This is a genomic window from Streptomyces sp. NPDC030809, from assembly GCF_055572195.1.
Genome location: NZ_JBVIDV010000010.1, coordinates 1 through 115343 on the forward strand (window position 1 = coordinate 1; position 115343 = coordinate 115343).

Annotated in this window: 89 protein-coding genes and 1 pseudogene (1 of these 90 running past the window's edge); 49 read left to right on the forward strand and 41 right to left on the reverse strand. The window is 73.2% G+C overall.

What is annotated here, in order from left to right:
* The first annotated feature begins 1714 nt into the window (after window positions 1-1714).
* The 4 genes from ACZ407_RS15260 to ACZ407_RS15275 all read left to right on the forward strand — a co-directional run bounded on the left by ACZ407_RS15260 (window position 1715) and on the right by ACZ407_RS15275 (window position 5080).
* Window positions 1715-2245 carry a DUF6416 domain-containing protein gene (locus ACZ407_RS15260; protein WP_468128539.1) on the forward strand — a complete coding sequence of 177 codons (531 nt, stop codon included), beginning with the start codon at window positions 1715-1717 and terminating at the stop codon, window positions 2243-2245.
* A gap of 119 nt (window positions 2246-2364) precedes the next feature.
* A complete protein-coding gene (nhaA, locus tag ACZ407_RS15265; RefSeq protein WP_468128540.1) occupies window positions 2365-3672 on the forward strand; it encodes a Na+/H+ antiporter NhaA in 1308 nt (435 codons plus the stop codon).
* A gap of 246 nt (window positions 3673-3918) precedes the next feature.
* Window positions 3919-4794 carry a potassium channel family protein gene (locus ACZ407_RS15270; RefSeq protein ID WP_468128541.1) on the forward strand — a complete coding sequence of 292 codons (876 nt, stop codon included), beginning with the start codon at window positions 3919-3921 and terminating at the stop codon, window positions 4792-4794.
* A gap of 55 nt (window positions 4795-4849) precedes the next feature.
* The gene (locus ACZ407_RS15275; protein ID WP_468128542.1) at window positions 4850-5080 is read left to right on the forward strand and encodes a hypothetical protein; all 231 of its coding nucleotides are present in this window, start codon (window positions 4850-4852) and stop codon (window positions 5078-5080) included.
* Window positions 5081-5119: 39 nt separating this feature from the next.
* On the opposite strand, the gene ACZ407_RS15280 is transcribed toward ACZ407_RS15275, so the two are convergent.
* The 12 genes from ACZ407_RS15280 to ppsA all read right to left on the reverse strand — a co-directional run bounded on the left by ACZ407_RS15280 (window position 5120) and on the right by ppsA (window position 20367).
* Window positions 5120-6154 carry a 3-oxoacyl-ACP synthase III family protein gene (locus tag ACZ407_RS15280; RefSeq protein WP_468128543.1) on the reverse strand — a complete coding sequence of 345 codons (1035 nt, stop codon included), beginning with the start codon at window positions 6152-6154 and terminating at the stop codon, window positions 5120-5122.
* Window positions 6151-8004 (reverse strand): ThiF family adenylyltransferase, encoded by a 1854-nt coding sequence (locus tag ACZ407_RS15285; RefSeq protein ID WP_468128544.1) that lies wholly within the window; start codon window positions 8002-8004, stop codon window positions 6151-6153. Before ACZ407_RS15285 ends, ACZ407_RS15280 begins: the two co-directional genes overlap by 4 nt.
* A gap of 90 nt (window positions 8005-8094) precedes the next feature.
* The gene (locus tag ACZ407_RS15290; RefSeq protein WP_468128545.1) at window positions 8095-8679 is read right to left on the reverse strand and encodes an EF-hand domain-containing protein; all 585 of its coding nucleotides are present in this window, start codon (window positions 8677-8679) and stop codon (window positions 8095-8097) included.
* 454 nt (window positions 8680-9133) lie between these two features.
* Window positions 9134-9706, reverse strand: a complete 573-nt coding sequence (locus tag ACZ407_RS15295) for a DUF4232 domain-containing protein (RefSeq protein ID WP_468128546.1) — start codon at window positions 9704-9706, stop codon at window positions 9134-9136.
* Window positions 9707-9947: 241 nt separating this feature from the next.
* Window positions 9948-10934, reverse strand: a complete 987-nt coding sequence (locus ACZ407_RS15300) for a quinone oxidoreductase family protein (RefSeq protein ID WP_468128547.1) — start codon at window positions 10932-10934, stop codon at window positions 9948-9950.
* Between the two features lie 158 nt (window positions 10935-11092).
* Window positions 11093-11965, reverse strand: a complete 873-nt coding sequence (locus ACZ407_RS15305; protein ID WP_468128548.1) for a YwqG family protein — start codon at window positions 11963-11965, stop codon at window positions 11093-11095.
* Window positions 11966-12140: 175 nt separating this feature from the next.
* On the reverse strand, window positions 12141-12527 hold the full coding sequence (locus ACZ407_RS15310) for a hypothetical protein (RefSeq protein ID WP_468128549.1): 387 nt from the start codon (window positions 12525-12527) through the stop codon (window positions 12141-12143).
* Window positions 12528-12578: 51 nt separating this feature from the next.
* Window positions 12579-13709 carry an amidinotransferase gene (locus ACZ407_RS15315; RefSeq protein ID WP_468128550.1) on the reverse strand — a complete coding sequence of 377 codons (1131 nt, stop codon included), beginning with the start codon at window positions 13707-13709 and terminating at the stop codon, window positions 12579-12581.
* Between the two features lie 262 nt (window positions 13710-13971).
* Window positions 13972-14232: a dsRBD fold-containing protein gene (locus ACZ407_RS15320; protein ID WP_468128551.1), complete on the reverse strand. Its 261-nt coding sequence runs from the start codon at window positions 14230-14232 to the stop codon at window positions 13972-13974.
* A gap of 18 nt (window positions 14233-14250) precedes the next feature.
* The gene (locus tag ACZ407_RS15325; protein ID WP_468128552.1) at window positions 14251-16917 is read right to left on the reverse strand and encodes a cation-translocating P-type ATPase; all 2667 of its coding nucleotides are present in this window, start codon (window positions 16915-16917) and stop codon (window positions 14251-14253) included.
* Between the two features lie 446 nt (window positions 16918-17363).
* Entirely contained in the window at window positions 17364-17864 is a 501-nt protein-coding gene (locus ACZ407_RS15330) for a flavodoxin domain-containing protein (protein ID WP_468128553.1), read from the reverse strand.
* Window positions 17865-17913: 49 nt separating this feature from the next.
* Window positions 17914-20367, reverse strand: coding sequence for a phosphoenolpyruvate synthase (ppsA, locus tag ACZ407_RS15335; protein ID WP_468128554.1), 2454 nt, complete (start codon window positions 20365-20367; stop codon window positions 17914-17916).
* A gap of 766 nt (window positions 20368-21133) precedes the next feature.
* On the opposite strand from ppsA, the gene ACZ407_RS15340 reads away from it, so the two are divergent.
* From ACZ407_RS15340 to ACZ407_RS15350, 3 genes are all read left to right on the forward strand, one after another.
* Entirely contained in the window at window positions 21134-22567 is a 1434-nt protein-coding gene (locus ACZ407_RS15340; protein WP_468128555.1) for an MBL fold metallo-hydrolase RNA specificity domain-containing protein, read from the forward strand.
* A gap of 95 nt (window positions 22568-22662) precedes the next feature.
* A complete protein-coding gene (locus ACZ407_RS15345) occupies window positions 22663-23133 on the forward strand; it encodes a Crp/Fnr family transcriptional regulator (protein ID WP_468128556.1) in 471 nt (156 codons plus the stop codon).
* Window positions 23134-23144: 11 nt separating this feature from the next.
* Window positions 23145-23798, forward strand: a complete 654-nt coding sequence (locus ACZ407_RS15350) for a CBS domain-containing protein (protein ID WP_468128557.1) — start codon at window positions 23145-23147, stop codon at window positions 23796-23798.
* Between the two features lie 27 nt (window positions 23799-23825).
* On the opposite strand, the pseudogene ACZ407_RS15355 reads toward ACZ407_RS15350, so the two are convergent.
* Together ACZ407_RS15355 and ACZ407_RS15360 are read right to left on the reverse strand one after the other, a co-directional pair.
* A pseudogene (locus tag ACZ407_RS15355) lies at window positions 23826-23930 on the reverse strand (cupin domain-containing protein); the annotation flags it as partial.
* A gap of 174 nt (window positions 23931-24104) precedes the next feature.
* Window positions 24105-28238 (reverse strand): SGNH/GDSL hydrolase family protein, encoded by a 4134-nt coding sequence (locus ACZ407_RS15360; protein ID WP_468128558.1) that lies wholly within the window; start codon window positions 28236-28238, stop codon window positions 24105-24107.
* A gap of 1793 nt (window positions 28239-30031) precedes the next feature.
* Between ACZ407_RS15360 and ACZ407_RS15365 the strand changes: the two genes are divergently transcribed.
* The 3 genes from ACZ407_RS15365 to ACZ407_RS15375 all read left to right on the forward strand — a co-directional run bounded on the left by ACZ407_RS15365 (window position 30032) and on the right by ACZ407_RS15375 (window position 33694).
* Window positions 30032-30478: a peptidoglycan-binding domain-containing protein gene (locus tag ACZ407_RS15365; protein ID WP_468128559.1), complete on the forward strand. Its 447-nt coding sequence runs from the start codon at window positions 30032-30034 to the stop codon at window positions 30476-30478.
* 87 nt (window positions 30479-30565) lie between these two features.
* Window positions 30566-32935: a glycoside hydrolase domain-containing protein gene (locus tag ACZ407_RS15370; protein ID WP_468128560.1), complete on the forward strand. Its 2370-nt coding sequence runs from the start codon at window positions 30566-30568 to the stop codon at window positions 32933-32935.
* A gap of 36 nt (window positions 32936-32971) precedes the next feature.
* Window positions 32972-33694 carry a hypothetical protein gene (locus tag ACZ407_RS15375; RefSeq protein WP_468128561.1) on the forward strand — a complete coding sequence of 241 codons (723 nt, stop codon included), beginning with the start codon at window positions 32972-32974 and terminating at the stop codon, window positions 33692-33694.
* A 14-nt stretch (window positions 33695-33708) separates the two neighbouring features.
* On the opposite strand, the gene ACZ407_RS15380 is transcribed toward ACZ407_RS15375, so the two are convergent.
* The 6 genes from ACZ407_RS15380 to ACZ407_RS15405 all read right to left on the reverse strand — a co-directional run bounded on the left by ACZ407_RS15380 (window position 33709) and on the right by ACZ407_RS15405 (window position 40140).
* Complete coding sequence (locus ACZ407_RS15380; protein ID WP_468128562.1) at window positions 33709-34068, reverse strand: peptidoglycan-binding domain-containing protein; 360 nt, start codon at window positions 34066-34068, stop codon at window positions 33709-33711.
* A gap of 179 nt (window positions 34069-34247) precedes the next feature.
* Complete coding sequence (locus ACZ407_RS15385) at window positions 34248-34775, reverse strand: hypothetical protein (RefSeq protein WP_468128563.1); 528 nt, start codon at window positions 34773-34775, stop codon at window positions 34248-34250.
* A gap of 77 nt (window positions 34776-34852) precedes the next feature.
* A complete protein-coding gene (locus ACZ407_RS15390) occupies window positions 34853-35791 on the reverse strand; it encodes a hypothetical protein (protein ID WP_468128564.1) in 939 nt (312 codons plus the stop codon).
* A 776-nt stretch (window positions 35792-36567) separates the two neighbouring features.
* Window positions 36568-37632, reverse strand: a complete 1065-nt coding sequence (locus ACZ407_RS15395) for a helix-turn-helix domain-containing protein (protein WP_468128565.1) — start codon at window positions 37630-37632, stop codon at window positions 36568-36570.
* A gap of 261 nt (window positions 37633-37893) precedes the next feature.
* A complete protein-coding gene (locus ACZ407_RS15400; protein WP_468128566.1) occupies window positions 37894-39009 on the reverse strand; it encodes a peptidoglycan recognition protein family protein in 1116 nt (371 codons plus the stop codon).
* A 363-nt stretch (window positions 39010-39372) separates the two neighbouring features.
* The gene (locus ACZ407_RS15405) at window positions 39373-40140 is read right to left on the reverse strand and encodes a hypothetical protein (RefSeq protein ID WP_468128567.1); all 768 of its coding nucleotides are present in this window, start codon (window positions 40138-40140) and stop codon (window positions 39373-39375) included.
* A gap of 867 nt (window positions 40141-41007) precedes the next feature.
* On the opposite strand from ACZ407_RS15405, the gene ACZ407_RS15410 reads away from it, so the two are divergent.
* Complete coding sequence (locus tag ACZ407_RS15410; RefSeq protein WP_468128568.1) at window positions 41008-41571, forward strand: hypothetical protein; 564 nt, start codon at window positions 41008-41010, stop codon at window positions 41569-41571.
* Window positions 41572-41631: 60 nt separating this feature from the next.
* On the opposite strand, the gene ACZ407_RS15415 is transcribed toward ACZ407_RS15410, so the two are convergent.
* Both ACZ407_RS15415 and ACZ407_RS15420 read right to left on the reverse strand, forming a co-directional pair.
* A complete protein-coding gene (locus ACZ407_RS15415; RefSeq protein ID WP_468128569.1) occupies window positions 41632-42171 on the reverse strand; it encodes an RICIN domain-containing protein in 540 nt (179 codons plus the stop codon).
* 142 nt (window positions 42172-42313) lie between these two features.
* Complete coding sequence (locus tag ACZ407_RS15420; RefSeq protein WP_468128570.1) at window positions 42314-42895, reverse strand: dihydrofolate reductase family protein; 582 nt, start codon at window positions 42893-42895, stop codon at window positions 42314-42316.
* A gap of 240 nt (window positions 42896-43135) precedes the next feature.
* Between ACZ407_RS15420 and ACZ407_RS15425 the strand changes: the two genes are divergently transcribed.
* Both ACZ407_RS15425 and ACZ407_RS15430 read left to right on the forward strand, forming a co-directional pair.
* A complete protein-coding gene (locus tag ACZ407_RS15425) occupies window positions 43136-43534 on the forward strand; it encodes a YybH family protein (protein ID WP_468128571.1) in 399 nt (132 codons plus the stop codon).
* A 156-nt stretch (window positions 43535-43690) separates the two neighbouring features.
* The gene (locus ACZ407_RS15430; RefSeq protein ID WP_468128572.1) at window positions 43691-45070 is read left to right on the forward strand and encodes a hypothetical protein; all 1380 of its coding nucleotides are present in this window, start codon (window positions 43691-43693) and stop codon (window positions 45068-45070) included.
* 162 nt (window positions 45071-45232) lie between these two features.
* Here the strand turns inward: ACZ407_RS15430 and ACZ407_RS15435 are convergent, their stop codons facing one another.
* Window positions 45233-47302: a phosphocholine-specific phospholipase C gene (locus ACZ407_RS15435; protein ID WP_468128573.1), complete on the reverse strand. Its 2070-nt coding sequence runs from the start codon at window positions 47300-47302 to the stop codon at window positions 45233-45235.
* Between the two features lie 485 nt (window positions 47303-47787).
* Here ACZ407_RS15435 and ACZ407_RS15440 point away from each other — a divergent pair, with 485 nt between their 5' ends.
* Window positions 47788-48975: an alpha/beta hydrolase family protein gene (locus ACZ407_RS15440; RefSeq protein WP_468128574.1), complete on the forward strand. Its 1188-nt coding sequence runs from the start codon at window positions 47788-47790 to the stop codon at window positions 48973-48975.
* Window positions 48976-49063: 88 nt separating this feature from the next.
* On the opposite strand, the gene ACZ407_RS15445 is transcribed toward ACZ407_RS15440, so the two are convergent.
* A complete protein-coding gene (locus ACZ407_RS15445; RefSeq protein ID WP_468128575.1) occupies window positions 49064-49375 on the reverse strand; it encodes a nuclear transport factor 2 family protein in 312 nt (103 codons plus the stop codon).
* Window positions 49376-49484: 109 nt separating this feature from the next.
* On the opposite strand from ACZ407_RS15445, the gene ACZ407_RS15450 reads away from it, so the two are divergent.
* A complete protein-coding gene (locus ACZ407_RS15450) occupies window positions 49485-53000 on the forward strand; it encodes a BTAD domain-containing putative transcriptional regulator (protein ID WP_468128576.1) in 3516 nt (1171 codons plus the stop codon).
* Between the two features lie 92 nt (window positions 53001-53092).
* Here ACZ407_RS15450 and ACZ407_RS15455 read toward each other — a convergent pair whose 3' ends face one another.
* Window positions 53093-54442, reverse strand: coding sequence for a DUF6545 domain-containing protein (locus ACZ407_RS15455; protein ID WP_468128577.1), 1350 nt, complete (start codon window positions 54440-54442; stop codon window positions 53093-53095).
* A gap of 10 nt (window positions 54443-54452) precedes the next feature.
* The gene (locus tag ACZ407_RS15460; protein ID WP_468128578.1) at window positions 54453-55061 is read right to left on the reverse strand and encodes a hypothetical protein; all 609 of its coding nucleotides are present in this window, start codon (window positions 55059-55061) and stop codon (window positions 54453-54455) included.
* A 345-nt stretch (window positions 55062-55406) separates the two neighbouring features.
* Between ACZ407_RS15460 and ACZ407_RS15465 the strand changes: the two genes are divergently transcribed.
* Complete coding sequence (locus tag ACZ407_RS15465; protein ID WP_468128579.1) at window positions 55407-56228, forward strand: hypothetical protein; 822 nt, start codon at window positions 55407-55409, stop codon at window positions 56226-56228.
* Between the two features lie 228 nt (window positions 56229-56456).
* On the opposite strand, the gene ACZ407_RS15470 is transcribed toward ACZ407_RS15465, so the two are convergent.
* Window positions 56457-57194 carry a VOC family protein gene (locus ACZ407_RS15470; RefSeq protein WP_468128580.1) on the reverse strand — a complete coding sequence of 246 codons (738 nt, stop codon included), beginning with the start codon at window positions 57192-57194 and terminating at the stop codon, window positions 56457-56459.
* 155 nt (window positions 57195-57349) lie between these two features.
* Here ACZ407_RS15470 and galE point away from each other — a divergent pair, with 155 nt between their 5' ends.
* The 5 genes from galE to ACZ407_RS15495 all read left to right on the forward strand — a co-directional run bounded on the left by galE (window position 57350) and on the right by ACZ407_RS15495 (window position 61464).
* Window positions 57350-58345, forward strand: coding sequence for a UDP-glucose 4-epimerase GalE (galE, locus tag ACZ407_RS15475; protein ID WP_468128581.1), 996 nt, complete (start codon window positions 57350-57352; stop codon window positions 58343-58345).
* A 352-nt stretch (window positions 58346-58697) separates the two neighbouring features.
* Complete coding sequence (locus ACZ407_RS15480; protein WP_468128582.1) at window positions 58698-59918, forward strand: TolB-like translocation protein; 1221 nt, start codon at window positions 58698-58700, stop codon at window positions 59916-59918.
* Between the two features lie 32 nt (window positions 59919-59950).
* Window positions 59951-60436, forward strand: coding sequence for a DUF2975 domain-containing protein (locus ACZ407_RS15485; RefSeq protein ID WP_468128583.1), 486 nt, complete (start codon window positions 59951-59953; stop codon window positions 60434-60436).
* Window positions 60436-60771 (forward strand): helix-turn-helix domain-containing protein, encoded by a 336-nt coding sequence (locus ACZ407_RS15490; protein WP_468128584.1) that lies wholly within the window; start codon window positions 60436-60438, stop codon window positions 60769-60771. Before ACZ407_RS15485 ends, ACZ407_RS15490 begins: the two co-directional genes overlap by 1 nt.
* 42 nt (window positions 60772-60813) lie before the next feature.
* Entirely contained in the window at window positions 60814-61464 is a 651-nt protein-coding gene (locus tag ACZ407_RS15495; protein WP_468128585.1) for an HAD family hydrolase, read from the forward strand.
* Window positions 61465-61560: 96 nt separating this feature from the next.
* On the opposite strand, the gene ACZ407_RS15500 is transcribed toward ACZ407_RS15495, so the two are convergent.
* Complete coding sequence (locus tag ACZ407_RS15500) at window positions 61561-62040, reverse strand: ricin-type beta-trefoil lectin domain protein (RefSeq protein WP_468128586.1); 480 nt, start codon at window positions 62038-62040, stop codon at window positions 61561-61563.
* Window positions 62041-62586: 546 nt separating this feature from the next.
* On the opposite strand from ACZ407_RS15500, the gene ACZ407_RS15505 reads away from it, so the two are divergent.
* Together ACZ407_RS15505 and ACZ407_RS15510 are read left to right on the forward strand one after the other, a co-directional pair.
* The gene (locus ACZ407_RS15505; protein WP_468128587.1) at window positions 62587-65175 is read left to right on the forward strand and encodes an FG-GAP-like repeat-containing protein; all 2589 of its coding nucleotides are present in this window, start codon (window positions 62587-62589) and stop codon (window positions 65173-65175) included.
* Between the two features lie 162 nt (window positions 65176-65337).
* Window positions 65338-66123, forward strand: coding sequence for a DeoR/GlpR family DNA-binding transcription regulator (locus tag ACZ407_RS15510; protein WP_468128588.1), 786 nt, complete (start codon window positions 65338-65340; stop codon window positions 66121-66123).
* 102 nt (window positions 66124-66225) lie between these two features.
* Here ACZ407_RS15510 and ACZ407_RS15515 read toward each other — a convergent pair whose 3' ends face one another.
* Window positions 66226-67752: an FAD-binding oxidoreductase gene (locus ACZ407_RS15515; protein ID WP_468128589.1), complete on the reverse strand. Its 1527-nt coding sequence runs from the start codon at window positions 67750-67752 to the stop codon at window positions 66226-66228.
* A 327-nt stretch (window positions 67753-68079) separates the two neighbouring features.
* Between ACZ407_RS15515 and ACZ407_RS15520 the strand changes: the two genes are divergently transcribed.
* Window positions 68080-68511: a VOC family protein gene (locus ACZ407_RS15520; protein ID WP_468128590.1), complete on the forward strand. Its 432-nt coding sequence runs from the start codon at window positions 68080-68082 to the stop codon at window positions 68509-68511.
* A 28-nt stretch (window positions 68512-68539) separates the two neighbouring features.
* Here ACZ407_RS15520 and ACZ407_RS15525 read toward each other — a convergent pair whose 3' ends face one another.
* The gene (locus ACZ407_RS15525) at window positions 68540-69640 is read right to left on the reverse strand and encodes an SGNH/GDSL hydrolase family protein (protein ID WP_468128591.1); all 1101 of its coding nucleotides are present in this window, start codon (window positions 69638-69640) and stop codon (window positions 68540-68542) included.
* Window positions 69641-69758: 118 nt separating this feature from the next.
* On the opposite strand from ACZ407_RS15525, the gene ACZ407_RS15530 reads away from it, so the two are divergent.
* Together ACZ407_RS15530 and ACZ407_RS15535 are read left to right on the forward strand one after the other, a co-directional pair.
* Entirely contained in the window at window positions 69759-71075 is a 1317-nt protein-coding gene (locus ACZ407_RS15530; protein WP_468128592.1) for a hypothetical protein, read from the forward strand.
* Between the two features lie 199 nt (window positions 71076-71274).
* On the forward strand, window positions 71275-71673 hold the full coding sequence (locus ACZ407_RS15535; protein WP_468128593.1) for a hypothetical protein: 399 nt from the start codon (window positions 71275-71277) through the stop codon (window positions 71671-71673).
* 22 nt (window positions 71674-71695) lie between these two features.
* Here ACZ407_RS15535 and ACZ407_RS15540 read toward each other — a convergent pair whose 3' ends face one another.
* Window positions 71696-73609 (reverse strand): hypothetical protein, encoded by a 1914-nt coding sequence (locus ACZ407_RS15540; protein ID WP_468128594.1) that lies wholly within the window; start codon window positions 73607-73609, stop codon window positions 71696-71698.
* A 173-nt stretch (window positions 73610-73782) separates the two neighbouring features.
* Here ACZ407_RS15540 and ACZ407_RS15545 point away from each other — a divergent pair, with 173 nt between their 5' ends.
* Complete coding sequence (locus tag ACZ407_RS15545) at window positions 73783-74544, forward strand: hypothetical protein (RefSeq protein ID WP_468128595.1); 762 nt, start codon at window positions 73783-73785, stop codon at window positions 74542-74544.
* A gap of 121 nt (window positions 74545-74665) precedes the next feature.
* On the opposite strand, the gene ACZ407_RS15550 is transcribed toward ACZ407_RS15545, so the two are convergent.
* Complete coding sequence (locus tag ACZ407_RS15550; protein WP_468128596.1) at window positions 74666-77323, reverse strand: beta-propeller fold lactonase family protein; 2658 nt, start codon at window positions 77321-77323, stop codon at window positions 74666-74668.
* Window positions 77324-77506: 183 nt separating this feature from the next.
* Between ACZ407_RS15550 and ACZ407_RS15555 the strand changes: the two genes are divergently transcribed.
* The 17 genes from ACZ407_RS15555 (at window position 77507) to ACZ407_RS15635 (ending at window position 101223) form a co-directional block, all read left to right on the forward strand.
* Window positions 77507-78274, forward strand: a complete 768-nt coding sequence (locus ACZ407_RS15555; protein WP_468128597.1) for a hypothetical protein — start codon at window positions 77507-77509, stop codon at window positions 78272-78274.
* A gap of 17 nt (window positions 78275-78291) precedes the next feature.
* A complete protein-coding gene (locus tag ACZ407_RS15560) occupies window positions 78292-79497 on the forward strand; it encodes a hypothetical protein (protein WP_468128598.1) in 1206 nt (401 codons plus the stop codon).
* A 34-nt stretch (window positions 79498-79531) separates the two neighbouring features.
* Window positions 79532-79993, forward strand: coding sequence for a hypothetical protein (locus ACZ407_RS15565; protein ID WP_468128599.1), 462 nt, complete (start codon window positions 79532-79534; stop codon window positions 79991-79993).
* Between the two features lie 40 nt (window positions 79994-80033).
* On the forward strand, window positions 80034-80336 hold the full coding sequence (locus ACZ407_RS15570; RefSeq protein WP_468128600.1) for a hypothetical protein: 303 nt from the start codon (window positions 80034-80036) through the stop codon (window positions 80334-80336).
* 3 nt (window positions 80337-80339) lie between these two features.
* On the forward strand, window positions 80340-83348 hold the full coding sequence (locus tag ACZ407_RS15575; RefSeq protein WP_468128601.1) for a hypothetical protein: 3009 nt from the start codon (window positions 80340-80342) through the stop codon (window positions 83346-83348).
* Window positions 83345-84874, forward strand: a complete 1530-nt coding sequence (locus ACZ407_RS15580) for a hypothetical protein (protein WP_468128602.1) — start codon at window positions 83345-83347, stop codon at window positions 84872-84874. Before ACZ407_RS15575 ends, ACZ407_RS15580 begins: the two co-directional genes overlap by 4 nt.
* A gap of 1 nt (window position 84875) precedes the next feature.
* Window positions 84876-85370, forward strand: coding sequence for a hypothetical protein (locus ACZ407_RS15585; RefSeq protein ID WP_468128603.1), 495 nt, complete (start codon window positions 84876-84878; stop codon window positions 85368-85370).
* Window positions 85367-85948, forward strand: a complete 582-nt coding sequence (locus ACZ407_RS15590; RefSeq protein ID WP_468128604.1) for a hypothetical protein — start codon at window positions 85367-85369, stop codon at window positions 85946-85948. The genes ACZ407_RS15585 and ACZ407_RS15590 overlap by 4 nt, the downstream gene beginning before the upstream one ends.
* On the forward strand, window positions 85932-87893 hold the full coding sequence (locus ACZ407_RS15595) for a hypothetical protein (RefSeq protein WP_468128605.1): 1962 nt from the start codon (window positions 85932-85934) through the stop codon (window positions 87891-87893). Before ACZ407_RS15590 ends, ACZ407_RS15595 begins: the two co-directional genes overlap by 17 nt.
* Window positions 87893-88363 carry a hypothetical protein gene (locus ACZ407_RS15600; RefSeq protein WP_468128606.1) on the forward strand — a complete coding sequence of 157 codons (471 nt, stop codon included), beginning with the start codon at window positions 87893-87895 and terminating at the stop codon, window positions 88361-88363. The genes ACZ407_RS15595 and ACZ407_RS15600 overlap by 1 nt, the downstream gene beginning before the upstream one ends.
* Window positions 88356-89741 (forward strand): baseplate J/gp47 family protein, encoded by a 1386-nt coding sequence (locus ACZ407_RS15605; protein ID WP_468128607.1) that lies wholly within the window; start codon window positions 88356-88358, stop codon window positions 89739-89741. Before ACZ407_RS15600 ends, ACZ407_RS15605 begins: the two co-directional genes overlap by 8 nt.
* Window positions 89738-92053 carry a hypothetical protein gene (locus tag ACZ407_RS15610; protein ID WP_468128608.1) on the forward strand — a complete coding sequence of 772 codons (2316 nt, stop codon included), beginning with the start codon at window positions 89738-89740 and terminating at the stop codon, window positions 92051-92053. The genes ACZ407_RS15605 and ACZ407_RS15610 overlap by 4 nt, the downstream gene beginning before the upstream one ends.
* 116 nt (window positions 92054-92169) lie before the next feature.
* A complete protein-coding gene (locus ACZ407_RS15615; RefSeq protein ID WP_468128609.1) occupies window positions 92170-92787 on the forward strand; it encodes a hypothetical protein in 618 nt (205 codons plus the stop codon).
* Window positions 92784-95417: a YncE family protein gene (locus ACZ407_RS15620; RefSeq protein WP_468128610.1), complete on the forward strand. Its 2634-nt coding sequence runs from the start codon at window positions 92784-92786 to the stop codon at window positions 95415-95417. Before ACZ407_RS15615 ends, ACZ407_RS15620 begins: the two co-directional genes overlap by 4 nt.
* A gap of 37 nt (window positions 95418-95454) precedes the next feature.
* A complete protein-coding gene (locus tag ACZ407_RS15625; protein ID WP_468128611.1) occupies window positions 95455-98082 on the forward strand; it encodes a beta-propeller fold lactonase family protein in 2628 nt (875 codons plus the stop codon).
* Between the two features lie 37 nt (window positions 98083-98119).
* On the forward strand, window positions 98120-100729 hold the full coding sequence (locus ACZ407_RS15630; RefSeq protein WP_468128612.1) for a beta-propeller fold lactonase family protein: 2610 nt from the start codon (window positions 98120-98122) through the stop codon (window positions 100727-100729).
* Window positions 100730-100761: 32 nt separating this feature from the next.
* Entirely contained in the window at window positions 100762-101223 is a 462-nt protein-coding gene (locus ACZ407_RS15635; RefSeq protein WP_468128613.1) for a hypothetical protein, read from the forward strand.
* Between the two features lie 18 nt (window positions 101224-101241).
* Here the strand turns inward: ACZ407_RS15635 and ACZ407_RS15640 are convergent, their stop codons facing one another.
* Window positions 101242-101544 carry a hypothetical protein gene (locus tag ACZ407_RS15640; RefSeq protein ID WP_468128614.1) on the reverse strand — a complete coding sequence of 101 codons (303 nt, stop codon included), beginning with the start codon at window positions 101542-101544 and terminating at the stop codon, window positions 101242-101244.
* Between the two features lie 66 nt (window positions 101545-101610).
* Entirely contained in the window at window positions 101611-102945 is a 1335-nt protein-coding gene (locus tag ACZ407_RS15645; RefSeq protein ID WP_468128615.1) for an MFS transporter, read from the reverse strand.
* 664 nt (window positions 102946-103609) lie between these two features.
* On the opposite strand from ACZ407_RS15645, the gene ACZ407_RS15650 reads away from it, so the two are divergent.
* A complete protein-coding gene (locus ACZ407_RS15650; protein WP_468128616.1) occupies window positions 103610-103969 on the forward strand; it encodes an ArsR/SmtB family transcription factor in 360 nt (119 codons plus the stop codon).
* Between the two features lie 234 nt (window positions 103970-104203).
* Window positions 104204-105313, forward strand: a complete 1110-nt coding sequence (locus ACZ407_RS15655) for a right-handed parallel beta-helix repeat-containing protein (protein WP_468128617.1) — start codon at window positions 104204-104206, stop codon at window positions 105311-105313.
* A gap of 37 nt (window positions 105314-105350) precedes the next feature.
* Here ACZ407_RS15655 and ACZ407_RS15660 read toward each other — a convergent pair whose 3' ends face one another.
* From ACZ407_RS15660 to ACZ407_RS15685, 6 genes are all read right to left on the reverse strand, one after another.
* The gene (locus ACZ407_RS15660; protein ID WP_468128618.1) at window positions 105351-105716 is read right to left on the reverse strand and encodes a hypothetical protein; all 366 of its coding nucleotides are present in this window, start codon (window positions 105714-105716) and stop codon (window positions 105351-105353) included.
* Window positions 105703-107424, reverse strand: a complete 1722-nt coding sequence (locus ACZ407_RS15665) for an ABC-F family ATP-binding cassette domain-containing protein (RefSeq protein ID WP_468128619.1) — start codon at window positions 107422-107424, stop codon at window positions 105703-105705. The genes ACZ407_RS15660 and ACZ407_RS15665 overlap by 14 nt, the downstream gene beginning before the upstream one ends.
* A gap of 173 nt (window positions 107425-107597) precedes the next feature.
* On the reverse strand, window positions 107598-108413 hold the full coding sequence (locus ACZ407_RS15670; protein WP_468128620.1) for a hypothetical protein: 816 nt from the start codon (window positions 108411-108413) through the stop codon (window positions 107598-107600).
* A 16-nt stretch (window positions 108414-108429) separates the two neighbouring features.
* Window positions 108430-109323, reverse strand: coding sequence for an aldo/keto reductase (locus ACZ407_RS15675; RefSeq protein ID WP_468128621.1), 894 nt, complete (start codon window positions 109321-109323; stop codon window positions 108430-108432).
* The gene (locus tag ACZ407_RS15680) at window positions 109320-110504 is read right to left on the reverse strand and encodes a JmjC domain-containing protein (RefSeq protein WP_468128622.1); all 1185 of its coding nucleotides are present in this window, start codon (window positions 110502-110504) and stop codon (window positions 109320-109322) included. Before ACZ407_RS15680 ends, ACZ407_RS15675 begins: the two co-directional genes overlap by 4 nt.
* 19 nt (window positions 110505-110523) lie before the next feature.
* Window positions 110524-110658 (reverse strand): hypothetical protein, encoded by a 135-nt coding sequence (locus ACZ407_RS15685; protein ID WP_468128623.1) that lies wholly within the window; start codon window positions 110656-110658, stop codon window positions 110524-110526.
* A gap of 396 nt (window positions 110659-111054) precedes the next feature.
* Here ACZ407_RS15685 and ACZ407_RS15690 point away from each other — a divergent pair, with 396 nt between their 5' ends.
* Window positions 111055-112413, forward strand: a complete 1359-nt coding sequence (locus ACZ407_RS15690) for a hypothetical protein (protein WP_468128624.1) — start codon at window positions 111055-111057, stop codon at window positions 112411-112413.
* Here the strand turns inward: ACZ407_RS15690 and ACZ407_RS15695 are convergent.
* On the reverse strand, window positions 112383-112916 hold the full coding sequence (locus ACZ407_RS15695) for an NUDIX hydrolase (protein WP_468128625.1): 534 nt from the start codon (window positions 112914-112916) through the stop codon (window positions 112383-112385). The genes ACZ407_RS15690 and ACZ407_RS15695 overlap by 31 nt on opposite strands.
* Window positions 112917-113249: 333 nt before the next feature.
* On the opposite strand from ACZ407_RS15695, the gene ACZ407_RS15700 reads away from it, so the two are divergent.
* Complete coding sequence (locus ACZ407_RS15700) at window positions 113250-114467, forward strand: 4-hydroxybenzoate 3-monooxygenase (protein WP_468128626.1); 1218 nt, start codon at window positions 113250-113252, stop codon at window positions 114465-114467.
* 196 nt (window positions 114468-114663) lie between these two features.
* Window positions 114664-115343: the beginning of a methyltransferase gene (locus tag ACZ407_RS15705; RefSeq protein ID WP_468128627.1), read on the forward strand. Its footprint extends 1174 nt past the window's final position; only the first 680 of its 1854 coding nucleotides appear in the window; its start codon is at window positions 114664-114666; its stop codon lies off the right edge, out of view.

Below are 115343 nucleotides of genomic sequence, written 5' to 3' on the forward strand. Positions count from 1 at the left end.
CTGCCTCGCTGCGCTCGGCCTGGGCGCCTTCGGCGCCTGGCCCTGCGCTTCGCTCCGGGAGATGGCCGGCCCTTTCGGGCCGGGGTCCTGCGCTTCGCTCCACCCCGAACGGCCTGCTTCGCAGCCTGCCAAGCGCTGCGCGCTTGGCAGTGGAACCGCCTCCGCTGCGCTCCAGAGCACGGACCGCTTCGCTCGGTGCGCTCGGCTTTGCCGAGCCATTGGGCTCCTCAGCGCTGCGCCCTGGGGAACGGTTCTCGCCTCACTGCGTTCGGAGGGCTAGGGCCGCTTTGCGGCCCTAGTAGTGAGTCCAAGCGCTGCGCGCTTGGCAGTGGAACCGCCTCCGCTGCGCTCCAGAGCATGAGAAAACCGCCTCGCTGCGCTCAGCGGCTGCCGCTGCGCTCGGCTCTGGGCACTTCAGGGCTTGGCTCCTCCGCTTTGCTGTGGAAGCAGTGAAGCGCCTCCTCTGTGCTCGGTGGGTTCGGCTGAGCCCAACCCAGCGGGCTCACCCACTCTGGGGACTGGGGAGCAGTGCCAGCGAGATCCTCCGCTGCACGGAGGAAGGGACAGCCGCACTGCGCTCCGCCGTGGCCCTTCTGGAGCCCTGCCTCTCCGCTTCACTGCGATAGTAGAGCGCCGAGCTGCCCTCAGCGGGACAGGGCCACTTCGCGGCCCTTAGCAGTGACCCCAAGCGCTGCGTGCTCAGGAGACAACCGCCACGCTGTGCTCAGCGGCAAACCGCTTCGCGGTCCTAAAACCGGCCCTTCCGGCCGGGGTCCTGCCCTTCGCTCCGAACCGGTTCGGGCTCTCCGCTTCGCTCCACCTGTTCGCAGGCTGGAGTGACCCCGTTTCACGGGGTCTGGGCCTCCGGCCCGTTGGGCGGGTCTGCTCTCACTCCCCCAAAGTCCTTCCGGCTCCGCCTCCAGGACGGCCCGCTACGCGGGGGGCTGGCCACGGGGCCCCGAGGGGCATGCCTGACTTGGCCTGCGGGTGGAGCGGACAGGACCGGATTCGAACCGGCGTCAGACCCCCTTGAAGGGGGGCGCGTCGACCACTGCGCTACCTGCCCCCGCCACCAGCAAATACAAGCTACCCCACTCCTGCCAACCGTCCCTCAGGATTTTTCAGTGGGCCCGTCCCGGCCACCGACCTGCACCCGCGGTCTCCTCAGGTGACAACCCCCGGCAAGCAAGCCCCACTCCCGCGGCCCGCGTCTCACACCCCGCACCCCTGACCTCCCCCGCCGAGGAACACCGCCATCCCCCAAGTCGATTCCCGTCGGCCCGGGTGACGGGCAGTTGGAAGCATGCGGGTGAGCGAACGCGGATCATCCCCTCACTCTCATGCCTCGCTCACAGGCGACAGCCGGACAAGGAGCACACACCCCTGCTTCGTTTTGGCTAGCAGATGGACTCTGGATCAACTGTTACCCCGCTGGCTATCGGGGACCTCCCCCCCTCGTGTCGCGAAACAGTAAAACTGCGTAGTACTTAACCAACCCACGTCCACCCCCAGCGCTGGAAACAACACAGGGAGACGCGCCCACGCCCCAAAACTCTTCACAAACACACCGCACCGCCAAGCCCCACCCCACCCATTCAAGGGGTTCCTTTCCCAAGGGAATCCGACCGGCGTCCCATATGCCGGGCAGCCCCTGCCGATGGGGGGAGAACACCAGCACAATCTCACCAGCCTTACACGATCAAGAGGAGCACACATGTACCTGGACGCCGCGGACCCCCGCTGGGACCGCCATGACGGCGGGGCCGCCCACTACGGCCCCGACTGGACAGACGCCGACTTGAATGTGGCCCGCACCCTTTACGAGGCCTTGGACTCCTCCGCCCGCGCCATCTTCGACCTGCTGTTGGGCCACCCCGGGCACGTCTTCACCTGCCACGAGATAGCCGAACACCTGGGGCTGAACACGGACGGTACGAAGCGGACCGCCAGTGTCGTATCCGGCTCCATGACCCTCTTCGGCAAGGCGAACCACAACACCGGGCGCCGTGCCCCGTTCCGCTGGTGGAAGGGCAAGGGAGGCGCCTCCTACGGCGTGCCCGAGCATGTGGCTGCGGTATTCGCACAGGCCTGGAGTCCTGACCGACAGGGGCACCCACCACACACCGCCGGCATGCCACGGCCACGTTTTCAGGACGCGTTGAGCGCATCCGCACACACCGCCTACCCATACGCCTGGGCCACGCGGCTGCCCTGGCGGCATCCCACGCCTCTCGATAGGGTGTAAAGAACGCGTCAACGCGCTCATCTCACCACCGAGCGGACGCGGGGTGTGCCGGGAAGTCTGGTCGGCGTCCTTGGGGCCGTGTGCCCGAATCCTGCCGACGCCCCGGAGGTTTCCCCGCCATGACCGCTGCCCCGCCCCCACCGCGTTCCCCGTTCCTCGGCCTGCTTCCGTGGCCCGAGCGCCGGGCCGTCGTCGAGGCCCTGCGCACCGAGACCATCGGCGGCCTCGTCCTGCTGGCCGCCGCGATCATCGCGCTGATCTGGGCCAACAGCCCCGTCGGGGACGTGTACCAGCAGATACGCGACTTCCACTTCGGCATACCTGCCCTCGGCCTCGACCTCTCGGTCGGCCACTGGACCGCCGACGGCCTGCTCGCGGTCTTCTTCCTCGTCGCGGGCATCGAACTCAAGCGAGAACTCGTCGTCGGCGAGCTGCGCACCCCGGCCACGGCCGCGCTGCCCGTCGTGGCCGCGCTCTGCGGCATGGCCGTACCCGCCGCCCTGTATGCGCTGACCGCGGTCCTCGGCGGCGGCAGCCTCGCCGGCTGGGCCGTGCCCATGGCCACCGACATCGCCTTTGCCCTCGCCGTCCTCGCCGTGATCAGTACCCACCTGCCGGCGGCCCTGCGCGCCTTCCTCCTCACCCTCGCCGTCGTCGACGACCTCGGCGCCATCCTCATCATCGCGATCTTCTTCACCAGCGACCTCAACTTCTGGGCCCTCGGCGGCGCAGTCGCCGGACTGTTCGCCTTCTACGCGCTGCAGCGGTTCCGCGTGCGGGGCTGGTGGTGGTACGTCCCGCTCGGCGTCGCCGTCTGGGCGCTGATGTACAACAGCGGCGTCCACGCCACCGTCGCCGGAGTCGCCATGGGCCTGATCCTGCGCACCACCACCGACCAGGGCGAGGCCGCGTCGCCCGGTGCCCGCACCTCCCACCTCCTCCGCCCCTTCTCCTCCGGCGTCGCCGTCCCCCTCTTCGCCCTCTTCGCCGCCGGCGTCTCCGTCTCCTCCGGTGCCCTGGCGGACGTGTTCACCCGGCCCGAACCCCTCGGCGTCGTCGTCGGCCTGGTCGCCGGAAAGATCCTCGGCGTGTTCGGCGGGACCTACCTCGCCGCGCGCCATACCCGTGCCCGCCTCAACCCGGATCTGGCCTGGGCCGATGTCTTCGGCCTCGCCGTCCTCGCCGGGATCGGCTTCACCGTCGCCCTCCTCATCGGCGAACTCGCCTTCCCCGGCGCGGAAGCCGGTGAGCACGTCAAGGCCGCCGTCCTGGTCGGCTCCCTCCTCGCCGCGGTGCTCGCCGCCGTCCTGCTCCGGCGCCGCAACGGGATCTACCGGCGCCTGTACGAGGAGGAGACCCTGGACGCCGACGCCGACGGCATCCCCGACATCTACCAGCGCACCGATGAGCCCGGTGCCGGGCGCTGAGACGACGGGAAGCGAACAGGAGCGGGCGCGACGCTCCTGGCACGGGCAGTCGTCATCGCAGCCCTGGGGATCAGGACGGCGGTCGCGGAACTGCGCGATCCCGGGGTGTGCCGGACTTGCCGGGGGGCCGTGCCGGCGGGACCCCCGGTCGCCTTCACCATCGGTGGACGCGTACCACCGGACTGACATTCGCGGGCTACCGGTGGAAGGTGGGTATAGCGGCCACGTCGAGGAGAGGGGAGTCGGATGGCCTGGCTGTTCAACGCGGTCGGGGCGGTCATGGTGCTGTACGTCCTGCGGGACGTGTTCCACACCCTGTGGCACCCGACCCGCCACGGTGGTCTGAGCCGGCTGATCATGACGGGCGCGTGGCGGTTGTCCGGCCGCCTCGCGTCCGGCCGCGGGGCCTCGGGGCTGGCCGGTCCGCTGGCGATGGTGGCCGTGGTCGCCTCGTGGGCCCTGACGGTGGTGGTGGGGTGGGCGCTGGTCTACTGGCCGCACATGCCGGGCGGGTTCACGTACACCGCCGGACTCGAGCCCGCCGAACACGCGCGGTTCCTCGACGCGCTGTACGTCTCCCTGGTGCACGTCTCCACCCTCGGCCTCGGAGACATCGCACCGGGTGAGGGGTGGCTGCGGGTCCTCGCCCCCATGGAAGCCCTCGTCGGGTTCGTCCTGCTGACCGCAACGGTCTCGTGGACCCTCGGCATCTACCCGGCACTCGCCCGCCGCCGCGCGCTCGCGCTGCGCCTGTCCCACCTCTCGCGCACCCACCCCACGACCGAGCAGATCGACACGGAAGCGGGGGCGGCGATCGTCGACAGCCTGGCAGCGGGGATCTCGGTGGTCTCGGTCGACTTCATGCAGTACGCCGAGTCCTACTACTTCCACGACGGCGACGACCGCACCTCCCTCGCCCGGCACGTCACCTATGCGGGCAACCTCGCCGACCAGGCCGCCGGCGCCCGCCATCCGGACGTCCGGCTCGCGGCGGCAGTCCTCCGGGCCGCGCTGGAGGACCTCGCGCTCATCCTCGACCAGCGGTTCCTGCACAACGGCGGCACACCGCGGCAGATCCTGGACGCGTTCGCCCGCGACCACGGCCGCCACTCCGGTGACTAGGCGGAGCACCTCCCCCGCCTGACCGCGGTTTCCGGGTCTCGGCATCGGGGGGATCGTGCTGCTCGCCGTCTCGCTGGTGTTCGACGGGTGGCTGTCGCTTCCGGTGGTCGCGGGCTTCGTTTCGATGCTCGGTTTCACGGGGGCGATCGTGCTCGGGTCCACCGGACTCGGGCCGGGAGGGGCGGGCGCCGGGCCCGCGCCGGGGGGGATGCGGGCCCGGCACCTGCATAGCCGCACCGTGGAGGCCGGGACCCCGGTCGCGGTGGGTGTCGTCGATGCGGAGTGACCGGGGGTCCCTGCGGGGTCGGGCCGGTACGAGTCGGGGTCAGGGCTGGCGCATGCAGAGGGTGCCCCAGTGCCAGCCCGCCCCGATGCCGCACAGGACGTACGTGTCCCCGGGGCGCAGTGCGCCGGCCGAGGCAGTCTCGTGCAGGGCGGTGAACAGGCCCGCGGCCCCGGTGTTGCCGAGCCGGTCGAGGGTGATGGGCGCGCGGTCGGCAGGGATGTCCAGGCGGCGGAGCGTTTCGGCCAGGATGTTGATGTTCGCCTGGTGGAAGAAGTAGTGGTCGATCTCCGTGGGCAGCAGGCCGGCCCGGCGGGTCGCTGCGGTGATGCTCTGCGGCAGGCGTGTGGTCGCCGTGTCCCAGACGGCGGGTCCGTCCATGGAGACGTACTGCTTGCCCGAGGCGAGGGTCTCGGGGGTGGTGGGCAGGCGCGAACCGCCCCCGGGGATCTGGACGGCGTACGAGAGCTGCGAGCCGATGTCGTACGAGAGCAGTCCGGCCCCTGGGGTGGCGGCGCTGGTGAGGACGGCCGCGGCCGCGGCGTCCCCGAAGAAGACTCCTCCGGTGCGGTCGGTGGGGCGGATGACGCGGGAGGCGCAGTCCGCCCCGATGACGAGCACGGTGCTGATTGAGGGGTTCTGCAGGAGGTGGGCCGCCTGCAGAACCGCGTGGACGCCGGAGGCGCAGGCGGCCTGGGCGACGTCCATGGCCAGCGCCCTGACGGCGCCGAGCGCGTGCTTCACGATCACCGAGGTGGAGGGGAGCGGCTGGTCGGCGGTGTAGCTGGCCACGATGACCGCGTCCAGCTCCGAGGGGCTCAGGCCGGCGGCCTCCAGCGCGGGGCGGGCGGCGGCCGCGCACATGTCGGAGGTGGCCAGTTCGGGTGCCAGCCGGCGGCGTTCGCGGATCCCGGTGCGGGTCGTGATCCATTCCTCGCTGGTGCGCAGGTTCCGGGTGAGCTCCTCGTTGGTCACGATCGTCGGGGGCAGGTGCAGGCCGGTGCCCGCGACGCCGAAGGGGACCGGCAGGCCGGCGCCGGTGTGGGTGTCGGCGGTCTGCTCGTGCGTCATGGTCATGCGACGGTGCTCCGGTCGGCAGAGGTGAGGGTTTCGAGGTCGGCGTAGAAGCGGCCCGAGGGGCGGGGCAGGCCGAGGAGGATCCTGCGGGCGGCTTCCGCCGTCAGTGCCCCGCCGAGCGCGACGCCCGAGGCGAGTTGCGGCCAGCTGCTGAGCGTGGTGCCGATCCGGGGGACGGCGGCGGCGAGTTCCGGGCTGATGCCGGCGCGGTCAACCATGGTCAGGATCACGTCCACCGACTCCTCGAAGGTGAGGCCGATGAGGTCCTTTGAGGTGGTGTCGCCCAGGAGTCCGTGCAGCAGGGGCCGGTCGGGTTCGAGATCGAAGCGTTCGACGTCGAGCAGGCCGCGGTCGTTCGCGTCCATCACGACCGGAATGCCCAGCGCGCGGGCGTGTTCCCGGGCGGCGAGCTTCACGTAGGGGGTGTCGCACTCCTCGACGAGGAGGTCGATGGGGCCCGCGCCGCCCGTGAAGAACTCCTCCATCGTCTCGTCGGTCAGGCCTCCGGGGTGGATCTCGATGTCCAGCCAGGGGTCGATCTCCAGCATCTGGCGGGCCGCGATCACGCATTTGTTGAGGCCCAGGTGGTGCACTCCCGCCCGCAGCCGGTTCAGGTTGGAGACGCTGAGGGTGTCGAAGTCGGCGAGTTTGAACGCGCCGCCGATGCCCTCCATGGCGAAGGTCAGGGCCGCGCTGCTGCCGACCGAGAGGCCGATGACGCCCACCCTGCGTCCCATCAAGCGGCGCTGCTCGGGGCGTTCGATCCGGCCGCGGTTGCGGTCGGTGCGCACCAGGCGGAACTCCTCCCGGGGCAGCAGGTGCACCAGCCGGCCCGACCACGGGTACCAGACCCAGGTTCCGTAGGCGTACGGCGCGGTGCCGCCGAGCTGCCGCGCCACTGCCCGCGCGACGGCCTGGGGTGAGGAGCGCAACGCCGGCTCGCGGCTGGTGACCAGTTCGGCCAGCTGCTCCTCGATGGTGTCCATGACCTCCCGGACGGCGCCGGAGCCGAGGAGGGCCTCGTGGGCCCGCCGGTCCGCCGCGCGCTCCAGGTCGTACAGCACCGGTCGCCAACGGACTTCGGGGCCGGTGGCGGTGACGGCGGCCGCGTCGCGGTGCACCGGGGCGGGCTTTGGGGAGGAGGGGCGGCCCGCGGTGCCGCGTACGGCCTCGTCCGCCGGGACGGTCGCGGCGGGGAAGGCGTCCTCCAACCGCTCGACGAGGCCGCCGTACTGGCCGGCCGGGGCCGCGGCCCGGTACAGCATGATCAGTACGTCCTCGGTGTAGCGCTCGACGTAGCGGCGCGTTCCCGGGACGGCGCGGAAGCCGAAGCGTTCGTGGAAACGATCCTGCCCGTCGGCCGTTCCGGAGGTGCCGATCATCGCCTTGGCCCCCAGGCAGCGTGCGGCGGCGATGGCGAAGGCGTTGAGGTGGATTCCCAGGCCCAGCTTGCGGGCCTGGTGCTCGACGACCAGCCGGCTGTGCTCGAACGTTTCACCAGCGCCGAGGCCGTGCTCGCGCAGCACCTCCTCGTAGCGGTCCGCGCCCAGGTAGGCGCGGGTCTGGAACAGCTCGCCCGTCTCGGGCGTCGAGAGCCGTACGTAGCCCAGCGGCGGCCCGTCCGCCGTGCGGCGGCCGACGAAGTGCCAGGCCCCGAAATCGAGTTCCTGATCGTCGGCGTACGCGCCGTCGGCTGTCCGGAAGCCGGGACGACGGCCGTGGTCGAACAAGATCCTCGCCCGGAGTTCCCGGATCCGGCCGACCAGCTCGGCCGCCTCCGTGTCCCCGGGGCCGACGCGGAACGCGGAGACGTGCCAGGGCGTCTCGGCGGCCCTGTGAACCTGCTGCACTGAGAACCGTCCTCCCTTTCTCTGCGACTTCGACATGGCTTCGCTTCCCGGCTTCGCGGCTTCGGTGCCACGACGTCGGGCTTCGACGGGTCAGAAGGGCCCGTACAGCCAGTTGCCGGGTGCGTCGGGGTCCTCGCTGGTGAAGAACTCCACGACGGCGGCGTCGATCTCAGCCGGGTCCAGCGCTCCGTCGCCGTCGCGGTCGAGGCGGCGGAACGACTCCTCCATCTGCTGTGCGGGCAGCCCGCCGATCGCCCGGTTCAGCCGCAGGTACTCCTCGAGGTCGATGAGGCCGTTCCCGTCGGCGTCGCAGAGCGAGATCCAGGCGCACGCGCCCTCGTGCAGGGTCTCCAGCAGGGTGATGGGGCTGGCGCCGGCCGAGCGCCGGATGCCCTGCTCGAAGGCCTCGGCGTCGAGGCGGCCGCTGCCGCAAGCAGCGGGCGCGAGGTGCTCCTGCCACAGCTCGTGCAGGGTGCTGCGGAGGGTGCCGATGCGGGCCGGCTGCCCGGGGAAGACCGAGTCCATCCGGTCGGCCACGGCGGTGAGGTCGGCCGCGTCGAGGAAGCCGTCCCGATCGGCGTCGAGCAGCGTGAACATGAAGCGCATCTTGCGGGTCAGTACCGGGGTGGTGTCGGGCACGGAGTCCTCCTGCTCGCGTCGACGACCGATGATCACGGCCGTGCGGCCCATCCTTGGCGCCGGTGATCATGCGGAGCGCCGCACCTCACCCGTTCGGACGCAGGGAACAGACATCCACAAGTCAATGGAGACGGTGGGCGCATCACCCGTTCGCGTGCATTGCGCAGCCGGTCGCGCGCCCCTCTGATGCCACCCCCAGCTGGGGTTCCGCGTCTCCGGATCCCTGCGGGGCCGCGCACGGGCACGCGCACCGGCGCGCACGGTGACGTGCACGCCGGTGCGGCGCCCGGGACGGGCCGATCCAGGCCCTTAGGGGGGTGCTGAATCGTCACTGCACCCCTGCGCCCCTCCTCTGCCACCCCCCGTCCGGGGGATCCCGCTCCGAGCCCGGCAGGAGGTGGGGGCCGCTGCACTTATGTGCAGTTCCTCGTAAACGTGCAGGTCAGACGCTTGCGATCGTCATGCAGGCTGCTGATTTGCGGGACGGGGGTCAGGAAGGCTTGACCGCCGAGACCGGGGTGGCGGTCACCTTGTCGTCGCACTCGGCCCACCACCCGTCGTTCAGGGCGACCTGGTGCTTCCCGGAGTGCGGCAGCCCGATGACCATGGTCGGAAACGCCTTCGGGGTCTTGCCCGACACGCAGTAGCCGTCGCCCTCCCCCTGGACCTGGACGAAGGTCAGCTTCACCCACGCCTTGCCGTGCGGCCGGACCGTCACGGTGGCCGCCCTGCCGGTGCGGGTGACCTTGAGCGGGGTGTTGTGGGCGGGGGAGCCGTTGCCGGCACCCGCGACCGTCGGATGGCCCTTCAGGACGCACGTCTTCCGGGAGACGTTCGTGAACTGCACGACCGCCGCCCCGGTCCCGGTCCCGACGGGCGGGTGGGCGGCCTGCCGGGCGCTGACCCGGAGGGCGGAGGCCGGGCAGGCGGGCGGCGGGGTGGCGGAGGTGGTGGTGCTCGCCGCCAACGCGGTGCCGGGCAGCAAGCCGGTCACCGCCGCCGCAACGGCCGCGACCGCCGTCGTCGCCAGAACCGCCCTGCGAATGCCATTGCTGTGACGCATGCTGTCGTCCCCCTGAGTCGTCTCGTCCGCGGGTTTCGGTCGGTTGTTGCCCCGCGGTACGCGTGTTACGTGAGTCCAGATGGAACGGGAGAGCGACAGGGTTCCGTGCAGCGACCGCTTGTGACAGAACGGTGACGACAGGCCGGGCTCTTCTCGGAGCGCGCCGATCAATCGCCGACGGCACGGACCGGCCCGTGAGCGAGGCCGTGCCGGCGCCGGCCGCGTGGGGCGGACGAACTCCTCAGCTCTGCGTCTCCTCGCGCCGTGCAAGGGCGGCCGCATCGGGGAGGAGGAGCAGCTTGCCGGTGGTACGCCGAGCCTCCAGATCGCTGTGGGCCTGGGCGGCCTCGGACAATGCGTAGCGGCCCGTTACGGTGACCTCAAGCGCCTTGGAGCGCACCCACTCGAACACGTCGGCGGCCCGTCGGAGCAGTTCGGACCGATCGGCGATGAAGTCCCCGAGGCTGGGCCGGATCAGGGTGAGCGAACCGCCGTGGGCGAGCCGCATCGGATCGAACGGCGGCACGGCACCACTTGCCGCGCCGAAGAGCACGAGATGGCCGCGGGTTCGCAGGCTGGCGAGGCTCGCCTCGAAGGTGTGCGCGCCGACGCCGTCGAAGACAACCGGCAGTCCCCGACCGCCGTTGAGCCGCTTCACTTCGGCTGCGAGATCGTCCACTGCGGAGGAGAGGACCACCTCGGCGGCCCCGGCACGCTTCGCCAGCTCGGCCTTGGCCGCGGTCGAGGTCGTGCCGATCACCCTGCCGCCGAGATGGGTGATGAGCTGGGTCAAAAGCAGCCCCATGCCCCCGGCAGCCGCATGCACGAGCACCGTGTCGCCCGCCTGAACCGGGTAGGCGTCCTTGACGAGATAGTGCGCGGTCATGCCTTGGAGGAGCACGGCGGCGGCCGTCTCGAAGCTGATGTCGTCGGGCAGCGGCACCAGCCGGGAGGCGTCCACGACGGCCCGCTCGGCGTACGTGCCGGGAATCTCCACCCAACCGACCCGGTCCCCGACGGCGACGTCAGCGACGCCGGGTCCCACTTCGACGACCGTGCCGGCGCCCTCGGCGCCCGGGGTGAAGGGCAGCGGGAGGGTGTACCGGCCCTCTCGGTGGTAGACGTCGAGGAAGTTGACCCCGGATGCGGCGACTTCCACGACCGCCTCGCCCGGACCCGGCCGCGGCTGGTCCGCCTCGGCCTCCTGCAGCACCTCGGGACCGCCCACTTCGTACACCTGTATCGCTCGCATGACCCCTCCGACAACGGCTCATCCCCCACCAACCGCGTTGATGGCGATTGACGACTTCTCCCCCACCAACCCCGTTGACGGCGATCCGATTCCCGGCGGGCGGACCATGTACCGAGGCCCTGCCGGGGAAAGGGCTATTGGATCAACGTGGTGTGGGTGGAGCACGCCGTGCAGGAGTAGATCTGCAGATTGTTGCCCCCGGAGACCTCGAGGCCGGGCGGGTTGTGCACGGGGTCGTCGTCGATCACGGCAATGCCTTGGTCCTCGTTCGGGACCCACCCCCTCCGATGGTCGCGGGATTCGTACGAGGCAATGGTCAGCAGCGGGCTCATCGGAGTGCCGCAGTTGATGCAGAACCGGGGATGGGGATCGGTCAGACCCCAGGGCGGCCACCCGCCGACCTTCCACCCGGGGGCTTCGGACAGCTCGGCGGAGTAGTACTCCTGCGGCTCCGCGTAGTCATCGCCCAGCACGATGCCGGCCGCCCGCCAGGTGCTCGGATCGTTGACCTGTTCCCGCAGCTCTTGGCTCAGCTCCAGGAAGTTGGGGTACTCGGTGACCTGCTCCGGTGACAGCACGCACGGTTGCGGCATGTAGCCGTACTGGACGTCGGCCGGAGTGGGCGGGACAGCAAGAACGCCGGTGAGGTGGGCGGCGGTCTGCCAGAACAGCTCGGTCGTGGGTTTGTAGTACGGCGGGTGCTCGGAAGGGCACCACAGCACCTGCAGGAGGTCGGCCCGTCCGGGCGGCCGCAGCTGGGGGATGTCGCGCGCGTACAGCTGGGCCACGGGCACCAGCGGGGAGACCGGTCCCTCGTGCCACTTGTCGCAGTACGGCCACGGCCGCGAGGCGGGCCACAGCAGCGGTCCGCCGACCGAGCTGTCGTAGGGCGACGGAGAGCCGGGACGGGGATGCAGCCGGGTCGCAGTGCGGGCCAGCGGCGCCAAATCGGGGAAGAGCGCGCCGATGTCGCACGGCCGCGGTGGGGTGGTACGTATGCCGTTCACGGGATCGATCTTGCCAGCCGCCTCCGACAACCGGAGTGCCGAGCGGGCTTGCGGCCGAGGCAATCCACCACGGCGTCCCCGTATTGCCCGAAGTAGCCCGGAAACCCCAGTTCACGGGCGAACGCCCGGTACGGCCTCGGGCTCAGCCACCCAGGGGCCCGGGCCGCGGGCCAGGTCACGTACGGTGGTGGCTGCGGCCGTGCCGCGCTCGCCACCGGGCAATGAGTTCACCGGGTGTCCGGGCCGGTGGTGTGCGTTCCGCCGGCCACCGCTCCGGGCGGGTCAAAGCGATGCTCGGCATCAGGTAGCGCCCGCCGTCCGTCTCCAGCACGCACAACGGGACCTCCCGCGCGTCCCCCGGGGGGCCGATCCTGATGACCATCCGCCGAGGCGGCACGGTGGGAATCTCTCCCTCCAGCACGGTGGCCCGGTCACGCGGGACACGGGCCACCGCGACGGTCTTCCCGTCGACCCAGACTTCCGCCCGGCGGCGTCGCTCGTCCTGCACGACGGTGATCGAGTGACCGTCCTGATCCAGGTGGTAACGGTGCCGGCCTGCCATGTCCGCCTCCCGCATGCCTCGCGTTGTCCTCGGGCCGCCGTCCCTGCGGGCTCAGATGACGTACGACTCCAACGTACCGCGCCGCCGGACGTCGAGGGTCGCGCAGTGGAACGAGCCGCCGAAGGGGGCGTAGTGCATCAGGTCGCACGGGACGGGTTCAAAGCCCCACCGCTCCAGCGCCCGCAGCATGCCGGTGTGGTGGCGTTCGGCGATGACCCGGTGGCCGTCCACGACCAGGACGTTCATGCTCAGCCACTTGCCGCACAGGGAGGTGATCTTCAGCAGGCGGTCGGGCAGCGGATCGGGCTCCGGAGCGGTCAGGACGTCCCATCCGTCGAGTACCGCGGGCAGCCGGTCCACGTCCACGTACTCGGGATTGACCAGCACCTTGCCGGGTGCGAGGGGCAGGAACGTCGTGTCGATGTGCATGGGCGTACGGCAGCGGCTCTCGATCTCGTGGATGCGGTGGCCGGGACCGAGGTGACGGCGCAGCCACTCGATGCCCATGCGATTGGTGACGTTGCTGCGCTGGACGAACAGGTCGCGGCCGGCGCGCACGAAGTCCGCCGCGTCGAACACGGGCTCGAACTCGGTGGTGAGGTAGCGCACCGGTCCGTCACCGCGGGGGATGCGGTAGTCGTCGTCGAACAGGTCGTCGGTGAGCTGCGGCTTCGGAGCTGCCGTCCAGCGCGCCCCCCGCCGGAAGTACTCCTTGACGAGCGCGCGGTAGGAGAAGGCCTCGTAGTAGCGGCAGGGCCACGCCATCGGCGTTTCGATGATCTCGTCGCCGATCACCAGCAGGCTGTCGCGCGGGCAGCTGTTGGCGAATCCCCGGGAGGACCAGTCCGGGGTGGCGTGGCGCCGGCGGTGCTCGACCGCGTCCGGGCGCCTGACGGTCACGCCGAGGGACTCCAGGAGGGCGATGAACCGGTCGAGTTCCTCCTGTGCCGGTCCGACCAGGGCGCGCGGGTAGGGAAGGCCGGCGACGAGGCCCTGCAACCGCCCCGCCCAGGTGGGCACGTTGCACGTCACGATGGGGTGCCGGGAGGGGAACGTCGCGCCTTCCAGACGCCCGACGACGACTTCCTCCAGCGGGTCCCATTCGTTGTGCGAACAGACCGGCGATGCGAGGGGGCGGGGGCGTGCCCTGCCGTCGGCCGTGGTGTTCGATGGCGATGACATCGGGCACCGCTCCCCTCGCCCCGGCAGCTCTCACCGGCCGCAGCCCGCCCCCGCTGCGCTGCTGCGGCCTCTCGGACCACGCGTCTGCCCGCCGAAGCGGCCGGTACGCCTCCTCCGGGGAAGGCGCGGCTGAGGGAGGCGAGCCTGCGTGGGGCGGTGTCGGCTGATGGCCACCGTCGAGCAGGGAGGCGATCCGGCCGAAGCTGTTGGCGGGGCGAGGGGAGCGGACAGCGCGGGCAGCCCGACTCCTCGTGTCCGCTCCTCATCCGTGGAGCCGCCCGGTTCCGGCCGCTTCCATGTCCCCGTAGGCCAGGCGCTTCAGCTGGGCGGCCAGGTCCTCCAGCGCACGGGCAGCGGCGAGCTCGTCGCCGATCTCGGGTATGTCGGTGTCCGTGGGGTTGCAGCGGGCCGTGCCGTGGCCGGTGAGGCGGGTGGTGCCGGTGTCGATGTCGATGCGGACTGCGGCGGTGCGGTCCTCCTCGAACAGGTGGATGCGGGACTTCCATTCGGCGGTGTGCGACATGGTGTTCCTCCGGTGGGGTCAGGTGCGGTGGCGGCGGGTCCAGCGGCGGAGTTCGTCGGTGCCCCAGACCAGCGGCGGGAACGCCGCGATCAGGAGGACGACATCCGGTGGGAGGGCTGCGGTGCCGAAGAGGTGCTGGAGCGGGGGTGCGTAGACGAGGGCTGCGGTGAAGGCGAGTTCGAAGGCGATCCCGGCGAGCAGCAGCGGGTTGGTGAAGAGACCGATGTCGCGCAGGGCCGCGTGCTCGGTGCGGGCGGCGATCGCGGTGCCGACCTGGCAGGTGACGATGCCGGCGAAGGTGGCGGTGGTCGCGGTGAGGTAGGCGTGGTGGAGCGGGGTGCCCGGACCGGTGGGGTCGCCGGGGTGCCATCCCGCGCGCCACAGGACGTAGAAGAAGGCGCTCATGACCAGGGCGGCGGAGACGGAGCCCAGCCAGCCCCAGCTGCGGACGAGCATGTCCTTGTTGATCACCCCTTGGTTTGTGGGGCGGGGCGGGCGGCTCATGATGCCCGGCTCTGCCCGTTCGCGGCCGAGGGCGAGGGCGGGGAGGGTCTCGGTGCCGAGGTCGATGGCGAGGATCTGCAGGACGGTCAGCGGCAACGGGACGGTGCCGGCGGAGAGCGCGAAGACGACGAAGGGCACGACCTCGGGGGTGAGGTGGGCGAAGATGTAGACGATGAACTTGCGGACGTTGTCGTAGACCCGGCGCCCGGATTCGACCGCCGTGACGATGGTGGCGAAGTTGTCGTCGGTGAGGACCATGGTCGAGGCCTCACGGGCGACGTCGGTGCCCGAGCGGCCCATGGCGACGCCGATGTGGGCGCGGTGCAGGGCGGGCGCGTCGTTGACCCCGTCGCCGGTCATGGCGACGACCTGGCCGTGGGCCCTCAGCGCGTCGGCCACCTTCAGCTTCGTCTCCGGTGAGGAGCGGGCGAAGACGATCTCCGTGCCGGGGAGGCGCAGGAGGTGGTCGAGCTCGTGGTCGTCGACCTGCTCGGACTGGGCGACGACGTGGAGGGCCGGTACGCCGATGCCGACGGCGCGGGCGACGGCGGCGGCCGTGGCGCCGTTGTCCCCGGTGACGATGTGCACGGTGAGCCCGGCTCGGTGGCAGCGTGCGACGGCGGCCGCCACTTCGGGCCGGGGCGGGTCGTACAGGCCGACCAGGCCGAGCAGGCGCAGGCCGCGCTCGGCGTCCTGGCGGTGGGCCGGGACCTGTGTGCCGGGCGGGAGCTCGCGTACGGCGACGGCCAGAACCCGCATCCCGTCTTCGGCGAGTGCCCCGGCCGCCTCCTGGGCCTCCGCTGCCTGCCCTCCGTCGGCAAGCTGCTTCAGTACGGCCTCCGGGGCGCCCTTCACGATCACGCGGAACGCGTCCCGGCCCGTCTCCTGCACGACCGACATCCGTCGCAGTCTGGGGTCGAAGCGGAAGCAGGCCCGGCGGCCGGTGTCCCGTTCGGCGAGGTCCAGCGGTACGCCCTGTTCGGCGGCTCCTTCCACCAGGGCGATCTCGGTGGGGTCGCCGTGCAGTTCCCCGTCTCCTTCGCGGGTGACGGTGGTGCACTGGGCGGCGGCCTGGACCAGGGCAGTGGTCTGCGCTGCCGCCTCGCCGGCTCCTGGAGGGATCCAGGTGGAGTGCAGGCGCATTTCGTTGCGGGTGAGGGTGCCGGTCTTGTCGGTGCAGATGACGTTGGTGGAGCCGAGGGTTTCCACGGCGCTCAGCCGCTTGATCACCGCGCCCTGCCGGGCGAGGACGCGGACGCCGACGGCGAGGGCCAGGGTGATGGTGGGCAGCAGGCCTTCGGGCACGTTGGCGACGAGCAGGCCCATGGCGAACATCAGGGAGTCCCTGAGCGGCAGGCCGACGGCCACACCGGTCACGAGGAAGACCGCGCCCATGGCGACGGCGACCGCCGCGATCAGCCAGGCGACCTTCTTGACCTGCTTCTCCAGGGGGCTCGCCTCGCGGCGCGTGCGCTGGCTGAGGGCGGCGATCCGGCCGAGCTCGGTGTGGTCGCCGGTGGCGAACACGACGGCCCGCGCCTGGCCCTCCGTGGCGGTGGTGCCGCTGAAGACGAGGTTCGGTTCCTGGAGGAGGGGCGTGCCTTCGAGGCCGGGTCCGGCGAGGCGTTCGACGGGGGTGGACTCGCCGGTCAGCATGGACAGGTCGGCTTCGATGCCGCCTTCGGTGAGGCGGGCGTCGGCGGGGATGCGTGCGCCCTCTTCCAGGACGATGAGGTCGCCGGGGACGAGGTCCCGGGCCGGGACGTGCTGCGGTTGCCCGTCGCGGAGTACCTCCGCCCGGGCGGGCAGGTACTGGGCCAGGGTTTCGACGGCCCGCTCCGCCTGGCGCTCCTGCACGAGGGCGAACCCCGCGTTGACGAGCACGACGGCGATGATCGCCCAGCCCAGGACGGTGATGGCCGCGGCGAACGCGAGGCCGGCGGCGGCCCACAGGAGCAGGGCCAGCGGGTGCACGAGCTGGCGCAGCAGTTCACGGCCGAGGCTCCTCCGCGCGGTGCGCCGGACCTCGTTGGGCCCGTAGACGGCGAGGCGGCGCGCAGCCTCCCGGCTGGACAGCCCCAGCGGGCCGGTGTGCAGTTCCCGGCGGAGGAGGGGAAGGGGTTCCAGGGGGTCGGGGGTGGACCCGGGCACGAGGTCGGGGCCGGTCGCGGTCTCCGTCATCGCCCGCCCCCTGGCCGGGCCGGAGCCGACCGGACCACGACGGCTCGGAGCCCGCCCACTCGGCCTCCCACGCCTGCGCGCTGTCTGCGTCGACGATCCGCCGGCGTACGAAGACCAGGGGAACCGGCCGCGAGGACGGCCCCGCACAGCGCGGCCGTGCCGTACGCGACGGCAGGCGCGGCTACGCAGCCGGTCTCGGCTGAGGTGGTGGCCGTCAACGAATGCCGGTGACAGGCGGCTTCCCCGGCGGCGCGGCTGCGGTTGTCCCACACGGTCCGGCCGATCACGACACCACAGAGCGCGGCCCGCAGGCAGGCCGGTGCGAACGCGGCGTGCAGGCGGCCGCGGGGGCGGTCGCCATCCCGCTTGCGCGGGTTGGCGGCCGTTCTTCTCGTCCGGTGGTGCATGGGTTGCCTCCGCGGTCCTCGTGCGGGCCGGCTGCCCGGTCAGGCGGCGGCGAGCTCGGCGCTGATGTGGTGGGCCCAGGTCCGGATGCGTTCGGGGTTGCGGTAGTCACCCCCCTTGCCTTCGTGCAGCAGGGCCTTGGCGAGGAACCCGGGGGTGCGGGCGGTGATGCTGCCGCCGAACGTCATGTGCTCGCGGGCTCCCACCAGTTGCATCTGCTTGGCGACGGCGGGGACGGGCGGGATGTCGCGTTCCTCGGCGGAGCGGTCCAGGGGGCCGCTGCTGAACATCCACACCGGGCGGTGCCGCAGGAGGTCGGCGTTGCGCTCGGCGCAGCGCTTGGCCTTGCCGCTCCAGTGGCCGGCGTAGAGGGCGCCGCCGATGACGACCGCGTCGTAGCCGCGGACGTCGTCCACGTCGTCGGCCGGCAGCACGACCGCGTCGAGGCCGTCCTCGCGGAGGGTCTTGCCGATCTGGTCGGCGATGCCGGCGGTGGCGCCGTGCTTGGTGCCGTAGGCGATCAGGACTCGCTTGGTGCTCATGGCGGTTGCTCCTCGTTCTGCGCTCTCCGACGTGTGGACGGGGTTGGTGTCACTGTGGCGTGCCGGTCCGCTCGGCCGCTTGGGCCGGGCGGCTCCCGAGAGGGGCCGTTCGGCCCTCCGGCCGGCCGTAGCACCGCTCCTCCCCTGCGGCGACGTGCGCCTTGACAGCCGGGAAGCTGTCGGGGGCGACGGAGATCGAGTCGATCCCGATGCCGACGAGGAAGGCGGCGAAGGCCGGGTCGTCGCTGGGGCGCTGCCCGCACAGGCCCACGGGGCGGCCGACGGCCTGCGCCCGTGGGACGAGGATCCGGATGAGGCTGGTGACGGCCGGGTCGTTCTCGTCGAAGACGTGGGCGAGTGCTTCGGAGTCCCGGTCGACGCCCAGGGTGAGCTGGGTGAGGTCGTTGCTGCCGATGGAGAAGCCGTCGAACCGCTCGCCGAAGTCCTGGGCGAGCAGGACGTTGGCGGGGATCTCTGCCATCACGTAGACCTTGAGCCCGTTCTCGCCCCGCCGCAGCCCCTCGGCGGCCATCACCTCGAGGACCTTGTCGGCCTCCCGCAGGGTGCGGCAGAAGGGGATCATGACGATGACGTTCGTCAGGCCCATCTCGTCGCGCACCCGGCGCAGGGCCCGGCATTCGAGGGCGAAGCCCTCGCGGTAGCCCTCGCTGTAGTAGCGGCTGGCGCCCCGCCACCCGATCATCGGGTTCGCTTCCACCGGCTCGAAGGGCCGGCCGCCGAGCAGCTTGGCGTACTCGTTGGTCTTGAAGTCGCTGGTGCGGACGATGACCGGGTCCGGCCAGCGGGAGGCGGCGATGCGGGCGATGCCGTGCGCGAGGCGGTCGGTGAAGTAGGCGGTGCGGTCCGGGTATCCCTCGGTGAGCCGGTCGACGGCACAGCGGTCGGCCGCGTCCAGGCGCTCGGGGTGGAGCAGGGCCATGGGGTGGACCTTGACCTGGTGGGCGACGATGAACTCCAGGCGGGCCAGTCCCACGCCGTCGGCCGGAAGCCGCCACCAGCGGAAGGCCGCGGACGGGTCGGCGAGGTTGAGCATCACCCGGGTACGGGTGACGGGCAGCGCTGCGAGGTCCGTCTCGGTCTCCTCGTACGGCACCAGGCCCGCGTACACCCGGCCACGGCTGCCCTCGGTGCACGAGACGGTGACGGATCCGCCGTCGCGCAGCACCTCGGTGGCGTTCCCGGTGCCGACGACGGCCGGGACGCCGAGTTCCCGGCTGACGATGGCCGCGTGGGAGGTGCGGCCGCCGTGGTCGGTGACGATCCCGGCGGCGCGCTTCATGATCGGTTCCCAGTCGGGGTCCGTGATCGAGGTGACGAGCACGGCGCCGCGGGGGAACCGGTCCAGGTCTACGGGGGTGTCCAGGCGGCAGACCGGGCCGGCGCCGATGGCCTCGCCGACCGCGATGCCCTCGGCGAGCGGCTCACCCGGCAGGCCGGTGAGGCGGCAGCGGCGCAGGGTGGTGGCTCGGCGGCGGGACTGGACGGTCTCGGGGCGGGCCTGGACGATCGCCAGCTCGCCGGTGATGCCGTCCTTGGCCCATTCCAGGTCCATCGGGCATCCGTAGTGCTCCTCGACGGCGACGGCCCAGGCAGCGAGCTGCCGGGCCTCGGCGTCGGTCAGGACGCGGAGCCCGCGCTCCTCGGCGGTGGTGTCGACGGTGTCGGTGAGCCCGCCTTCCGCGTAGACGGCCTTGCGGTGCTTGGCCCCGATGCGCACGTCGATGACGGGATTCAGGGCCGGGTCCTTCAGCGAGGGCTTGAAGACCGTGTACTCGTCGGGGTCGGTCTGCCCGCTGACGACCGTCTCCCCCAGCCCCCAGGCAGCGCTGATCACGACGACCTCGGGGAATCCGGTCTCCGGGTCGAGGGTGAAGATCACACCGGCACCGGCCAGGTCGGAACGGACCATGGCCTGGACACCGACGGACAGGGCGACGCCCATGCGGCCGAAGCCCATGCGCTCGCGGTAGTCGATGGCCCGGTCGGTGTAGAGGGAAGCGAAACAGCGGTGTACGGCATCCAGCAGCTGCGCGGTGCCGCGGACGTTCAGGTACGTCTCCTGCTGCCCGGCGAAACTGGCCTCCGGCAGGTCCTCGGCCGTGGCAGAGCTGCGCACGGCGACCTCCGGGTCGGTCCTCCCCAGCTCCCGCGCGAGGGCCTCGTACGCGGCGGCGATCTCGACCCGCAGTGCCTCCGACAGCGGCTCGGCCATGATCAGCGAACGGATGGCGGCGCCGATGTCCTCGAGCGCGACGCCGTCGCGGTACCGGTCGAGCTGCTCCTCGATGCGGGTGCGCAGCCCGTGCTGGTCGAGCAGTTCCCCGTAGGCGTCCGCGGTCGTGGCGAAGCCGGGCGGCACCGTCACTCCGGCCGAAGCCAGCTGGACGGTCAGCTCGCCCAGCGAGGCGTTCTTCCCTCCGACGCGGCCGACGTCGCCGCGGCCGATCCGGGTGAAGGGTATGACGCGTCGCGTGTGTCCCATGACGTTCTCCGAGGCCTGTGTGCCGGCAGTGGTTCAGTACGGCAGGGGGCGGCCGGACGGCGTGCGCAGGTCCAGCGGGGCGGGCTTGTGGGGCTGCTTCGGCCGGGTCTGGATCCGTATGCGCTGCATCGTGGTCACCTTCTTCGACAAGCGGCGCCGGTTCGGCGTCCGGGTTCCACGATCACGCGCAGCGGTGTGCACCCCGCAGTGCCGAGGGGGCCAGTCGCGCGGGGCCGACCGGTCCGCTCGCGCGCGGGGCCGATCGGCCCACACGAGGTGTGCCGAGTGGCCGTGCGGACCGGCTGGAAGCCGTGTCTGCGCGCGCAGGTCAGGCGCCGACGCGGAGGAGCGCCGGTCGGTTCCGCCCGGCGCTCCCGAGAACAGGCGGAGCGTGGACCCGGCCGACGCGTACGTCATGCCGGACGATCGTCACCCGGCACGGGGCGTGGACCACCGGAAGCCTCCGCGCCGGTGAGCCAGTCGCCGGGCGGGGCGCCGTCGGGCAGGCAGCGTCGACTTCCGCTCCCCCGCCCGAGGTGGGGATTCCCCCGGAATCCGCGGCCCGGCCGTCGACAGGGGCGTGGAACAGGCCGATGAGGTTGCCGACGCCAGGAGGGCGGGGGCGTGGCGTGAGGCCGAGACCGCGGTCCGGCTTGGGCCGGTCGGCCCTCACGGGGGGACCGGTAGGGCCCATCCGGTCCGGCCCGGCCGATGCGACGGTGAAGTCCGGTATCCGTCCCGAGAAGCCGGAAAGGAGGGGCCTGCCATGTCCCAGCCGACCCCGTCCCCCACGTCCGCCACCGCCGCGTCGCGGCCGGCGCTGCTGAGCTTCCTGGGGGGTGTGCGCACGGTGACCGGGAGCAAGTTCCTGGTCGAGAGCGACCACGCCCGGATCCTCGTGGACTGCGGGCTCTTCCAGGGTGTCGCGGACCTGCGCCGCCGCAATTGGGCCAAGCTGCCCTGCGACGCCAGCGACATCCACGCCGTGGTCGTCACCCACGCCCACCTGGACCACTGCGGCTACCTCCCGCGCCTGGTCCGGCACGGCTTCCGCGGCCCCATCCTGACCAGCGCCCACACCGCCCGCCTCGCCGAAATCGTGCTCCGCGACAGCGCGAAGCTGCAGATGGAGGCCGCCGAGCACGCCAACCGGCACGGCTGGTCCAAGCACCGCCCCGCCAAGCCGCTCTACGACGATGACGACGTCGACCACACGGTGAAGTTCTTCGACCCGGTCCCCGCCGGCAGCGAGATCGAGATCACGGCCGGGACCAAGCTCACGCTCCACCACGGCGGGCACATCCTCGGCTCCGCCTGGGCCCACCTGACCCTGGAGGACGGCCACACCCTCGCCACCAGCGGCGACCTCGGCCGCCCCGGCCACCCCCTCCTCCTGCCACCGGAGCCCTTCTCCGGCGCCGACGTCCTGCTCATGGAGTCCACCTACGGCAACCGCCACCACGACCACGAGAGCGCACAACGCGAGTTCGCCTCCGTGATCACGCGCACGCTCTCCCGCGGCGGGACCGTGGTCATCCCGGCCTTCGCCATCGACCGCACCGAGGTCGTCCTGCACGAGCTCGCCGGCCTCCGCGCCGACGGCACCCTGCCCCGCCACGTGCCCGTCTACGTCGACAGCCCCATGGCCCTGGCCGCCCTCGACGTCTACCGCAGCGCCGTACGCGCCCACTCCCCCGAGCTCCGTCCCGAAATCCTCGCCGCCGGCGAGGCAGCGATCAGCCCGGACCCCTTCCTGGCGGCCCGTACCGTCCAGGAGTCGATCGACATCAACAGCACCACCGGCCCGGCGGTCATCGTCTCCTCAGCCGGCATGGCCACCGGCGGCCGCGTCCTGCACCACCTCCACCGCATCCTGCCCGACCCCCGCAACGCCGTCGTCATCGTCGGCTTCGCCGCCGCCGGCACCCGCTCCCGCGACCTCGTCGACGGCGCACGGGTGCTGAAGATGTTCGGCGAGTACGTCCCCGTGCGCGCCGAGATCGCCGACGTCCCGCACTTCTCCGCCCACGCCGATGCCGGCCAGGTCATCGACTGGCTGCGCGCCGCGCCGCCCCCGCACACCACCTACCTCGTGCACGGCGAGGAGAGCGCCTCCGAGGCCCTGCGCGACCGGATCACGGACGAGCTGGGCTGGACGGCCGTCGTACCCAAGCCCGGGGAGGCCGTCCTGGTCCGCTGAGACGGGCCGGACGGTCCCCGCGGTCTGCACCGCGCGGCCCTCCCGGCCCCCGCCGCACCCCGCGCACCGTGAGGGGGAAGGGTTGGAGGCACACCATGAGCACCATGCACAGCATCCTCGAAGAGATGGCACCGGAAGCCCGCGAGGCCCTCCTCGCCCACTCCCGCCAGGTCGCGTTCCCGGCCGGCACCCGCATCTTCAAGGAACGCCAGCGCGCCGAGAAGTTCTGGATCATCAAGTGCGGCACCGTCGACCTGGACACCCACGTGCCCGGCCACAAGGACGCCGTCATCGACACCCTCGGCTATGGCGAGCTGCTCGGCTGGTCCTGGATGGTCCCTCCTTACAGCTGGCGCCTCGGCGCCACTGCCGCCCGCGACGTGATCGCCCTGGAGTTCGACGCCGCGGCCGTACGGGAGCTGTGCAACGAGGACTCGGCCGTCGGCCGGTCGGTGTCCACCGCCGTGGCCGCGGTCATCGCCGACCGGCTCGACTCCGCCCGCACCCGGCTCCTCGACCTGTTCGCACCCCACGGCAGCGGAACCCCGCTGGCCTACGCACGCTGAGGACTCCCGCCATGGCCTCCACCCCGTACACCGTCGCCGACGTGATGACCACCAAGGTCATCGCCGTCACCGCCGAGACCGGCTTCAAGGACATCGCCGCCGCGATGGAACGCTGGAAGGTGACCGCCCTCCCCGTCATCGAGGGCGAGGGCCGCGTCGTCGGCGTGGTCTCCGAAGCCGACCTCCTGCCCAAGGAGGAGTTCCACGAGCACCGCCCCGGCCTGATCGAGCAGATGCGCCGCCTCGGCGACACCGCGAAGGCCGGCTCCACCCGCGCCGAGGACCTCATGACCGCCCCGGCGGTCACGATCCGCCCCGACGCCACCCTCCCCCAGGCCGCCCGCCTCATGGCCGACCGGCACATCAAGCGCCTCCCGGTCGTGGACGCCGACGGCACCCTCCAGGGCATCGTCAGCCGCGCCGACCTCCTGAAGGTCTTCCTCCGCACCGACGAGGAACTGACCGCCGAGATCCGGCAGACCGTCGTCGAACGCCTCTTCCCGCTCTCCCACGAAGCGGTCGGTGTCACCGTCTCCCACGGGATCGCCACCCTGACCGGCCAGGTGAAGGACCGCACTCTGATCCCTCTCGCCGAACGCCTCACCCACTCCGTCGAAGGAATCGTCGACGTGCGCTGTCGCCTGGAAGCCGGCTCCGACGGGTGACGGGCAAAACCGCCGGCGGGCGAAGCGCTGCCAGACCGGGCTGTCCACGCAGTGGTTGTCGAACCGCTCGGAGGAGTCCTTGATCTCCTGCGGGCCGGCCTCGCCGCGCATCACCCGGCCTGAGGCTCTGACGCCCGGCAGGCAGGGCCGGGGGCCGTCCCGGCGTCCCGGCCGTCCCGTCCGGTCCCGGACCGCTGCGCGGGACCGCGGGGCCGGTGCGGGACGCGGCGTGAAAGCCCCGTGGGGCCTCACAGAAGGCGTGAGGCCCCACGGGGGTCGGTTGCGGTGTGCCGGTGGCGGGCGGGGTCAATTGCCCATCTGGCCGAGCGTCCGCTCGAGGGCGTTGGCGTAGAGGCGGGCGCCCTCGATCTTCGGGTGGAAGGACTGGGCCGAGTAGCCGGTCTTGATCAGGTCGTTGGCGACCCACGGGGTGTCGCTCTCGACGATGTCGGTGACGAGCGCGTGGATGGTCTCGGGACTGCCGCACAGCGCCTTTCCGGCGAAGTCGGACTTGGGGTTGGAGAACCAGGCCTTGACGCCCAGCGCCTTGGCATCGGCCACGGCCCCGTCCATCTCGGTGAGCAGCAGGTCGCCGATCTGGTTGAGCCACTTGCCCTGCATGCCGAGGGCGACGCACTTGCCCTCGTCCTCCAGCATGGGCGGGTAGCCCATGAGGACGATGCGGGCGTTCGGGGCGTGCCGCTGGATCGACTGGAGCGTCTTCACGATCTGGGGCCGGACCACGTTCTTGATGCGGTGGGGGAGGTAGGTGCCCAGCGGGCCCGACCTCTTGCCCGTGGGGTCTCCGGTGGCCGTCAGTTCTTCGACGTCCCATTCCTCGCAGGGCTTGCCGGCGGCGGTGGCCAAGTAGCACGCGGTGAACACGTCGGTGAACTGGGTGTCGTTGCCGCCGATGGAGATGGTCACCAGCGTGGTGTGCTGGTCGAGGTAGCCCTTGTCGACCTGGGCCAGCTCGTGGTACTGCCAGTTTCCGTAGCCGTCGGTCTTGCCGAGGACGTGGAAGGTGCGGGCGCCGGAGCAGGCGATCAGCTGGTAGTCCATCGACGCGTCGTACGTGTCGGCGAGCTGGCCGATCGAGGAGGTCGCGCCGGGGGCGGTCTTCGCCTGCCGGGACCACGCCTTGGTGGAACGGTGGCACGCGTCACGGGTCGAGCCGTCCTGCGGGTCCCGGTAGTTGGACTCCTTGTAGTAGTCGCCGCCCCCGCTGACGGACGCGCCCTCGCCGGAGGAGAAGGAGTCGCCCATCGCCACGACGGAGTTCGCGGGCTTGCCGGGCAGCGGCTGGAAGGCGACCGCGTCCCAGGCGACGTCCTCGGTGCCGTTGCCGTCGTCGGCGAGGTTGTTCAGCGACACCTTCGGGGTGCCGGTGAAGTGGAATGCGCCGAGGCTGACCCAGCGGTTCTGGCGGGTGCGCTGCTGGGCGTAGCGGATCGGGCTGGTGGAGTCGGTGCCCTGCACGTGGTACTTGGCCTGCCGGGTCTGGGCACCGTGGTCCGGCATGTGCACCAGCACGCGGGCCCAGCCGCTGCCGGGGATGTTCTGGCCGAGCGTCCAGGTGCCGGTGGTGAGCAGCCGGGTGGCGAGGTTGTCGTCCTTGCCGTCCGAGTGACGGGTGTGGGAGAACCAGAAGTGGTTGCCGTATCCGGCGCCTATCTGGTGGGTGTCGATCTTGCCGGGGTAGGTGGCGTTCCACATGGGGTACTCGAAGGAGAACGATCCCGCCGACTTGGCCTCCAAGCAGTTGCGGGAGGGCGACCCGGCCGGCCGGACGCCGCTCGGCACGTCGTCGACGACCAAGGCGTTCGCGGGGAGCTCGGTCTTGCACGGGGGCGGGTAGGAGGAGTCCTCGTCCGGCTGCTCCGGATAGGTGGCGTCGAAGCGGTGGACGGCCTGGCCGCAGCGGCCGAGGTCGCACCTCTCGAACTGGACCGGGCTGTGGAACCAGCAGTGCAGGTCGGCCCGGTTGCAGGCACCGAGCCCCGGCTGGTTCTTGTCGTCGGGTCCGATCAGGTCGGGGTTGCACTCGTTCGACGCGTTGCAGAAGGTCTTCTCCGGCGGCTTGAGACCACCGGTCCGGAAGGTCGCGTCGTTCCACCAGGCCTGCCGGTACGCGACGCCCATGGTGCCGGGCTTGAACATCGCGGACATCGGGCGCGCCGCCCAGCCGACCACCTTCTCCTGGTACGGCCAGTCCTGCGGGTGCGCGGCGTGCGAGTAGTCGTCCTTGCCGAGGGCGGACTCCAGGAAGGGGGTGCGGTTGGCCTTCCACAGGGGGTTGGCCGGGTTGTTGGTCCAGCCGACGCCCCAGGTGCCGGCGTTGAGGCCGGTGTCGGACTGCGGGTAGAAGCCCGCGTTGTAGGCCCAGAGGGCGAAGCCCCAGCTCTCGATGTACTTCGGCGAGCCTCCGTTGATGGTCAGTCCCGCGTCGCGGGTCTGGTTCCACTTCTCGGCGAGCTTGTCGGCGCCCGCGGCGATGTTCGCCGTGTAGTCGAGGGCGGCCGCCTCCTGCTGGAGGGGCGTCAGGGTGACGAGCTGGCCCTTGCCGGGCAGGCGCATGCCGTCGGTGATCTGGGTGATGCCGTAACCGCAGTCGGACTTGGACCAGTTGATGGCCCAGGGGTCACCCTGCTCGCCGCTGGGCGCGTACTCGATGCCGTAGTAGTTGCCGATCAGCGGGTTGCCGGTGGCCCCGGGCACCACGTAGCGGCTGGCCTGCCACAGGTTGGACTCCTGGGCGGTGATGCCCAGCAGGATCTGCGCCGGGATGTGCCACTCGTCGGCCTTGTCGACGGACCCGTTGGGGTCGCCGCTCAGGGTGCGCAGCGGGAAGAGCGACTGCGGGCTGTACGCGCCCATGCCGGTGCCCTTCCAGTTGGCGGGGCGGGCGATGTGCTTGTTCAGGCCGCCGATCACCGCCTGGTCCACCGCCCATTCCACCTGGCGGGGGGTGGGCTGGAAGGCCTGCTTGCGGACGTCCCCGCGGGGCACGGCGCAGTAGCGGACGGAGTCGACCGGGTCGTTGGGACCGCCCTCTGCCTGCACCGCCGCGGACTTCCCGGACTTCCCGGACTTCGGGGACTTCGGGGACGGTCCGGGCCTGGCGGAGGCGGCGCCGCCCGGGGCGATGCGCAGGGCGGGCGAGAGCAGGCCGCCGGTCTGCTCCTGCTTCGGGTCGACCGGGGTCTCGCCGGGTGTGGCCTGGAGGGCGGCGGTCTTTCCGGTGCCGATCAGGCGGAGCGTGTTGACCACGGTGCGTTCGGTGGTGGCCTGGTCGGGCCGGACCGGGCTGCCGCCCGGGCCGTGGGACCACCTTGTGCTGACGGCCGCCTGGCCGCGGGAGCTGAGCACGGCCTCCTTGCCCAGTCCGCCGGGGTTGTGGACGTGCGGGGGGAGGGCGCCCTTCGAGTCGGCCTTGCCGGTGACGAAGACCTCGCCGGAGGCGGCGCGGGCCACGTCCAGGCCCTGGAGGGGGCCGGAGGCGATCAGGCGGGCGGTGCGCTTTCCGGTGCCGGCCGAGCGGACGGCCGCGGCATCGAGGTGCCGGACCTCGCCGACGGCGCGGCGGGTTTTGGTGCCGCCCCGCGCGAGGGCGGTCGGGCCGGCCGGGGTGTCGACGAAGGTGATGCCGCCGGCCGCATCCCGGGTGAGGCGGAAGGGGACCCCGGCGGTGCGGGCGATCGCGCGTCGGGTCCCGTCCTTGCCGATGTTCACGACGCGGGCGCCGTCGGCCGCGACGATCGCGCCGCCGCCGTACGGGATGGCGGAGGTGACCTGGCCGGTGAGCCTCAGCTTGGACGCGGCGCGGCCCTTGGCCGCATCGACGGTGATCAGGCGGGTGGCGTTCTTGTCGGCGGCGTCGTCGGTGAACTGCGACAGCACCGCCTGTTCGCCGTCTCCGCAGCCCGGGGAGAAGTACGACAGGGAGGACAGCACGGGCAGCTTGGTGACCTTGCCGGTCGCCAGGTCGACCACTGCGGTGAACGCACCGCGCGTCATCAGGTCGGGCTTGTTGGTGAACGTACGGGGTGCGTACGCGACCACCGCCCGCCGTCCCGAGGCGGTGACGCACGCGTTGCCGATCCAGCTGTCGGTGTCGAAGCCCGGCTCGGTCAGGGTCGCGGCGGTCTTCCAGCGGTAGCCCGCCTTCGCGTCGGCGACGAGGACGTGGAAGCCGGCGGCGTCCCCGGAGGTCGTCCAGGCCCGGTCGGAAGCACCGCCGAGGACCTTGGTCCGCTCGGCGGGGGCGATGGCGGCGGGATACTGCTCGGCCCGCGGCGCGGGCGCCGTTGCCGCGCCGGGCGCGGACGGGCCGGGGGCGGGCGGTGCTGCCAGGGCGGGCAGCGTCAGGGGCACGGTCATGACGGCTGCCGTGGTGAGCACCACGGCAGCGACCGGGGACCGGTGTCTGTTGCGTCTCAAGGCTCTGGTCATCTCTTCTTCGGCAGTCCGGTCCGGGGCGGGACGGCGCGCGGGCGCGGGGCGGTCCGGACGGGTGGCGGGGACGGCGGTGGGCGTACGGCGTACGGCGTACGGCCGGTGTGGAACGTGCGGAACGTGCGGAACGTGCGAACGCATGGAGCGTGCGGAACCCGTGGCGAACGCTGTCCGCGCCGGGGTGGCGGACGGGGCGGCGAGGCCGATCGGATCCGTCCGGTGTCAGCAACGTACGTGGTGCGAGGGCGTGTTCGGGGGTGTCCGCCGTCCCGAAGCCGTCCCCGGGGGACGCGGCGCCGAGGTGGGAAGGCGTCCCGGGAAGCGGCCCGTGTCGGGGACGGCAGGGGCCGCGCCGGAGCTCCGGAGCCGGGCTCCGGAGTCGGTACGCGCTGTCCGCGTACGGCGTTCCAGGGCGGGCGGCGCGGGGCGTCGGTCGGGGTGACGGGGTTGCCGGGACGGACGGAGGACGGCTGGGGACGGGGGGAGACGGGGGGCACGAAGGGCCTCGCGGGAGTTCCGGCGCCGGGGATTTCAGGGACGGCCGGGACAGCGGCGAAGGCCGGGACTGGACGGACCTAGCGGACGGAGCGGACGAGGAATGACGAGGGCGGCGAACACGGAGGAGGAGGGACGAGGGAGGACGAGGCGACCTGGACGGACGGGCAGGGGATGCCGCGGGGGCGCAACGGGCAGCCCTGTGCGGCGGGAGAGGAGGTCCCCTGCGCAGCCGCGCCGTGCCTCGCGGGGCGCGCCGTGCCCGCGGAGCACACCGTGGCCGCGGAGCACGGAGCGGCTCACGGCGCGGAGCGCCTTCTCCGCGAGTCTTGGGTCCGGGGGTCCGGGGGTCCGGAGGTCCGGGGGTCCGGAGGTCCAAGAGGCCCCGGAGGTCCGGAGGTCCAAGAGGCCCCGGAGGTCCGGAGGTCCGGAGGTCCGGAGGTCCAAGAGGCCCCGGAGGTCCGGAGGTCCGGAGGTCCAGAGGTCCAAGAGGCCCCGGAGGTCCGGAGGTCCAGAGGCCCCGGGGGTCCAGAGGCCCCGGGGGTCCAGAGGCCCCGGGGGTCCAGAGGCCCCGGGGGTCCAGAGGCCCCGGGGGTCCAAGGGTCCGGGCGCCCTCGGTGTTCGTGACGCGGGGCCCGGCCACCGGCGGCCGTCGGGGCGGACTCGGCGAGGGCGTCCCGGCAGTCCGCCCCGACGGCGCGCACGTACTCCTGCCGGGCCCGGCAGCTGACGCCGACCGGTAGGGAACACGGACCCGCTGCCCGTGCCGGCGCCCGGATCCGGCTCCAGGACCGAGTCCGTGGCCGGCTCCAAGTCCAGGTCCAGGTCCAGGCCCCTGTCCGGGTCCCGGTCGGACTCCAGGTCCGAGGCCGAGCGGCAGAACGGCCAGCGGGACGCGCCCGGACATCCGACGGCCGGAGACCGGGTCCAGTTCCAGTTTCAGGTCCCTGTCCCTGTCCAGGTCCAGGTCCAGGTCGGAGCGCAAGCGGCAGAACGGCCAGCAGGCCGTGCCGGGCGCCCCGGCGGCCCCGGAGACGGCGGGGGCAGGCCGGGACAGGATCCGGGCCACCTCCTGGGACGGCGTGGGACGTGACCCCCGCAGGGCGGAGAAGGCCTGGCCGGCAGGGGATCCGGCCCTCCCACGGCCTGTTGAGACGGCCGGGAAGGCAGGTCCGAGGGGGCGTTCGGGGCCGGAAGGACGGTGCTAGCTTTCGGCTCGCCGCCCTCAGCGGCACGATCCGGCCGCTCGATCCGGCCACACTCCACAGGGGGGAATCCCAGTCATGAAGCGCACCCTCGCCACCCTCGGCGCCGTCGCCGCGATCACGCTGAGCGCGCTCGCCACCGGCGCGACGACGGCGTCCGCCGCGGCCCCGGTCTGCTCCAGCTTCCGCGGATACACCGACGCGGCCGGCTACGTCACCGACGTCCCGCTGGACGAGAACGGAAGCAACTTCTGCTCGCTGCGTTCGGGCAACTCCGGCTCCGGCGTCCGCGCACTCCAGAGGACCCTGAACGGCTGCTACTACGACGGCGTCACCTACCTGGAGGAGGACGGCCAGTTCGGCCCCGCCACCGCCCGGGCGCTCAAGCGGGCGCAGTCGATCGCCGGTGTCGCCGCCGACGGCGTGTACGGGCCGAACACCCGTGACGCCCTCCGCTGGTACTGGAGCCAGAACTGGCAGCCGCGCTGCCTCCGCCTGACCTCCGCCCCGCAGCCGCTGCGCTGACCGTGCCGTCACCGGGTGCAGCGGCACGCACGCCGCTGCACCCTCCCCCCGAAGGCCCCGCTCCCGGGGCCGTCAGGAAAGGAAGTCATGGCGGATCCAAAGATTCTCGCCGCCCAGCAGTGGGTCAACAGCACCTACGGGGCTGTTCCCGGCTATGCGAGGTGCCCGGAGAACGGGCTGACCGGCTGGTCGACGATGTACGCGCTGACCATGGGGCTCCAGTTCGAGCTGGGCATCTCCCCGGTCAGCGCGTCCTTCGGCCCCACCACACTGGCCAGGCTCGCGGCGCGCGGCGATGTCTCCGCCACCGAGCCGAACGTCAACATCCGGAAGATCGTCGGGCACGCCCTGTTCTGCAAGGGCTACTGGGGCGGCGACGGCAGCGGCGAGTACAGCTCCGCCGTCGGCTCTTCGGTGATGAAGCTCAAGGAGCACGCCGGCATCGACGCCTCGAACGGCTGGGTCCAGCCCAAGGTCTTCAAGGCGCTGCTGTGCATGGACGCGTACGTCACGGTGTCCGGGGGCACCGACCGGGTCCGCACCGTGCAGCGCTGGCTCAACAACCGCTACTACGGCCGGTCCTCCTTCTTCATCGGCCCTGCGGACGGGGTCTACTCCCGTGACGTGCAGAAGTCGCTGATGAAGGCCATCCAGTACGAGCTGGGCATCCCCGACGACCAGGCGACCGGATCGTTCGGTCCGGGCACTCAGGCGGGCCTGAAGGCCCACACCGTGAGGGAGGGCGACTCAGGCGTCTGGGTGGAGCTCTTCTCGGCGGCGTGCGCGCTCAACTCGCCCGTCGTGAAGGAGAACGCCAACCTCGAGGTCGGGTTCCGCAGCAGATTCGACGCGGAGCTCAAGGACTGGGTCGAGGAGTTCCAGCACTTCTCGGAGCTGGAGCAGCGGCAGGGCCTCGGGGACTACGCCACGTGGGCGCAGCTGCTGGTCTCGACCGGCGACCCGAACCGCGCGACGGCGGCGTGCGACACCCGCTTCGCGCTCACCCGGGCCCGTGCCGACGCGCTCTTCCGGTCGAACTACCGCATCGTCGGCCGCTATCTGTACGACCCGCCGGGCAGCACCCTCGACAAGGAGATCAAGCCGGGTGAGCTGCAGGACATCTTCGCCGCGGGGCTGAGCGTCTTCCCGATCTACCAGGACAATGCGCGGCGGCTGCAGGACTTCACGTACGAGCAGGGGTTCGCGCACGGGGTCAATGCCCACTCGTGTGCGCAGGGCTACGGCTTCAACCGCGGCACGGTCATCTACTTCGCGGTGGACTACGACGCGACGGGCGAGGAGATCGCCTCGGGCATCGTGCCGTACTTCCGGGGCGTGCAGGCGGGCCTCGCGTACAAGGGGAAGAAGTACGTGCACGGCGTGTACGGCTCGCGCAACGTGTGCACGCAGGTCAGCAAGCTCACCGACGCCCGCTATTCGTTCGTCTCCGGCATGTCGTGGGGCTTCTCCGGAAACCTGGGCTTCCCCCTCCCGCCGAACTGGGCCTTCAACCAGATCAAGGAGTTCCGCTTCTCGGCAGGCCCGGACGCCTTCGACCTGGACAACGACGCCCACCGGTCCGGGAGCGACGAGGGGCAGAAGTCCGTCCACCAGGACGTCGAGCCGGCCGCCGACTTCGTCCGCCATCTGGAGTGGCTGTTCCCCCTCGCGCTCCAGTGGGAGAAGGGCGATCCGACCCGGCTCACCCTGGAGTACGCCCGCAGCGACGACTACCGGGGGTTCAAGTGGTGGTCCCTGATCGGGAACGTGCCCCCCGAATTCGTCGCGTTCGTGGCGGGCAAGGGAACCCCGAAGGTCCTTCCAGAATTCAAGGACCCGGTCAGCGGATACATGCTGGGCGTGCAGCACCTGATGGCGGCTGCCAACGGCCACTACGTCCGGCCGCAGCCGGGCGACCTGCGCAGGTCCAACGTGGGCGATGTGGTGGGCTGGGGCGGCGACCTGATCACCCTGTACGCGGAGTGGCAGCGGGACGTCAAGGCGTACCCGTCGGGGTACGCCTACTGCCAGGAGAAGTTCGGGCGGATCGGGGTCTCCTCCACGTTCGGCTTCAACGACCTGGTGTGCGACGTGGACGGGTACCTGATCGCCCGCCGGGTGGAGGACGGCACCCGCGGCCTGCTGGGCGTGGCCCGCGAGCACTACGGCCTGGGCGAACGTGAGATGGGGGCGCTGACCCGCTTCCGCGATTTCTACGAGATGCGCTTCGGCGCGAGCCTGGACACCGCCGCGGCGGCGGCCAGGCACGTGCTCACGACGACCGTCGACCCGGTGGTCTCGCTCGGCCGTGCGCAGTTGATCACGGAGAAGGCCGGGGAGTCCGCCGTGCAGCCCTTCAACCTGCCCGAGGCGCGGCTCGACGAGTTCTGCAGGGGCTTTGCCGAGGTGCTGGCGGAACGGGCCGCCCAGGAAGCGAACGGTACGCCCGGCCGGTAGGCGCCGGGCCCCATCGAAACGACGAGGAACTGACTCATGCGCAATGTCATGGCGTCGGCCGCAGCCGCGCGCCCGGACCGCCGCCGATTCCTGCTCGCCGGGCTCGGCGTCGCGGGTGGCGCGGCACTGGCGGCGGGTTCGCCGTCCGGCACCGCGTTCGCCGCGGCGGCAGGGCCCGGTCCGGAGTCCGGACCGGGACACGGCACAAGGACGTGGACGGGGAAGTACGGGGACAACGGCTGGCCCGTGCTCGCCTCGGCCCCGGTGCACCGGGTCGAGGGCACGGGCGGGGTGCACTTCTCGGCGGCCGCCGGGGACGTGGCGACCGTGCTCGCCCACGTGGTGCGCCGCTTCCACTACGAGATCGACGGGCTGCGCGACGGCGAAGTGGCCGGCCATGCGTCGCATCGCGAGGTGGCCGCCCCGTACGAGAGCAACCACCTGTCGGGCACGGCGGTGGCGATCCGCCCGCTGCGCTACCCGCTCGGCGCGCGGGGCGGGCTCTTCCCCCACGAGATGGTCGTGGTGCGCGACATCCTGGCCGATCTGGAGGGTGTGGTGCACTGGGGCGGGGACGCGACGCCCGCCAAGGAATCCCACTTCGGGATCGCCGTCCGCCCGGGTGATGCCCGGCTGCGGCGGGTCGCGGCGAAGATCCGGGGCTGGGACGCCACCCCGGGCGCGGGTGCGGGTGCCATCGATGCGCTCGCCCCGGCCCGGCTCAAGGCGGCGCGGGCCCTGGCGGCCGGGCGGGGCTGACGGGCGGGGCGGGCTCAGCAGATGTAGCGGCCGGCGTTGCTCCAGCGGTTGAGCAGGTTCCAGGTGATCGGGCCGACGATGCCGTCCGCCTCGATGTTCATGCAGTCCGGGCCCTGGAACTGGATCACGGCGTTGTAGGTCTTCTGGCCGAAGATCCCGTCCACGTCGAGGTTGGCCCAGCGGATGCTGCGGTTGAGCTCGCACTGGAGGGCACGGACTGCGGGGCCGCTGTCGCCGTACCGCAGCATCGGCTCTGCGGTGGTGAAGTTCGAACAGACCCCGCCGGGCTGGGCGGCGGCGGCCGTCGGCGCGGTGGCGAAGCCGAGGCCGACGAGCAGGGCGGTGGTACCGAGGGCTGCGGCGAGCTTGTGCATGGAGGTGCTGCTCCTGAGGGTCGTGGGATGGATGGCCGTACGGTCCGGGTCAGCGGTGGACGTCGATGACCAGGCGGTTGGGGCTACGGGCATCGGGAAGGGAGGGGGCGGTGGACGGGCCGGCTTCCGGGCGGGCAAAGCGGTCCGGTCCACCGCCTGGGTGTGCAGGGGGTGACGGGCTACCAGGTGCGGCTGAACTTGATGGAGCGGTTGTTGTTCCTGGTGTTCGACAGGAGGGACCGGCCGGAGCGGGCGCCGACCATGTCCGAGGCGCCCTTGTAGCCGGCGCTGTAGTACACGGTCGCGACGTAGCCGTCGAACCAGTTGTAGGCGGAGGCCGCGTTGTTCGCGGCGACCTGGCCGCCGCCGGCGCCGTTCGGGCAGAAGTACAGCGCCCGGTCCGGGGACCCCCAGACGTCGATCGACTTCATGTCGTAGATGTTGTGGCCGATGTTGACCCAGGCGCCCTTGTAGTCGGGGCTGTAGTAGAAGCGGAAGCGGAAGCTGTCGGAGTGTTCCGCGCACTTCTCCATCGAGAGGGTGGTGTCGTCGCCGTTGGAGTTCAGGTCGATGGTGGGGTCGGGCTCCGCGTGGGCGATGCCGGCGCCGGAGAGGGCGGTCGCGGCCAGCAGGGCCGCCACGGTGGCGGCACGCAGGCGGCGGCGCGAGGTGCCGCGCGGGGTGCTGAAGGCAGGCGAGGTCTGCATCGGGGCTCCTGGTGTCGTATGAAAGCCGAAAAAGGGTGGGGAACAAGAGAAAAGGGGAGCGGGCGGGCCTTCGCCGCTCAGGGGCGGGCGAGCACGTCCCGTGCCGTGCGTACGACGGTGTCGAGCGCGCGGCGGTCCGCCGCCAGTGCCTTGGCGTGGCGGGCGATCGATTCCTGCTGGATGCGGGTCTCCGTCGCGTGCCAGGTCTCGGCGACCTGGTGCGTGACACGGCAGTCGATGTCGGCGAGGGCCGTCTCGATCTCCGTACGGGACACGCCCTTGGGATGCGGACGGAACCTGGGATCGTCGTTGGCCGCCATGGGCGCCGGGTAGGAGTAGCCCTTGGTCTTCATGCAGGCGGACCAGCGGGCGAAGACCGCTTTGACCTGCGGGTGTTCCATGGACTGCGGGTAGGAGGCGTTGGTGAGCTGCTGTACGAGGGGGGAGACCCCCTGGGTCTCGCTGCCGAGGGTGCGGCGGGCCTCCCCGATGCAGCCGCCTGCGGGGACCCGGCGGCCCGCCACGAAACCGCGTTTCGCCGCGTCGCCGGCTCGCGCCAGCAGTTCGGGGGGTGCATCGGTGCCTCTGAGGGCGACCTGGGCCTCGGGGGACAGGCTCGGACGACGCACCTCCGCGCGGAGGGCGGCGTCGTAGCGTGCCTGCTGTCCGGGGTCCACCTGGTAGCCGTACTTGGCGGACATGGCGGCGTCGTGGATGCCGTAGCGCCAGTCGAGCATGTTCCTCGGGCCGATCGGCGGAAGGTCCGGTGGCGGCTTCCAGTCGATGCCGAAGCCGGTGAGGCACTGGCTGACCAGTTTCGTCTCGGCGCCGGCGATGGTGCGGCTCTGCTCGGCGGTGGGACGGTACGCCTGCACGGGCAGGGTCCACGTCGAGGGATCCGCCGCCCGGGCCGTTCCGGCCGCGCCGGCCCCGGCACCGGACTGCGGCGCCGGGAGATCCGCCTGCTGCCCGTTGGAGCAACCGGCCATGGCGACCGCAGCCACGACCACGGCCATGGCCGCTCCCACCGCCCTCACCGGAGGTCAGGCCCAAGGCTGCCTGCGCAGGCTTGAGCGCCGTCGCGGTCGCCGGGCCGAAGGCGCCCTCCACCTGGATGCACTGGCCGTAGCACTGGATCAGGCTCTCCTGCAGGGAGCGCACCTGCTCGCCGGAGGCGCCCTGGCCCCTCACGCAGTAGTTGCTGTGGTTGGCGTCCGTCGGGATGCGGACGAAGTAGTCGGCCGAGTCGAAGGAGACGCCGCGGCTGCTGCGGCTCGGTGCCGCGGCGGCGGCCGTGGTCGTACCGGTGGTCAGCGCCCAGGGTGACGGCGGCGACTGCGCCGAGGGGCGCGAAGGTGCGCTTCGACTGCATGGTGGTTTCCCCCCCAGGAATCGTGTGGAGACGCCCGGTTCCGTGGAGAGCCACGGGCTGACCGGTGCCGCCTCGGAGTGCGGCGAGCCGAAAACTAGCAACACGGCTGCCGTCCTGCGCGGCTCGCCCGAACGGGCGTCCCGGAGCCTCCCACCGCCTCCCACCGCCTCCCGCGGGCCGCCCACGGGCCGCCGGGAACGGCCCCTGGCGGCCCGCGGGAATGTCCTGGCGGCCCGGCGGGAACGACGGCGCGCGCCAGGTGTTCGGGCGGCCGGCGGCCGGTGTCCTCGCCGGCGCCCCCGCACCCCGCTTGCGCGGGCGTCCCACTGCTGTCCCGCGGCCGTCCCGGCACTGTCCGGCGGTGTCCCGCGGGTGTCCCGGACCCCGTCCCGTCCCCCGGGAGGAGCGCCGTTCAGCCGGTCAGGGCTTGATGGCGCCCAGCGGGGAGCACTCCTGCTCCTTCTGGGCGGGGATCGCCCCGCAGACGGTGACGGTGGCCCAGGGCGCCTCCGGGGTGACGGCGAGCATCCGGGTGTAGGTGTCGTGTTCCATCCGGATCTTCGCCTCGTCGGTCTGGCTGTGGATGTCCTTGATCATGACGGTGTCGCCGATGTTGCCGTTCTCGATCCGTCCCCACACCGCCTGGCAGGCCTCGCTGTAACGCAGCTGGATGCTCATGCCGCGCAGGAACGTCTGCCGTACGGTCACCGCATCCCACTGGCAGTCGTGAGCCGCCGGCTCTCGGCGCAGGCACGTGTCGCTGCGGCAGCCGACCTTGACCGGCTTGGTCGGCTGGGCGCTCGCGTGGGCTTCGCCGGTCTTGGATCCGGCTGCGGGCGTGCCGGCGTCGGCGGGCTCGATGGCGAACATGGTCAGCAGGCTGCCCAGCAGGGCGCCGGCCATGATGGCGGCTGCGGTCCGGAGGGGCCCGGCCCACGCGAACCGGGTGGTCTTGCCGGCCGCCGCGGGAAGTGGCTCGGCAGAGTGCGGACCGCCTGCCTCCGGTGCGGAACCGGTCGGTACGGAACCCCCGGCCGGTTCGGAACCCCCGGCCGGTTCGGAACCGGCCGGTACGGAGCGGGCGGGCCCGGCGGTGGCCTGCGTGGCGGCCGAGGAGGACGGGGCTGCCGCGCCGGCGGCCGGCGGCTCCTCTGCCCTCGCCCCGGTGGCGGCCGCCCCACTCGGCGGCACCCGGTCACGATCCCGGTCACGATCCCGATCCCGGTCCCGGATCGATGCCGCTTCGAGAAGCGCGAGGAGCTCGGCCGGGTCCTCCCCCGCCGCTGCCGCGAACTGCTCGACCGCGATGCGCGTGGGTATCTGCTTCCCGTTGAGGAAACGTTCCCACGAAGAACGGCTGTAATGAGTCTTGTCAGCCAGCCGGTTATAGCTCAGCTGCGAGGCGTCCTTGATGCGGCGCATCTCGGCGAAAAGGTCATTGGCGACCCCCTCGGCGCCCCCGCCCGCTGCCTGTCCCCCAGTCATTTGGATGAGACCCCCATCTCATGCGTACGCCCGCGACCTGCGGGCACGGCACCCCAAGTATGAACCACACCGTGACGCCGTCATGCCGATGGCCCAGGAGCTGGGCTCCTGGGCCATCGGCGTGGAACGGTCGGGGCTCAAGCCGGTCGCGGCCATCCCGACGGCGCGACGGACCCGCGTGAGGAGTCGACCTCCATGCCCGAGAAGATATGTGCGAACAGATCCCGCCAAACCGGATGCGATGCGGGCATCCCCGGGCGTTCAGACCAGCAGAGCACTCCAGGTGCGCGCGTCCACGATCCCGTCCTGCGGCAGTGCGCGGGCGCCCTGGAATTCGGTCACCCGGTCCCGGGTGCCGGGCCCGAAGCGGCCGTCCGCCACCGTCGTGAACCCGTAGGCGGAGAGCCGGCTCTGTATCGCCTTGACCGCCTCGCCCGCGGCGCCTTCGGCGACCGGTGCGCACAGCTGGTTCCACGTCTGGAGGCCGGCCACACCGTCCACCCCCGCTCCGGTCAGCTTCTGGAACGCGCGCACCGCCTCGTCCGTGGCCGGGCCGAACGCTCCGTCCGGCGTGAGGGTCGCACCGCGCTGCACGAGGAGGCACTGCAGGACCCGCACCCGCTCGCTCACCTCGCCCTTGCGCAGCAGCGGCCACTTCGGGGCGGCCGGGTCTCCCCCGATCAGGGCCGCGACGTCGGCGCGCAGCTGGGGCAGCAGGGCGTAGAGCCGGTCGCCGGGGCACTGGGTGTTGTTGAAGTCCCGGTGTCCGTAGATCTGGTAGGGCTGGATCCCGTACTGCCGGCAGATGTGGGCACACAGCCCGAGCAGGGCGGCGTACTGCTCGGCGGGCGGGGTCTCGGTGGTGTAGGTGCCCTCGTTCTCGATGCCGATGGCCACCGCGTTCTGGCCGGTGCAGTGTGCGGCCTCGACGAGGCGGTTGCCGTCGCGCAGGGCGGCCAGGCTCTCGTGCCGGCCTTCGGTGACGAACGCACCGCGGCTGACGGTGAAGTGCTGGCCGGTGTCGATCCAGCCCGCCGTGTCCATCTGGTACGTCTGCATGGCGCGGGCCAGCGCGACGGCGCGGTTCTGCCCGTACTCGGCGAGGTTCGCGGTGGCGGTGTGGTGGACGATGATCCGCTGCGGGCGGGCGGCCACGACCTTGACCGGCGACTTGGGCGGCCGCGCGCCCCACTGCTCGCAATCCAGGACCGACGGCTCGCCCGGCGCCCCGGCCGGCGGCTCGACCGGCGCACCGCTCGCGGCCGCGGCACTGCCCGCGGGCAGGACGGCGGTGGGCAGCGCGGCCGCGAGGGAGAGCGCACCGCCGAGTACGACGCGACGGCGGAGGGCGGCGGGGCGAACCGCAGGCGTGGTCATGTCAGTCAGTCCGTTTCGTTGGCTTGTCGGGTCTGGTCGGGACGGGCCTGGTCCGGTCCGGTCTGGTCGAGGGCGGCGTGGAGGGCCCCGGGTGCCGGCACCGAGAGCGCAGGGTGCGGCCGGGCAGCGGCTGCTGCCGACGGGCGGCGGGGCCGACGCTCACAACCGTAGGGTCCGCGGGGTCTGTTCGGCTGTCCCGATGTGTCTCGGAAGATCCCGGACACCCGCCGTCCCACGAGAGGGACGTCCCTGGGACACCGGCTCCGCCCCCGGTGGCTCGGGGCGGAGGGCACCGCGGTGACGGCTCGCCGCCTGGGAAGGAGCCGCTTCGACAGGACCTGCGGGACCGCTGGCGGGCCGGGGTCAGCCGAGCTTCTTGACCTGGGCGTTGATCAGCGTGGTGCTCGGCTCCACGGTCTTGCCGAGGGCGCTCATGGTGGAGAAGGAGGCCACCGTGCTGCCCTTGCGGACCACGGTCATGACGATCGGAATGGTCGTGCCCTTGTCCTCCGCGTCCACCGTGAGTTTCAGGCTCAGGGCCTCGTCGCCGCCGGTGACGGCCGGGCCTTCCTTGACTGCGGTGACCTTGGTCTTCTCGCCGCCCGCGGTGGTGGTGAAGCCGTCGGCGCAGACCTCGCCGGCCTTCTTGAACGAGGCGGTGAGCTCCCCGGCGCCCGTCCCGTCGTACGAGTGCAGGCCGAGCATGGTCACGGGCGCCCCCAGGGCGTTCTCGACCGCCTTCATCTGCTCTTCCACGCTCGCGCCCGGCTTCGGCTTCCCGGGCTTGGCGGACACCACGGCCCGCGCGATTCCGGTCGGGTTGCCGATCCTCTGGGCGCCCTGGACCTGGCTCAGCACCTTGCATGCGGGCCGGTCGGTGTCGATCGCCACCGCGGCCGACTCCGCGCCCTGGGTGCCGGCCGGTTCAAGCCGGTGCTCCCGCAACTCCGCCTGAGTGACGAGCAGGGCCTTCAGCTCGGCGTCCGTCCTGCCCTTGGCCGGGGCGGCCGGGGCGGCCGATGTGGCCGGGGCGACGACCTCGGCCTCCTTGTCCGCGCCGGCCTTCTTCTCCTCACCCCCCGATCCGCATGCCGTGGCCAGCAGCGCCAACGACACAGCGGAAACGGCCACGGCACCACGACGAACGAAAGCAGCACGAGAACGCACGGAAACCCCCCGGTGGACCAGCAGACGGATGCCGCAACCGCGCCGGCGGCACCGCGGAGGCGGCGAACATCGCGGGCACGACGGGCAATACACGCAGATCCTAAGCCTGCCCCGCGCGACCTCTCCCGGCCGTCCAAGGGGCGGCCGGTCAGATCTCCCTGATGCGTTGTCTCCACCATGCTGCCGGTCGCCCCCCGTTCGGTGATGCGGCCTTGGGATCGGGAAGGGTGCGGCGCAGGAACTCCTCGTCGAGGCGTGCGACGACGTGGTGCAGGTCTCTGCGGGCGGGGGGCGGCAGCCGGCGGAGTGCTTCTGCGAGCGTGTCCCGGGCTTCCGCGGGGTCGCAGCAGCATGGTTCGAAGGACAGGTAGAGGTAGCGGCCGGGGCGCCGCAGGAACCTTTCGTACCGGTGCAGAGCCTCGGCAACCGCACCGGGCCACAGGTGCCGGGCTTCGATCCGGTGGATGGCTGCCTGCGTCCGGGCGGGAAGGCCCGGTGCCTGGCGCGTAGGTGGTGCGGGGCGATGCGTGCGGCGGGCCGGCGGTCGCTGAGCGCGGACGGCGCCGGGCGGCTTACGCGCCATGGGCCTTTCGGGTGAGCGTCATGGCGGTCAACCTATCAAAGCCCGGCCAGGGCCCACGGGCGGAGCCCGATGGACCGGCCGCCACGGCGCACTTTGCGTTGCCCCGCCGCGAGTCGTTGCCCGGGCGGGGAGTGCCGTGCGGGATCGTGCCGGTAGGAGACCCGGCTCCGGCTCGGGCAGGCGGGACGTACTGGTGAGGGTGACCCGGCGGGAGCAGTTCCGTGGGGCCGGAGAAGGGAGTGGACGCCATGCCCGGGATCAGCGGTGCTTGGACGTGGGCGAGCGGGGCCGTCGGATTCAAGAACGGCAACCAGGTGCACACGACCGACTGGGGCCGGGGGCGTATGGCGTACGTCCGAGACTGCTTCGAGGGCCTCCCCGCGGGGTGGGACGACGTCGATGCCATCTACACGTGGCCGGACGGCACGGACAGGTGGGTGGCGATCAAGGGCACCCGGATGCACGTGGGTGATTCGGACAAGGACGAACCCCTCGGCTTCTGGGACACGCTGCCTGACGACTGGCAGGACAACGGGGGGATCAGCGGCGCTTGGACGTGGGCGAGCGGGGCCGTCGGGTTCAAGAAGGGAAACCGGGTCCACACGACCGACTGGGGCCACGGGGTCACCCTGTCGGTGCGCGAGAGCTTCCCGGGGCTGCCCGAAGGTTGGGATGACGTCGATGCCATCTACACGTGGCCGAGGGGAGACAACAGCTGGGTGGCCGTCAAGGGCTCCCAGCTGTACGTGAGCGCGTCGAAGAAGACGGAGCCGCTCAGCTACTGGGATTCCCTTCCGTACTTGTGGAAATGAGGTCGCACACGGAGGTGCGCCGTGCCGGCGGGGGGCCGGGGGGGGGCGCCGCCGGTGGGGTCAGCTCGCTTCCTCGCGGGACCAGCGGTTGTTGGCCGTGTCGTTGCAGTCCCACTGGATGATCGGGGCGCGGTTGGCCTGGCTCGCTCCCTCCACGTTGAGGCACCTGCCGCTGTGCCTGGCCTCGAGCATGAAGGTGCCGTCGGACTGCCGGGTGATGGCCCAGCTCTGGTTGGTCTGCTTGTTGCAGGTGTACTGGAGCACGCGGGCCCCGTTGCCCCACGCCGCGCCTTCGACGTCCAGGCACTTGTTGCTGTGCTGCGCGCGGATCTCGTACCAGCCGGACGGCAGCTTCACGAACCGCCAGTTGTTGTTCGGGGTGTCCGCGCAGTCCCACTGGATGAGCTGCACTCCGTCGTCCCAGGAGGCCCAGGGGACGTTGAGGCATTTGCCGCTGTTGGCCGAGACCAGCCGCCAGTACGTGTCGGCCTTCGCTTCGACAGCCGCTCCGGCGGGACTGGAGGCCCACAGGAGGTTCCCCAGCACCGCACCCGAAATCGCCGCGGCCAGACCCACGCGGCGCATGAACACGCCCGTCATCTTCAACCTCCTTCATGGGGATCCCCGCCCGTGCCCGCCCCTCACTACCTGTGTACGCCGACCGGGGGACCCCCGCATCCGGAGCCCTTGCGCGGATCGCCGGAACGTGCACTCGGCTTCATGGCGGGCCCGCTCGGAGGGGTCAGCGGCGCACCTGGTAGCGCAGGTGGAGGACGCGGTTGCCCTGGATCACCACGTCGGGATCTTCCAAGAGGTGCTGTGCGTGGACCGAGCCGAAGTAGCGTTTGCCGGAGCCGAGTACGACGGGTACGACGTCCATGCGGACCTCGTCGACCAGGCCCGCGGCAAGCACCTGGCCGCCGACCTCGCCGGCGGCGACCTCGACCGTGCGGTTCCCGGCGAGCTCCTGGGCCTTGGCCACTGCCGCCTCGACTCCGTTGACGAAGTGGAACGGCGCAGCGGGGTCCCAGCCTTCGGGCATCGGCCGGTGGGTCACGACGACCACGTGGTCGATCCCGGCCGGCGGCTTCCCGTCCCAGCCGTCCGTCAGGTCGAAGACGCGGCGGCCGACGATCGTGGCTCCGATCTCGTCCCAGTACGGCCGGATGTAGTCGTAGGACGTCTGCGACACCTTCAGCGCGCCGCTGTCGTCCAACGGGACGTCACCGCTGGTCAACCAGTCGAAGAGCGGGCCGGGCTGGTCGTTCTCGTCCGCGAGGAAGCCGTCCACCGACACCGAGCTGTACATGACCACCTTGCCCACGGGCCCCTCCTCTGCGTTGGTGTGCCCCAAATTAGCGCGGTGTGCGCCGTCGTCTCGACGTCCGGGCGCCGGCCGACACGGTGCGCGATCTCGGGGCGTTCCGGCTCTGACGCCTCCGCCGCTCTCCGACCGCGTCGCCTCGTGGGCATCGTGGGCATCGTGGCAGGTCAGGCAGGGTACGGGGCCTCGGTGGGCCGCCCAGGGCATGCTGCCCTCCTCGCGCCGGGCCATGATGGAGGCATGTCCGATCGCGACGACTTCCTGGCGTGGGTCAGGACCGAGCTGTACGAGGCGGAGGTCGCGCTGCACAACGGCGACGCGGCTCCCCGGCGTGCGCTCTGGTCGCACACCGAGCCGGTGAGCGTCCTGGGGGCCTGGCGCAACGCCGTGGGCCGCGAACAGCTCGACGCCCTCTTCACCGGCCTGGCGGAGTCCTTCTCCGACTGCACCTCGTACCGGTACGAGCTGCAGGTGTACGACGTCCGCGGGGACATGGCGTACACCGTCGGCCTGGAGCACACCTCCGCGTCCGTGGACGGCCAGGCCCGTACGTACACGCTGCGCGCCACCCAGGTCTACCGCAGGGAGGACGGCGCCTGGCGGGTCGCCCACCGGCATGCCGACACCGTGGAGTCCTAGCGTCGTCCGCGGCCTGCCCACCCCTGGGCGCGGGCCGGGCAGGCGGCGTTCAGGACGGACGCCGCCGTTCCGGAGTATGTCCTTCCGGCGCTAACCCCGCCTTTAATGATCATTTCCGATGATCTCCGGCAGACAGCTCGACACCAGGGGGAATCCATGAGCACTGGGCAGCATCGCGCCCTCCGTCGCACCACTCTCGGCGTGGCCGCCGCGACCGCCCTCGCCCTCGCCGCACCGCAGGCGGGCGCCGCGACCGGGCCCGGCAGCGCGTCCGGCAGCGCGGCGGAACTCGGTACGGTCGTCCAGGCGAGCGGCATCAGCTTCGTCGACGCGGGTCACTGGTGGGGCGGGGTGGGGCTCGACGCAACGCTTCCCGCGGGCACGCGCGGTGCCGTGCGCACCCGGGTCGTGTTCGACAAGCTGCCGCCGGGCGGGTGGACGGCCGAGCGGATCGCGCCGCTGCTCAAGGCCGAGTGCTTCGTCGGCCGGCCCGGCGATGCGGATCCGTGCGGCTGGCGGGCCGGGGAGGTGGACACCCCCGAGCAGGGCAAGCTGTTCTTCGACCTTCCGGAGGGCCAGGCCCCGGCCTCGGGCCCGCTGTACAACCTCGCGAAGGTGAGCGCCGACGCCCGAGCCGCCCGCATCGGCGACCTCCGCGGCACCGCCGAGGTGCGGGACGCCACGGGCAAGCTGCTGGCCACCGGCCCCGCGCGCTTCTACTTCCGCGACCCGAACCGGCCCGCGTCCCAGCGCGCCGCGCTGCACGCGGTGGACAAGTCCGGGGTGATGTGGCGCTACGAGACCACGGGCGTCGAGGCGAGCGAGCTCAAGCACCGGGTCAAGGTGGGGCCGGGCTGGCAGGTGTACGACGCGGTGACGGCGCTGTCCTCGTTCACCGCCGACGGGCGCGGTGACGCGGTCGCCCGCGACAAGGCGGGCGTGCTGTGGTGGTACGGCGGTTCCGGCGACCCGGTCGAGCCGTTCAAGCCGCGCGTGAAGATCGGCCCGGGCTGGCAGGCGTACAACAGCATCGAGGGCGTCGGCGACGTGACCGGCGACCGGATCGAGGACCTGGTCGCACGCGACCGCGCGGGCGGCCTGTGGCTCTACCGGGGCACCGGCAAGCCCAAGGAGCCGTTCAAGCCCCGGGTGAAGGCCGGCAGCGGCTGGGACCGGTACACGCAGCTGGCCGGCTTCGCGTCCCGCACCCCGTCCGGCCCGACCCACGGCCTGCTGGCCCGTGACAAGGCCGGGGTGCTGTGGAAGTACGAGGCGAAGCCCTCGAAGAGCGCCACCGAGCCCTTCGCCCAGCGGGTGAAGGTCGGCGGCGGCTGGAACGGGATCCAGAGCTTCCACGGCGTCGGCTACTCGAACGGCGACACCTTCGAGGACCTGCTGGTCCTGGAGCGGCAGGGCGCCGGTGACTACATGGTGGAGTTCAGCGGCCACCCCGCGAAGCTCGGCTCCGACGAGTCCGCGCCCCGCAGGGGGGCCATCGTGGGCGGCGGCTGGGGCATCTACAAGCTCCTGTTCTGATCCTGCCCCGAGCGGGAGTGATCCGAGGGGGACCGCCGCTGCGCAGGAGGCGGCGGTCCCCGGCGGGAGCCCCTGCTCCCCGGAGGCTTCCGGGGAGCAGGGGCTCGGTCCGTCAGGACGAGGATCCGGTCAGGACGAGGATCCGGTCAGGACGAGGGACCGTCAGGACGAGGGTCCGGTCAGGGTGGCCGGGTCCGAGAAGCCGGGGGCTCCGGTTTCGACCTTGCCGGCGAAGCGGCGGCGGAAGCCCGCGGTTTCCGAGGCGGTGACCGTGACGTCGTACCAGCGCCGGGTGTTGCGGAGGGGGACGCTGTGCGTGACGGTGGCGCCGGGGGCGACCTTGAGCCGCTTCGGTCCGCCTCCGTAGGCGTTGGTGAGGGTGAGCGTCGCGGTCGAGGTCCCGGCGTTGGTGAGGGTGAGGTCCAGGTTCCCCGTGGCCGCGTTGTGGCGGGCGGTGGCCTCCGGGCCGGGCGTGCCGGCCGGGTTGCGGAAGCTCCGCAGGAAGCCGTTGGGGCCGTGGACGGTCAGGTCGGTGACGCCGCCCGAGTAGCGGGTGTTCCACGTGTCCGCGATCGACTTGCCCGCCTCGGTGGTGTAGGTCCACGGGCCGTCGGTGCGGTTGCCGGAGGTGACGTGGAACTGCGCGCCCAGGTCCGGGCCGCTGCCGAACGTCAGCCGGAACCCGCCCTCGCTCGTGAGCGCCGCGCCGTCCACGTACGGGGCGTACTTCAGGGCCCGGGTGGGGCGCAGGCCCTTCTCCTGGCGGGGCATGGTCCCGACGGCCGGCGGGGTGGCCCGGAAGTCGGGGTGGCGCTCGCGGTCCTGCGGCACGAAGCCGCCGGTGTCCGGCAGCTCGACCGCGCCGGTGTCCTTGCGGGCGAAGTCGAAGGCGGAGGTGAGGTCCCCGCAGACGGCGCGGCGCCAGGGTGAGATGTTGGGCTCCTCGACGCCGAAGCGCTGCTCCATGAAGCGGATGACCGAGGTGTGGTCGAAGGTCTCGGAGCAGGAGTAGCCGCCGGTGCTCCAGGGGGACACGACGAGCATCGGGACGCGCGGGCCGAGCCCGTACGGTCCGGCGACGTAGCCGGGGGCTCCGGGGAAGACGTCGAGTGCGGTCGGCGCGGTGGACAGGCCCTGGGAGGCGTTGGCGGGGGCGTACGGGGGGACGACGTGGTCGAAGAAGCCGTCGTTCTCGTCGTAGGTGATGAAGAGGGCGGTACGGGCCCACACGTCGGGGTTCGAGGTCAGTGCGTCGAGCACCTGGGCGATGTACCAGGCGCCGAAGTTGGCCGGCCAGTTGGAGTGCTCGCTGAACGCCTCGGGGGCGGCGATCCAGGAGACCTGCGGCAGGGTGCCGGCCGCGACGTCCGCGCGCAGCCGGTCGAAGTAGCCCTCGCCGGCCTTGGCGTTGGTGCCGGTGCGGGCCTTCTCGTAGAGCGGGCTGCCGGGCTGGGCGCTCCGGTAGTTGTTGAAGTAGAGGAGGGAGTTGTCCCCGTAGTTGCCGCGGAAGGCGTCGTTGATCCAGCCCCAGGAGCCGGCGGCGTCGAGGCCGTCGCCGATGTCCTGGTAGATCTTCCAGGAGACCCCGGCGGCCTCCAGGCGCTCGGGGTAGGTGGTCCAGCCGTAGCCGGCCTCGGCGTTGTTCAGGACCGGCCCGCCGCCGGTGCCGTCGTTGCCGGTGTACCCGGTCCACATGTAGTAGCGGTTCGGGTCGGTGGAGCCGATGAACGAGCAGTGGTACGCGTCGCAGATGGTGAAGGCGTCCGCGAGGGCGTAGTGGAACGGGATGTCCTCGCGGGTCAGGTACGCCATGGTGGCGGGCGTCTTGGCAGGCACCCAGTTGTCGTACTTGCCCTTGTTGAACGCGCTCTGGCCGCCCGCCCAGTCGTGGTTGAGGCCCTGGAGGTACTCCATGCCGAGGTCGTCCGACGGCGGGCGGAAGGGCAGCGTCTCCTTGCCCGTGTTGTCGGCCTGGTGCCAGACGGGCTTGCCGCTGGGCAGGGTGACCGGGCGCGGGTCGCCGAAGCCGCGGACGCCGCGGAGGGCGCCGAAGTAGTGGTCGAAGGAACGATTCTCCTGCATCAGGACCACGATGTGCTCGACGTCGGCGATGGTCCCGGTGGTCCCCTGCGCGGGGATGGCGGCGGCACGCGCGATGCTCTCGTTGAGCAGTGTCAGCGCGGCGGCGCCGCCGGTGAGCTGGAGGAAGCGGCGGCGGTTGAGTTCTGCCATGTGAGAGACCCTTGGTTCGGTCGAGGACTGCTTGAGTGGCCCCAGCACAGCGTGCCTGCGGTACCGGAGGGGGAGTCCGGGATGGCGGTGACGGAGACGCGGGGCGAACGGCAGGTGGATTTCGCGGAGTCGGGGCGTTGGCCGTGGGCGGGGCGTTGGCCGTGGGCAGGGCGTTTGCTGTGGGCGGGGCGGGGTGTTCGGCGCGGGGGGCGCGGGTGGCGCGGGTGGCGCGGGGCGAGGCGCCGCGGCTATTTCATTTCCCGCCGTCGGGAACTTGGGCCGGTGCCCCGCCGTTCTGCAGATCACCGGGTTGATCCCACCGGGGGCGGTGGGGCTGCAGGGCTGCGAGGGGGCGAGCGACTGCCTCCCGCGGTCCGGCGGCGAACCGGGGATTGCACGCTGCTGCACGACGCACCGCACCGCACGCCATCCGCGAACCCTGGGGGGACACAGACATGACCGGAACGGCTTTTACGAACACGGAGATGACGCGCCGTCGGATGCTCGCTGCCGCACTCGGCGCCGGTGTCGGCGCGGCCGCTCTGGCCGGCGTGTCCGGCGTGGCGGGCCCGGCGGCCTGGGCGGCGGCACCCGCCGCACCCGGTACCGCGCAGCCTCTCACCCTGCCGGAGCCCACGGGGCCGTATCCGGTGGGTACGGTGCCGCTCCACCTCGTCGACTCCTCACGCCCCGATCCCGCGGCCGGCTCCGGCGGGCACCGGGAGCTGATGGCCACCGTCTGGTACCCGGCGCGCAGGGCCGAGCACCTGCCGCGTGCACCCTGGATGAGCGACGGAGCCCTGCGGGCGTTCCTGGCGGACGCCGGCTTCCCCCTCGACCCCGCCCTCGGTCCGCTCACGTCCGGACGCGTGGGCGCGCCCGTGCACCGTACGGGCCGGCGGCTGCCCGTCCTCGTGTACGCGCACGGCTCGGGCAGCCACCAGGGCGATCACACCGTCATGGTCCAGGAACTCGCCAGCCACGGGTACGCCGTGGTCACCGTCGGCCACACCCACGACACCTTCGCCGAGTTCCCGGACGGCAGGGTGGCGGCCCCGGACGACGTCCCCATGTTCCCGCGGGACTTCGCCGCGGACCAGCGGTTCCTGCTGGACTGCGTGGAGCGGATCGCGGCGGGCCGCAACCCCGACGTCGACGGCAGGCCGCTGCCCGCGGGCCTGCTCGGCGGCCTCGACCCGCACCGCATCGGCGCGTTCGGCTGGTCGAAGGGCGGTACGGCCACCGCGCTGACGATGCTGGCCGATCGCCGGGTCCGTGCCGGGCTGAGCATCGACGGCCCGATGGAGCCGACCATCACGACCGACCTCGACCGGCCGTTCATGCTCATGACCGCGTCGTTCAACCGGGCCGAGCGTCCGGCCGTCGAAACGTTCTGGAGCCACCTGCGCGGCCGGCGGCTCGACATCCGGGCCGACGGGGCCATCCACCCCACGTACGGGGACAACGTCACGCTGATCCCCCAGGCGGGCCGGATCCTGGGCCTGACCGAGGAGCAGATCCAGGGCATGATCGGCACCCTCGACCCCGCCCGTGCGATCCGCATCCAGCAGGCCTACCCCCGGGCCTTCTTCGACCTCCATCTGCGGCACCGCCGCCGCCCCCTGCTGAACGGCCCGAGCAAGGCCTTCCCGGAGGTCCGCTTCATACGTTGATCCGCCAGGAGCACGGCCGGGAAGGCGCCGGTGCCACCACCGCCGGCGCCGCCACCGCCGGCGTCCCCTCCCTCGTCCGCGTCCGGAGTCAGCGGAAGGGGGTGTCGGCGAAGACGTAGACCTGGGTGGTCACGGTGGTGCCGTCCGGCTTCGTGAGGTGGTAGGTGTGGCGGTCGGCGAAGCTTTCGCCATGGTAGAGCTCTTCGTGCACCTCGACCTTCCCGGCGACGGCGAGCAGGCGCAGCCGGGCGATGTGGTCGAGGAATCCGGAGCGGTCGGCCCATCCGCCATCGGTGCATTCGTGGTGGTCGGGGATGGACTGGCGGTCGGCGGCCTCGGGCAAGGGGATCTCCTGTTCGGACAGCAGGTCGGTCGTGGTGCGGGGTCGCTGTGTGACCACCGTGCCGGGGCGGTCTTCGGGAAACCTTCGGAAAGGCCTGAATCAGGCTGGATGCGCTGGTCAGGGGCCGGTAGACCGGTGCCGTAGGCGGCGAGAGCGAGGGGGGCCGATGGCGGTCCGGTTCGGGATGCTGGGCACCATCGAGATGTGGTGGGACGGCGTGCCGATGGACGTGGGGCACCCGCGGCAGCGGAGGGTGCTCGCAGTCCTGCTCGTCGATGCCGGGCGGGTGGTGCCGGCCGACGCGCTGGTGGACCGGGTGTGGGGGGAGGCGGGGCCGCGCCGGGGGCGGGAGGTGCTCTACGGGTACGTGTCCCGGCTGCGGCGCGCGATGGCGGGCCGGGGGCTGGACATCGTGCGGGAGCAGGGCGGCTACCGGCTGTCGGTGGAAGCGGGGGCCGTCGACGTGAACCGTTTCCGCACCCTGGTGGACCGGGCCCGCGCCGTGCCCGAGGACGAACAGGCCGTGGGCCTGTGGGAGTCGGCGTTGGGGCTGTGGCGGGGAGAGGCCTTCGCGGGGGCGGACACCCCGTGGTTCAACGGCCTGCGCGACCTGCTGCACGCCGAACGCCTGGCCGCGCAGCTGGCGGTGGCGGACGTCCGGCTGCGGCTGGGACAGCACCGGCGCGTCGTGAACGAGCTGTCCGCCCTGGTGCAGGCGCATCCGCTGGACGAACGGCTGGCCGGGCAGCTCGTCCTCGCCCTCTACCGCTGCGGCCGCCCGGCCGATGCCCTCGGCCTCTACGACCGCACCCGGCAGCGCCTGGCCGACGAGCTCGGGCTCGACCCCGGCCCCGCGCTGCGGCAGCTCCAGCAGGACATCCTGACCGGCGACGCCCGGCTCGCGCCCTCCCCCGCAGTCGAACGGCGTACTCCGCGGGCGGGGGGCAGCGAGCCCGGCGACGCGGAACCCCGCGGAACGGAACCCGGCCGAGCGGGAGCCCGCGGCGCGGAACCCCGCGGAACGGAACCCGGCCGAGCGGGACCGCGCGGCGCGGAACCCCGCGGAACCGAGCCGCGCGTCGCGCAGTGGTCGCGGCCGCTGGTGGGGCGCGCCGAGGAGGTGGCCGTGCTGTGCGCCGTGCTCGACGAACAGGGCCCGTACGCCCGGCGGGTGGTGGAGGTCGTCGGGGAGCCCGGCATCGGAAAGACCAGGCTGCTCGCCGAGTTCGGGGCGCTGGCGGCGCAGGGCGGCGCGACGGTACTGGCCGGCCGTGGCGCGGAGCTCAGCGAGGTGCCGTACGGTCTCTTCCTCGACGCGCTGGACGGTGCTCTCACGGCGGTGGATCCGGACCGCCCCCGCGAGGCCGGCGCGCGGACTTGGCAGGGGTCGCTGCTCCCGCTGACGGAAGACCGGCACGCGGACGGCGGGACCGCCCTCCCCGCCGAGCGCTTCCGCCTGCACCGGGCGGTGCGGGAGCTGTTGGAGGAGGTGCACCCCGGCGGCGGGCTGGTCCTGGTCCTGGACGATGTGCACTGGGCGGACGAGAGCAGCATCGAGCTGATCGAGTACCTCGTACGGCACCCGCCGCGAAGAGCGGTGGCGGTCGTCCTGGCCCACCGCCCGCGGCAGGTGCCGCCGAGGCTGGCCTCGGCCCTGGCCAAGGCCGACGCCGGCGGTCGTCTGACCCGGGTCGAGCTGGGGCCGCTGTCGGTGTCCGCGTCCGCGGAACTGTGCGGTCCGGGGGTCGGCCGGCTGAGGTGCCGGCAGCTGTACGAGGCCAGCGCGGGCAACCCGTTCTACCTGCAGGCACTGCTGCACCGGACGGACGGCAAGGAGCTGCCGGACGTACCGCTGCCGCTGTCCGTGCGCGCCACCCTGCTGGACGAGCTCCAGGACCTGCCGGCGGGGGCCCGCGCCGTGGCCGACGCGGCGGCCGTCCTGGACGATCCGTTCGACGTCGAGATGACGGCCGTGGTGGCCCAGCTGGACGAGACCGACGTACTGCCGGCGCTGGACGAGCTGGCCCGCCGGGACCTGGTGCGGCCGGTGGGCTCCGTCCGCCGGTTCGAGTTCCGCCACCCGCTGGTGCGCAGCGCCGTGTACGAGGGGATGGGGGCCGGGTGGCGGCTGGGGGCCCACGCCCGCGCCGCGGAGGGGCTGGCGCAGCGGGGCGCGCCGCCGGTGGTCCGGGCCCCGCACGTGGTGCGCTCGGCGCGGGCCGGGGACGAGGCCGCCGTGGGGCTGCTCACCCGAGCCGCCGAGGACCTGGTGGTCAGCGCCCCGGCGACGAGCGCCCAATGGACGCGCGAGGTCCTGCGCCTGCTCCCCGCGGACGATCCGCGCCGGTCGGACCTACGGCTGCGGGAGGCGACGGCGCTGGGGACGGCCGGCCGTCTGCACGAGAGCCGGGACGTGTTGCGCGAGCTCCTCTCTTCGGTGCTCGGCCCCTCGCACCCGCGCCGCACGCAGGCCGTCGTCTCGCTGGCGGTGATGGAACGGCTCCTGGGGAGGTTCGGGGCGGCGACGGCCGTCCTGCGGGGCGAACTCGCGCAGAACACCGCGCTCCCACCGGCGCAGAACACCGCACTGGAGATCCAGGTCGCCGCCGCCGAGCTGCGCGGCGGCAACCGCGTCGAGGCCGTCGACCGGGGCCGGCGCGCGCTGGACTCGGCCCTGCGCGCGGGCGAGCCGGTGCAGGTGGCCGGGGTGCGCGCGCTGCTCGCGTTGGCCCACACCTCCGCCGGCGATGCGCGCGAGGGAACGCGCTGTCTCGACTCCGCCGTCCGGGCCCTGGACGACACCGAGGACCGGCGGCTCCTGGAGCACCTCGACGCGCTGATGCTGGTCGGCTGGACGGAGATCCTCCAGCGCCGTCACCGGGCGGCCCTGCGCCACCTCGACCGGGGCCTGTCCCTGGTCCGCGGGACCGGACAGAACTACCTCCTCCCCGAGCTGCTCGCCGCGTCCGCCTTCGCCCACCTGGGGCTGGGGAACCTCGGCGCGGCCGCCGCGTGCGCCGACGACGCCGTGGAGGCGTCCCACCTGATCGGCACCGGCGAGCCCCACGCACCGGCGATGGCCGTGGCGGCCGCGGTCTTCCTGTGGCGGGGCGACTTCCGTGCGGCGCTGAAGCTGTGCGAGGAGGCGGTCGCCGCGCGGCGGGGCGAGCCGTCGGCACCGGGCATGGCGCTCGTCGGGGTGCTGGGCCAGGCCCGGCTGCTGTGCGGGGACCCGGCGGCGTGCGTGCACACCTTGGTGGACGGCGGGGGCGGCGAGGGGCTCCCGCTGTTCGAAGCACCGGAACGGCCTCTGTGGTTCCGGACCCTGGCGCAGGCCGAACTCGCCCGCGGCGACGTCGCAGCCGCGCGGGCGTGGGTACGCCGGGCCGCCCGCGCGGCGACACCCGGCCAGCCGCGGGCCGTGCACGCCGTCGTGCTGCTGGCCCGGGCCGAGGTCGCTCTGCACCAGGACGCCGGGGACGCGGCGGGCGCGGCGGATGCGGCGGGCGCGGCGGGCGCGGCGCTGGAAGCCGCGGCGATGTTCAACGAAGCGGAGATGCCGCTGTACGAGGCCACGGCCCGGGCCGTTGCGGCCGACGCGCTGGGCGCGCTGGGGGACCGGGCCGCGAGCGCGGCCGAGGCGGCGCGGGCTCAGGCGCTGTTCGAGGACGCCTGCGGGTGACGGCCGGGGCGGGGGTGACCACGGTCGGCACCGGCCAGCGGCCACGGGCCAGTCGGGCCAGTCGGGCCAGTGGCCGGGGTGCTTCGTCGCCCTCACGTGCTGACCGCTCCGCCGGGGCCTGGCCGGTCCTGGCCTGGCCGGTCCTGGCCTGGCCGGTCCTGGCCTGGCCGGTCCTGGCCTGGCCGGTCCTGGCCTGGCCGGTCCTGGCCTGGCCGGTCCGCACCGCGGCCCGGCTCGGGCGGAGCGGGGACGCGGGGCAGTGCGCGGGCGATGTGGACGATCAGGTCGGGGTAGACGGCCTCCGCCAGGCGGAGGGACTGGGCGGCCCTGGCGCTCTGCGCCTCTCCTGCGGGCGTCCGGTTCGTACGCGCTTCGGCCGCGGCGCGGAACATGGCGGCCAGGCCGACGGCCACCGCCTCGCGCTCCGGTACGCCGTCCCGCATGGCGCGCAGCTGGGCAGCAGCGCGCAGGTCCTCGCCGCAGTAGGGCCGCAGCGCGAGCATCCCGTCGTGGATGCCCGTGACCTGTGCCATCAGGCGCTGCTCGGGACTCGCGTACCACGGCACGGACAGCAGGAGCGCGGGGCTCTCCCCCGGGGCCGGGTCGCCGACGAGCCGCCCCAGGGGGCGCAGGGCGCGGAGCGTCCGGAGGGGGCGCCAGAAGCGTTCGGCGATCCGGGGCCCGAAAGCCGGGACGAGGAAACCCGATCCGATCAGCACCCCGACGAGGGACACCGCCAACGCCACGCCTTCGTTGAGGCCCTTCCCGTCGTGGCCCGTCCAGCAGGTGAGGATCGCGACGAGCTTGATCACGCCGAACACGGCCCCGGCCAGGGCCACACCGACGAGGGCCAGCAGACCCGCCCTCAGGGAACCGCCGCTCGTGGGCGTGCCGGCGCTCCCTCCTGCGGCGCGGCCGACCTCGACGCTCCACCTCCAGCACGCCTTCGTGGTGACGGTGCCTGCCACGACCATGGCGCCGAGGTAGAGGACGAGCATCTCCCGGATGAAGGGGGCCGTGGCGTAGTACGTGTCGAAGTCCCGCGGGCGTTCGACCGGCGTCTCACCGAGGGCGAAGAATCCGGCGACGGCGGCGATCACCACGCCGTACGCCAGGAGCCATCCGCGTACCCGGTCGCGCGTGCGCGCCTGCTCGTTCGCGTCCCCGCGCCAGTACTCCACCAGTACGAGGTAAGCGCAGGAGAAGGCGCAGAGGCTGCACTGCACCAGCAGGGCCGCCAGGTTGGCGATGCCGGTGCTCCGGTTGACGAAGGCGATCGCCGGCGGGGCGGACATCAGTAAACTCGCCGCGGAGGTCACCAGGAGCGCGTTCACCGTGTGCACCACGGGGTTGCGCCGGTCCCTCAGCGAGGCGGGCAGCCTCGCCAGCAGGGCGATTCCCAGGACGGCTGCGGATATGCAGTAGTTGACGCCACCGTTCACGGTCTCCTGCTCACCCCGCCAGCGCGTCGCGGATCCGCCCGACGGCCCCGTCGGCGCGCGGTCCTGCGCGTCTTCCCTCCACGTACGGGCGCAGTTTGGCGCCCAGCAGACGTCCGAACCTCTCCGCGCGCCGTTCCTCCTCCAGGTCGCCGTCGCAGCGTGCGGCCGCGGCCACGTAGGTGACGAAGGCCGCGGCGGCCGCAGAGGCCGCAGAGGCCGCAGAGGCCGCAGAGGCCGCAGAGGCCGCAGAGGCCGCAGAGGCCGCAGAGTCGCCGGTGCACCAGTCGTCGCCGAGCATGCGCGCCGCTGCCGTGGCGGCAGCAGCACTGCCGCCGCCGCGCTGCCTGCCGCGCCCCTCCTTCTGGTGCCACAGCTCGTGACCGCCGATGACGATCTGGTGCAGGGGCGAGGTGTTCGCCTCCACCACGATCAGATCGGAGTCGCCCAGGTCGATCCACAGCCCGCTGACGGTGTCCTGCGGGAACGACTCGAACACGAGCCGGACCTCACGCCCCGAGCGCGTGGTCACATGGGTGCACATCGCCTGGAGCAGCGCGCGGGAGTCCCTCGGAACCGGCTGCCCCACGGCCTTCGACAACTCGTCGCGATAACGCCTCATGCCACGCGAGATGCCCACCGCGTACCCCACCCTTTGAATCACCGACCGGCGCCGCCGCCCGGACAGGCCGGACCTGTTCGCGCCGGGGGCAGCGGTTCGTGGAGCCTATCCCCAGGGGTGTGCCGTGCCTGCCGCCGCCCTCACCGACGGTGGGCGGGCGGGCGGAAGGCGTTCCACGGATGCGGGTGGACCGGCTGCGGCGGCGATCGTCGGTTTTCGGCCGGGTGAACACCGTGCACGGCTCTGATCGTTGGGTAGAGAGGGGTAGGTGAGACGCCAGCCGGCTGCGGCCTGCGGCGAGTACGATCCGGCACCACTGCACATCTCCTGAAGGAGCGTGGTTTCATGGCCAACGAGCCGTTCAGCACCCCGATCCAGAGCAAGTACGCGGAGCAACTGGCCGCGGCACTCGAAACCAACCGGTCCCAGCAGGCGACGCTCGCCGAGAGCCTGGCGCGCCTCCAGGCGGAGGAGAAGTGGCTGGCTGCCACGCTGGACGCGATGCCGTCCCACGGCGCCGAGCCGGCAACGGTCCACGTGCCTGCGGCAGCCGTGCAGGTGGTGCCTGCCGAGCCGGTTCAGGTCGCCGAGCCGGTGCGGGCCGCCGAGCCGGAGCCGGCCGCTCCCGCCCCGCAGGCTGCGGCGGTGCCGCAACCCCGGGCGGGGAAGGCGAGCGGGCGCGCGGCGGCGGGGAGGAAGGCCGTGGCGAAGAAGGCGGCTACGGGGAGGAAGCCTGCGGCCGCCAGGAAGACGGCCGCGGCAGGAAAGGCCGGGGCGGAGAAGGCAGGGACGGAGAAGGCAGGGGCAGGGGCGGCCGGAGCGCGGAAGGCCGTGGCGGCGCGGAAGGCCGTGGCGCGGAAGGCCGTGGCCGCAGAGCCCACGATGGGGCAGTTGCTGGTGGGCCTGCTCTCCCGCGAGCCCGGTGAGCCGAAGAAGTTCACCGAGATCCGTGCCGAGTTGGCCCTGGTCCACCCCGAGCGCACCGTCTCGGACACGGCCATCCGCAACGCGCTGGAAAAGCACGCCGCGCAGGGCGTGCTGGAGAAGAACAAGCAGTCCGGCACGGTGTTCTACACCTGGCCCGCGTCCGAGAAGGCTCCCGCGGCGGCGTCCGTGGAAGCGGACGCGGCGGACCCCGCCGCCGAGGCGGTTCCGGCCGGCGCCTGAGCGCCGCCGCGGGGCCGGGCAGGATCCGGCCCCGCCTGCGGCACGCGGCACGCGGCACGCGGCACGCGGCACGCGGCACGCGGCACGCGGCACGCGCAACGGGGTGGGACCCGACCGGGATGCCGGTCCGGTCCCACCCCGCCCGCCGACGTACAGCTCCCCACCCCGCCCGCCGAGGTACAGGTCCCCACCCCGTCCGCCGACGTGAGAGCCGGCCGTCGGCCGCGGTCAGCGGGGGGCGAGGAGGCAGAACTCGTTGCCCTCCGGGTCGGACAGGATCCTCCAGGAGATCTCGGACTGGTCGATACCGGGGTCGGTCGCGCCCAGGGCGCGCAGGCGGGCTTCCTCGGCGGCCAGGTCGTCGCCGGGATAGGGCCGCACGTCGAGGTGGACGCGGTTCCAACCGCTCTTGGTGTCCGGGGTGCGGATGAACTCCAGGTAGGGGCCGACGCCTTGGGCGGAGCGCAGGGTCGCGTGGTCGTCGGCGACCTCGTGCACCTTCCAGTCCATGGCCTGGCCCCAGAACCGGGCCATCTCCCGCGGGTCGGTGCAGTCCACCACCACCGCGGCGATCGGCCCGGTGTCCTCGTACACCGGGCGCGGCTCCAGGACGCAGAACTCGTTGCCCTCGGGGTCGGCCATGACCGTCCAGGGGACCTCGCCCTGCCCCACGTCCGCGAGCGTCGCGCCGAGATCCTTCAGGCGCGCGACCAGCTCCTCCTGATGGGCGGCCGAGGTGGTGGCCAGATCGAGGTGCACCCGGTTCTTCACCGTCTTGGGCTCCGGGCGGGCGACGATGTCGATGCAGACGGCCGTGGGGTCGGGATAGGAGAACCCGAGGGGTTCGAGGTTGGTCACCCCGGGCCCCTCGCTGTCCGCACCCCAGCCGAGCGCCTCCGCCCAGAACCGCCCGAGCGCGGTGTCGTCGTGGGCCTTCATGTTGATCTGCACGAGTCTCGTCGCCATGCGGTCGATCCTAGGAGCTGCCGCCGCGGCGGGCCTCCGGAATTCGGACGGGGAGCAGACCTGGCCCCGCCGCACCGTGGATCGGGCGCTCCCGGAGCCATTAGCCTGGTGCCGGTTTGACCGCTGGGCCTGTACCCGACCGGGAAGAGATCATCGTGACCACCGTCCTCATTGCCGGCGGAGCCGGTTACATCGGCAGCACCGTGGCTTCGGCCTGCCTGGACGCGGGCATCACGCCCGTGATCCTCGACAACCTCGTCCGCGGGCGCAGGGAGTTCACGGAGGGCCGCGTCTTCTACGAGGGGGACATCAGCGACGGGCCGCTGGTGGACCGGATCTTCGCGGAGCACCCGGAGATCTCCGCCGTGGTGCACTGCGCGGCCCTGATCGTCGTACCGGACTCGGTGGCGGACCCGATCGGGTACTACGACGCGAACGTCGCCAAGTCCCTGGCCTTCGTCGGCCACCTGCACCGCAACGGGTGCGACCGGATCATCTTCAGCAGCTCGGCCTCGATCTACCGGGCCGAGGACGGCTCTCCCGTCGACGAGGACTCGCCGCTGGCGCCGCAGAGCCCGTACGCGCGGACGAAGGCGGTGTGCGAGGAGATGTTCGCCGACATCTCGGTGGCCGGGCCGCGCGTGCTGTCGCTGCGGTACTTCAACCCGGTGGGTGCCGACCCGGAGCTGCGTACGGGGCTTCAGCTCAAGCGGCCCAGCCATGCACTGGGCGTGCTCATCCAGGCGCACCAGGAGGGCCGGCCGTTCCCCGTCACCGGCACGAACTACCCCACCCGCGACGGCACGGGCATCCGGGACTACGTGCACGTGTGGGACCTCGCCGCCGCCCACATCGAGGCGATCAAGCGCTTCGACACCATCCTCGACGCCTCGAAGCGCTCGATCGCGATCAACCTGGGCACCGGCTCCGGCACCACCGTCCGGGAACTGTGCGAGGCGTTCAACAACGTGGTCAGCACTCCCCTGGCCACCGTGGACACCGACCCGCGCCCCGGCGACGTGGCCGGCGGCTACACCAAGAGCGACCGCGCCGCCGAACTCCTGGGCTGGACGCCGAAACTGTCCCTGGAGGACGGCATCCGCTCCGCCCTGGAGTGGATCCCGGTCCGCGACAAGCTGCTGCAGGACTGACCCGCGCCTTCCTGGAGGCGATCCCCCCGTGCGCGTGCTGCGTCGCGTACACGTCCGGGCCGGAGTGGGGTGCGTGACAGGCCCACGTACGCGCTGCCGCATGCGGGTGCGGTTCGGGGCGGGGGGCTTCAGGCAGGGGTTTGTCTTCACGCCGGAGGGGCGGCGGTTGGGGGCCGGGGGTGACGGGCGGAGGTCGGTGGGGTGTGTGGGGGTGGGGTGAGGGGTTCGGGGGTGGCTGAAAGGGGGTGCCTGGGGCAGGTGCGGCATTGACCGCCCTGTGCGGCCGCGGTTGCATTCCTGGGGTCTTCCGGCAGGCGCCGGGGGGCTCGGGATGTCCTGACCGGGGGGGAAGATGACCGGGATTGCGATGCGGGGTGGCCGCAGACGGGTGCGGATCGCGCTGGGTGCGGTGGTCGTGGCCGGGGCGGTCGCCGCCGTGCTGCCGGGGGCGGCCTGGGCGGGGCCTGCGGCGGGTACGGGGGCGGGGGCGGGCGCGTTCACGGCCGGGGTCGAGCGGGTCAGTGTGGCGGCCGACGGTGCGCAGGGGAACGGGAACTCCGGCGGGGCCTCGATCACGCCCGACGGGCAGCACGTCGTCTACGCCTCGTCGGCAACGAATCTTACGGCCGACACCACGAGCGGCGGGGACCGGGTGTTCGTCCGCGACCAGGCCACCGGGGAGCACCGGCGGATGGGGGACTACACCCCGCTCGCGCCGCCCGCCATCAGCGGGGACGGGGCGTACGCCGCCTACACGCTGCAGTGGATGAGCAACGTACGCGTCCGCGAGTACCAGGTGGGCACGGGGCGGACGGCTTCCGCCAACTGCTCGGCGTACAGCTGCAACCAGGCGACGCTGAGCGCGGACGGCCACTTCACCCTCCTCGCCGTCCTCAAGTACGGCGCCTCGCCCTTCCAGAGGGTCGAGTTCCAGGACTGGAACACCGGCGTCAACGAGACCGTCGCCGGCCTCACGCACACCCAGCCCGCCCGGCCCTCCATGAGCGGCGACGGCCGGTACGTGGCGTACCAGGACGCGAAGACGCAGGACGTGTTCGTACGGGACCGGGCCGCGGGCGCCACGCTCGGCCCGATCGAGGGGCCGTCCGTGGCGGCCTCGCTGGTGCAGATCAGTGACGACGGCAGCCAGGCCGTGTACCTGTCGGGCTCCGACACGTACGTCCACGACGTGGCGGCGGGCACCGCGCAGGTGGTGCCGAACGTGCGGGGAGTGGCCATTGATCCCACCGGCCGCCACCTGCTGTACGCCCCGCTCGACGCGAGCGGGCCCGCGCTGGTGCTGCGCGACCTGCTGACGGGCACCGACCAGGTCGTCTCGGCCCAGGCCGCCTCGGCCGGGACGGACGCGGTCAGCTCCGGCGGGCACGACGTGGTCTTCCCGCGGCCGAAGACATCGTGCCGGGTGACACGAACGGCAAGTCGGACGTGTTCGTGCGCCACTTCTGAACCCGCTGCCGATCCGCGGTCCGCGGTCCGCGGGCCGGGCCTGACGGCGGCTTGGCCGTCGGGGTCCGGGTGCCGAATGCTTGCCTCGTCTATCGAGAATCGATAGATTTCCATCGTAAGTCGATGGAAGGGTGGGTCATGGGAAAGCTGACGGTGGGGGCCTTGCGCGCCGTGCTGGGGGTGGTGCTCACCGGCACCGTGCTCGTGCAGGTGGGGATGGTGTGGGCACTGGCCACCGATCCTGAGGACGGATCGCTGCCGCTGACCCCGCTCCGGGTGATCACGATCCTGGGCATGGCGGCGGCCCAGGTCGCGCTGGTCTGCGTGTGGCGGCTGGTGGCGATGGTGCGGCGCGGCACGGTGTTCTCCCCTGCGGCCTTCCGGTACGTGGACGGGGTGATCGGCGCGATCGTGGCGGCCGCGCTCCTGTGGTTCGCGGTCACGGCCGTCAACGCGCCGGGCCAGCGGGAGGATCCGGGGGTCACCGTCATCATGGCCGGGATCGGCGTGGCCATCCTGGGGGTGGCGCTCATCGTGCTCGTGCTGCGGATGCTGCTCGCCCAGGCCGTGGCGCGCGATGTCGAGGCGGCGCAGCTGCAGGCCGAGCTGGACGAGGTCATCTGATGCCGATCGCCGTCGACATCGACGTGATGCTGGCCCGTCGGAAGATGTCGGTGGGCGAGCTGGCCGAGCGGGTGGGGATCACGCCCGCCAACCTGGCGGTGCTGAAGAACGGCCGCGCGAAGGCGGTGCGCTTCGCGACGCTCGCCGCGCTGTGCGAGGTGCTGGAGTGCCAGCCGGGCGACCTGCTGCGGTGGGAGGCGGAGGAGCAGGGCGGGGAGGGCTGGGAGGACGGGGAGGACGGGGAGAGCGCCGCCGTGGCCGCCGGTGCCGGGCCGGGCACGCATGCGGCGGGCGCCGCGGATGCCGTGACCGCCGCGGATGCCGTGGGCGGCTGACGCGGGTGTCCGGTCCCGCAGCCAGGACCGTATGCTGCGGAAATGATCAAGCCGATTGAACTCGTCATATTCGACTGCGACGGCGTGCTCGTCGATACGGAGCGCATCGCGCTGCGGATCCAGGTCGCGCTGGGTGCGGAGCTCGGCTGGCCGTTGACCGAGGCGGAGGTCGTCGAGCGGTTCATCGGGCGCGCGAAGGAGTCGATCTGCGAGCAGATCGCCGAGCGGCTGGGCGAGGAGACGGCCGCGTACTGGTGGGAGCAGATGGTCCTGCGGCACCGGGAGGAGGTGGACGCCGGGCTGGAGGCCGTGGACGGGCTGCCCGAGGCGCTGGCCGCGATCACGCTGCCGGTGTGCGTCGCCTCCAGCGGCTCCCACGCGAAGATGCGGCACACGCTCGGGGCCACCGGGCTCTACGAGCGGTTCGAGGGGAGCATCTTCAGCGCCTCCGAGGTCCCGCGCGGCAAGCCGGCCCCGGACCTCTTCCTGCACGCGGCACGGCAGATGGGCGTGGACCCGGCCGCCTGCGTCGTCGTCGAGGACAGCCGCCCCGGCGTGCAGGCGGCCCGGGCCGCGGGGATGCGGGCGTTCGGTTTCGCGGGCGGACTGACCGCGGCCGAGCGGCTCGAAGGCCCCGGCACGGTCGTCTTCCACGACATGCGCCTGCTGCCCGGCCTCATCGCCGGGCGGTGACCGTACGGGCCGGCGCCCCCGCAGGGGCGCCGGTGGAAGGGGCGCGGGTGGCCGTGCCAGGGGGGTGGTGCGGGTGCCCCCGGGCAGGGCGGAGGGTCAGGCCTGGGCCAGGCTGATCTGGTCGTTGAAGACCGCCCAGCTCTGGCCGCGGTCGGCGTTGTCGCAGGGCTTGGTGGAGATGTTCGGGGTCCCCCACTCGTTCGCCAGGCAGTAGGCGGGTGCGAAGGCGAGGGAGATGCGCTGGCCCGAGAGGTTCCAGTACTGGCCCTGGTCGTTGGGGTTGCACGGCTTGGTCGAAACGGTGGCGGATCCCCAGGTGTTGGCCAGGCAGTAGCCGCGCGCGTTGGTGAGGGAGATCTGCTGACCGGAGATGGTCCAGTGCTGGCCGCGGTCCGCGGCGTCGCACGGCTTGGTGCCGACGTTCGGGGTCTCCCAGGCGTTGGCGAGGCAGTACCGGCCGGGGATGCGGGCGGACGGCGCGAGAGCGTCGGCCGCACCGGCGGGCACGGCGGGCAGCAGGGAGGCGGCCAGGGACAGGGCGGCGCAAGCGAGGGTCTTCCGGAGGGTGTTTCGCATGATGCGGATTCCATTCTCGATGCGGGCAGGCGTGATTCACGCACGGCCGGAAAAGGAGGGTGAAGGGCTTTTTCCAAGCCCGGGAAATTGATACCAGCGACCGGTCTGGGATCAATAAAATTTGACGGCCTCTTCACCCGATACGAGCAGTCGATGGATCATCGGATGATTTCAAAATCCCGCCTACATCCCGACTGAGCAGCTCGTTTCCTCTGCCAGAATGGCCGAAAACCCTACGCGGCAGCCGCGCGGAAACCATTCGCCGAGAATTCGGCGAAACGTTCCGAATGAATTGCGGAAACGTTCCGTAGTCAATAATCGCTTGCCCGACCCACGCAAGAACCGCACGCGCGATTTCGAGCCGAATATGGGGAGGCCCTCTCCCCCGAACACCGGCCGCCGGGCCACCCGGCCACCCGGCCACCCGGCCGCCCGAACTCCTCCCCCGCCCCGTACAACCCTTGGCACCCCTCCGGCGTCAAACCCTCGATCGGTACTTGATCATCTGATGCGAGCGTCACGCTCGACGGGGAAGGGATCAACTCCATGGGCATGCAAGCCCGTTCGCAACGCGCGCGGCTCGCCGCCGCCGTGGCCACCGCGGCGCTCGTCGTCTCCGGCGGGGCCGTCACCCCGCTGCTGACCGCAGGAGTGGCCGCCGCAGCCCCGCTCCCGGCCTGGCAGGCGCCGGTCGAGGTCGGCGCCAAGGGCGACTTCGGCGCCCTGCGGGTGACCACGGCTGCCGACGGCAGCGCGGTCGCCGCCTGGTACGTGATGTCGGGGATGGGGATGGAGATCCGCGCGGCCGTGCGGCCGGCCGGGTCCGACCACTGGGGTCCGTCGGCCAAGCTGGCGAGCGTGCCCACCAGCCGGGGGGAGGCGCAGTTCAAGCTGGTCCCGGACACGGACGGCAAGGTGACCGCCATCTGGCCGGAGTACCCCTCGGACCAGGGGTCGGACTCTCCCCCCATGGCCTCGCGCCTGATGTCCGCCTCGCTCGCCCAGGGCGTCTGGTCGCAGCCCGCGACTCTCCTCGGCCTCCCGGCCGACGAGTACGTCGGCACGGTGGAGATCGCGGCCGGGCCGAAGGGCACCGCCGTCGCCGCCTGGTCCTCCCACCCGGTCGGGTCCGACGAGTGGAAGGTCAGCACCGCCGACCGGGCCGCGGACGGCACCTGGTCCAAGCCCGTCACCGTGGCCTCCCCGGCCGTCGGCGGCGGTTCCCTCAGCGGGGCCGACGTGGCCGTGGACGCCCAGGGCACCGCCGTGGTGAGCTTCCTGCGCACCAGCGTGAAGGGCGCGAGCGGCCGCATCTACGACGACATCTCCGCGGTCGAGACCGTCACCCGCACCGCCCCCGGCCGGCCCTGGGGCTCCCCGGTGGCGCACACCCCGCAGACCCACGGCCTCAGCGCGCCCCGGATCGCCTCGGGCCCGACCGGGCTGATGGCCCTGAGCTGGACGAAGAGTGCCGACAACGACGAGGCGCTGGAGTCGGTCAACGTCTCCGTACGGCCGTCCGCGGCGGCCGGCTGGGGAGCCGCGGCCAAGACCCCCGGCGGTTCGGAGGCGCAGGTGGCCTCGCCCGAGCCCCTCGTCGCCCCCGACGGGGACGTGACCCTCGTCTGGTCCGAGGTCCAGGACCGCGGCGGTTCGGACGGCCTGAGCACGGTGAACCTCGCGAGCACCCTGCGCACGGCCGACGGCACCTGGCAGAAGCAGAGCCTGTACGCCGGGGGCAAGACCCCGTGGGGTCTGGAGACCGCCATCGGTCCCGACGGCACCGTGCGCGTGCTGTGGACGGAGTGGGTGAGCAGCGAGACCGGCTGGCGCCTGCTGCACGCCGCCCGCACCACCTCCGACGACACGTGGACCGGGTCGGGCACCGAGGTCGCCGGCACGTCCGGCTTCCGGCTGCGCGGGGTGGTCTCCGCGGGCCCGGACGGCTCGGCCACCCTGCTCGCCAACATCAACCACCGCGAGGAGTACAGCACCCTGTACTCCGCGCGGGCCACCGCCGAGCCCCCGCTCGCCGTCGGCTCCGCCACCGTGCCGGCGACGGCCCCGCTCAAGGGGAGCACCGGCTCGAACACGGTGTGGGCCCCGGTCTGGAACCTCACCCGGCCCGTGTCCGGCTGGTCCCTGACCCTCGCCGACCGCGCCGGCCGGACCGTCGCGACGCTGACGGGGACCGGCCCCACGCAGAAGGTCGCGGCCGAGTGGAAGGGCCGTACGCAGACCGGTGCGCTGCCCGTGAACGGTCCGCTGACCTGGTCCCTCAAGGGCACCGGCCTCAACGCGCCCCAGCCGACGGCGCTGGCCACCGGCAAGGTCACGGTCACCGGCGGGGCGCCCGCCGCGCGGGACTTCGGCAGCCGGGCGGGGCGGCCCGACGGGGTGGGCGACCTGTTCCAGACCACCGCCACCACCCTGCGCACGGCGTACGGGTCGGCGGCCGCGGGGAACTTCAGCGGCAGCGTCACCACGGCGGGCTGGCCGAAGGGCTTCCGTCCGGTCCCCATGGGCGACATGAACGGCGACCGCTGCAACGACACGCTGGTGAGGCTCGCGACCGGCGAGATGCGGGTGTACACCCCCGTCTGCGGGGCCGCGCTCGGGCCCGGCAGCCCGTACAAGGTGCTGGGCAAGGGCTGGAACGCGTACGACGTGCTGACCTCGCCGGGGGACGTGACCAAGGACGGCCGTCCGGACCTGGTGGCGCGGGACCCGAGGACCGGGGTCCTGTACCTCTACACCACGACCGCCTCGGGCGTCCTGTCCGCGCGTACCGCCCTGAGCGGCAGCCACAAGACGTACAAGAAGATCGTCGGTGCGGGTGACCTCAACGGCGACGGGGTCGGCGACCTGCTCCTCACGGACCGGCTCGACCAGCTGTGGCGCAGCTACGGCACGGGCGCGGGCGCGTTCGGCGCCCGTGCCCTGCTGGCGGGCGAGTGGGGTGCGTCGTACGACGCGGTCGTGGGCGTGGGCGACCTGACCGGCGACGGCCGGGCGGACCTGGTCGCCCGCGACCGCTCCGGCGGCCTGTGGCGCTACGACGGCACGGGCCGCGGCACGCTGGCCAAGCGCGTGAAGATCGCCGTCGGCTGGCAGGTGTACGCCGGCATCCACTGATACGGCGTTCCCGGACCCGGCTTGCCTCCGGGCGGCCGGGTCCGGGCGTTCCCGCGCCCACCGCCGGAGCGACCCTGCGCACGGTTGATCGGAAAGCGGGAACCGGGGTTACCCTCGGCTCCGGGATGCCGCGAGGCGAGGGCGTGAGGCGAGGAGAACGTGATGGGCACGCACGAGCGGTGGACGCGACTGCTCGACGCTCTGGGCGAGCGCGGCAGCATCGAGGTCGGCGAGGCCGCCGAACTCCTGGACGTCTCCCCCGCCACCGTCCGCCGCGACCTCGAAGAACTCGCCCGTCAGCAGCTGCTCACGCGCACCCGCGGCGGCGCCGTGCTCAGCGGTGTCACGTACGACCTGCCGCTGCGCTACAAGACGGCGCGCAAGGCCGACGAGAAGCAGCGGATCGCACGCGCGGCCGCGGCGCTCGTCCCGCCGGGCGCCGTCGTCGGCCTGAACGGCGGCACCACGACCTCCGAGGTGGCCCGGGAGCTGGCGACCCGCGCCGACCTGGCCGAGCACGGCGGGTCCACGGCGCTGACGATCGTCACCAACGCCGTGAACATCGCCAACGAGCTGGCGGTCCGCCCGTACGTGAAGACCGTGGTCACCGGCGGGGTCGCCCGCCCGCACTCCTACGAACTGACCGGTCCGCTCGCGGTGATGGTGCTGGAGGGCCTCTCGCTCGACTACGCCATCCTGGGGGTCAACGCCGTCGATCCCCGCTTCGGCGCCGCCACCCACGACGAGGGGGAGGCGGGCGCCAACCGCGCGATGGCCGAGCGGGGCGAGAAGGTGATCGTGGTCGCCGACTCCACCAAGCTCGGCCAGCGCGCCTTCGCCAGGGTCTGCACGGTCGCCGAGATCGACGTCCTGGTCACCGACCACGACGCCCCCGACGAGCTCGTCGAGCAGTTCACCGCGCAGGGCGTGGACGTCCACTGCGTCTGACGCCGGGAGGACCCTCCAGGCGTGTCCTGCCTGGAGCCTGGGCCCCGTGCGACCGGCGCTTTCGGCAGTCCCCGGCCGTGTGCGGGCGGGCCGGGCCGACGGTCACAGGGCCTGGGGGAAGTCGAAGAGGCGCTGCGGATCGTAACGGTGCTTCAGGCGGGTGAGGCGGTCGGCGGCCGGGCCGTAGTAGGCCGTGCGCCAGTCCCTGAGGGTGGCGTCCGTGTAGTTCTGGTACGCGGCGCCCGAGGCGTATCGGCGCATGGCCGTGTGCGCGCCCGCCAGCCAGGCCGTCTGGACGCTGCCGGTGCCGCCCGCGGGCCAGGAGGCCGTGTACTGCGCCAGGAAGCGGGAGTTGCGGTGCACGAAGGCCGTGGCCTGGACGGGGACCCGGTTGACCGCTCCGCCGAGCGCGGTCAGTGCGACGGAGACCGCGCCCCCGCCGCCGGTGTGCCGCCCGTAGCGTTCGAGCTGGTCGAGCAGGGCGCGGATGCCCGCCCGGCTCAGCGAGCGGTCGTAGAAGTCGGAGCGGGCCGCGTACGTCTCCCGCTGGAGGAGTCCGGCCGGCTGCCGCCCGGGAGTCTTGCCGGGCAGGTGACACTGGGTGGTGGTCTTCGTCGCGCAGCCGGCGTACATCCGCATGGTGTCGAGGTAGCCGCGGCGCCGCAGGCTGACGTACGAGGCGGGGCCGGGGCCGCCCGCGCGGCCGGCCAGCCGGTCCACGGCGTTCTGGAGGGCGCCGTACGTGCCGAGCGAGAAGCAGGCGACGGAGACGGTGGGGGTGCGGCCGGGGGCGGCGGACAGGTGCAGCGCCGACCAGATCTCGTCGGGCTGCGCGGGCCCCCACTCCTGCCAGGCGCGCAGCACGGCCGCGGCCTTGGACCAGGGCCAGGTCATGTACGCGGTGACGCCGTCGGCGGCCTTGTGGGTGCGGAAGCGGAGTTCGGTGACCACGCCGAAGTTGCCGTTGCCGGCCCCGCGCAGGGCCCAGAACAGGTCGGGCTCGCGGTCCTTGGACACGTCGAGGGTCCTGCCGTCCGCGGTGACGAGGCGGGCGCCGGTGAGGCTGTCGGCGGTGAGCCCGTACGCGCGGGAGACCACGCCGTGGCCGCCGCCGAGGGTCAGGCCGGAGATGCCGACGGTGGGGCAGGAGCCGCCGGGGACGGTGACCCCGTGCGCGCCGAGCTGGGTGTAGACGTCGATGAGCTTGGCGCCGGCGCCGATGGCGGCGCTGCCGGGGCCGGTGGTGCGTACGGACTTCAGCGCGGAGACGTCGAGGACGAGGCGGTCGTTGCCGCTGGACCAGCCGGCGTAGGAGTGGCCGCCGCTGCGGATGGCGACGGGGGTGCCGTGGCGGCGGGCGAAGGCCAGGCATTCGGCGATGTCGGCGGTGTTGGCCACGTACGCGACGGCGGCGGGGCGCTGTCCGTCGAAGCGGGTGTTGTACAGCTGGCGGGCGATGGCGTAGTCGGCATCGCCCGGGCGTATCAGGTGGCCCTGGAGGCCGCGGGCGAGGGCGGTCCAGTCGGGGGCGCCGGGTGCGGCGCTGCTCCGGCCGTTGCCCCAGCCGACGGTCCAGGCGCCGGCCGCCGCGAATCCGGTGCCTGCTGCGAGCAAGGTGCGCCTGTTCATGGCGGCCTCCGTCCGTTCGTGCTGTCTGCCTGCTGTCTGCACTTGCGCCAGCAGAGAGTGCGAACGGGCGGCGGTGGTTCCCTCGTTGTTCGTTTCTTGTTCGGCAACGTGCGGCCGCCGCCGGTTCCGCGGCCTCGTTCCGTTCCGGCGCCTCACTCCATCCCGCCGGCTCGGTCGCTTCGGTCGCTTCGGTCGCTGCGATCGCTGCCCCGGCGCCGTCTCCGCGCAGATGTTCCCCGGCCGCGACGAGCGGCTCGTGCCCGACGGCCCGTCCACGCAAGGGGCCCCGGCCCGGGCAGCCGGGCAGGGCCCTGTTATCGTGCGCCGATGTCAACGATCAGGCAGTTCCAAGTGACCTTCGACTGCGCGGAGCCCGCGCGCCTCGCCGCCTTCTGGTGCGAGGTGCTGGGGTACGTCGTGCCGGCGGTGCCGGAGGGCTTCGCCACGTGGGAGGAGTACCACCGCTCGCTGCCGCCGGAGGACGAGATCTACTTCGGGTGCACCGACCCCTCGGGTGCGGGCCCGCGCCTGCTCTTCCAGCGAGTCCCCGAAGGCAAGGTCGTCAAGAACCGGGTGCATCTCGATGTGCGGGTCGGCGCCGGGCTCGTGGGGGCGGAGCGCCTGGCCACGCTCGAAGCCGAATGCGCACGGCTGATGGCCCTCGGCGCGAAGCACGTGCTGACGCAGCGCGCCGACGGCGTCAACGAGTCGTGCATCACGATGCAGGACATCGAGGGCAACGAGTTCTGCCTCGACTGACCCTCCTTCGGGGCTGCGAGGCGGGTGTTCAGCGCCCGCGCAGGGCCTCGCGGACGGCGCGTGCGACGTGGGCGGCGGTGTTCGCCTGGCCCCGGCTGTTCGGGTGGTAGAAGGTCTGGCGGTGTGCCGGGCCGAGGCGGGAGCAGGGTCCGGCCGGCCAGGTGCTGTCGGGGGCGACGGTGCCGCAGAGGCCTTCGATCCACTTCTCGCCGTCGGGCCGGCACACGTCGTGGCCCCGGCTGGAGGCGTACGTGTCGACGTACCGGTCCCCGAAGAGCCGGGTGACCTGCCGGATGGTCCGGTTGAGGCGTTCCCCGGCCATCCGCAGCCAGGGGAGGTCCCCGGCGGCCAGGGTGGAGGTCTCGGCTGGGTCCCCGTAGGCGCAGGTGGCGGGGTCCTCGGGGAGCAGGGCCGGGTAGCCGACCGTGATCACCTGGGCGTTCGGGGCCTTCTGGTGGACGGTCAGGAGCATGGCGGTGTACTCCTCGCGGATCCTGGCGAGACGGTCGTCGAGGCTTTCCACGCCCGCGGGCGGATGGTCGTAGCGGTCCTTGCAGGGGTGGCCGGCGGGGGTGGCGGCTCCGAGGCTCAGGCAGGCGGAGAGGATCTCGCCCATCGGCAGGCTGTTGCCGCCGATGCCGATCGTGATGACGTCGGTCCCGGCACCGATCCCGGCCCGTTCGGTCTGGGCGGGCACGGGGGCCCAGCCGGCGGGCGGCCGGGCCGGATCGGGCGTGCCCGGGCCCCAGCCGAGGGGGGTCTGGGCAGCGCTCGCGATGTGCCGGATGGCGGCATCTCCGCAGCTCACATCGGTGAGACGAACCATCAGGCGCGGCGACGAGCGGGCGAGTTCGCGCGCGGCCAGGTCCGGGTACGCGTTCGGGGTGCGCTCGCAGCCGTCGGGGGCGGCGGCCCGGGCGCCGGTGAAGACGCCGGCCGTGTAGGAGTCGCCCAGCGCCGCCCACGTGTGGGGGGCGCCTTCCGGTGCCGCCGCGGGGGGAGGTGCGGCGGGCGGTGGGGTGGGCCGTGCGGCGGGCGGCCCGGTGAGCGGTGCAGCGGCGATGGCGGACGCGATGACGGACCCGACGACGGAGGCCAGGGCGGCCGGCCGGAACCTCTTGAGTCGCATGGTGCCCTTCCCCTCAGGCGTCGGCAGGTGCGCACGAGCGCCGGCAGGGCGGGGGCGGGACGGCGCTGGTCCACACCTGCCGTGCCGGCTGTCAGTGCCGTGGACCAGGATGACGTCCATGATCCGGATTCTTCCGCTGGCCCTGCCCGGCGCGCTGGTGGACCACCACCGCATGGACCTGTCCGCGCCCTACTCCCGGGGCTGGGGCCTGCGCCTCTTCGATGCCGTCGGTGCGCCGACGGGCGAGGTGTACGCGCTGTACGGGGTGTACCGCCACACCCACGGGGTCGCCGACGACGAACCGGACCCGGGGAAGGCCGGGTTCGGGTACCGGATCCTCACCCGGTTCTCCGCGGACGGGGAGGTGCTGGCGAGCGCGATGTTCCGTACGGGTGGTGCCGGGAAGGGGGACTCCGCCGTGGCCGACGGCGGGAACATCGGCCTGTGCGTGCTGCCCGACGGAGTACTCGCCCTCACCGCCGTGCCCGACCACACCACCCTGATCGCGCCGGACCTGAGCCGCGTCCTGGCCACGTACGACTCGAAGGACCGGCGGCCGTACGGGGAGTGGACCGGCGGGGACCCCTTCGCCGGCTCCCTCGGCGTCACCCCCTCGGGGCGGCTGCTGTGCACCGTCGCGGAGTACGGGGTGTGGAGGTACGGCAACGTCATCACCAACCTGGTGGGCGTGGCCGACGGCCCGCTGACGGCCGACTCCAAGCCGCGGATCGAGGTGCTGGCATCGCTCGATCCCCAACCGGCGCACCAGACGGACGTCGACCTCCGCGCACACGCGGTGTACCGGGGCGCTCCGGTGGGTCTGGCGAACCGGCCCCGGCCCGCGCTGACCGAGCTCGTCGCCGCCGAGGACAGCCTCTCGCACTGGGACCGGTCCCGTCTCGGGCGGCCGGTGCCGCTGTCCGACAGCCTCTTCGTGGTCCCGTTCTTCGCCCGGACCTTCCGCAGCGGCAGCCGGGGCCAGCCGTTCGTGTTCGCGCTCGTCGACGACCGGGGCGAGATGACCGGACGCCTGCACGGCCTGCACGAGCGGCTCGACTCCCCCTTCACCGGACTCTGCTACACCGTCGCCGCCGACGCCCGCCGCGGCCACGCCTTCCACCTCAACCGGTACGGGCTCTACGCGTGGAACAGCGCGGGCGTGCTCCGGGCCAAGCTGGACACCGCCGACAAGGCCTTCAAACCCCTGACCCACTTCACCCTCACGGCCTGCACCCCGGACGGCGACCTGCTGCTGGCGCACACGAAACAGCACCTCCTCCTGCGCGTCCCGGCCCCCGAGGACCTCACCGCCCTCCCGACCGCGATCGAGGACGCCCTGCGCGCGTACACCCGGCAGCGCACGGCCCTGAAGAAGCACCGGCCCCCGGTGAACTGGCACTGGACCCAGACCACCGCCCCCCTGCACCGCATCTGACCGGCCATCACCCCACCCGAACGGGCCGGGGCCGGGCCGGGGCCGAGGCCGGGCGGCAACGGGAGCCGGCCCGGCCGTGCGCACCGGCATTCAGTTGACCGCTGGTTGAGGCCGCTGGAAGGCGGGCACCTGACACCCCGCACAGGGGGATGGACGAGCAGGAAACGACACGAACACGTAGGAAGGGAGCGGACTCGCGATGCAGCAGCAGCCCGAGCCGATCGTCCTGTACAGCGGGGCCGACTACACGGGGGACAGCTGTCCCGTCCCCGCCGACCTCGGGATCTACTCGATCGGGGCCACCGGGCTCGACCGGATCGGCTCCGTCGAGATCGCCCCGCCCGCCGACGGCCGCGGGTTCGGGGTGATCCTCTACCTGGAGCACCCCCTCTCCCCGTACGACCCCGACTTCGGAGTGGTCGAGGAGAAGCACGGGTACTTCTACGCGTCGGCGCCGGACACCGGCGCATGGGCCGGGGCCCGCTACTTCCGGGGCTTCACGACCCATGACGACGGCGGTGCACCCCGCCCGGTGGAGCCGGCCGAGCCCGGGGGCACGCCGCCGGAGATCCGCGACACCCTGCCCGGCCGCTCCTGACGACGGGGGCGGGGCGGGCCTCTCAGCCCTCGTCCCGGACGCCCGCCGCCGTCGGCAGCCTGGCGGCCACCGCGGACAGGCCGCGCCGCAGCCTGCGGAAGTACGTGGCCCGGCTCAGGTGCAGCCCCCGGGCCACCTGGTGGTGCGTACGGCTCCGGCCGCCGAGGTAGTACGCCTTCAGGATCGCGCCCGCCTCGGCGTCCGCGGGCGCGTCGGCCGCCGCCAGTTCCGCCACCGTGTCCCGCAGCCAGGAGCGGAGCCGCGCGGCCGATCCGAACCCCGGTCGGGCCAGCAGCGGGCTGCGGGCCAGCGCCGCGGTATCGCCGGCCCGGGCCAGCGCCCACGCCACGAGTTCCCCGGCGTCCTGCTCCGCTGCGGGCCCGGCGCCGACGGGCGCGCCTGCGCGCACGGAGGCGACCGCGCCCAGCCAGCCCGGCAGCCCGGCGGCGGCGAAGTCGTGGCTGTAGACCTCGGGCCGGCGGCCGCACCGGTACACGTCGTCCCGTATCTCTCCGTGCGGGCGGAAGTTCAGGGTCCGCAGCAGTGCCTGGTGCTGCGGACCGGCGGTGGACACCACCAGCCGGCCGGCCTGGACGGACTGCGCGAGGATGTCCCGCAGGATCTGCCCGAACACCACCGGGTCCGCCCCGTACGTGGCACCGAGGAACAGGCCGCCGGAGGTCCGGCCGCCCAGCAGGTCCGCCGTGTGCTGCTGGAGCAGCGGCTCGATGCCGGCCTCGGTGTCCGCGCCCACGGGGAGCAGCGCGGCGAGCCCGACCGGCCGCCCGTCCCGGTCGCGGGCCAGCCGGAAGGTGCCGCCCCCGCCCTCCAGCCAGCGTGCCGCGATCCGCTCGGAGCGCCGTACGTCGAAGCCGCCCTGCACCGCCCACTGGCGCATCAGCCTGCCGATGTCGTCGGCCTCCGCGGGCCGGAAGGGCCCGATTCCCGCGGCCTCCTCGGCGGGCGGGAACAGGGTGGCGCGCAGCAAAGGGTCCCCCGTGAGGAACAGCCCTTCCTCCACGAGCCCGGCCCGCTCGCCGGGAGCCGAGGCCCGTTCGGTCAGCTGGGCCCTCCGGTAGCCGGCCGCCCGCTTGCGCACGTCCTCGTACGCCTGCGGGTGCCGCCAGCGGTACGCCGTCTCGAAGAGGGTGCGGTACGGCTCCCTGATCGTCAGCCCCAGCCGGTCCCGGCGTACGAGGCTCAGCCCGGCCAGGGTCTCGAACAGCCGCGGTCCGCCGGCGAGGAGCCGTTCGTCCGCGGTGCGTACGGTGGCCAGCAGCCGCAGCGCGTGGCGCCAGCGCTGTCCCGACCGTTCGCGGCCGAGCCGCTCCAGGACCTCGCCGGCCATCCAGTCGGCGGCCGGCCCCGGGTCGTCGCTCGGCCCGAGGGCGTCGCTCGGCCCGGCCTCGGTACCCGAGTGGAGGTATCGGCAGGCGAGTTCGGCGAGCAGGGGGAGGCCGCCCGCCAGCCGGAGCACGAAGGCCACGGCCGCCGGGCCGGTGATGCCGGCGGCCCGGGCCTGCGCCTCGATCGCCGCCTGGGGGCGCGGGCCGAGGAAGACGGGCACGGGGGTGTTCCGCCCCCAGTCGGCGAGGGCGCGCAGGGGGCGCCGGCTGACGAGCAGCACCGGGCGGAGCACCCGGCCCCGGGCCGGGTCCAGCGCGGCCGCGACCGCCCCCGCCGCGCCGGGGCCGTCCGCACCGTCCACCAGGAGCAGTCCGCCGGGCTGCGCGAGGTGGCTGCGCAGCACCGTCGTATCGGGGCTCGCCCCGGGGCCGACGCCGGCGGAGCACTCCGCGAGATCGACGACCGCCGCCACGGCCGGCAGGCGCCGGGCCAGCCGGCTCTTCCCCGTGCCGAGCCCTCCGGTCAGGTTCACCAGGGCATGCGCGTCCACCGCGGCCTGAAGCCGGGCGAGAGCGTCGGTGGTCTCCACGGACCGGGACCGTATCCAGCGGTCGCGCGCCGCGTCACGGCGCTAACAGGACGTTCGCAGGCCGAAGTTGATACCTCGGTGAGACTCCGCGGGGGAAGCCCGCGGCTAGGGTCGTGACCACCGCGGGCCCGGCGGTACACCCTTCCGTCCGTCCACCTGAAAGGACCCCTCCCGTGAAGTTGGCCCGATGGCTGTCGACCGCAGCCGCTGCCTTCCTCGCCGCCGCCGCACTCGTCGCCGGACCGGCGTCGGCCTCCGCGACCGCGGCCCCCGCCCGCCAGGCGGCCCCCGCCGCGGGCGACGCGTCCGCGCAGCCGGCACGGGCGGCGCAGACGGCGTCCGCCATGATGCAGATCTGTTCCAACTCGCCCGTCCCGGACGGGTGGGTCATCACGACCTCGTACCGCACCAGCGAGTGCGTCACCGGCGTCCGCTACTCCATCACCCAGGTGACCACGCAGACGATCCTCCTGGTGTGCTCCAACTCCCCCATCCCCGCGGGGTGGGTGCTCACCACCTCCAGCCAGAACAGCGAGTGCGTCACCGGCGTCCGCGGCAGCATCACCAGGGTGACCACCCAGACCGTCCTGCTCGTCTGCTCCAACTCGCCCATCCCCGCCGGATGGGTCATCACCACCTCCAGCCGGAACAGCGAGTGCGTCACCGGCGTCCGCTTCGCCATCACACGGGTGACCGACCAGGCCGTCCTCCTCGTGTGCTCCGACTCGCCCATTCCGGCCGGGTGGGTGCTCACCACCTCCAGCCGGAACAGCGAGTGCGTCACCGGCGTGCGCGGCAGCATCACCAGGGTCACCACCCAGACCGTCCTGCTCGTCTGCTCCAACTCGCCCATCCCCGCCGGATGGGTCGTGACGGGCTCCAGCCAGAACAGCGAGTGCGTGACCGGCGTCCGCTACAGCATCAGGAAGGTCTGACCTGCCCCATCACCGGCCCGTCCACCCGGGCCCGCACGAGGGCCTCTCGCCCCGGTACGGACACCCTCCGTACCGCCCGCGCGAGGGGCCCTCATGCCGTTCCGCCGAACCCGCACCGGATTCAGAGGTCCACGGCGGAGATCGTGTCGGAGGCCGCGTCGGCGGTGTAGGCGCGGGTTCCGTCGGGGGTGACGGCGACTCCGTGGGGGGCGCTGCCGACCGGGACGGGGGTGCCGCGCATCGTCAGGGTGGCGGTGTCGATGGCGGCCAGGGACTTGGCCGAGGGGATCGTGGCCAGGAGGGTGCGGCCGTCGGTGGTGAGGGCCAGGCCGTGGGGGCTGCCGGGCAGCGGGACGGTGGCGACCACCGTGCGCCGGGCGGTGTCCATCACGAGGACGGCGTCGGCGCCGGTGTCGGAGGCGTAGAGGCGGGAGCCGTCGGAGCTGAGGGCCAGGTCCTGGGGGGCCACTCCGGCGGGCACGACGGCGGTGACGGCCGCGGTGGCGGTGTCGATCACGGTGATCGTGCCGGCGGCGGCGTCGGCCACGTACAGGCGTGAGTCGTCGGGGGCCAGCGCCAGGGCCTGGGGGAGGTCGCCGACCGGGACGGGGGTGCCCTTCACGGTGCGGGTGGCGGTGTCCACGGCCGTGACCGCTCCGGGTCCGGCCGCGTACAGGGTCGTGTCGTCGCGGGTGAGGGCGAGGGCCCTGGGGCGGCCGCCGACGGGGACCGCGGGTCCGGCCTCGGTTCCGGTGACGGTGTCGATGACGGCCACGGTGCCCGAGGCGGGGACGGCCACGTAGGCGAGGCGGCCGTCGGAGGTGGCGGCGAGGCCGGCCGGGTCCCCGCCGAGGCGGATCCGGGTGGTGTTGGTGTCCACCACGCAGACGGTGGAGGAGTCGAGGTTGGGCACGTAGGCGCGGCGTCCGTCGGGGCTGAGGGCCAGGGCGAAGGGGTCGGCTCCCGCCGGGAAGGCCTCCAGGCGGGTGCGGGTCGCGGGGTCCACCGCCACGACGGCCCGGCCGAGCGGGGCGGCGGCGTACAGCGGGGTTCCTTCCCGTCTGATCGCAAGGTCCGCGACGGCGAACGGCAGCGGTACGGGCCGGCCCACCACGGTGTGGCTGTTGGTGTCCACGGTCGCCAGGGTGCCGTCGCCCTCGCAGCTGATGTGGGCGCGGCGTTCCACCGGGCTCATGACCACGGACCGGGGTCCGCCCGCCAGCGGGAAGATCGTGGCGAGGGTGAGGCTGGTGGTGTCCATGACCATGACCCGGTTCACGCCCGTGTCCGGGACGTAGACGTGCCTGCCGTCGGGGGTGACGGCCAGGTCCGTGGCACCGGACAGCGGGTTGTCCCCGAGGACCCCGGGCGGGCCGGGGCGCAGCCCGAACGGGTTGGTGGTCACGACGAACATGTGCCGGTCCCCGTCGGTGGCGTACAGCCGCTGCCCGTCCGGGCTCATGGCCATCCCGGTCAGCCCCGGGACGGGCACGGCCCCGGTGACGGTGCGGGTGGCGGTGTCGACGGCCGTGACCTGGTCCGGGCCGGCCACGTACAGCCGGCTGCCGTCGGGGGCGAGGGCGAGGGCGGCCGCGGGGCCGACGGGCACGGACGGGACGGTCGCGGTCACCCGCTCGGTGGCGGTGTCGATGACGGAGACGTCGCCGGACAGCGCGTTGGCGACGTAGGCCGTGCGGCCGTCGGCGGCCACGGCGACGGCCACCGGTTCGTCCCCGACCGCCATCTCCGCCGGTTCCGGGCGGAGCACCGTCACCGTGCCGTCTCCGGGGTTGGTCACGCAGAGCCGGCTGTTGCGGGTGAACAGGGCGGCCTCGGGGCGTTTGCCCGCGCGCAGGGTGACCGTACGGGCGTCGACGGGCAGCACGAGGCGCTCGCGGAAGGCCGCGGCGTAGAGGCGGTGGCCGTCGGGGGTCGCGACGAGGTTGCCGGGGGGACCGTCGACCAGCAGGGTCCTGGTCACCTGAAGGGTGCCGGTGTCGATCACGGAGACGGTGTTGTCCTCCGCGTTCCCCGTGTAGAGGCGCCTGCCCGCGGGGTCCATCCAGAAGTTCTTGGGGAAGCTCCCCACGCGGATACCGGCGATCACCGCGCGGCTCGCGGCGTCGACGACCGAGACGGTGCCGTCCTGGCCCTCCAGTACGAAGATCCGCGAGCCGTCGGGGGTGACGGCCGCAGCCCGGGCGAAGGGCCGGACGGGGACCGGGGTGCCGTCCACGGTGTCGGTGGCGGTGCTGATCACGTGGAGCGCGCCGTCCTCGCCGCTCCCGAAGTCCGTGACGTACACGCGCGAGTCGTCCGGGGAGACGGCCAGGCCGAAGGCCGAATCGCCCACCGTGATGCTCCGGATCACCTTGGCCGTCGCCGTGTCGATCACCGCGACCGTGCCGGGAGCATCGGTGGCGCCGAATTCGCCGACCGCCGCGTAGATGCGGGTGCCCGTGGACAGCGCGGCCAGGCCGAAGGGCACGGCGGGCACGGCGATCGAGCCGGACACCTTCTCCGTGGCGGTGTCGATCACGGTCACCGCCCGTCCGTCCCGGTTGGTGACGTAGAGGCTGCGGCCGCCCGGGGCGAGCAGCATGTCGCTCGCCCCGGGGCAGTCGATCTTCCTGCGGACGGTGTGGGTGGCCGTGTCGAGGACGAAGACGCAGCCCGCCTCGTCGCTGCTGGACGCGTACAGCGTGCTGCCGTCCTTCGACATCGCCACGTCGGACGGCCGCAGGTCGAGCGGGATCGGGGCGGTGCTCTGGTTGACCATCCCCCCACCGTGGGACCTGCCCGGCCGCGCCGGCGGTCGGCGCGGCGGTGCGTACGTCCGCCCGGGCCGACGTGTTGCCCAGGACGTGTGAACTGCCGGTCCGTCAGGCGTCAACCCGCACGGCCCCTGGTACCTCGGAACTGCCCGTGCGATGTGCATTCCGGACCGAAGGGAGGGCGACGCGTGCAGTTCCGCGACCGTACGCTGCTGCGCCTGCTCGACTCGGCCGAGTGCGGGGCCCTGCTGACCCCCGGGGTGGGCGACCGGCTGCTGGAGACGGCGTTCACCGCCCAGGAGGCGAGGATCGGGCCCGTGACGGCCGTGGTGACCCGTCAGGTCACCCTCATGCCCACCTCGGTGTCGGCCCAGCCGCTCGACGCCCAGGTGTACGACATGCAGAGCGGCCGGCAGTGGCGCCTTCAGGCCCGGTGGCCGCTGGCCGGGCCGACGGTGGACGCGGACGCCCGGCTCGACCTGACGCTGCTGGCGGGCCGGGGCGGGGTGGAGACCACGATCACCGATGTGGCCAGGAAGGATCCGGTGGGTGCGGGCATCCCCGACGCCCAGGGCAGGATCCCCCTCGGCCTGAACGTGCAGATGGTCGAGGAGCCCGCGCCGGAGCTGTCGGAGACGGCCTTCAAGCTGGTGTGCGTGGCCTTCGTGCTGGACCGGCCCTTCGACGGCCTCGCCGAACGGCTGGCCGGCGTACAGGTCGGGATGGCCCGGGTGGCCGACAGCGCGGACCGGCCCCGGCCCCCGGCGGGCATGGCCGTACGGACTCCTGCGCCCGCCCTGCTGCTGTTCCCGGAGGCCGCCCTCGACGAGGCCGACCTGCCCGGGGTGCCCGCCGGTACGGACCCCGGGGACACCGCGGCCCTGCGCAGGGCCCGCCTCACCGAACTCGCCACCCGGCTCCGGCACGTCGGCATCGTGCCCGTCGCGGTGCCCTGACCGCCAGGAGTGACAACATGACCGAGACCGCAGCCGAGTTCCCGTTCATCAAAGTCCGGATCAACACGAGCGGGATGCAGCCGCAGGCCCGCCGTGCGGTGGGCAACGTGGCCATCGTCGGGTCGGCGGGCACCTCCGGCACGGCCCAGCCCAACGTCCCGCTGCAGATCGGCACCGTGTCCGAGGCCCGTGAGAAGTTCACGACCCTCAACACGACGACCGGCAAGATCGAGGCCGGACCGCTCTTCCACGCGGTACGCGCGGCCCTGCTCCAGGACCCGGCGCCCTCGCGGGTGTTCGCCATCAGGACGGCGGACGCGGTGCCCTCCGGAGCGGCGGCGGGCACCGCGCCGGTGCCGGGATACAAGGCGGCCCTGGCCGTGGCCGCGGCGCTGCCCGTGCAGTTCGTCTGCCTGGCGGGCGAGACCGACGCCGGCCGGCTGAAGGACCTCAAGGAGCACGTGGAGGAGGTGAGCGCCGCCGGGAACGCCCGGATGGGCGTGGCCATGGTCGATCCGGCGCTGCCCCTCGGGGGCAAGACCTTCGCCGAGGCCGCCGACTCCGCGTACGGCGCTCTCAAGAGCGACGCCAGCCGGATGATCCTGGTGGCGGCGCGGGTGGAGAAGAAGCAGGGCGAGCCCACGCCGGACGTGGCCGCGGCCGTCACCGGGGCCATCGCCGGGCAGCCGCCGCACGCCAGTGTGCTGCTGAAGCCGGTCAACGACCTGAAGATCCCGCTGGGCGCCCAGTTCACGGGCACCGAGATCCAGCAGCTGACGCAGAAGTTCATCATCCCGGTCATCGACCCGGAGCTGATCCCGGGCGAGGGGCTCCACCTCGGCTCCGGGCGCAGCTACACCACCAAGACGGACCGGCTGTACGTGGACGTGGTGCGGGTGCTGGACCACATCGAGTTCCTGCTGAAGGCGGGGCTGATCGGCTCGATCGGTGAGACCCGGATCGACCGGCTGGGCATGCAGGCGCTGCGCTCGCGCATCGACGGGATCCTCAGCCCGCTGGTCACCTCCGGGGTGATCACCGCCTTCACCATCGACATCCCCCTGCTGCCCATCCTCGAAGCGGAGGAGGCCGGCCGGACCCCGGGCCAGGTCAACACGCTGACCACGGCCCGTACGCAGCGCACGGTCGAGGTGCTGCTGTCCGTCACGTACGCCGGGGCCGTCCACTTCCTCGACGTCAACCTCGCCTTCAAGGCGGCCTGAACCACCCCCTGCTCCCGCCACCGGAGGACGCCCCGTGACCACTCCCCCCACCACCTGGATGAGTTCGCGCCTCGCCGTCGTGCTGGACGGCAAGTCCGACAAGCCGCTGACCCCCGTGGACACCTTCACGCCCACCTTCGCGCTCAACGCGGAGGTGATCCATTCGTTGGAGGCCACGCACGTCGGCTACATCGCGCAGCCGGCGAGTTTCACCTTCCAGATGACCGTGAAGGCCATCGGCGGGGCGGCCGCGGAGCTGACCCGGCTGGCGATGACCGGCAAGGAGTTCTCCATCGGCCTGTACCAGGCGAAGGGGAGCAGCACCGACGAGTGGGACTTCCAGAAGCTGCTGTTCAACAAGTGCCTGATCACCTCGGCGAATCCGTCCAACGCCGTGGTGAACGGGGCGCCGGCGGCCACGTTCAGCGGGGTGGCGCGCGAGGCCGTGGTGGACGACGGCGGCGGCGAGACGAAGATGCCGAAGGCCATGGCCTGACGGCGGGGGCCGCGGAGGGGCACGGCACGGAGGAGTGGCGATGACCGAGGGCACGGGGCACCAGCCTCCGCGGCCGGAGAGCGGCGGGGCCCGGCCGTGGGCGGCGCGCGTACGGCGCGACGGGCTCGTGGCGGTCCGGCGCGGCGAACTGGTGATGCCCGCCGAGGGCAGCGAGGCCGAGCTCGTGCTCGCCGAGCAGGACGCCCGGCTGGACATCCACGTGCACCTGCCGGTGACCGTCGAGGTGGTCGGGGCCCCGCACGCCCGGGTGGTGCAGGAGGCGGTGGACGAGGCGCTGCGCCGGGTGCGGCACGCCTTGCACGCCCATGCGGAGTGGAGCTGAGGGGTGCCCCTTCATGTGCACGTGCCGCTGCACGTCCGGCTGGTGGAGCCGGTCACGGCCCGCGAGCTGGCGCTGCTGGAGAAGGCGGTGGGCGATGCCTGCCGGCGTGCGCTGGAGACCGCCCGCCGCGAGGTGGTGGACGCCCGGGGGAGCGGCCGGCCGGTGGTGGTGCACCGCGAGCCCCCGGTGTTCACGGGCCTGACCCCGGCCGAGGGGGTGCGGGAGCACGCCTCCGAGGCCGTACGCCGCGGGCTGGACTACGCGGTGTCCGCCTCGGGGCTGCTGCGCCGGCGGGGAACCCCGGCGCCGCGGACGGCCGTTCCGGCGGACGAGCCGCTGGATCCGGGGCGCGTGGGCGGAGCGCCGGGCGGGCACGGCAGCGGCGAGGGGGATGACGGGGCTGCGGATGCCACGTACCGGATCCCCTCCTACGACCACGGCGGGGCGGAGGTGGCGGTCCCGCTGTTCCACCGGCAGGGCGAGCGCAAGGACTGGGTGTACCTGCCGTACGTCGGCGAGGTGCTGTCGGAGAAGGAGGCCCTGCACGCCGCGTGGCTGGCGCACCTGGACCGGCACGGGGCGGTGTGGAAGCCGGAGGAGCACGGCCATCCGGGCTATGCCGGGCTGGTCGTGTACAAGGGCCGGGCCATCCCGGCCCTCGCCTGGATCACCGACGTGAAGAAGGAGCTGCTGCAGCCGGACGGAACGCTGCCCGAGGACGCCCACGGCAAGGAGTGCCATGCGTTCCCGCTGCTCGGCCTGCAGCAGACCGGGGCCGGTGCCCGGTCGGTGCTGTCCTCGGCGGGCGGGCTCGCGCCGTACTACGACCTCGTGCGCACCGACCGGCCCGGGACGGTGGAATCCGTGGACAAGCGGCTCCTGGAACTCCTCGACGAGGCCCGGGAGCCGGCCGGCCACCCGCTCCGCGAGGCCGGGGCCCGGCGCCGGTACGCCGAACGGCTGCTGGAGGGGGCGCAGGGGCCCAGCGTGCTCTGCGAGGTGTTCGCGGACCGGAAGCTGCTGGCGGTGATGAAGGACGTCGTCCCGGCCCGGATCCGCTTCGTGACCGCCGTCCCGCGGCCCGCCGCGGCGCCCGCACGGCCCGCGCCGGGTGCCGCGCGGGCCGGCGCGGGGGCGGTCCGGCAGCCTGCGAGGCCGCCCAGGCCGGTCTGGCCGAGGGACCTCAGCGGCAGGACGCTGGGCTGCACCCCGTACGAAGGGGAGCCGGAGTGGCGCTCGCTGCCCCGCTCCGGGGACCGGCTGGGCGACGGGATCCGGCACCTGGCCCGCCTCCTGGACGTGCCCGAGTGCGGCTACGCCGGGATGTTCGCGCTGAACTGCGCCCGGGTGATCTCCGCGCGGGCGCACGCCGTCGGCATGGCCTCGGTGAAGAGCACCGTCACCACGCAGGTGTCGGTCCGCGGGGACGGCAAGGGCAACAACGGCTATCTGCACCTGCGCCCGGGCCAGGCCCCCGAACTGGGCTTCCTGCACCGGCTGGCCGAGGCCGCGCGGACGGTCCGCGAACTGGCCGACGAGGTGGCGCTCGTCTACCAGCTGCCGGACAACGCCCAGAAGGTCCGGCCGAGCGGCGGCGGGCCCGTCTCGAACGCGGCCGGCTGGAGCCTGGGCTTCCTCAAGGAGGTCCACTCCACCCTGACCGACGGCTGCACCTACCTGTACGCCGAGACCTGCCGGGTGCTGCTGCTCCAGCAGCTGCGCTCGTCCCGCACCGCGATCGTCCAGCGCAGGGGGCCGCACGCCGAGGCTTCGGTGCAGCACTTCTCGCAGGTGCTGGACGTGCTCGGCGGCAGCGTGGTGAAGCTGATGGTGCTGCTCACGGCCGTGCGCCACGCCGAGCGCACGGGTGCGACGGGCCCGGTGCGCGCGGTGCTCTCCGTCCGGGAGAGGCAGTACCGGCCCGGCTACCACGAGCACCACGTCCTGCTCCCGCCCCCCATCAACCACGTCAGTGCACGCACCCTGGCCGATCTCGCCGACAGCCGGATCGAGCGGGGCGGGACCGTCCACCTGGCGGTGCACGGCGGCCGGAACTGGACGGCTGCGGACCTGGAGGCCGGCATCAACGCCCGGCGGGGCCTGGTCAACCAGGTGGACCCGCTCTTCTTCCAGATCGGGGACCTGGAGGAGGTCTTCGTCTCCGCCCAGCGGGATCCCGCCGCGGTCGGCGCCTTCCTCGGGAACCTGCTCGCGCAGATGGACCAGGCCAACGCGGAGATGACCCGGAAGGCCGCCGAACCGGAGGGCGGCGCGTTCTTCGCCCTGGAGGTCTCCCGGCGGGTCGAGGCGACGAGCAGCCGGGACGCGCGCGGCCTGTGGTTCCAGCTGTCCGGCATCCACGCCCTGGCGGACGAGGAACTGCGGCCGCACGCCGGAGCGCTCCAGGAGTACGCGGACGGGGTGAACCTGGCGCTCGGCCGCAAGTACCAGGCCGATGTGGCGGTGAAGGCCTTCGCCTCGGCGGGCGTGCTGGTCCTGGGCCTGCTCTGCGCCCCGCTGGGGGCCGCGGCGGCGGGGCTGATCACGGGGGTGGTGTCCGTGTCGCTGGCGGTCTCGGACGTTCTGGACGCCCGGGAGAAGGGCCGGCTGTACCAGTCGGTGATGGACCCCGAGGCGCTGCTGCACTGGCAGGAGGTCCAGGCCGAGCAGTTGTCGGCCGCCATCGGGCTGGCGTTCTCCGTCTTCGACCTGCACCAGATCGCCGGGGGCGCCAAGGTGATCGTGGGCCGTGCCGCGCAGCTGTGGAAGGTGGGCCGGCGGGCCGGGGTGTCCGTCGTGACGGCGGACGTACGGCGCCGGCTGGTCGCGAACCTGGCGAACGAGCTGCTGGAGCACGCCCTCAGACAGGCCGTCACGCAGGCGGTGGTGATGGAGGTGGTCGACCAGGTCGTGACCCGGGTGGTGTCTCCGGCCGTGCAGGCGTGGACCCGGGAGCAGGGCGTCCGGCACGGGACGTGGGAGCCGGACCCGGAGGACGGGGAGAAGCGATGACCTACACGATCGACCGGACGCGGCTGGTCCAGCAGATCCGACAGTTCACGCGGGACCATCCCGGAGCGCAGGCGGCCGTCCGGGCGCTGGCGGCCCTCCACGGGCGCGCCCCGGCCCAGCGCACCGTCGACCGGCTGACGGAGCTGATGGTCCTCCGGGGCACCGGAGTGCACGTGGCGCGGCTCACCACCACCCGGAACCGCATGGAGCAGGCGCTGAACTCCCTCCTGGACGACCTCCACGCCCTCCACTCCGAGGACCCCCGGCCCCTGCGCGACCCCGCGGTACGGTCGCGCGACCTGCAGGCCCTGTCCGCCGTCCTCGACAACCTCCAGACCTTCCGCGACGATCTGGCGTTCGTACTCAAGTCGGAAGAGCACGACTGGCAGTTGATCGCCCGCAACGAGCTGGAGGCCCTGGGCGGGCACACCCGCTCCTACACCCCCGCCGAGCGGGCCGGGCTGCCCCCTGCTGCCCCGCCCCGCCCGGCGGCAGGAGCCGGGCCCGAGCTCGCGGCCGCCGCGGAGCGGCTGTTCGAGGCGATCGAGACCGCCCCGCCGTCCCCGGTGCGGCCGGAGCGCGTGGGCGGCCGTCCCGGGGCCCCGCACAAGCCGCTCACCGCCCGGCAGTACGGGCGCCAGTCGCTCAAGGTGACCCGGGCGGCCCGCAGCTTCGTGGCGATGTTCGAACACGGGGCGCAGGACCCGGTGGCCGCGGCGGTGAAGTCGGTGCTGGCCGGGCAGGACGGCCTGGAGGCCCGCAACCGGATGGCGATCGCGATCCTGGTGGCGCAGGACCGGATCCGGCCCGGCCGCAGGGTGCCGGGCAGCGGCCCGCACGTGGAGGCGGGCCGGTACCAGGAGCGGGTGACGGGCTCCTCCTTCGAGTGGACCGGGAAGCTGCAGGCGCCGGTGCGCACGTTCACGACGATCGGCATCGACGGGATCGTGGACGGTTTCGTGTACGACGCCAAGCACACGGGCGTGGCGGTCTCCGAGTCCGGCCACCTCCAGGGCCGGAAGTCGCCGGGGCGGGTGCGCAAGGAGCCGGCCCCGGGGGCACCCGAGGCCGGGGCCGCCGGGAAGCAGCCCGCGGAGGCCGGCACGCCGGAGGCGAAGGCACCGGGCAAGGGGCCGGCGAAGAAACCGTCGGGGAAGAAACCCGGGGAGAAGCCCGCGCAGAAGAAGGACAGGCCCGAGTACGAGTCCGACGAGATCCAGGGCGGCATCCCGCGCCGGGACACCTCCTGGCAGCGCGACACCACCCCGAAGCTGACCACCGAGATGCGGCCCCCCGAGAAGGTGACCGCCCGCGAACTGATCGCCGTGTACGAGGAGAAGACGGGGATCTCGGTGGTCGGGGAGATGGAGCGGCAGCTGGTGTTCGCCCGGGAGAACGGGCTGCGCGGGGTGGTGTGGGTGACCAACTCCGAGGAGCTGCAGAAGGCCTTCCTGGAGGTCTTCCACTCCGAGGTCCGGATCCCCACCGGCCCGGACCTGATCATGGAGATCCGGGTGAAGGAGTGACATGAGCTCCGCATCGACCCTCGACGAGTTCCAGAGCCTGCCCTCGGCGATCATCACCGACGGGCTGCTGGTGGTGCCGCTGTTCGCGGTGCAGCGGCTCGCGGTCAGCTCGCGCTACACCCTGCCGCCGATCGGCACCCCCTCGTTCCGGGCGGCCGTGGGCAACGCCAGTGAGACGGCCAGCCTCACGGCCCTGCTGGTGGGGCCGCAGCGGCACGCCTGGAAGCAGGGGCTGGAGCTGCTCGCCGACTTCGCCAAGCGGGGCGGGGCGATCGGCCGCTTCACCGGCGGCAAGGTCTCCGGCCTGATCCTGGCCACGCGCATGACCGTCCGGATGAACATGCACGTCACCAGCCTCGGCTTCGCCGCGTCCTCGCAGCGGCTCGACACGATCGAGGTGAACATCGAGCTCCAGCACGTGGCACCCCCGGGCCCGGTCGACCTGCTGACCGACGCGGGGATGCTGGCGGCCTCGACGGCTACGGAGTTCCTGTGACCACCCTCGTACTCCCGGAAGGGTTCGAGCCGCTGCCCTTCAACGCGTCGCTGGGGCTGCCCCAGCGGGTGCACGTGCGGGCCGGGCGGCGGGCGCTGACGGTCACTCTGGTCGCGCTGACCGCCGACCTCGTGGGGGCGCTGGCCGCCGAGCCCGCGCGGACCGTCGTGGACGGGGGCGCGGAGTCCGCGCCCCGGCCGGGCCCGCCCCCCGGCGTCCGGCCGGAGGACTGGGCCAGGCTGCGGGAGGGGACCCGGGCCGGGCTGACCTCGCCGGTGCCGGGCGCGCTGGACCCCGCGGCGGTGCGCCCGTACCTGGTGGTGCTGGAGGCGGGCCGGCCGATCGGGTCGGCGCCGGTGGTGGTCGGGCGGCCGATGGCCTTCGGCAGCTCGGCGGAGCACGCCCTTGTGATCGAGATCCTGGTGGCCGAACTCGTCCTCGGCGCGCGGGCGCTGGTGGAGCCGGCCGAGGTGGGAAGCCGCATCCTGGCGGGCTTCCGCGAACGCGCCGGCGGCAGTCCCCCGCCGGCCCCGCCCGGCCGGGCGGAGGAAGGGAGCCCCTATGACCTCCTTGTCTAGTGTCACCTCCGGAGCGATGTCGGCGGCCGGGGCGGCGAGCGAGCCGGTCGTCGGATTCCAGGCCGGGTGGGCCCTGGTCTTCCACAAGGACGACGAGGGCTTCCCCGACCGCACCTCCGAGCCGCTGCTGCTGACGCACGCCGGCCACCGGCTGGAGGTGAAGGTCGACGCCGACGACACCCTGCGGGGCGCGACGTTCGAGATCGTCCTCGACGGGCTGCCCGACAAGGAGTACGCGGCCATCGCGGCCGGCAACTACGTGCACGTGGAGATCCGGCTCGGCTGGTGGGACCTCAAACGGGGGTTCGTGCGCTCGGCGCTCGGGGCGCTCGGGGCGCCGCCGCCCGGCGGGCTCGACGGCAAGGACGACGGGTTCCACGCGGTGCTGGAGGGCCGGGTGCTGTCGGTCGAGCGCACCCACGGGGAGTTCACGTACCGCACCCGCTTCTCCGGCATCGACGCCGCCTACCACCGGATGCAGGTGCAGAAGCCCATGCTGGACACCGCGCAGGCGGCGCGGACCGTGGTCGGCTACGCCACCGGGCTCTGCACGGAGAACCGGAAGGTGAACGTGCCGGTCCGGGGCGCGGGGGCGGACATCGACCTCGACGGCGAGTTCGACATCGGCGCGGACGGCTCGGTGGTCCAGGCGCTGCAGGAACTGGCGCGGCTGTCCCACGGCGGGAGCGCCGCGCTGGAGGTGCCGATGTTCCTGCGCGCCGGGGAGCTCCACGTGGGGTACTGGCGGGAGCCCGTGGAAGGCGGCCGGAGCTGGGAGCTGACCCCGGCGACCGGGCTGGTGGAGAGCCGCCCGGTGGTGGAACCGGACCCGGACGGGGTGCCGAAGGACTCGCCCTTCGCCGCGCCGCCGGTGCGGAGGTTCGACCTGACCCTGCTCGGGCGGCCCGACATCGGCGTGGGGGACGTGGTGCGGGCGGACCTGCCCAACCCCTCGCCCGCATCCCTGACGGGGACCCTCGCCGCATCCGCGCTCGGGCCCCTGGGCGATGCCGTGGCGGGGGTGGCGGCGGGTTTCAAGGCGGCCGCACCGCCGGACCTCAAGGAGTACGGGGTGATCGGCGTGCACCACCGGCTGAGCCCGGCGGAGGGGTTCGTCACCCGGCTCACCGTCGAGCTCCGCTTCGAGGACGAGCGGCGGGCGGTGCATCCGCGCTCCGGCAGCGGCGACGAGGTCACCCGCCTCGCGTCGGCCGTGGCCGGGCAGCGCCGCCGGGCCGGTGCGGAGCAGCGGTTCCACGAGGTGGGGCTGGTCCGGCGGCAGGACGTGGCGCCCACGGTCCGCGACGGTCACGAGGTGGCGGCGCAGACCCTGGTGCTGGACGAGGGGGTGGCCGAGACCCCGGCGCCGAACGTGCCGACCCGGGCGCAGCCCGCCGAGTCCCCGGCCCGGCTGGCGGACAAGCCGTACCTGACCCCGTACGCGTTCGGCGGGACGGGCCTGGTGGTCCCGCACTACCCGGGGATGCGGGTGATCAGCCTGCACTACCGCGGGGACCGGCAGAACGCGGTGGTCAGCGGGGCGCTGTGGGAGGCGGACGCGGCGCCGCGCTCGCACCTGGGCGACTGGTGGCTGAGCCTGCCCACCAACCTGGCGGGGACCGGGGATTCGGGGGAGTCGGCCGGGGACCCGGCGACCGCGCCCCGCCCGAGCGGTCCGGCCAGCCACGACCTGATCGACGGGACGGGCGGCCGGGTGATCCAGGTCCGCGGGCTGCGGATCAGCATCGGCGAGGCGCTGATGAAGCCGGTGGGCAAGCGCCCGGACGATGCCGATGCGAACCGGGTGGTGATCGAGAGCGCCGCGGGGAAGGCCCGGATCTGCATCGACGACGAGGGCAACATCGAGATCGGCACGGACAAGGACCTCACCCTGTCCGCGAACAAGATCACTCTCCGTACGCAGACCACCGTGGAGGTGGTCTGATGGCCTCCGGCACCTCCTCCTCCCACGAGGGCGCCGCCCTGGAGCGGCGCGTACTGGGCCACGGCATCGCCCTCGCCCCGGTCGGGGCCGGCGGGATCGGCCACGACCTGGTGTTCACCCAGGGCACGGGCGGGCGGGACCTCGCGGTGGTCGAGGGCGCGGAGAACCTGGCGCAGTGCCTGGGCATCGCCCTGCTGACCGCCCCGGGCACCGATCCGTTCCACGTGGACTTCGGCTTCGACGGGCTGCGGGTGCTCACCCGGGGGCTGACCCGGCCGATGACGCTGGAGCTGCTGCGGCTGTCCGTGCTGCGCACCCTCGCCGCGGACGCCCGGGTGGCCGAGGTCGTCGAACTCACTCTGGCCGAGGAGACGGAGGGCAGCCGCCGCTGGCAGGTGACGGCCGTCCTGCGCACGGTCCTCGGCAGCGCACTGCACACCGTGATCGGGGAGGTCACCGCCGATGCCTGAGGACGTACAGCTCACCGATCTGCAGGAGCTGGTGCGGATCAGCGGCTCCGGGAAACCCTTCGGGATCACCCCCGAGGGGTTCGTGCCCAAGCCGCTGGCCCGGCTGCTGGAGGAGAAGAAGGCCGCCGCCCAGGTGCTGTTCGGCGCCGACGTGGACCTCACGGCGGGCAGCGCCCTGCGCAAGATCCTGGAGATCATCGCCCTGGAGGAGGCCCGGTCCTGGGTGCACCTCGCGCTCGCGTACGAGGACACCCGCGTGAGCACGGCCACGGGCGACGCGCTGACTCGGCTGGGCGCCGAGCTGGGGCTGCCGCGGCCGCACCACCGGGCGGTCGGGCAGGTCGCCTTCGACCTCAAGGGCACCCTGCCGCCCGAGGTGCCGGCGCTGGTGCTGCCCCGCGGGACCCGGCTGCTGACCGCGAACCGGCACGACTACTTCACCGACGAGCCGGCCACGCTCACCAACACCGGCCGGCTGGCCACGGTGGCCGTACGCGCCTTCGAACCCGGTCCCGGGCACGATGCGGCGGCGAACGAGGTGGGCGGTTTCCATCCGCTGGACCCCAAGTCGGACCTGGTGCGGAAGCTGTCGGCGGGCGGCCAGCCGCTGGTGACCGTCAAGCACACCACCGCCACCGACGGCGGGGGTACGTACTGGAGCGACTCCCGCTACCGCGAACTGCTGCTCGCCTACCCGCGCAACCTGTGGACCCCGGAGGCGGTCCGGATCGCGGTGTCCCTGGTGCCCGGGGTCCGCCAGGCGCTGGTGCACGACCTGTACGGCGGACTGGACATCGACAAGCCCATCTTCGGCAGCTTCACCTTCCTGGAGCGGCTGTTCTCGCAGGAACGCAGCCTCGGCAACCCGCACTTCTTCACCGTGCTGGTCGCCCCGGAGGAAGGCGCGCTCTGGGAGGGCCCGGGCCAGCTGGCCGAACGGGTGGCGGCCGCGATCGACCGGGTCCGGCCCGTGGGCGTCGCCCCGAACATCGACCGGGCCGGCGAGGTGTCGGTGGGGTTCGCCTGCAAGATCTCGGTGGAGGGGCTGCCCATCCCGGCCGGCCGCCCCGACTCCGTCGCCTCCCCCGAGGCGGCCGCCCTCAAGGGCCGGATCCTGGACCGGGTACGGCGGCGGGTCCAGGCCCTCGGCATGGGCGAGCCGGTGCGCTACAGCGAGGTCCTCTGGTCGGCCATGGAGGAGCCGGGGGTGGTCGACGCCCGCGGGCTCCGGCTGCGCCGCTTCCCGCCCCAGCTGCCCTTCGATCCGGCCGGCCCCCCGCCGAAGTTCCAGGAACTGGCGGCCGAGGAGGACGTGACCGTCAGCCCCAAGGAGGTCGCCCAACTCGTGGACGCCCTGGTGGAGATCACGATCGCATGAGCCGGGAACCCGACCAACGGCTGCTCGTCGCCTCCGGGCTGGAGAGCGGGCTCGCCGCCCTGCCGCCGGTGTACGCCGCGGGGGCCGCGCAGCGCACGCTCCCGCTGGCCGGGGGCGTGCTCACCACCGCCGCACCCGGGGTGCCGCCCGCCCCCGGGGAACCGCCCCTGCACGAACCGGTGCTCCTGCTGCGGCTGCGGCGGCCGCTGGCCGACGAGGCCGTGGTGGTCCTGTGCCGGCCGGAGGGGGCCGCGGAGGAGCTGCCGGCGGTGGTCTTCGCGCCCTTCTCCGGGGCCGGCACCCTGCTCCCCGCCTTCCTCCCGCCCTCGGGCGGTCCGCTGAAGGCGACCGTGAAGGTGCACCTCGTGCCGGCCCCCGCCTGCCACGCGGAGGTGCCCGCCGAGAACGTCCGCGGCCCCGTACTGCCCGCGCAGGAGGCGGGGGAGCTCGTCGAGGGGGTGCTCCTCGAAGGGCTGCTGGCCCGGCTCGCGTTCCTGGCCACCCTGGAGAAGCAGCGCATCATCCGGCAGGCCAGGGAGATCGGCGCCTGCCGGCACGCGGAGCTGGCCTTCTCGGGGGCCCTCGACTCCCTCGGCCGGGACCTGGCCGTCCTGCGGCTCCCGGACGAGGACGACGCGCACTACCGCAGCAGGCTGGCGATGTTCGCCTCCTGGCGGCTGCCCACCCCGCCCGCGGTGGCGGAGGCCCTCAACGGGCCCGGGCCGGACGGCGCGCCCAATGCCGGACTGCCCTCCCGGGTCGGGATCGCCGCCCGCTTCCGGGTGGTGGAGGAGCAGAACCCGCTGGCGCTGGCCACCCGGCTGGTCCACGTGGGTCCGCAGGGCGCGGCCCGCCGGGCCCGCTTCCACCAGATGCTGCGCGGACTGCACCTGCTGGACCTCGACGCCCCCGTACCGGTGGAGTTGCCGCCCGGGCGGCGGCGCCGGCTGGAGGAGGCCCGGCAGGTGCTGGCGGACCCGGCGCGGGTGGTCCGTCCGGCCGGGCCCCCGGCCGTCCGCCATCTGGCGCCCGGTCTGGCGGAGGCACTGGCCCGCCTGGTGCGGCTGGTACGGGCGCTGGGCGACACCAAGCCGGTGGCGCTGCGCCGGGCGTACGTGGAGGAGCCCGATCCCCTGCACGAGCTGGGGCTGGGCGCCACCCTGGAGGCGTTCGGGGAGCAGCGGCTGTCGGCGATGGCCTCGAAGGCGGGGGCGCTGGCCCAGCAGGGCGGCGAACTGGGGGCGCTGGCCCGCAGCCTGGTCCCGCGGCCGTTCGCCCAGGATCCGGCCGGGCGCTGGCTGATGGCGCCCTGCGGTCTGCAGACCGTGCACGCGTTCGGCGAGGGGTCCGTGTTCGTGTCCCCGCTGCCGATGTCGGGGCTGACCGTGGCGGGGCCGCCGGAGCTGGCCCCGGGCGCGGCCGCCGTGTTCGAGGCGCGGCACAGCGCGGACACCCGTACGGGCGGCCTGCACGTGCTGGCCGCGGAGGCGGTGCGGCGGGCCGCGGAGCTGTTCCCGCAGCGGCAGCTGGGCCAGGTGCCGGCCCCGCTGACGGGGGCCGCGCTGGAGACGGCGGTACGGGCGGTGGCCGCGGCGGAGGGCACGGTCCCGCCGCCCGAGGTGGCCCCGCTGGTGGACGGGCAGCTGCTGGCGGGGCGCGGCTCGGCCTTCGCGCGGGAGCTGCTGGAGCGCGTCGTGCCGGAGCAGGTGGTCGCGTATCCGTTCCCGAAGGCCCAGCTGACCGCGCTGGGGGCCGGGGAGGCGCTGCGCGCCCAGGTGGAGCGGCGGGCGCAGGCCCTGCTGGACGGTGGTTTCTACAGCGTGCAGGGGGTGTGGGACGGGCCGGGGAACCGGATGCTGCTGCTGGCGGCGGTCGCCCTGATGCCGGGCCGGCCGCCGAAGCAGGGGGAGGCGCCCCCGGCGGAGTTCCGCTGGTACGCCACGGGCCTGCCGGCCTCCGGGCAGCCGGTGGCGCTGACCGCGGCCACGGGCGGCCGGGCCGGGGTGGCGGCGGGTGCGGACGGCGGGCTGGCGCTGCTGGTGTGCCTGGCGCATGCGCGCCGGGGGCTGGCGGAGCCGTACGGGGTGAAGGTGGACCTGCCCGACGGGGTGCGGCTCGACCGGGACCAGTACGGCTATGTGATGAACCTGCTGGAGACGCTGTGCCCGCTGGGCATCGAGATCAACACGGTGGAGCTGCGCCGCAGCCACCTCGGCTTCGGAACGGAACCCGGCGGCACCGCCGGGGCCCTGGACGCGTCCCGTACGTACCACCGCTACCGGCGGCCGCGGAAGGCGGGGGACGACGGGTGACGGGTGCCTTCGTCCCCCGCGGGACGGGGCACCCGGGGGACGGGGTCTGACGCGGGTGGAGCAAGGCCGGGGTGTTCCGCTGGCATGCCGCGGGGGGTCGGAGCACCCTGGGTGCCATGGCTTTCGGGATCTCGTTCCAGCGGACCTTCAAGCACCGGCCGTGGATCGACGCGGTGGACCGGGTCGCGGCGGCCGGGGACAACGGCTTCAACGTCCGGTTCCAGATGCTGGAGGCGGACCTCGACACCATCGGCAGCCGCTTCGCCGCGGTCAGCTCGGCGCTGGACTCGCTCGTGGCGGTCGGCGGGGCGACCCGGAGCGTGGCCATCGCCCCGCTGCTCACCACGGTCGGGCCCGTCGGATGGGACCATTCCACCCCCGGTGAGGCGCGCAAGGGGGCGACGGCGGAGGTGGCGAAGGGGGCCGTGCCGGTCTCCCTGCCGGCCGGCGGCACGATCACCAGGTTCGGCGCGTTCGGCACCTGCTCCGGAGTGGGCCGGCTGAAGCTGGATCTCGTCCGGCGCAACCTCGCCGGCGGCGGCGAGGTGAAGGTCGTCCAGCTGGTTGCGCAGCCCAGCGGCGGTTTCACCCTGGAGAAGGCCCCCGATCCGGCGAACGCCGTGGTCGACGCCAAGGCCGGCTACTTCATCCTCGCCCAGACCGACGGGGCGGCGGCGAGCGACACCATGACCCTCACCGGCTTCCGCGTGTCGTACACGGAACCGGCCTCGTGACCGACCCCGGCACGGACCCGGTCCCCCTCGAACTGAGCCCGGACGGCATCGCGGTCTCCCCGGACGGCGCGCGGCTGTACGTGTCCAGCCCCGAGGAGTCCGGGGCGCTGTTCGTGCTGGACACCGGCACGCACGCGGTGCTGGAGCGGCTCGACTGCTCCGGTGCGAAGGACATCGCGCCCGCCCCGGGCGGCGGGCGGCTGTACGTCGTGGACCGGGAGCGGGACGCGGTGTCCGTCGTGTCCGTCGCGGACCCGGGCCGGGCGGCGGTCACCGGGTCCGTCGCGCTGGGCGCGGCGCCGGTGAACGCGGTGGTCACCCCGGACGGTTCGCGGCTGTACGTGACGGTCCAGCCGGGCGGGGTGGCGGTGGTCGACACCCGGACGGACCGGCTGATCCGCACGGTCCGCGTGGGCGAGGATCCCGCGGGCATCGCGGTCTCCCCGGACGGCGCGCGGGTGTACGTGACGGACCGTCTGTTCGAGGGCTGCCTGCACGTGATCGACACCCGGACGGACACGGTCGAGGGCGGGCCGGTCGCCGTCGGCGCACTGCCGCTGGCGGTGGCCGTGAGCCCGGACGGCCGCCGCGCCTTCGTCGTCAACCACGAGGGCGGCACCGTCTCGGTGGTCGACACCGCCGCCGGGACCGTGACCGCCACGGTCCCGGTGGGGGCGTTCCCCCGGCGGGCGCTGGTGTCCCGGGACGGCAGGCGCCTCTACGCGGGGTGTTCGGACGGGACGGTCGCGGTGGTCGACACCGGGACCCTGACGGTGGCGCGCACGATCGCGGTGGCGGGTACTCCGGGGGCGATGGCCGCCGCTCCGGACGGGCACCGCATCTACGCGGCGGACTTCGGCGGCCGGTTCGTGCTGCCCTTCGACACCCGGACCGCCACCTTCCGTACGGCCCGGCGCCCGGAGGAGGCGGCGCTCTCCCCGGACGGCCGCCGGCTGTACGTCAGCGGTGCGGGGGACGGCACGGTCGCGGTCTCCTCGACCCGTCCGGTCACGGTCGCCGCGGGCCGGGCCCCGACTGCGGTGGCCGTGTCCCCGGACGGCCGGGAGGGGTACGCCGTCGGTTCCGGCGGCGGGGTCCTGGTCCTGGACACCGTCGCGGGCACGGTGTCCGCCACCGTCGCGCTGGGCGGCGCCGGGGCCGAGGTCCTGGCCCTGTCCCCCGACGGCAAGCGCGTCTACGCGGCCGGGCCGGAGCAGCTGGCGGCGGTCGACACCGCCCGGCGGGTGGTCCTGGCCACCGTGACCGGGGCGGCGGATCCGGGCGGTGCGGCGGTCGCCCCGGACGGCTCCCGCCTGTACGTCACCGACCGGTCGGCGGACGCGGTCCTCGTGTTCCGCGCCGACCCGCTGGGCGCCGACGGGGCTCCGGTCGCCGTCGGGCAGGGCCCGCAGGCGGCCGTGCTGACGCCCGACGGCCGCCACCTGTACGTGGGGAACGTCCTCTCCCACGACGTGAGCGTGGTGGACACGCTCCGGCGCGAGGTGCTGGCGACCGTGCACATCGGCAGCCGGCCCGAGTTCCTCGCCGTGAGTCGCGACGGGCGGCGGGTGTACGCGGGTTCCCCGGACGCCCTGACGGTCACGGTCCTGGACACGGGCACCCAGGCCGTGGCGGGCGAGCCGCTGCCCTTCCTCCACGTCCCGCAGGGGCTGGCCGTGAGCGCCGACGGCAGCCGCCTCTACGTCGCCGGGGCCGCCTCGCACGCCCTGCACGTCTTCGACACCGCCGGCCTCGCCCCGGTCGAGCGGATCCCGGCCGGCTTCCGGCCCCGGGCCCTCGCGCTGAGCACCGACGGGCGGAGCGCCCTCGTCGCCTCACCCGACTCCGCAACGGTGTCGGTGGTGGACACCGGCACCACGCGGATCGGGGTGGGCGGGCGCCTCGCGGGCCTGGCGGTGGCACCCGACGGGCGGCGCCTCTACGCGGCCGACGGCGAGGGCGGCACCGTCACCGTGATCGACACGGCCACGCTCCGGACCACGGGCGCGCCGATGGCGGTGGGCGGCTCGCCCCGGGCCCTCGCCGTGGCCCCGGACGGCGCCCGGCTGTACGTCGCCGACCCGGCGGGCGGCACGGTGGCCGTACTCGACACCGCGTCGGGCGCCCCCGCCCTCCCGGCGGTCGCCGTGGGCGGCAGCCCGTCCGGGCTGGCCCTGACCCCGGACGGCAGACGCCTGTACGTGGCCGACTCCGCCTCGGGGACCGTCTCTGCCGTGGACACGGCCTCGGGGACCGTGACCGGCGGCCCCGCCCCTGCCGGGGTGGCCCCGCTGGGTCTGGCCCTCTCCCCGGACCGCTCCCGCCTGTTCGTCGCCGACTCGGGGGCCGAGCAGGTCGTCGTGATCGACACGGGCACGCTCACCGTGACCGGCTCGGTCGCCCTGCCCGCGACCCCGCACGCGGTGGCGGTGGCCCGGGACGGCCGTACCGTCTACGCCACCCTCCCGGCGGCCAAGGCCCTGGCCGCGATCGACACCGCCACCCTCACCCTGTCCGGGCCCCCGGTCCCGGTCGGCAGCTCCCCGCACGGCCTCGCCCTCGACCCGGACGGCAGCCACGCCTACGTCGCGAACGCGGCCTCGGACACGGTCTCGGTGGTGGACTGCTGAGATTGCCGGCCCCCGGGAGGCGTTCCATCCTGGAGCCGTGGTGAACACCGGCACCGCTCCCCTTCCGCTCGGTCGGCAGCCCGTCTGCCTGGCACTGTCCCGGGACGGGCGCAAGCTCTACGTCACGGGCGTACCGTCCGCCGTCTCGGTGATCGACACCGCCGACGACCGCCTGCTCGGCACGTTCAACGGGGCGCCCGGCGACCTCGTGGTCCATCCCGACGGCCGCCTGTACATCTCCAACGGCACGGCGGGCGTGATCGAGGTGGCCGCCGGCACGCAGACGGTGACCCGGACCATCGACGTCGGGGGCAGCCCCGGATCCCTCGCCCTCACCCCGGACGGGCGCCGCATCTACGCGTCGGTCGAGTCCCTGCGCGCCGTGGCCGTGATCGACACCGGGCTCGGCAAGAAGATCCGCGAGATCGCGGTGGGGTCCGAGCCCTCCCGGGTGGCCGTCTCCCCCGACGGGCTGCGCGCGTACGTCTGCGCGGCCGAGGCGGGCAGCGTCACGGTGATCGACACGGGCACCGACACCCTCGTCGGCAGCCCCGTGCCGGTGGGGAGGTTCCCCCTCTCCCTGGCCGTCTCCCCCGACAGCCGGCGGGTGTTCGCCGCCGCCCTGATCGACGGCAAGGTCTCCGTGATCGACACCGCCACCCTCGGGCTCGTCGGCACGGTCGCGGTGGCCGGCTTCCCCCAGGACCTGCAGCTGTCCCCCGACGGCAGGCGGCTGTACGTGTGCCCGAGCGACATCGACGGGATCGTCTCCGTCGACACCGCGAGCCTGAAGGTCCTCCGTACGATCCCGATCGCCGGCGCCCCGTTCCGCATCGCGCTCACCGCCGACGGCCGCCGCGGCTACGCCACCGATCCCGAGGCGCGCACGGTGGTGCCCTTCCTCACCGGCTCCGTGCCCCTCCCGGCCGGCCTCCGCCCGGAGGCGGTGGCGGTGCCGGTGACGGCGGCGGGCGTGTCCGACGGCCGCCGCGTGTACGCCACCTCCTCCGGTGAGGACTGCGTCTGCGTGGTCGGCACCGCGGACACGCGCCTCCCCTGCCGGGGCGAGCCGAGCACCGTGATCGTGGCACCGGACGGCAGCCGGGCGTACGTGGGCAACCGGACCGCGAAGACCGTGTCGGTGGTGGACCTCGGGACGAACACGGTGACCGAGGAGGTCTCCGTGTCCCGTCAGGTCGCCGGGATGTCCCTCACCGCGGACGGCGAGCTGCTGTGCGTGGGCGGCGACGACGGCTTCTCGGTGCTGGGCCTCGGCCCGCCGGCGTCGGAGTTCCTGAGCGCGGACGGAGTGGTGGACGGCGCCCAGGACGTGGCCGTCACCCCCGACGGGTCACACCTGTTCGTCGCCCAGGCCGGTGCGGACGCCGTGGCCGTGTTCGACCTGGCCGCGTTCACCGAAGCCCTTCCGCCCCTGCCGGTGGGCCGTGATGCGGAGGCCCTGGCGCTGACGCCCGGCGGGCACCTGTACGTGGCGAACCTCGAATCGGCGAGCGTGACGGTCATCGACTCCGGCAGCCGCACCGTCCTGGGCACCATCGCGGTGGGCACGTTCCCCTGGGGCCTGGCCGCCGCGCCGGACGGGCAGCGCGTCTACGTCTCCCACCGGGACTCCGGCACCGTGACCTTCCTCGACACCGCCACCCGCAGCGTGGTCGGCGAGCCGGTCCGGGTGGGCCGCAAGCCGAAGGGCATGGCGGTGAGCGCCGATGGACGCCGGCTGTACGTCGCCGCGTCCGTCTCCGGTCTCCTGGTGACCGTGGACACGCAGACGCGGACGGTCGTCGGCCGGACCGCGGCCGGCTTCCGGCCCGTGGACGTGGCCCTGACCCCCGACGGGCGGAGCGCCTGCGTCGCCGCCTCCGGATCCGACGAGCTCTGCGTGGTGGACCTGGGCCCGGCCCGGATCCGGGTGGGCACCCGCCCGGTCGGTCTGGCGGCCGCGAAGGGGCTCGCGTACGTGGCCGACTCCGGGTCCGGGACGGTCTCGGTGATCGACACCCGGACCCATGCCCTCACCGGGACCCCGATCCCGGTGGGCGGCCAGCCCCACGCCCTGGCCCTCGGCCCCGGCGGCAGCCGCCTCTACGTCACCGACTCCGGCGCGGGGACGGTGTCCATCGTGGACACCGCCGCCCGGACCGTGATCGGCGCACCCATCCCCGTCGGCAGCGCCCCGCTCGGCGCGGCGGTCTCCCCCGACGGCACACGGCTCTACGTGGCCGCCTCCGACGCCGGCACCGTCACCGTCGTGGACACGACCAGCGGCACCGTGCTCGGTACGCCCGCCGCGATGGGGGTCGCCCCGACCGCCGTGGCCGTCACCGCCGACGGCGCCCGGCTGTTCGTGGCCGACGCGGGCAAGGACCAGCTGCTCGTGGCCGATGCCGGCACGCTCGCCGTCACCGGCACCGTGGCCCTGCCGGGACCGCCGCACGGCCTGGCGCTCTCCGCAGACGGGAAGCGGCTCTTCGTCACCGTCCCCGCCGAGAAGTGCCTGGTCCTCGTCGACACCGCCACCCTCGCCCCGTCCGAGCCCCCGATCCCGGTCGGGAGCGCCCCGCACGGGGTGGCCCTCGACCCGGACGGCCGCCGGGCGTACGTGGCGAACGCCGCCTCGGACACGGTGTCGGTGGTGGACTGCTGAAATTGCCGACCACCGGCAGCCGCTCCATGCTGGAGCCGTGGTGAACACCGGCACCGCTCCCATCCCGCTCGGCCAGTCCTCCCAATTCCTGGCGCTGTCCAGAGACGGCCGCAGGCTCTACGTCACCGGCGGCACCTCCACGGTCTCCGTGATCGACACCGCCGACGACCGCGTGCTGGGCACGTTCGTCGGAACTCCCGGCGACCTCGTCGCCCATCCCGACGGCAAGCGCCTGTACATCCTCAACGGCGCGGCGGGCGTGTCCGAAGTGGACATCGCCACGCAGAAGCGGACCCGCACCGTGGACGTCGGGGGGAAGCCCGGATCCCTCGCCGTCACCCCGGACGGACGCCGCATCTACGCGTCGGTCGAGTCCCTGCACGCCGTGGCGGTGATCGACACCGACCTGGGCAAGAAGATCCGCGAGATCACGGTGGGTCCCAAGCCCTCCCGGCTCGCCGTCTCCCCCGACGGCCGGCGCGTCTACGTCGCCGACGCCGGGGCGGGCGCCGTGACGGTGGTCGACACCGGCGCCGACACCGCGTTCGCCACCCCCGTACCGGTGGGAAACTCCCCCAGCGCCCTCGCCGTCTCCCCCGACGGCAGCCGGATCTTCGTCGCCGTCCTGCTCGACAACAAGATCTCCGTGATCAACGCCGTCACGCTCGGCGTGAGCGCGACGGTCCCCCTGGCCGGATCCCCCCAGGACCTCCAGCTGTCACCGGACGGCAGGCGCCTGTACGTGTGCCACGGCGAGGTGGACGGGATCACCTCCCTGGACACGGCGAGCCTGAAGACCATCCGTACGGTGCCGATCGGCGGCGCCCCGTTCCGCATCCTGCTGACCCCCGACGGCCGCCGCGGCTACGCCACCGACCGCGGGGCCCGCGCGGTGGTGCCCTTCCTCCCCGATTCGATGCGCGTCCCGGTCGGCACCCGGCCGGAGGGCGTGGCGGCACCGGACGGGCGCCGGGTGTACGTCACCTCCTCCGGCGACGACTCGGTCTCCGTCGTCAGCACCGCCGACACCCGGATCGCCTGCCGCCGCGAGCCGAGCGCGGTGGTCCTGGCGCCGGACGGCGGCCGCGCGTACGTGGGCAACCGGATCGCCAAGTCCGTCCAGGTCGTGGACCTCCGGACGCACACGGTCGTCGAGGAGGTCTTCCTGTCCCGGGCGGTCGCCGGGATGGCCCTGACCGCGGACGGGAAGCGGCTCTTCGTCGCAGGAGACGAAAGCTGGTTCCAGCTGAACACCAGCCCCCGGCTCGACGTGTTCACGAGCGTGGCCGGTGCCGCGGCAGTGGCCCTGGACATCGCCGTCACCCCGGACGGGAAGCGGTTGTTCCTCGCCGATGGGCGGGCGGACGCCGTCCTCGTGATCGACCCGGGCGTTCCGACCGGGCTCGTCGAGTCCTTCCCGACGGGCCGCCTTCCCCACGCCCTCGGGCTGACGCCCGGCGGACACCTGTACGTGGCGAACCTCGACGGGGGCAGTGTGACGGTCATCGACTCCGGCAGCCGCACCGTCCTGGGCACCATCGCGGTGGGCAAGTTCCCGTGCAGCGTCGCCGTGGCACCGGACGGGCAGCGCGTGTATGTCGGCCACCGGGACTCCGGCACCGTGACCTTCCTCGACACCGCCACCCGCAGCGTGGTCGGCGAGCCGGTCCCGGTCGGGCGCCGGCCCATGGGCATGGCGGTGAGCGCGGACGGACGCCGGCTGTACGTGGCGGCGTCCGGCTCGGGGACCATGGTCACGGTGGACACGCAGACGCGGACCGTCGTCGGCACGACCCTGGTCGGCTTCCGGCCCGAGGACCTGGCCCTGACCCCCGACGGGCGGAGCGCCTGCGTCGCCGCCTCCGGCTCCCACCACCTGTGCGTGGTGGACGTGGGGCCCGCCCGGATCCGGGTCGGGACCCGCCCGGTGGGCCTGGCGGCCGCCGACGGGCTCGCGTACGTGGCCGATTCGGGGTCGGGCACGGTCTCGGTGATCGACACCCGGACCCATGCCCTCACCGGGACCCCGATCCCGGTGGGCGGCCAGCCCCACGCCCTGGCCCTCGGCCCCGGCGGCAACCGCCTCTACGTCACCGACTCCGGCGCGGGGACGGTGTCCATCGTGGACACCGCCGCCCGGACCGTGCTCGGCACACCCATCCCCGTCGGCAGCGCCCCCCTCGGCGCAGCGGTCTCCCCCGACGGCACACGGCTCTACGTGGCCGCCTCCGACGCCGGCACCGTCACCGTCGTGGACACGACCAGCGGCACCGTGCTCGGTACGCCCGCCGCGATGGGGGTCGCCCCGACCGCCGTGGCCGTCACCGCCGACGGCGCCCGGCTGTTCGTGGCCGACGCGGGCGCGGACCGGCTGCTCGTGGCCGATGCCGGCACGCTCGCCGTCACCGGCACCGTGGCCCTGCCGGGACCGCCGCACGGCCTGGCGCTCGCGGGGGACGGGAAGCTCCTGCTCGTCACGGTCCCCGCCGCGAAGTGCATGGTCCTGGTCGACACCGCGGCCCTGCGGACGGTCGGCGAGCCGGTGCCGGTGGGCAGCGCCCCGCACGGGGTGGCCTTCGCCGCCGACGGCCGCCGTGCGTACGTCGCGAACACCGGCTCGGACACGCTGTCGATGGTGGACCTGTGAACGGCGGCGCAGCGCCGGGGGGTGACTGACCCATGGCCGAACCCGTGGTCGTCGAAGGGGACCTGGTGACCATCACGGCGCCGAAAGACCCCGCTGCGACGTACACGCTCACACCTGCCGATCCCCTGGAGGTGAAGGGATCGAGCCCGCACGTCCGGGTGGGCGGCCGCGCGGCCTGCCTGCCGGCGGACATCGAGAAGGACCTCACGGCGGAATTCACCTATACCGCCGGCGTGTTCACCACCGCCGGGACAGGAAAGATCTCTTTTACGCTCAAGGAAGCGAACAAGTCCCGGAAAACCGCGGACACCGCCGCCGCAGGCAGCGCGCCCCTCGTGCTGAGCGGCACCGACTTCGTCGCCACGTTCACCTTCGTCAAGCCCGCTCAGGACCCGCAGCAGAAGCCCGACCCCGCTCGGACCACAGGCATGGAGAAGGAGGGAACGGCCTCCTTCTCCTCCCCCGGAGAGCCGGCCGCACTGCACTGCGAGTAGGCGGGCCGCCCCGCCGCCTCAGAGGATGAACACGCTCCGGCCGGGGGCCGGATGCACGATTCGGCCCGGCAGGACCGAGCCGGTCACCTCCCCGTCGCAGAACGGCCCCGACCAGAAGAAGGCCGCCTCGTCCGTGAAGTTGGCGACCTCGGAGGGCACGAAGTCGCCCAGCGGGTAGCAGCCGGACGGGTTCCGGTGGGCCGTCCCGTCGATGAGCAGTACGCCGTTGGCCGCCTGGGCCGTGCCGGGCGCGGCCAGCGCCAGCGTCAGCGCCGCCGCGCACGCTCCGAGCACCCGCACCGCACGCCGTGTTCCACGCATCGGTCGTCCACCTGCCTCTTTCGTACCGCCCCGCCATTGTCGTGACCCACGGTAAGGAGTCACCACTCACCGTGACACGGGCGTACGGGGGCGCAGCCGGGGCGCGTCTGCGGCGGCGGGCGCCGGGGCCGCGTCGTCGTCGGCCTGCGGGGAAGCGTCCGTGTCGCCGGTCGGCCAGAGGCGTACGGCGGCCAGGGCGGCGGCCAGGCCGATCAGGCCGAGGGCGAGGACCGCGGCCGGGAGCCCGGCGTTCGCGCCGACCCAGCCCGCCAGCGGGTACGTGACGAGCCAGGCCACGTGGGACAGGGAGAACTGGGCGGCGAAGGCCGCGGTCCGCTGCTCCGGCGGGGCGGAGCGCCGGATGAGGCGCCCGGTCGGGGTGAGGACCATCGAACCGGCCGCACCGAAAGCGGCCCACACGGCGAGCAGGGCGGGCCAGCGCCAGCCGCCCGCGGGCGCGAGGGTGACCGCGGCCGCCCCGCCGAACACGGCGGACAGGAGCAGGGCCCCGCGCAGCATCACCGTACGGTCGCCGGCCGTGGCGAGCACGCGCGGCAGCGCCAGGGCGACGAGCATGGAGCCCGCACCGTACGCGCCCAGGGCGAAGGCCACGTCGCCGGTCGAGCGGCCGAGGCGGTCGCGTACGTAGACGACGGTGTTGACCGTGACCAGGGCGCTCGCGGTGGCCACGGCGAGGTTCAGGAAGAGCAGGGCGCGCAGGCGCGGGACGCGGAAGAAGAGCCGGCCGCCCGCGGTGGCCTTCGCGTACGCGCCGCCCGCAGCCCCCGCCCCCGCGCCCGCGCTCGCCCCGGCACCGGACGGGACCGGGGCGGGCTTGGGCAGGACGGCCGAGACGACCAGTGCGGCGGAGGCGAGGAACCCGCCCGCGGTGCCGAGGAACAGCCAGTTGTACGTGGTGAAGGTCAGGAGGGCGGCGGCCAGGGCCGGGCTGAACAGGCTCTCCAGGTCGTAGGCGAGCCGCGAGAGCGTCAGGGCCCGGGTGTAGTCGCCCTCCTCGGGGAGCACGTCGGGGATGACCGCCTGGAAGGTCGGGGTGAAGGCGGCGGAGGCGGCCTGGAGGGCGAAGATCAGGACGTACACCTGCCAGACCTGGTCCACGAAGGGCAGCGCGAGCGCGACAGCGGCGCGGATGAGGTCGGAGCCGGCCATCAGGGCGCGGCGCGGGATCCGGTGCGCGACGGCGCCGATCGCGGGGGCGATGACCACGTACGCGGCCATCTTGATGGCCAGGGCCGTGCCGAGGACCGAGCCGGCCCGGGCCCCGGCGATGTCGTAGGCGAGCAGGCCCAGGGCGACGGTCGCCAGGCCGGTGCCGAGCAGGGCGATCACCTGGGCGGCGAAGAGGGTCCGGTAGGTGCGGTTGCGCAGTACGGACAGCATGCGGTCGTCCTTCGCGGGGCGGATGAACCGGTCCCCGACATCCTATCGTCATGTGCGCAGCTGCGCACATGACGACGGGTGGAGGGGGGGCAGGAACGGGCTGGCGGCCGACTGGACGGCCGGACCTGGCGGGGCGCCGGGCCCCCGGACGACGGGGCGGCGGGGCGACGGGCCGGGGCGGGGCGGCGGGCGCCGGGGCGGGCGGCCGAGGCAGCGGCCGGGGCGGGGCGGGCGGCCGGGGCGGGCGGGCGGGGCGGGCGACGGGCGCCGGGCGCCGGGGGCCGGGGGCGGCGGATTGGGGTGACGGGCGGCGCGGCGGGCGCCGGGCGGCGGGCGCCAGGACAGCGGCCGGGGCGGGGCGGCGGGCGGCGGGGCGGGCGGCTGAGGCAGCAGCCGGAGCCGGGCGGCGGCCGGGGCGGGCGACGGGCGCCGGGGGCGGCGGGCGCCGGGGGCGGCGGCCCGGGGTGACCGGGTGGGTGGGGCAGGCGGCGGGCTGCGGGACAGCGGCCGGGGCGGGGCGGCGGGCGGCGCGGCGCGCGCCGGGCGGCGGGGCGGCGGGCGCCGGGGCCGCGGTAGGGCCCCGGGGGACCGGGCCCGGGAGACCGGCGGCCGGGCCGTGCACCGCCCGGGTCCGGCTGGGATCGGGGGCGCCTACCCTGTTCCCATGCCCGTGAGCGAATCCGTACCAGCTGCGAACACCGCGCACCTGCGCGCGCCCGACGACGCCCGGCTGGCCGAGGCGGCCGCGGTGTTCGCGCTGCTCGCCGACGCCACGCGGCTGCACCTGCTGTGGCTGCTCGCCCAGGACGAGTCGGACGTCGGCTCGCTCGCCGACCGCTGCACGGCCTCGCGCACCGCCGTCAGCCAGCACCTCGCCAAGCTGCGGCTGGCCGGGCTGGTGGACACCCGCCGCGAGGGCCGGCACGTCTTCTACCGCCTCGGCGACGGCCACCTGCGACGCCTGGTGCTGGAGGCCCTGAGCCACGCCGACCACCGCATCAGCGGCGAGGCCCCGCACGACTGAGGGGGCGCGGATCCTCCCTGCGTCTTGCCGTGTGGTCCCGCTGCTCCGGACGGCCCACGCCTGCGGCACGGCCCCCGCCGATCCCGCCCGCCCCGTGCTCGGGTGGCCTGTGCGACGCGGCCCGTCCCGCCGTGCCGCCACGTGCCGCGCGCGTCATGCGCGTCACGCGCCACGTGTCCCCCGGCGCCGAGCGGCTCCGCGCAGCCGGCGCCCGTTCCTTCGGGAGGAACCCCCATGAACCCCCTCCGCACACGGTGCGCGGCGGCTCTCGGCACGCTGCTGGCTTCGGTGGCCCTCGGCTCGTTCGCGCCCTCGGCCGCCGCCTCGAAGCCGCGCGAGCTGGTGGTCCCCTCGGCGGCCTACCCGACCGTCCAGTCCGCGGTGGACGCCGCGAGCGCCGGGGACCGCATCGCCATCCGCGCCGGGACCTACCGCGAGCAGGTGACGATCCGCAAGGACCTCACCCTCACGGGGGCGGGGGCCGGAAGGACCACCATCCTGGCCCCCGAACAGCTGGTGGAGGGCCCGGACGGCGGCAATTCGATCGTCTTCCTCGACAACGCCGCGTCCGTGAAGATGTCCCGCCTCTCGGTGAGCGGGCCGGGTTCCGGTACGTGCGCCGCGGGCGCCCTCGGGGCCGGGATCCGGGTGCTGGGCGACGCCCGCCTGGACCTGAGCCACGCGGCGGTGACGCACATCAAGGACACCCCCATGGCCCCGTGCTTCCACAGTGCCGCGGCCGTCCTCATCGGCGGCCTGCCCACGGGCGCCGGCTCGGCGGTCATCCGGGACTCCCGGATCACGGACTACCAGGGCGCCGGCATCGTCGCGCTCGGCGAGGAGTCGACGGCCACCCTGCTCCGCAACGTCGTCACCGGCCAGAAGACCATCTCCACCGACGGCATCGAGTTCGTCGAGGCGACCGGCAGGGCCGAGCGGAACACGGTGAGCGAGAACTCCTGCCGGGAGCCGGACGACGGCTGCGGAACCGACTTCTTCAACGAGTTCCAGCACGCCGGCATCCTGGCCGACACGGGGGTGGTGGTCACCGGGAACCGGCTCGTCCGCAACCAGCTCGGCATCTACGGCTTCGGCTCGCTGGAGACGAGCCACAACACCCTGATCGACAGCGACTACTTCGGAATGGCCCTCCAGGACGGCACGTTCACCGCGGTCAAGGACACCGTCAAGGGCGGCGTCGGCGGGGTCGCGGTCGTCGCCGCCACCGCGAACACCACCGCCACGCTGAAGCACGTGAAGATCTCGAAGGTCTCCGGTGCGCGGATCCAGAAGTTCGCATGCTGCGGCTTCACGGCGACCGTGAACGAAAAGCCGCAGCCGTAGCCGCAGAGCCGTACCGCCCCGGGCAGCGGGGGCCCGGTCAGGGGCCCTCGTCGAAGTAGCCGGCCTCGATCTGGAGGGCGAGCGTGCGCAGCACGTCGGTCGCGGACACGTCGGGGCGGCCGCTCTCGTGGGCCATGGCCAGGCTGGTGAAGGCCAGGGTGAAGCCGGCGACCATGGACTGGAGGGCCGGTCCGATGGCGAGCGCGATCGTCCGCGCCACCTCCCCGGGCGCGGCGTCGGCGGGGACCCGGATCGAGGGCAGCATCTCGTTGAGCAGCTGCGTGACCACGTCCGGTCCCCCGCCGGACAGTTCCTCGTCCTCCCCGGCCTCCGCCGCCCGGCGGATCTCCTGTGCCTCGGTGAGGATGCCGATGACGCGCTTGAGGATCTCAGCTCGTTCCATTCCCGGAGGCTAAGGCATACCGGGGCCGGCTGGTGAGGGCCGCGGAGTCGGTGGCGGGTGGGGCCAGTTCCAGCCGCCGGCCCGGGAACCCGGCGCGCAGCCGCCGGTCGTGGCTGACGACGATCAGCGTGCCGGGGTACGGGGCCAGGGCCGCCTCCAGGTCCTCCACCACGCCGGGCGCGAGGTGGTTGGTGGGCTCGTCGAGGAGCAGTACGTCGTACGGGCCTCCGGCGACCAGCCGGCCCAGTTCCAGCTTCCGGCGCTGCCCGGCGGACAGGTCCCGGATCGGCTTCACCAGGTCGGCGTCGGTCAGCAGGCCCAGCCCGACGACCGCGGCACCGAACTCGGCCCCGAACCGCCCCGTCACCGACCGGACTTCCCGGATCCACGGATCGTCCTGCCGAAGCAGCCCGACCCGCCCGCGTACCACCCGTGCACCCCGGCCGCCCTGGATGCCCTGCATGCCCTGGACACCCTGGCCGCCCGGTGCGCCTCCGTCGCCGCCGTGCTCCGCGAGCGCGTGCAGCAGCGTGGTCTTGCCGGAGCCGTTGGGCCCGGTGACGAGCAGCCGTTCGCCCGGCTCCAGCCGGAAGGACACCGGCGCGAGCCGCCCCGGCACCGCCAGGTCCACGGCCTCGACCAGCCCCGCCCCGCTGCCCTCCGCGGCGCCGAACCCGCCGGTGAACCGCAGGGGCTGCGGCGGGGCCGGCACCGGATCCTCCGTCAGCCGCTGGAGCCGTTCCCGCGCGTTGCGGATCCGGCTCATCGCGCCGTGCGCCCGCGACCGGGCCCGGAAGGCCCCCGCCCCGCTGAACGCCGCGGGCGCCTTGCGCGGGATCTCCGCGAGCCGCCCGATGTGCGTGTCCGCGAGCCGCTCCACGCGCCGGACCTCTTCGCCCCACTCCGCGTACTCGCGCTCCCAGCGGGCCCGGGCGGCGGCCCGGCCGGTGAGGTACCCGGCGTAGCCGTTGCCGTAACGGTGCAGGGTGTGGCGGTCGTTCTCCACCTCCAGGATCGCGGTGGTGACCCGGTCCAGGAAGGCCCGGTCGTGGCTGACGGCGACGACGGTGCCGCGGTGGGCGGTCAACCGCGCCTCCAGCCAGGCCAGCGCCTCGTCGTCGAGGTGGTTGGTCGGCTCGTCCAGCAGGAGCAGCTCGGGCCCGGAGGCCAGGGCCGCGGCGAGCGCGAGCCGGGAACGCTGTCCGCCGGAGAGCGAGCCGAGGGCCCGGTCCCGGTCCAGCGGCTCCCGTTCGCCGAGCCGGCGCAGGATGGCGGCCACCCGCCGGTCCGCGTCCCGCCCGCCCCGCGCCTCGTAACCGGCGACCAAGGCGTCGTACGCGGCGAGCTCCTCGGGCCCGGCCAGGTGCATCCGCTCCTCGGCGGCGCGGATCCGCCGTTCCAGATCCCGTACCTCGGCGAGCGCGAGGTCCACCGCATCGCCGGCCCGCGCGCCGGGCGGCAGCTCCGGCTCCTGAGCGAGGTACCCGGTCCCGCCGGGCGCCCGTACGGTCACCTGCCCGGAATCGGCCCGCTCCCGCCCGGCGAGCAGCCGCAACAGGGTGGACTTCCCGGCCCCGTTGTCCCCGACCACCCCGACCCGCTCACCGAACCGCACGGCCCCGGAAACCCGATCGAGCACGACCCGGTTCCCATACCGCTTGCCGACCTCGACCAGCACGACCTGACTTCCACCGACCGAAGCACGCAAAGGCAACTCCTCCCGCAGGGGACAGGGACTCTACGAGACGGAACGTCTCGTCTCGTAGAAGAGTAGACGAGCATCCCAAGAACGACAAGACGTTCCGTCTCGCTTCTTTCCCGCGTGGCTCCCGAAGGGTTGCCGTACACAACCCCGGGAGCTTCAGTGACTGACTCGCTTCCTCATTTCCCTGCGGCAACCGCACGCGGGGGACGGACCCCGTTCAGCTCCTCTGCGCGTCGCCTCAGGAACGGGGCCAGTTCGGCGTACCAGCCGCGGCCGACGGCCTGGAGCATTTCTGCGAGGGCGATCTGCTCGCCGATCCGGCCGGCCGGGGTGTCGAGAACGGGGGCGAATTCGACACGGATCCGCTCGGCGACGGCGGGGACGCGGAGGCTGTTCACGTACAGCACGGCGGGGTCGTAGCCCACGGGCACGGCTCCCCAGCGCTCCCAGTCCAGGAGGACGAGCGGAGCGTGGGTGAGGTTGGCCCATTGGAGGTCGCCATGTCCGGTGACGCGTTCGCTGATGGTCGGCGCCGGAATGCCCAGGAACTCGGGGAAGACCCGGTCGGCCCAGGACTGCCGGATCGTCTCGCGGGGCGGTTCGGCGGCGCTGAGGGCGTCCAAGCTCTCCTGCAGGGTCGTCCACCAGGAGTCCGGAAGTCCCGGGTCTGCGGTGAGGTCGGGCGTCTGCGGGGAGATGACGGGCTGGGCGATGTAGTCGATCAGCTCCGCCTCGAAGACGTACTCCCCGCCGTTCCATCGATACAGGTCGTGGAGGTGCGGACGGGAGACCACGTCCGACACCCGTTCCTCGGCGAGCACGATTCCCCCGCTCCGAGGAGCAGGGGTCTTCGACGCCTCACCGCAGTGGACGCGGAGCCAGTGGCCGCCCTCGGTGCGGCTGCCGATGGTGCGGCCCAGCCAGCCCCACGCCGGTGCCCCGGTCGCCGTGGTGGACAGCCGGGCGGCGGCGTGTGCCAGAGCGTCCTCCATGCGGGCCCTGGTGATTTCATCCTTGGGCGAGTACATCGGTGACCTTCCTGAGCTGTTCCGCGTCGAGCGGGGAGGCGGTGGCGTCCTTGGCCGCAGCCCAGCGGGCGGGTGTGCCGGCAGACAGCAGTACCACGTCCAGGCTCGGGCAGGAGGTAGCAGCGAGGAGGCAGGCTGCAGCCGGAGTGGCCCCGGGGCGGATGAACTCGGCGAGTTCCCGCGTGGCGAGTCCAGGCAGTCGACCGCCGTCCAGGGGTGCGGAGCCGAAGGTGGTCAGACCTGCGGCACGGGCCTGGCCCAGGGGGCCACGACCGTCCAGGGCGAGCACGATCGGACGGGCCATGACGAGGCGGACCGGCTGCTGTACGGCACGGAGATGGTGTTCACCCGACCCGGCGGCCTCCTGTGCCAAGCCCAGCAACTCGGGGACGGTGAAGGTGCCGTGCAAGAAGCCCGACCACGTGGCCACGCCGTAGCCGCCGATCCTGCCCATGCAGGCGAACTCTTCCAGGACGGCGAACACGTCGCGCAGCGCCTTGTGCAGTTCGGCGCGGTCGAGACGGGCGTGTTCGGGGTTGTGGACGAACACGAGGTCGGCCCTGCTGAGCACGGCGAGAGAGTGTTCCGTCTGCCAGCGGATGAACAGAGGGTGGAGGCTGTGACCGGTGGCCACCTGTGCCCAGGTGAGGAGCCCGGCCTGTACAGCAGCCTGCCCCTGCGCCCTGGTGAAGAAGCCCGTCTTCGTCGCAATTCTCGCCCGGGGGTGGTCGGCGATGACAGGGCCGAGCCGACGGTGGGCGTCCCCGTAGTTGGGGGCGGTGTCGATCCACACGGAGCCGTCTGCGCAAGCGGTGCGCGCTGCCAGCTCGACGGTGCGCACCCGGTACGTTCCCAGGCCGAGAGAAGCGCTCACTGGGAGCCTCCGACGACTGCGACGGCCTGCCCGGCGACCAGAGCGGTGACGAGTTCCGCCACCTGCCCGAGGGTGAGCTCGGATTCGGCGGCCAGTTCTGCGAGGGTGACCGGCTTACCCTCCACGAGGAGGCGGAGGGCCGGGGCGACGCGGAGGGCGAAGGTCCACTCGTTCCCGGCAGCGGCGAACGTCACCGTCCGGTCGTCCTGGTCGATCCGGGCACGGGGAGCCGTGAGGCGGATGGTGGTGCCCGGCTCCGGCGGGATGGCGGTGAGGTGCGGCAGGGACAGGCGCGGGCGGCCGGGGTGGGTGGTGTCCAACACCCTCTCCCAGCGGTCCAAGACATCAGGGTCGTCCAAGGCCGCCAGCAACTCCCTTCGTACAGCGCTCACGTAGTCCGTCCGTTGCACCGGCGTACCGAAGCGGGGCACGTCCGCGCGCACGGTCGCACTGGCCCGGAGGTCGTCGCACAGCCAGCCCAGGAACTCGGCGCCGGTCTGGGTGGCGAGGCCGAAGGTGAGGTGGAGGGATGCGGTGCCCTGGTCGGCGGTCACGGCGTGCCACCAACCGCGCGGCAGGTAGAGCAAGTCGCCGGGCGTCAGGACGATGTCCGCGATCGGCTCGCCCGTCGGGGCCTGGGGTGCTTCCACGTCGCGCCAGGCGGGGGCCTGGCGGGTGGGGCCGTAGATCTTCCAGCGCTTGGAGCCTTCGAGCTGGAGCACCACCACGTCGTGGTCGTCCCAGTGGGTGCCGAAGCCTTCCTCGGCGGTCCACGAGGCGTACGCGTTGACCTGCACGGGGGTCCGGAAGAACCGTTCGAGGCCGGCCGCGGCTTCCCGGACGGGCGGGTGGATCTGGTCGATCGCGTCGATGACGAGGGACGCGCCCTCGGCGAGCCGGGCGTGGAACTCGGCAGGCTGGGGCTGGTACCAGGACACCCCGCGACGGTTCGTGCGGAGGATGGAGTACGCCGTGGCGGGGACGGCTTCCCCGGCACGGGAGAGCCGCATCCGGGGCGGTTCGAGCCGGTGAGCGGCCACGATCTCGTTGAGGTCGTCCCAAGTCAGGGGCGCGGGGAAGGTGGTGCCGTGGGAGCGGATCACTGTGTGGGCACGGAAGCACGTCTGGGCGAGGAACGTGTCCCCGCCCAGACGCTCCGCCCACGATGCGGAATCAATCACCGTGGGTCTCCTCGGTCGATCAGGTGTCGTTCATGTCCGACTTGCCGCCCGTGTTGTCCGAGGCTTCCTCGGCACGCGAGCGGGCCGCGGCGATGCGGCGGACACCGATCAGCAGACCGCTGTTCTGCTGATCGGTGGGAGCGTTCTCGTTCATCCCGTACTCCTTCCTGACCTTGATGGCTCCCGCCGGGGCTCCGGCGGGAGATCTTGCGGGTGGTGCATCCGCCCCGGGGGGCGCGCCTGGTCATCCGTGTCCCCGGTAGGCCGCCGAGTACGCGGCCCCCGGCTTGGCGACCACCGGACGAAGCGCACGGGCCGGGGTCGGGTGGCCACCGCAGCGCGGGCACTCGCCTCCCGAGGGCCGTTCGCCGTGAGTCAGGAGCGCCACCGTCTGTCTCCAGGGCGGTCGTCCTCTGTCGCTTCGCCATGTGCAGAAGCTTCGCCAGACGGGGCAGCGGCCGGAAAGGTCCAGCGGATTACCCAACTTGGGTAACATCACGTTCGGTTGAGACCCTGCCGCGATCCGTAGTCCTCCTCCGGAGCGTGACCCATGCCCGAGCCACGGCGCACCAAGGAACTCCCGCCCGGCCTGCTGACCGATCCTCAGATGATCGATGCCTGCCGGGACCGCGACTTCACGCGGGTGTTCCGGCTGGTCAAATCGCGGGCGGGCATCTATCCGTCGATGATCGCCCGGCAGTGCGATCTGACGCCGAGCCGCGTGGGCGAAGTCATCGCGGGCCGACGGCAGTTACTCCACATGGACGTCATCGAGCGGATCGCCGATGGCCTGCGCATCCCCGGCCACATGCTCGGGCTTGCACGACGCGGGTGGGAGACGCCACCCGCCTTGATCGTGGCCCAGCGGGAACCGCCCGAGGCCGTCAGCGACACCGCAGGGCAGAAGCCGCTCAGCGCGCTGCCGGGCGTGCAAGTGGACAGCATCCTCGCCCTGGCCGCCGGGACGAATCCGAGCCCGTCCACGCTCCACGCCCTACGCTCTTCGATCGAGGACTACTGGCGCCGGGACGACGAGCACGGGGGCGAGACCCTGAGACCGGCCGTCGTCGGCCAGCTGCGATACGTCCAGGGACTGCTGAAGGACCAGCGGCCGACGCCGATACAGAACGGCCTGTACGGCGTCGCGGCGGAGCTGGCGCGCCTGACCGGGTGGACGTACTTCGACGCCCGGCAGTACCACCAGGCCCGCACCTACTTCTCGGAAGCCCTGCACCTGGCCAGGGAGATCGGCGACCACCCCTTCATGGCCAACGTGCTGGCCTGCATGAGCCTGCAAGCCACCTACCAGGACAAGCCGGCGGACGCGCTGGCACTGGTGTCCGCAGCCCAGGACCAGGCCCGAGCGGCCGTCGGGACGACGCCGAGAGTCCGGGCGATGTTGGCCATGCGCGAGGCGTTCGCCCATGCGACCCTGGGCGACCGGACGGCGACCCATACCGCGATCTCCGAGGCCCACAGCCAGTTCGGTCGGATCAAGGCGGACGACCCGGACCCGGCATGGGTGACCTACTTCGATGAGCCGAAGCTCATCGTGGACACCGGCATCGCACACGGCCGTCTCGGCGAAGCCGCGATCGCCGAACCGTTGATCGCGGACGCTCTGGAGCGGGAGGACCCCACTAACCAGCGAGGCCGGGCATTCCATGCCTTCTGGCTGGCTCGTACCCAGCTCCAGCGCGGAAAGCTCGACGAGGCGTGCAACACCGCCATTGAGGCGTTGGTGCCTGCCGCGGCGGTGTCGTCCGAGCGGGTGGCCGGGCACCTTCGCGAGTTCTACGAGCAGCTTGCGCCGTACCGCGAGGTGCCGGCCGCGGTTGCCTTCGAGGCACGCCTGCGGGCGGTGCTTCCCGCTCCAGCTCAGCGAACGCCTTCGTCCATCAGGACGTAGAGCAGCCCGACGAGGGAGCCGCTGCTGACGATCTCGCGGCGGTCGATCATGCCCCGAATGTTCGCCAGGGGGATCCACTCGATCCGGTCCGACTCGTTCTTCTCGGTCGGCGGCCCGTCGTACGTGGCGCCGTCGGCGCGGAACAGGTGGTGCTGGGAGTCCGTGATGCCGTTGGCCGGTTCGGCGTAGACGAGCGGCTTCATCGGCCCCGGACGCCAGCCCGTCTCTTCAAGGACCTCACGGGCAGCAGCTTCACCCGGGGTCTCGTCCGCCTCGACCAGGCCCATCGGCAGTTCCCAAGCCCACGCGTCGGTGATGAAGCGGTGGCGCCACATCATCAGGACCTCTTGCCTGTCGTTGATCACGGCGGCAACGGCCAGGTGCCGCAGCTTGACCACGTGGTGTTCCCAGCGGTTCCCGTCCGGGGTCTCCACGTCGGTGAGCCACAGGTCCACCCACTTGTTCTCGTAGATCGGACGTTCCCCATGGATCTTCCACTGCATCGCTGCAACCCCTCTCGATCGGCCTCCAGCATCGCAGAGCCGGGCTGAACCACAGCAAGGTTCACACCAATTCACGTCACAGTGACGAATACGGCTGTCGGCTCTCGCAGACGGCATACCCGTACGGCGGCTCTCGGGCGAGCGTTCAAGGAGTCGCTGCCCTGCTTGCGCGCTGATCCGGTGGGCACGCCCGGAGCAAGTCCTGAGTGCGCGCCAGAGAACGATCCCAGACGTCACAGATGTCTCTCAAACCTCAGGAACCCCATCCACCCCTGTGGCATTCGGGTGATTTTCGTTAATCCCGCAAGTTTTGAGTGCTTATGATCCCGCTTCATGACAGGAAGTCAGCAAGCCCGAACCGCTCACGGGCCGGACCCGGACTCGGCCGAGGTGGTCGTCCTCGGGGCCGGGCCCGCGGGGCTGGTTCTCGGGAATCTCTTACACAGCGCCGGCATCGACTGCGTGGTCCTGGAACGGGCCTCGCGCGCGCACGTGCAGAGCCGGGCGCGGGCCGGGTACCTCGCCGAGCACACCGTGCGGATCCTGGACCGGCACGGTCTCGCCGAGGGCGTGCACCGGCGCGGACAGCAGCACGGCGTCTGCGAGTTCCGCACCGAGGACGGGCGCTTCCGGCTCGACTACGGGCTCCTCGGCAAGGGCGAGCGGCACACCGTCCACCCGCAGCACGAGCTGGTCACCGACCTGCTGGCGCAGTACGAGGGAGCCGGCGGCCGGATCCTCTTCGAGACCGAGGCGCTGGCCGTACGGGACGCCGACGGGCCGGAGCCCGCGGTCGAGGTGCGCGGGGCCGACGGCCGCCCCGGCACCTGGAGGGCCCGCTACCTCGCCGGATGCGACGGCCGGCACGGCGCCGCCCGGCGCTCGCTGCCCCCGGGCGCGGTCCGCCGCCACCACCGCGACCACGGCGTCACCTGGCTCGGCCTGCTGGCCGAGGCGCCCCCCAGCCTCGACGCCGTGGGATACGCGGTCCACCCGCGCGGGTTCGCCGGGCACATGGCCCGCTCCGCCGAGGTCACCCGCTACTACCTCCAGGTCCCCCGCGGCTCCGCGCCCGGCGACTGGTCCGAGGACCGGATCTGGGAGGAACTGGCCCTGCGCCTGCGGGCCGCGGACCACGGCCCCCTGCGGCGCGGCCGGATCGCCCAGCGCACCGTCGTGGACCTGGAGTCCGACGTACTGGAGCCGCTGCGGCACGGGGCGCTGTTCCTCGTGGGCGACGCGGCCGGCCTGATCAGTCCCTCCGCCGCCAAGGGCGCGAACCTCGCGGTGCTGGAGGCGGAGATCCTCGCCCGCGCGCTCACCGCCGCCCTGCGCCACCGCGACCCCGCCGCACTCGACCGCTACTCGGCGGAGTGCCTGGCGTACATCTGGCGGGCGCAGGAGTTCTCGCAGTGGATGATCCGGCTCCTGCACGCCGAGCCGGGCAGTGGCTCGCCGTTCCAGGAGCGGCTGCGCCGGTCCCGGATGGAGTCCCTGCGCACCTCGCGCACCCAGCAGGACTGGTTCGCCGAGAACTACGTCGGGCTCTAGGCCGGACGGCCGGCCGACCGGACCCGGGCGACAGCAACCGGGCGACAGCAACCGGGCGCCGAAGCCCCGTCCCTGCCCCTGCCCCTGCCCCTGCGGCCGTCCCCGCCCCTGCCGCCCTGCCGAATCCCCACTCCCGGGGCCACGCCGCCCCGTCTCCCGCGCACCGAAACGGACCGGAAACGAGGATGCCTCCGCCATGACCACACCGACGGCACGACCAGCAGTCCCGCCCTCCTCACCCCCCGCAGGAGCCGCCGGAACCCCTCCCCTCGACGACACCTCCCGGCTGGCCGCCGCCGCCGAGTTCGTCCGCGGTCAGGACACCGCCACCCTGCTCCGCCTCCTCCTGCCCGGCCTGGACGCCCTGGAGCTGCGGGCGCTGGCCGAGCGCTGCCGGTTCGCGCATGCCGCGCTGCTCGTGTTCCCGCCCGACGGGCCGGCCCTGCGCGGGCAGCTCACCGCGTGCGGGCTCGACCCCGAGGCGGTGGTGCAGCCGAGCGTGGTCGTGCGCGAGCGGCTCGCCTTACGCCATCGCCGCGATGCGGCGGCACTTGACGTAAGGATTCTCCGGCCCGAGGTGCACGGCGCCGACGGGGAGCGCCGGGTGGTGGAGGTGTTCGCCCTGGCCGTGCCGACCGGCTCGGACCTGGCGGAGGTCGCCGCACACGAGCGGGGGCGGGAGCACGAGGCGCACCTGGCCTTCGAGGTGGATCGGCCGGATCCGCTCGTGCTGCGCGGCCTGTGTGAAACGTTTGCCCGGCACGGCGCGGTCGCCGACGGCGGCGGCTACAACCCGCACGAGGACGGCACGGTGTTCTACTTCACCGCGCCCGCCGACTCGAAGGCCGGCTACCGGCGGGTGGAGCTGTACGCGAG

Coding starts and splice junctions, on each gene's coding strand:
- ACZ407_RS15260 (WP_468128539.1), top strand. CDS start 1,715: ATGTACCTGGACGCCGCGGACCCCCGCTGGGACCGCCATGACGGCGGG.
- nhaA (WP_468128540.1), top strand. CDS start 2,365: ATGACCGCTGCCCCGCCCCCACCGCGTTCCCCGTTCCTCGGCCTGCTT.
- ACZ407_RS15270 (WP_468128541.1), top strand. CDS start 3,919: ATGGCCTGGCTGTTCAACGCGGTCGGGGCGGTCATGGTGCTGTACGTC.
- ACZ407_RS15280 (WP_468128543.1), bottom strand. CDS start 6,154: ATGACCATGACGCACGAGCAGACCGCCGACACCCACACCGGCGCCGGC.
- ACZ407_RS15295 (WP_468128546.1), bottom strand. CDS start 9,706: ATGCGTCACAGCAATGGCATTCGCAGGGCGGTTCTGGCGACGACGGCG.
- ACZ407_RS15310 (WP_468128549.1), bottom strand. CDS start 12,527: ATGGCAGGCCGGCACCGTTACCACCTGGATCAGGACGGTCACTCGATC.
- ACZ407_RS15315 (WP_468128550.1), bottom strand. CDS start 13,709: ATGTCATCGCCATCGAACACCACGGCCGACGGCAGGGCACGCCCCCGC.
- ACZ407_RS15320 (WP_468128551.1), bottom strand. CDS start 14,232: ATGTCGCACACCGCCGAATGGAAGTCCCGCATCCACCTGTTCGAGGAG.
- ACZ407_RS15325 (WP_468128552.1), bottom strand. CDS start 16,917: ATGACGGAGACCGCGACCGGCCCCGACCTCGTGCCCGGGTCCACCCCC.
- ACZ407_RS15330 (WP_468128553.1), bottom strand. CDS start 17,864: ATGAGCACCAAGCGAGTCCTGATCGCCTACGGCACCAAGCACGGCGCC.
- ppsA (WP_468128554.1), bottom strand. CDS start 20,367: ATGGGACACACGCGACGCGTCATACCCTTCACCCGGATCGGCCGCGGC.
- ACZ407_RS15340 (WP_468128555.1), top strand. CDS start 21,134: ATGTCCCAGCCGACCCCGTCCCCCACGTCCGCCACCGCCGCGTCGCGG.
- ACZ407_RS15345 (WP_468128556.1), top strand. CDS start 22,663: ATGAGCACCATGCACAGCATCCTCGAAGAGATGGCACCGGAAGCCCGC.
- ACZ407_RS15350 (WP_468128557.1), top strand. CDS start 23,145: ATGGCCTCCACCCCGTACACCGTCGCCGACGTGATGACCACCAAGGTC.
- ACZ407_RS15365 (WP_468128559.1), top strand. CDS start 30,032: ATGAAGCGCACCCTCGCCACCCTCGGCGCCGTCGCCGCGATCACGCTG.
- ACZ407_RS15370 (WP_468128560.1), top strand. CDS start 30,566: ATGGCGGATCCAAAGATTCTCGCCGCCCAGCAGTGGGTCAACAGCACC.
- ACZ407_RS15375 (WP_468128561.1), top strand. CDS start 32,972: ATGCGCAATGTCATGGCGTCGGCCGCAGCCGCGCGCCCGGACCGCCGC.
- ACZ407_RS15380 (WP_468128562.1), bottom strand. CDS start 34,068: ATGCACAAGCTCGCCGCAGCCCTCGGTACCACCGCCCTGCTCGTCGGC.
- ACZ407_RS15385 (WP_468128563.1), bottom strand. CDS start 34,775: ATGCAGACCTCGCCTGCCTTCAGCACCCCGCGCGGCACCTCGCGCCGC.
- ACZ407_RS15390 (WP_468128564.1), bottom strand. CDS start 35,791: ATGGCCGTGGTCGTGGCTGCGGTCGCCATGGCCGGTTGCTCCAACGGG.
- ACZ407_RS15395 (WP_468128565.1), bottom strand. CDS start 37,632: ATGACTGGGGGACAGGCAGCGGGCGGGGGCGCCGAGGGGGTCGCCAAT.
- ACZ407_RS15400 (WP_468128566.1), bottom strand. CDS start 39,009: ATGACCACGCCTGCGGTTCGCCCCGCCGCCCTCCGCCGTCGCGTCGTA.
- ACZ407_RS15410 (WP_468128568.1), top strand. CDS start 41,008: ATGCCCGGGATCAGCGGTGCTTGGACGTGGGCGAGCGGGGCCGTCGGA.
- ACZ407_RS15415 (WP_468128569.1), bottom strand. CDS start 42,171: ATGACGGGCGTGTTCATGCGCCGCGTGGGTCTGGCCGCGGCGATTTCG.
- ACZ407_RS15425 (WP_468128571.1), top strand. CDS start 43,136: ATGTCCGATCGCGACGACTTCCTGGCGTGGGTCAGGACCGAGCTGTAC.
- ACZ407_RS15430 (WP_468128572.1), top strand. CDS start 43,691: ATGAGCACTGGGCAGCATCGCGCCCTCCGTCGCACCACTCTCGGCGTG.
- ACZ407_RS15435 (WP_468128573.1), bottom strand. CDS start 47,302: ATGGCAGAACTCAACCGCCGCCGCTTCCTCCAGCTCACCGGCGGCGCC.
- ACZ407_RS15440 (WP_468128574.1), top strand. CDS start 47,788: ATGACGCGCCGTCGGATGCTCGCTGCCGCACTCGGCGCCGGTGTCGGC.
- ACZ407_RS15450 (WP_468128576.1), top strand. CDS start 49,485: ATGGCGGTCCGGTTCGGGATGCTGGGCACCATCGAGATGTGGTGGGAC.
- ACZ407_RS15460 (WP_468128578.1), bottom strand. CDS start 55,061: ATGAGGCGTTATCGCGACGAGTTGTCGAAGGCCGTGGGGCAGCCGGTT.
- ACZ407_RS15465 (WP_468128579.1), top strand. CDS start 55,407: ATGGCCAACGAGCCGTTCAGCACCCCGATCCAGAGCAAGTACGCGGAG.
- ACZ407_RS15470 (WP_468128580.1), bottom strand. CDS start 57,194: ATGGCGACGAGACTCGTGCAGATCAACATGAAGGCCCACGACGACACC.
- ACZ407_RS15480 (WP_468128582.1), top strand. CDS start 58,698: ATGACCGGGATTGCGATGCGGGGTGGCCGCAGACGGGTGCGGATCGCG.
- ACZ407_RS15485 (WP_468128583.1), top strand. CDS start 59,951: ATGGGAAAGCTGACGGTGGGGGCCTTGCGCGCCGTGCTGGGGGTGGTG.
- ACZ407_RS15490 (WP_468128584.1), top strand. CDS start 60,436: ATGCCGATCGCCGTCGACATCGACGTGATGCTGGCCCGTCGGAAGATG.
- ACZ407_RS15495 (WP_468128585.1), top strand. CDS start 60,814: ATGATCAAGCCGATTGAACTCGTCATATTCGACTGCGACGGCGTGCTC.
- ACZ407_RS15500 (WP_468128586.1), bottom strand. CDS start 62,040: ATGCGAAACACCCTCCGGAAGACCCTCGCTTGCGCCGCCCTGTCCCTG.
- ACZ407_RS15505 (WP_468128587.1), top strand. CDS start 62,587: ATGGGCATGCAAGCCCGTTCGCAACGCGCGCGGCTCGCCGCCGCCGTG.
- ACZ407_RS15510 (WP_468128588.1), top strand. CDS start 65,338: ATGGGCACGCACGAGCGGTGGACGCGACTGCTCGACGCTCTGGGCGAG.
- ACZ407_RS15515 (WP_468128589.1), bottom strand. CDS start 67,752: ATGAACAGGCGCACCTTGCTCGCAGCAGGCACCGGATTCGCGGCGGCC.
- ACZ407_RS15520 (WP_468128590.1), top strand. CDS start 68,080: ATGTCAACGATCAGGCAGTTCCAAGTGACCTTCGACTGCGCGGAGCCC.
- ACZ407_RS15525 (WP_468128591.1), bottom strand. CDS start 69,640: ATGCGACTCAAGAGGTTCCGGCCGGCCGCCCTGGCCTCCGTCGTCGGG.
- ACZ407_RS15530 (WP_468128592.1), top strand. CDS start 69,759: ATGATCCGGATTCTTCCGCTGGCCCTGCCCGGCGCGCTGGTGGACCAC.
- ACZ407_RS15535 (WP_468128593.1), top strand. CDS start 71,275: ATGCAGCAGCAGCCCGAGCCGATCGTCCTGTACAGCGGGGCCGACTAC.
- ACZ407_RS15550 (WP_468128596.1), bottom strand. CDS start 77,323: ATGGTCAACCAGAGCACCGCCCCGATCCCGCTCGACCTGCGGCCGTCC.
- ACZ407_RS15560 (WP_468128598.1), top strand. CDS start 78,292: ATGACCGAGACCGCAGCCGAGTTCCCGTTCATCAAAGTCCGGATCAAC.
- ACZ407_RS15570 (WP_468128600.1), top strand. CDS start 80,034: ATGACCGAGGGCACGGGGCACCAGCCTCCGCGGCCGGAGAGCGGCGGG.
- ACZ407_RS15580 (WP_468128602.1), top strand. CDS start 83,345: ATGACCTACACGATCGACCGGACGCGGCTGGTCCAGCAGATCCGACAG.
- ACZ407_RS15585 (WP_468128603.1), top strand. CDS start 84,876: ATGAGCTCCGCATCGACCCTCGACGAGTTCCAGAGCCTGCCCTCGGCG.
- ACZ407_RS15595 (WP_468128605.1), top strand. CDS start 85,932: ATGACCTCCTTGTCTAGTGTCACCTCCGGAGCGATGTCGGCGGCCGGG.
- ACZ407_RS15600 (WP_468128606.1), top strand. CDS start 87,893: ATGGCCTCCGGCACCTCCTCCTCCCACGAGGGCGCCGCCCTGGAGCGG.
- ACZ407_RS15605 (WP_468128607.1), top strand. CDS start 88,356: ATGCCTGAGGACGTACAGCTCACCGATCTGCAGGAGCTGGTGCGGATC.
- ACZ407_RS15610 (WP_468128608.1), top strand. CDS start 89,738: ATGAGCCGGGAACCCGACCAACGGCTGCTCGTCGCCTCCGGGCTGGAG.
- ACZ407_RS15615 (WP_468128609.1), top strand. CDS start 92,170: ATGGCTTTCGGGATCTCGTTCCAGCGGACCTTCAAGCACCGGCCGTGG.
- ACZ407_RS15635 (WP_468128613.1), top strand. CDS start 100,762: ATGGCCGAACCCGTGGTCGTCGAAGGGGACCTGGTGACCATCACGGCG.
- ACZ407_RS15640 (WP_468128614.1), bottom strand. CDS start 101,544: ATGCGTGGAACACGGCGTGCGGTGCGGGTGCTCGGAGCGTGCGCGGCG.
- ACZ407_RS15645 (WP_468128615.1), bottom strand. CDS start 102,945: ATGCTGTCCGTACTGCGCAACCGCACCTACCGGACCCTCTTCGCCGCC.
- ACZ407_RS15650 (WP_468128616.1), top strand. CDS start 103,610: ATGCCCGTGAGCGAATCCGTACCAGCTGCGAACACCGCGCACCTGCGC.
- ACZ407_RS15655 (WP_468128617.1), top strand. CDS start 104,204: ATGAACCCCCTCCGCACACGGTGCGCGGCGGCTCTCGGCACGCTGCTG.
- ACZ407_RS15660 (WP_468128618.1), bottom strand. CDS start 105,716: ATGGAACGAGCTGAGATCCTCAAGCGCGTCATCGGCATCCTCACCGAG.
- ACZ407_RS15670 (WP_468128620.1), bottom strand. CDS start 108,413: ATGGAGGACGCTCTGGCACACGCCGCCGCCCGGCTGTCCACCACGGCG.
- ACZ407_RS15685 (WP_468128623.1), bottom strand. CDS start 110,658: ATGAACGAGAACGCTCCCACCGATCAGCAGAACAGCGGTCTGCTGATC.
- ACZ407_RS15690 (WP_468128624.1), top strand. CDS start 111,055: ATGCCCGAGCCACGGCGCACCAAGGAACTCCCGCCCGGCCTGCTGACC.
- ACZ407_RS15695 (WP_468128625.1), bottom strand. CDS start 112,916: ATGCAGTGGAAGATCCATGGGGAACGTCCGATCTACGAGAACAAGTGG.
- ACZ407_RS15700 (WP_468128626.1), top strand. CDS start 113,250: ATGACAGGAAGTCAGCAAGCCCGAACCGCTCACGGGCCGGACCCGGAC.